A 115343-nucleotide genomic window follows, 5' to 3' on the forward strand; every position below is an offset into this window, starting at 1 on the left:
TGCGAGCACCTTGATCTTTCCGGCTTCGACGGACACCTCGAGCTGCGCACGCTGGGCTCCTGCCGTCGCGAGCACCCGCTCGATCTGGGGGCGAAGCTTGCGTGACAGCTCGTCGAGGGTCCGGGCCGGCCGGCTGTCGCCCACCTCGCCCCGCGCCTGCAGGTACTGCTCGTAGAACGCCCGAAGCTGCGCGTCCGTGACGCCTGGCACCTGGGGGCGCTCGATGGGGGGCTTTGCGGACGCCACCGCTTCGCCTCGGGCTTGCTTTTGCGCCACGAGCCGATTCTGACGCGCCACGAAGGCCTTGACGCGGGAGGCAGGCACTCCCATCGCCCGCGCCTGCTCCTCCGTGATGGCACCGGCCGTTTCCGCGAGATGGCGCTGCACCTTGGCCAGGTCGCGCTGGTAGGTCCCTTGCTCGATCTCGCGCTCGACCCGGTTCCAGTACGCGGTGTACGTGACCCACCTCTGTAGTAGTGACTGGTAGCGAAAGCGAAGCGTGGACTTTCCAATGACCACCTGCTGCATCTGAACGATGAGCCGGTTCATCTCGCGCCGAGGCACGAGCGGAGGCTGTTTTTCCACGCCCGAAAAGAACGACTCGTACAGGGCTTTGAGCCGATCGAAGCGCTTCTCCATGCCTTCGATCTGCGTTTCGAGCGCCTCGGCATCTGCTTCCAGGGGGTTTGGCGGACGCTTCTTCACGAGCTCCATTGTAAGGCCAGTGGCCAGGGACCGAAAACGCATGCCGCAGCCCTGGGCGGAGGCCACATTTTGTGCGATACGGTTCAGTCGTGCCGCTCCGCCGTCGCCTCCTTTCTCTGAGCTCGATGCCACTGCCAGCGTGGGCGGTGTTGGCCGTGCTGGCGTGTCAAACGGCCTGCGTCAGGGAAGGCGAGCAGCTCGAAGCGAAAGGCAACCTGCTTCTACGGCAGCGCAGCGTGGCAGGGGCGCTCCAGTGTTTTCGAGCGGCGGCGAAGGCCCGTCCGAACGACCACCGCACTTGGCTTCGCCTTGGCCACGCCCTCTTTCACGCGCAGCGCTTCTCGGAAGCCGAGACCGCTTACGCACGCGCACGGACGCAGGCACCCGATCCGTGCGAAGCGGAGCGATCCCTGGCTCAGCTTCTCGTACGTGTCGGACGAGTGGCCGACGCCGAAGCGGCTCTGTTCTCCTGCTTGACGCGGAAGCCGCTCGACCACGACGCCCGCCAGGCCCTTGGCCTGATTCGTCTCGAGCGGGGCGACCTGGCCTCCGCGGCCGCCGCGTTCGACGCCGTCCTGGAGACGCGCCCCCGCCACGCCGCCGCCTTGTACGCGCGGGGACGCGTTGCGCTTCACCAAGGCCAGCTCGGACAAGCCGAGGATCTCTTCGACCGCCTCACGCGGGCGTTCCCCCGCCGCCCCTACGGTGCTTACGGACGCGCCCTCGTCGCGTCCCGGCGTGGGGCCTGGGACACCGCCTGTGAAGCTCTCGAGGAAGCCCGCGCGCGAGGCCTGGGACGCGCGGGCCTCGTACGGGCGCGCGCCGACCGCCAATTTGGTTCGCTCGATCGCCTCCGCTGTCTCGCGCCGCCCCGGGGTGAGGGATGACGCTCGGGTTCTGGGTCGCAGCAGCCGTGCTCCTTCTGGGGGTGCTCATCCTCGTTCACGAGCTTGGACACTTCCTCTTTGCGAAGATTTTTGGCGTGAAGGTGCTGCGTTTTTCCTTGGGCTTCGGACCCAAGTTGCTCGCCTTCAACGCGGGCGGAACGGAGTACCGGCTCTCCCTCGTGCCGCTCGGCGGCTACGTGCGCTTGCTGGGGGAAGATCCCGGAGAGACGGTCCCCGAGATCGATGAAGATCGCACCCTCTTGTCGAAGCCTCTGTGGCAACGCTACGCCGTGGTGGTCGCGGGCCCCGCGTTCAACCTGCTTTTGCCGATCTTCATCTACTTCGTCCACTTCTTTGGCCACGCCACCGTGCTGCCGCCCACGATCGGCACGGTCCTTCCTCACATGCCCGCGGCCGAAGCGGGCCTGCTGCCTGGTGACCACGTCGAGGCGATCGATGGCGAACCCATTGCCTCGTGGGAAGAGCTCGAGAACACGATCGCCGAGAACCCCGACGAGACGCTTCGCTTGCTGATCAAGCGCGACACCCACCGCGAAGAGCGAGACCTACGCCCCATCAAGCTCGAACGGCGAGGCGCCTTTCGGTTTCGCGAAACGGTCGGCCTGGTGGGGATCTCGCCTCGCTTCCATCTTCCAGAGACGGGCATCCTCGATCTGTCCTCGCCTGCGGCCCAGGCTGGGCTTCGCACCTTCGATCTGGTCACGTCGGTCAACGGCAAGCCCGTGACTTACTGGGCGGAGCTCGAGCGGGCGGTTCGCAACGTGGGGGCTTCACCGCTGCGGCTCACGTACCTGCGGGGCGCGCAATCGGCCCTGCCCTTCGCCCACGTGGGCGTGCAATCACCCGGCACGGCCGTGGTCATTCCCCGCCCCGTCTTCCTCGAGGCCGGCAAGCGCAACTACGAAACGGGGCTCCTGTCTTCGGAGCTCTTCGTTTATGCCGTCGAGCCGGGCAGCCCGGCCGACAAGATCGGCATTCGCCATGGCGATCAGCTTCTCACGCTCGATGAAGAGCCCATTTTGCACTGGGCGCAGCTCGCACAGAAGCTGGCCTCCGCACCTTCGCGCCGCTTCACGATCACGTGGGTGTCCCCGGGTGGCACCCACCACGCATCCACCTTCAAACAAGAGCTGCGGCCCCCCGTCGACGCGTACCGCCGCGGAGAGGATCGCCTGGTGTTCGGCGCTGAAAGCCGGCGCGCCTGGCGCACGGCCGATCCCGTCCCCATCAAGAACCGCTTTACCTACGCCGTGAACCACGCCTTCACCCGAACGGGGCAGCTCGTGGTCGCGATGGGACAAGGGTTCTTCGAGATCGTCCGGGGCCGTGTCCCGCTCTCGAGCCTGGGCGGCCCCATCACGATAGGCTACGTGGCCGGCGTTGCGGCAGAACAGGGGCTCGACCAGTATCTTTGGCTCTTGGCCCTGCTCTCGATCAACATTGGCCTGCTCAACTTCTTGCCCGTACCCATCCTCGACGGCGGCTTGTTGGTGTTCTTCACGATCGAGCTTCTCAAAGGGCGACCGCCTTCGCGGCGCGCCCGTGAAGTGGCCTCATACGTGGGGCTGGCCGCGGTGGTGGTCTTGATGGCCTTTGCCCTGAAGAACGACGTGGTTCGCTTCTTGCTCGAGTAGCACCTTGTCCTCACCCCCATCCCCAGATCGTCTCGTGCCGGCTCTCGCGATCGAGACCTCGACACGAACGGCGCGCGTTGCGCTCGTCGATGCACGGGGCGAGATGACTGGCGAGGCCACACGAACCGCAGATCGTCATTCGGCCAACCTGCTGGCGATGTGCGACGAGCTGTTCCGCGCCGCAGGGCTGACGCCGCGCGATCTCCGGCTCATCACCTGTGGGGCAGGACCAGGCAGCTTCACCGGGCTTCGGGTGGGCCTGGCGATTGCCAAAGGCCTTGCGCTCCCGTTTGGAACGCCCCTCGTCATGATCTCGTCGCTCGAGATCCTGGCGCACGATCTGGCGGAAGCGGCGCCCTCGTCCGAGCAGCTGCTGCCGCTGCTCGATGCCGGAAAGGGTGAGCTGCACGCGCAGCTCTTCGTGCGTCGCGCGGGCGCCCTCGCAGCCGAAGGTGCGGCGTGGCGCCTCACGCCCCCTTCGCTGGTGGCGCACCTCCAGGCCAACCCCCTCTTGGTGGCGGGAGGGCCGGGGGCCGACCGGTTTACCGAACTGACCAACGCGCTACCCGCCTCTGCGCTTTTGTCCGGCCTCGCCGGACCCCGCGCCCGCACCCTCTTCGGCCGCGCCATCGAAGCGGCTCGGCGCGGCGATCTGGCTGACGTGGCGCGCGCAGCCCCCGTCTATGGCCGCTTGCCCGACATCACGCAGCCCCGGCAGCGCCCCCCCTGAACCACGGGAAAGCCGGGCTGGCAGAGCCCATGCGCCCGTTTGTCGTTTCTTCCACCGGGCGGCGCTGATAGACTGGCCAAAACGGAGGTGCTCGATGGGGAACGCGCAGAGCGCGAAAACCGAACGAACGGAAGACACCAACGATGAAGTGCAGAAGCTTCGGGAACAGCACGGCGAGCTCAAAAAGCAGCTCGAAACGCTGAACCGGCACATCTGCCTCACCCCTGCCGAGCAACTCGAAAGCGCTCGTTTGAAAAAAGAGAAGCTCTTGCTCAAGGATCGCATAGCGGCCTTGGGTGGCTCGGTCTGAAGGGCACTGCGCCTGGCTCAGGTGCCCAAAACCTGAGCGCCGAAAATGCCACCTTCTTCGAAGCCAGAGATGTCCGCTGCCCAGCTTGAGCGGCTGAGGCAGTCGGGGCTTCGTATCGATGCCGAGGGGCGTTTCTGGCATGAAGGGGCGCTCGTCGAGCACGAAGGTACACGGCGGGCGTTCTCACGCTGGCTCGATCGGCTCGCCGAACCCGATGGGCGCTATATCCTCCGTCTCGACGAAACGCGATACGCCTACGTCGACGTGGACGACACGCCGTTGGTGGTCCGCACGCTTCGGTGGATCGAACCAGACCCACGGCCTCTCCTGTCGCTTTCGGATGGCACCGAAGAAAGGCTCGATCCCGCATCCCTGACCTTCGACGACGGGGGTGTGTTGCGTACCTGGGTGAGAGCGGGACGTCTCGAAGCTCGGCTCTCGACCGCGGCCACGAGTGCGCTGGCCGCAGTCATCGACATGCACGGCGACGAGCCGGTGCTTCGCCTGCCAGGGCAAGCCCGCCACCCTCTCCGCCGGCGCCAACGGTAGCCGGACCGTCAGGTGGCCACGGGCACACGCACCTCGAAGCGGGCGCCGCCCAGATCGGGTTCCGCATCACCCACCGTGATGTCGCCGCCATGGTCGATCAATATCTTTCGTACGATCGCGAGCCCCAGCCCCGTCCCACCCTCTTTATGGGTGATGTAGGGATCGAAGATGCGCTGACGCTCCGGCAGCGGCACACCAGGACCGTTGTCTTCCACCACGACGGCCAGGCGAGGGCGCGCCCCCGCAGGTTCGACCCGCAAGCGCACCTTCGGCACGCGTCCGGTCCCTTCGGCCGCCTGCACGGCGTTCTCCACCAGGTTCGAGAGCACCCGACGAAAGAGCACCTTGTCCACGAGGCCCAGGACGTTTTGGTTCGGCACCTCCACCTCGATGTACGGCTGCCACTCGGGGTGCTGTCGCGCGAAGTCCTGAGCGAGAGCGGCAACGTCCACGGGCACGGGCTCGGCCCGGGACAGCTTCGCGAACGCGGAGAAGTCATCTACGAGGCGCCGCAAAGACGTGATCTCCTCGCGCAAGATTTCATCGGCCGTGTCGAGCAGCCTGCGGTACCGGGCATCGTCCCCGGCGTACTTCGACACGAGCTCCTGCACGGCCAATTGAATCGGGGTGAGCGGGTTCTTGATCTCGTGTGCAAGCCGCCGGGCGACCTCCTGCCAAGCCGCCACCTTCTGCATGTACTCGAGGCGTGAACGCGCCTCGATGAGCTCGGCGACCATCGCGTCGAAGGCTCGGCCGAGTTCGTCGAGCTCATCCTTGCCCCTTGGCGCGACCTTTACAGACAGGTCTCCTTCGCCCACCCGGCGGGCGGCTTCACGAAGGCGGGCCACGCGCTTGGTCGTTCGGCGGGCCATCCACAAGCCGAGCAAGGGAGGAAACACGAGCACGGCGATCACGAACGAGAAGTACTCCTTGAGCACTTCGGGCACCGCGGCCTCGAAGGCTCGGTGCATCTGCTGTTCTCGATCCATCGCCTGACGCAACTCGAGAAAGTTGGTGTACATGCCGCCTGGAATGCCAAACGTCAGCTCGAGAACCTTTTGGGGAAGCTCCTCGCCGTAAGACAGCGGCACCTCGGCCAAGAGAGGAGGTGATTCACGCATGCGTTCACGTGTGGCCTCGGGAGCTTCCCACGCGTCGAGCGTTTCGTTGCCCCGTATGAGCCGCGCCCGTAGCAAGCCATCGACCTCGGAGAACTGCCCCATACGCGAGGGCCTCATGCCCGCCAATACCTCCGCTTCACGCCGAAAGTCTTCCTTGCGGTCCATGAAGTAGGCCCGGAACACTTCGGCAGCTTGGGTTGCCGCTTCTCCGGTTTCTTGCTGATGCAAACGCGCAAGTTCGGAGAACCCACGCAACGCAAACTGCAAGGCGTACCCGGCCGTGCTCACGGACAATGCCCCTACGAACGCCGTTGCGCCAAGCTGCTTCCACTCGAAGCGTCCCGGCCACAGCCTGCGCCAAGCCTTCATCTCGACGGCTCCTTGAATGTTTGTGAGACGAAGCGCAGCTGGCGCTCGCTGTCCTCGATGCGAGGGTTCACGAACACGCTGACGAATGAGCCGAAAAAGCTGTCTCCAGCCAGTCGGCCCCGCCGCCTTTCGGGTCGGGTCAAAGAGCGACGAACGTCCGCCACGAGTTCCTCCGACAAGGGGTTCAAGTCCGCGCGGAACGCGACCCGGTAGCTCTGGCCCACGCCCAAGCCGGATTGAAGCGCCACGGGAAACTTGATGAGCGCCGTGGCGAGCCGAATCGCCTTGAGCTCGCTGTCCACCTCGAAGCGCTCGTCCCGGCCTTCGCTGTCGGTCCGATGCACATGGAAGGTCTCCGTCCAGATGTCGTAGACGATCTCGGTCCGGCGAAAGGCCGTGGACACGGGCTCGTCGCCCTCGAGAGGGTAGACGGCCGCACGGACCAAGACGCGGGTCGCGAACCCTGACCTCAGCTGCTTGCGGTGCTGCGACCAAAACAAATCCTGAAGTCCCACATCCACGTGCAGCTTTCCGGCGAAGCGGTTCATCCCGCATCTTCGCACCAACAACTCGTCGCCCGCGGCCGCGTCGACGGCCAGCAGGCTGAGTCCCAGCAAGAGGAGCACCCTTCGTCGCATCAGTAGGGAATGCGTCCCAGGGCGTTAGCGACGGAGATATTGAAGATGCCGATCAAGGTGTCCAGCCGCAGTCCGAAATCGGCGGTGAGGTCCATCGGGATGGCGCCATAAAGGGGCCCCGTGCGCAGCCGCAGATCGGCCGCACTGGTGAGCGCGAAGATACCGACGCCCGCAAACAGGTCCGCGCGGTATAGAAAACCACGACCACGCCACAGCGCCGCCGCATATTCCACCATCACCCGGCCGGCGTAGTCGTCGAAGCGACGCTCGTCGACTGATGTACCCAGCAGGTTCCGCGACGGCAGCGTCGAGAAGCTCAGGCCCAGGGCTCGAGACGGCAGCAAGGCATTCAGATCCGCAATGAAGAAGCGATCGAAATAAGGAGCCGCGCCCGAGATGACCCCCGCCAGACCGTGGACGCTGAGGCCGTGCCGCCCCCGTGACAGAGCGAAATGGCGTGACCAGTGCAGCACGCCCTTGGAGAAAGCGTAGTGAGAGCCGGCCACGGCCAGCGCCGTTTCAAAGGAAAACAGGAGTCGCTGTCCCGTCCGCGGCAGGAAGGGATCGTCGCGGGTGTCCACGTCGAGGCTCAAGAGCAGCGACGAGAGCCGGCTGTCTCCCTCACCGATCGAGAAGTCGATGGGAAGGGCCCGTCCCCCTCCGAGATCGCGGGTGCGAATGCGGGGCAGCGCTGCGTGTAGCCCCTCAAGACGCGTCTCGGCGGTGAGCCGCGTGATGCGCGACAAGGAGAAGCCAATGCCCAAACGTCCGCCGATCCGCCGTGTGTTGACCGCCACGTGGTCGAGGGGATCGACCTCACCTGGATCCCCAAACGCGCGAAAGAACTCGCTGCCCTGGGAATAGAGAAAACTGGCAGACAGCCAGGGCCCTTCGAGGTCGGGCACCGGAGCGCCAAGTTGCAGCCGGTAAGCCTGCCCTGGTTCGGCCCCAGGGACGGTTGGTTGGGTGGAATGGACGAAGCCCCCCGACAGAAGGATCCCGCGGCCGAGAAAGTTCGTTTCGGCCATGTCGAGACCGCCCCACAACGCCGTCGCCTCACTGGTTCCGAGGAACAGGCCATTCAGGATGATCGTGCCCCGCTCTTCCACCCTGACCTCGAGGATCGCCGTGCCACGGCGAGGCCCTTTGGCCAACGACAATTGAACGTCGAGGAAGTATCCGAGGGCCAGCAGCCGCAAGCGAGCCGCGGACACCCGGGGATCGGCAGGGGTCACCACATCCCCAGGCTCGAGTCCCAAATCCTTGAGAATGAGGCTCGTCCGGGTCTTGCGGTTCCCCACCACCACCACGTCTTCGAGAATGTAGCGCGGCTCGTCCGATTGCTCTTCGAGGCCTGAACCCGAGGGACGCGCGCCGGGCGCCTCGATGATCTCCACCTCGGAGCCATCGCTCGCACCGGAAAGCTCCTCCAGCCCGCCCCCGCCGACCGGGCCGGTGCCGGCCCTCCAAGTCCCCGGCCCGGCATCGCCCGCGTGCGACACCCGGTGCACGGACCCAAGGGCAACCGAGAGCCCCAATGCGAGTGTCAGGACGCGGGCAAGGCGGTGGGTTCGACCCATTGCCTCGACTATACGTCAACACGCACGCCGCACCACGAACCTACGTGGCTGTCGGGTGCGAAGGCGAGCGGCGTCAGTTGACCGAAAGGCGCGGCGTCAAAGGCGCGTTTTTTCCGAGGAGCGCCAGCCGGCTCTCGATGTCGTCGGAAGGGTTCAGAATGGCCATGCGCTGCAACACCCGCCGCAAGCGTGTCCGGTCACCCCGCACTTCATAGATCGCGCGCAGGTTGTTGAGCAGACGCGCCAAGATCTGACGCCGGCAGGCTGGTTGCAGAACAGCCGGATCCAGGTCGGCCGGGTCGCCGGTGGTCTGTTCGTACAGGAGCTGAAGCGATTCTTCGTCGAGCAGACGTCCGTCGAAGGGGTCGACGAAGAACAGGTTGCCGTGGTCGTCCTCGGTGCGCACGAGGAAGTGACCGGGAAAGGACACGCCATCGGCACGAACGCCCGCCCGGCGGCTCACGCTCATGATGACGAGCGCGAGCGAGATCGGAATGCCCAAGCGCCGGTCCAAGACGTCGTTCAAGAAGCTGTTCTTCGGATCGTAGTAATCCGAGACGTTGCCTCGAAACCCCATGTCTTCATAGAGCATGCGCAGCACAGCCACGATGGGAGGTGCACCCTCGAGCATGGAGTCTTGTACGAGCTTGCGTGCCCGCCGCCCCATACGATCCAGCTTGGCCGCGTATCGGGCCAAGTTCAGCCCTGGATACTCGGCTTCAGCCACCACCAGCGCCGCAGTTTCCAGCCCCAAATCGCAGTCGTTTTTGCTGATCAGGTGCTGGAAAAGAAGAAGATCTGTCTCTTCCTTCATGCGCCACTAAGCTTAGCAGCCGCCCTGCAGCGAGCCCACCACCGTCGGGCACTTTGTCGAAACACCGGCACGCCGCAGCAACTACACCGGGGGTGCAACCGCTCGTTGCACGGCACGGCCCCTGCGGCGCCTCACGCGGCTCGCGTGAATGTTACTCCGCGAAACGTTCGCCCGGTTCGCCGCCCGAAGGCTGCGCGTCGGCACGGGCGGTTTCCACCTCGCGCGAAAGCTCCGCGATGCGTTCGAGTTCCTCGCGCAAGCCCGTTTCGATTGCACCCACCTCGTCGAGCAGGGTGCGAACGAGGTCGCGCTCCGCCACGTCGCGGGCTTCCTTCTCCCGTTCGAGCATCGCCACGCGGCCGCGCAGAGGCAACAGCTGCCCGCGCGCTTTTCGAAGCTGATCCTCGGAGCGTTCGAGCGCCTGACGAAGACGGTTCACGTCTTCTTCCGCGACCCGTGCCACCTGTTCCACGTTCTCTTGCGCCTGGCGAACCACGGCGCGTTCGACCTCGGACTGCTGCTCGAGCCCCATCAGTCGCTCGACGGCGTCGTTCCAACGATCCGTCGCGGCGCTACGGCCCCGTTCAGCCTCCCGCAAGGCCGATTCCATCATGGCCAACCGTGTTTCCAGCTCCGTCAGCTGACGCCGCGCGAGCGTCAGCTCGACGTCGTCGGGCCGGGACGCCTGCGCCTTCGACTCGTGTCGCATGCGAAGCAACGTGCCTTCGAGCTCCGCAAGACGCGAACGGCGGGCGCGATCGGCTTCCTGCGCTTGTGCGAGCGCCACGCGCAGCCGCTCCGCTTCACTCGCGCTTGCGTTTGCCCTCGCGTCGGCTTCCGCCAACACATCCTCGAGCTCGGCGACGTGCGCCGCTTGTTCCGCTACGGCGGCCCGCAGGCGATCCACATCGTGGATGTGGGCCGAAGCCGCTTGGCGAAACTCCTCGAGAGCTCGCTCGCGGCTTACCAGCAAGATCTCGAGTTCGCGCTCGCGCTCCGAGGGGCCGACCACGGTTTGGACCGCGGGTGCCTGCGCTCCTGCACGAGCGCCCGCCAACTGCCACTCGAAATCCTGTTTCTCCGATTCGAGCTGCGCGATGCGCTCGTCGCGATCGAACAACGCCGACTCACGCTGCGCGAGCTGCGCTTCGCGCTGCTTCAAGCGTTCCGAGAGGCTGGCCAGCTCACGGGCATCGGGAGAGGCCCCACGCTCGGGAGGATCTCGGGGCGGGGACGTGGGCACCAACGTAGAAGAAAGACGCGAAGCCAGCGCCGACATCTCGTCCGCCGTCCGCCGCGTAAGGTTCAAAACCGATTCGTCGGCTTCTGCGAGGGCCTTGCGCAAGCGCGCAACTTCCTCGTCGAGTTCGGCTCTCGTCTGAGCGGCCCGCCGGATGCGGCCGCGCAGGTCCTCGATCTCTTCGGCCTGGGCCCGGCCGACCCGCAAAGCGCCGTCGGCTTCTGCCTGCGCATCGGCAAGCTTCGAGGTGAGCCGCCGGGTCTCAGCCTCGGCCGCCTCGAGACGGGTGCGCAGCCCCTCGTCGGTGACGGCTGGTCGCGCAACCGGGGGTGGCGACGCCGAGACCGGCAGCTGCACCAATGCGTACCCCAGGGGCGGACCCGCCGTCTGGCCCGCGATCGCCACGTACCGAGTAGGCTCCTCGTCGTCGGGATTGACGAGCCCCGCGTCCACGCGCAGATCGCTGACGTCCGCGTCGAACTCCGCTATGCCCAGCGCGGCAAAGGGCGTCTGCCCGAACATGCGGACAACGGGGAACGCGGCGGAGAGCCGCTCCTGCAGATCGTAGTAGCTGAGGGCCCCCGCCTCGGGACCACGAACGTCACCGCTCGGTGCGCTCAGCACCACGTGCCCCTCGGGGGCGAGCACACGCGCCAATTCGGCCAGCTGCAGGCGACCTCGGGGCGCGAGATCCGCGCCGGCCTGGGGCAAGATGACGAGATCGAAGGGACCCGCGGACACCAGAGCGTCGAGCGGGGTCCGGGCCGGCAAGCAGCGGACCCGGCCGGCGCTCGCCCCTGCGATGACCCCGTCGTCCACGAGCGCCACGACCAGGGACGCACCCAGGCGCCCGAGTTCCTCAGCCCCGAGGCGCGTGCGGCCCCCCAGCTCCAACACCCGCCGCCCTTCGACGAGCGGACGCAAGTACGTATAAAGCGGTAATCTCGCGTCGATGTCGCGCCCCTCTGCCATATTCCGACCGCCACTATACCGCATGGCTTCCCCGTCGCTACCCGCCGCGTGGCAACATTAGCCGCCTGCGGCGAGGGCCGAGCGGGCCCGTGGCGAAGGCGCAGGGCTGCGCGCGCTCCCCTCGTCGCCCAATGTCCCACTGCGCCAAGCTGCCCCTCCCGTGCCCAATCGCGTCCTTATTGGGTCTTGGGGCTTGCCGGCAGCCTCGGCTGTGATTATAACCGGGCACCCTTTTTCGGAAGGCAGCACCATGCCAAAACTCGGCCTACATCCTGCGTACAAGTCCGCCACCATCACCTGCGCCTGCGGGAACGTCGTCGAGACGTTTTCCACCCGCGGCTCGTTCATGGTGGACATCTGCTCAAACTGCCACCCGTTCTACACTGGCAAGCAAAAGTTCATCGACACCGGTGGACGGATCGAGCGCTTCCAGAAGCGCTACGCCCAAAAGGGCGCCGCCAAAGCGGGCGAATCGGCCGACAAGAGCGGCGAATCGGCGTCCTGAGCGATCGTCGCGGGGCTCTTGCCACGCACTAGCGCGGGACTCTCGTCGGGTCCCGCGGACCGGTAGGTTGCATGCTGGATGAACGCCTCCTAGGCAAGCTCGGAGAGGTCGAGGCTCGTTACGAGGACCTCGGGCGTCAGCTTTCTGACCCCGAGATCATTGCCAAGCCTGGCCAGATGAACAAGTTGGCCAAGGAGGCCAGCGACATGAGGGAGCTGGTCGAGCTGCTGCGGGAGTACCGCGGCCTCGAGCAGCGCTTCGCGGGCGCTCGTGAGCTGCTCAAGGACGCGGAGATGCGTGAGCTGGCCGAGCTCGAGCTTCAGGAGGTCGGGGAGCGGCGCGAGGACCTCGAGCGGCGCATGACCATCCTCCTATTGCCAAAGGACCCTAACGACGAAAAGAACGTCCTTCTGGAAGTTCGTGCGGGCACGGGCGGCGAGGAGGCAGCGTTGTTCGCCGCCGACCTGTTCCGCATGTACTCACGCTTCGCAGAACGCAGGGGTTGGCGCGTGGAGATCGTCTCCGAGTCCTTCGCGTCAGCCGGAGGCATCAAGGAAGTGATCGCCGATATCTCCGGACAAGGCGCATTCTCCCGCCTCAAGTTCGAGTCGGGCGTTCACCGTGTGCAGCGCGTACCCGCCACCGAGGCCCAAGGACGCATCCATACCTCCACGGCTACCGTGGCGGTGCTGCCCGAGGTCGAGGAGGTGGACGTCCAGATCGATGCCAAAGATCTGAAGATCGATGTGATGCGTTCCGGCGGTCCTGGAGGGCAATCGGTCAACACGACGGATTCGGCCGTACGTCTCCACCACTTGCCTTCCGGCATCATCGTGCATTGCCAGCAGGAGAAAAGTCAGCACAAGAACCGCGCGCTGGCCATGAAGATCCTGCGCGCGAAGCTCTATGACATCGAGCAGGAAAAGAAGCAGGCGGCCGAGCGCGAAGCGCGGCGTGGCCAGATCGGCTCGGGCGAACGCTCAGAGAAGATCCGCACCTACAACTTCCCGCAAGATCGGGTGACGGATCACCGCATCGGCTTGACGAGGCACAACTTGCCCGGCGTGATGGACGGAGAGATCGAAGAGATTATCGAAAGCCTGCGAGCCCACGCGCAGGCCGAAGCGCTTCAGCAGCGAAGCTAGCGCCTGGCCCACGCGGGCTCGCTCTCTCCGCCCGACGCTTCCCCTCAGGCGAGTACCTCGACCCATCCCTTCGAGGCGGCCGAGGCCTCGATGGCCTCCAGGACAAGTTGGTTGCGTAAGCCATCCCTAAAGTCGGGCTTCGGGCTCTTGCCCTGTGCGATGCCCTCGAGCAGGTCCAGGAAGGTATGAACGAACGTGTGCTCGTAGCCCAAAATATGTCCTGGCGGCCACCAACCGGCACAAAAGGGGTGTGTTGGGTCCGTCACGTTGATCGTTCTGAAGCCGCTCAGGGGGCCCTCTTCGAGGTAAAGTTCGAGTTCGTTCATCCGCTCCATGTCGAACGCAACGCTGCCCTTGCTGCCGTTGATCTCGAAGCGGTTGTAGTTCTTGCGCCCGGTTGCGAAGCGGGTGCCTTCGATAGACCCGATCGCGCCCTCTTGAAAGCGCACGAGAGCGAGCGAAGCATCATCGACTGTGACGGGCACCTTGTCCTGGCTGCCAGGCAGGGGCCGCTCGTCGATGAAGGTCTTCATCATGCCTGCCACTTCGCGCACCTCACCCACCAGGTGGCGGGCCAGATCGAGCGAGTGCGAGAGGATGTCCCCCAGGGCGCCTGAACCTGCCTGCGCTTTGTCCATGCGCCACAAACGGGGCACGAGAGGGTTCACGAGCCAGTCTTGAAGGTAGGTGCCTCGGTAGTGGTAGAGCGTGCCCAGCTTTCCCGCCTCGATGAGCTGTTTGGCAAGAGCCACCGCGGGCGCGCGTCGGTAGTTGTGGCAAACCATGTTGACGACCCCTGCCGCCTCGACCGCAGCAACCATCTGACGGGCCTCAGAAACCGTGTTCGCCAGCGGCTTCTCGCACAGCACCACCTTACCGGCCTGCGCCGCGGCGATCGCGATCTCTGCATGGCTGTCTCCGGGAGTGCTCACGTCGACGATGTCAACGTCCTTGCGGTTCACAACGTCCCGCCAATCAGTGGCATGCTCCTGCCACCCAAGCGTCTCGGCCGCGTCCTTCACCTTGCTCGCGCTGCGGCCGCAGACCACTTTCAACACGGGCTCGTAAGGTGGATTCATGAAGCGTGAAACCTGGCGCCAGGCGTTGCTGTGCGCGCGCCCCATGAAGGCGTAACCGATCATCGCCACGTTCAGCTTTTTCTTCGCCATGATGTCTCCTGAAGGTCCGTGTCGCTTTTCGTTTCAGCTCCGGTAGGGGACACGACCAAACCCCTGGACCGGTATTCCTTGAGCCGCAAGAACTTCGTTCTGTAGAGCAAACATGCAGGCTGCGGCCTCGTCGATCTTGCGCGTGAAGGCCACCGACCCCTGCAGGATCGGCTTGAGCCTGTCCTTGTCTTGAATGCGCGCTTTCGGATATTCGTGTTCAACCACCAGATGCGTGTTCGCCACGTCGAGGTCCAGCAACTCGCGCGCTGCCAGCTGGTGGTCCAGCCAATCGACCGTGCGGTTCTGCAGATACGCGAGGGGATCGTGACGTGCCGTCCCCGGAAGCTCGTGCTCACACAGGACGGTCTGCTTCTTCCATGCGTTGAGCTGATCGATGGGTTTGTCCGAGGCTCGACCGTCGATCCAGTCCCCTCGCTCGATCGTCTGGCCGCCATAGCCCCACGTGGCGACACCCTTGGCATCGATCACCTGCCCTTTGACGTGGAAGCCACCCACGAGGAAGTTGTATCCCGTGTCTTTCAGGTACTGAAAGATCGCGCGCGTGTCTTGTCCCATCAAGACGGCATGCGAGGGATCGTAGTGGATACGAAACTGCTCTCCCACGTGGTGTTTCTCACAGATCCGATGAAGCGCGATCCAGGTTCCCGGGGTGTAGGCGAGGTTGTTGTGAAAGTTATCGTTGGTGACCCATCCTGGCATCGGGCACGGCTCCACTCGAAACGACAACCCCCGCGTCTTGGCTTCTTTGAGAAGTGGCACGAAGACCTCCTCGAAGAACAGTAAGTTACCGTCCATCGAGAGCTTCTGATTTCGTCCCACGAAGCCACACACGGCCTTTACGCCCAAAAGCATGGCCGCGTCGAACACGCGAAGCATGAACGCGTACTTCCGCTTGCGAACGTCATCGTCCGCATGAAGCATGTTGTCGAAGTACGACAAATCAGAAAAGCCAACGCCCGTCCGCTTGACGGCGTTCAAGACACGGGTGGCCCTGGTCTTGTCGAAGGGGCTTCGCAGATCGAGCGTGTTGGCGACGGGGTCCAGCATGGCCTCCGGCGGGACATCCGAAACGCTCGGGTGCAGCGCCGCCGAGAGCTGAACGTACTCGCAGCCGATCTCCTGCGCGAAGGCCAGCCAGTCTTCCACCGCCCGATCTGGGTCTGCGTCGCGCACGGAGCGCGGTGTCAACTCCTGCAGAGCGGCGGTCAAGATGCCCACTTTCATGAACTTCGGCTCGAACGGTCTGATGGACATGATTGGTTCTCCCTGCACCGATGAGGACATAGCCATTTACGCTCGCCGATCCTCCGGCGAGGGTTCGTCACCGGACTCGCCAGCGGCAGAGCCACTCCCGGTGCCTGGCTTGAGCACCTGCCAGTAGCACCAGGACGCCAGCGAGAGCACGGCTCCTATGGACACCGTCATGAACAGCCATCCGGCCGGCGTCATCGTGCCTCCTCGTCGGCGGAGAGTCGCCCATCGAGATCCAACCCTTCGTGCCGCCATTTGCGCTCACCCACGCGCACGAGCGCCGCCAGCAAAGCCGCGATCCCGAGGACGAAGAGCGTCGTTTTGGCCGCCACGGCGCTGCTCAGGACCGCCTTCACACTCGCGGGGAGCGACTGGACGGAAAATCCGATGAAGATCACCAGCAAGAATGCGGGCGTCACGTATCGAAACACGTATCGAAACACCCGGGGGATGCGGATTTGAGCGCCGAGGTGGGCCTCGGCCATGCCCCTATCGACCCCCATGACCCATGAGAAGATCACGGCTTGCACCCCCGCCATCACGAAGATCAGGAACGTTCCCACCCAAAAATCCATGGTGTCGAGGGCCTTCAAATCTTTGCTGTAGTAGATGACCCACAAGGATCCGGTGAACACGAGCAGGCCCAGCCACAAGACAGCCCGGGGCCGTGGCATGCCCAAGGCCTCGTGCAAAAACGCGATCGCGGGCTGCAACATCGATAGAGAGCTGGTGATCGCAGCCAGAAAGAGCATGAAGAACCAAACGGCACCGGTGACACGTCCTGCGGCGCCCATGTGCTCGAAGACGACGGGCAAGGTGTTGAAGCCGATCCCGAAGGAGCTTCCCGTTGCGCCGCTGGCTCCCAGGAAGATGAAGGCTGCCGTGATCGTAATCAGACCGCCGAACCCCACCTCGAACACCTCGTTCGTAGCCGCAGCCGTGAGGCCTGACAGGATGACGTCGTCTTCCTTACGAAGGTACGATGCGTAATTGATGATGACGCCGAAGCCAACTGACAGTGAAAAGAAGATTTGTCCTGCAGCGGCAAGCCAGGTATCGAAGAGACGTAGCTTCGAGAAGTCCGGGTTCCACATGAATCCTAGCCCCGCCACCACGTTCCGCTCGGGATGCAGGGGATCGGGTGTTCCGAGGGTCAGGACCCGCACGAGCACGATAACGGCTGCGACAGCCATCACGGGCATTGCCAAGCGGCAGAACAGCTCGATGCCTTTCGACAGGCCTCGCCATACGAAAACCAAGTTCACGAGGAGCGTGATGAGCCAGAACACCACGCTTCCATGCAGGGTCCCGTCCTTTCGCAGGAGCCCGTCGTCGTCCGCGCCCGTGATGCGCGTGAAAAAAGCTCGCGAATTGTCGATGTAGTGAACGGGATCGCTGCCAAGATCGATGGCGCCGCGCGCGTAGTCGACGAAGTAGCGCAGGCACCACGATTCGATGAGCACGTAGTACATGGCGATGACCACAGGAATGAGCACGCCCAAAACGCCCAGGTAGCGCGCCACCCGACCCCGGCCTGCGACCCCCAAAATTCCTGGCGCCGAGTGAAATCCCTTACGCCCTCCGTAGCGAGCCAAGGTCCACTCCATCCACCCGATGGGAATACCCACAAGCACCAGGGCGAGGAAATACGGCACCATGAACGCGCCCCCCCCGTTTTGCACGGCTTGCCCGGGAAAGCGGAGGAAATTGCCGAGGCCCACGGCCGAACCGGCCACCGCGAGAATCACACCCAGGCGCGAGCCCCACCCCTCCTTGGCATCAGAAGCGGGGCGCGCAGGTTTTGATGGTGACATTGGTGCGCGCGATACTAACGTCCCCCTCTGGGCACGGCCACACATTCCCCGGTCGTGCCGCGACGGGGCCCGTCGTCACACGCCTGCCTCAGCGCCGCGCAGATCCGCGCCGCCCACGGAGAGGCTTGCGAGGCTTCGCGCGCGCTTTCGCGGACAGGGTCGCAAGCCCTTTGGGCGGCACCACCAGATCGAAACGCGTACGCAACACGTGACCGGGCTCACCTGCAAGCCGCCACGTCCGCATGCGTTCCGTCACACAGGTGGCCGCTTCGCGCTCGATCGGCTTCGCCGAGACGAACCCCGCAGAGCCTACCGCCCCGGAAGGCTCGATGTAGAGCACGGTCTCGACGGGCGCGGCCGACAACGGAACACAGGGACGAAGGGTCGCTAAGGCGTCCGCGATCTGGGGCAAGGTGGACGTGTTCGGCCACTCCGTCACGGCGATCTCCCGGGTCGATCTGAATTGCAGAGGGTATTCGAGATCTGTGGGCTTACCGCCCTGGGGTGCGGGGAAGGCGATGGCCCGGGCCTCATCGGCCAAACAGCTCTCGATCGCATAGTTGCCGAGAGAATTCTCGACGATGTGCACGTCGGACACGCTGCCATCGCCCGCGACGAAGATCCGCAACAGCACCTGGCCCTCTACATAGCGCTGGGCGTTCCCCGCACGTCCGTAACAGGCCGTGAAGGCAGGCACGTGTTGCTCGAGAACGTCCTCCACGTCGGTCGTTTCGAGAACCCCCTTCTCCTGCGCGATACTGACCTCGTCGCCAGAGGGCTCATCGGCGTCCCCCACGGGACGCGAGCCGGGGCGGTACGGCGTCCCCCCTCCCGGGTCACTCTGCGTTGAATCAGAGTCCGGTTGTCGTTCGTATTTGCTCGACGATCCGCAGCCCACTGACGCGAGCAGGCCAACGGTCGCACAGGCTCCCAGGAAACAGCTTCGGTACGCCATGCGGAACACGGAGTTTATCCACGCGACGGGCCCGAGAGCAATCCGCAAACCGGAGGAAAGGGGAGGCATGGTCCAAATGGGCCATTGCCATGCCCTGCGGGGCGGTCACCCGAAGCGGTGACTTGCCCGCTCGCTTTCAGTAGGCGGGCCGGAACACGAACTCGTTCTGCACCTCACCCTCCTGATCGACCTCGGGAAACTCGAACTCCTCAATCTTCTTCACGAGGCACTGATCCACCTCGGGGCTGTTGAGGGAGCTCTTGAGGATGCGCACGCCCGCAGGAGCATTCGGGGCCAAACGGATCAAGACGGTGACGTTGCCCTGAAAGCTTCGGTCCTGCCGCTGGTTCAGCTCGTCCTGGTAGCATTTGAGCACGGTGGGTTCACGCTGCTGGAGCACGAGCCGGACGTCCGCCTGTTTGTCGGCCGGAAGGCCCCCTTGCTGCGGCTGCTGCGGGTCGTTCCTGACCAGCCGGTACGTGGGCTCTTCGGAAGGCGGAGGGGTGCTCGCACATGCGCCGAGCGTCAAGGCCAGGGACGCCCCGGCGACGAACGACGACAGCCCGCCCCCGAGAACCGGCCAACGTCGCAGAACAACCTCAAGAACTTGGCCCGAACGTGCGTGCATCCAGATCGCCTCCGCCTTGGGTCTTAACCCCAATCGCCAGGCGATACAAGCGGGGCGCACCTCAATCCTTGAGCAACGCGGCGGCGATCACAAGCCGCTGGATCTCACTCGTCCCCTCGTAGATCTCCGTGATTTTGGCGTCGCGGAAATGGCGTTCGACGGGATAGTCCGTGAGATAGCCGTAGCCACCGAACACCTGCACGGCTTCCTTGGCCACCCGGTTTGCCACCTCGGATGCGAAGACCTTCGCCATCGCCGCCTCTTTGCTGAAGCGTGCCCCCTCGTCCTTCGTCACGGCCGCCCGCCACAACAACATGCGCGCCGCATCGATTTCGGTGGACATGTCGGCAAGTTTGAACTGAATGGCCTGGTGCTCGGCAATGGGTTTGCCAAAGGTCTTGCGCTCGACCGCGTAGCGGGTTGCGGCCTCGAACGCGGCCTGCGCAATGCCCACGGCTTGCGCGGCGATCCCGATGCGACCGCCGTCGAGCGTGGTCATCGCGATCTTGAAGCCCTCGCCTTCGGCGCCCACGAGCGCGTCGGCGGGCAAGCGACACTCGTCAAAAAACACCTGGGCGGACGGAGCCCCCCGAATCCCGAGCTTGTCGTCAGGCGGGCCCACAGTGACACCGGGCGTGTCGAGGGGAACCAAAAAGGCCGAAATGCCCTTGTGCTTGGCAGCGGCGTCGGTGGTGGCGAACACCAAGACCACGTCGGCGACCGGCGCGTTGGTGATGAAGTTCTTCGTGCCCGAGAGCACCCAGCCTTCACCCTGGCGCTTGGCTGACGTCTTCTGGGCGGCCGCGTCCGAGCCGGCCTCCGGCTCCGAGAGGGCATAGCAGCCCAGCTTCCGCCCCGACGCGAGGTGTGACAACCACCCCTGCTGCTGAGACGCGTTGCCGAAACGAAGCAGCGGCTCACAGACCAGGGAGTTGTTCACCGACATGATCACGCCCGTGGAAGCGCAGGCTTTGCTGATCTCCTCGAGCCCCAGAACGTAGCTGAGCGTGTCCATACCGGCCCCGCCGAAGGTTTCGGGCACCGCGATGCCCATCAGCCCCAGGTCACCCATCCGCGCGATGAGCTCTCGGGGGAATCGGTGCTCCTTGTCGATGCGCGCGGCCTGCGGCGCGACCTCTTTGGCGGCGAAGTCGCGGGCGGTGTCGCGAAGCAGCGTTTGCTCAGGCGTTAGCTCGAGATCCACTCTTCGAATTTACCACGGGTGTCGCGCAGCGTCCCGAATCGGCAGGCCGCAAATCCCGCGCGGTTTTCGCAGTCTGAGCCCATGCGTCATCGGCGGCGTGGCGCTCGCGGAGGCGCGGACACCAGCGGAAACGTCCGGGGTGTGAGAAATTGCCAAACGCACGCAAGTTGCTACAAAGCGCCTCCACTGACATCTTTCCTTCGATGCCCGTTCGCCCCATTCTTCGCTTTCCTGACCCGAAACTGCGCGAGCCCTCCGGCCCCGTGACGGAGTTCGGCGAGGCGCTCGCCGCGCTCGTGGCCGACATGACGGACACGATGGTGGAAGCGGAAGGCGCAGGTCTGGCAGCGATTCAGGTTGGTGTGCCACTCCGCTTGTTCATCGTGGACGGTCACGTGGCAGGCGGCGAAGAGGGCGCACCGCCCATCGTGTACGCCAATCCCGAGATCGTGGACCTCTCCGAAGAGTCGCAGATGGGAGACGAAGGCTGTCTCTCCTTCCCGGGGGTCTTCGTGCCGGTCAAGCGCAGCATGCGCGCCAGGATTCGGGCGCAGGACGTCAACGGAAACGTCTTCGAGTCCGAAGGCGTGGCGCTCGTGGCGCGCGCGTTCCAGCACGAGGCTGACCATTTGAACGGTCGCTTGCTCATCGACCTGGTGGGCCCGGTCAAGCGGGAGATCATCAAGCGGAAGATGCGCAAGGAAGCTGCGGCGGACGCCCAAAGCTAACCTGTCTCCCCTCCGGGCACCTCCCATGGCGCGCATCATCGTTTCTCGTTTGACCTTCGTGGGCCACCACGGCGTGAGCGCCCAGGAACGTCAAGAGCCACGCCGCTTCGAGGTCGACGTCGAGGTGGAGGCTTCCGTGGACGCGGCCGAACGAAGCGACGAGCTGCGCGATACGATCGACTACAGCGAGATCTCGGACATCATCATCGGCATCGGGACCGGCGACCCCCATCACCTCCTCGAGTCGCTGGCGCGACAGATGCTGGACGCGCTCACGCAACGCTTTCGCCATGCCCGCGTGGTGCTGGAACTTCGCAAGCTCCACCCTCCCGGGTGCTCGGGTAACCCGGACTACGCGGCCGTCCGTCTCGAGGCGTGACCGTCATGACCGCGGCCACTCCGTCCGCACGCGCCGCGGATGTCAGGTGGGTCGCCGCCGAGTGGGCGCGCGCAGGATTCACTCACGCACATGTCCAGCCGCTCTTCGCCCCGCCGGGCGGAGCGCCGTTGGCAACGACCGATGCCCTTAGCCTCACGCTGTGGCGGACCCGTGTGCCCACGCCGCTTCACGCGATGGTGCGGCTTTGGGTGTTGGGCCACCCTGTCCCGGCGTCCTGGTGTCAGCAGGCTCTGCCCACCTGGCGGGACTGGGCGGCGCGGGGCTGGGTCGAGGCCCGAGATCGCGCAATCGCCCCCTGCGCCTCCGTGTCCTTTCACGACGGCACCCCGCTCGTGGCCGATCCGCCGCACGCAAAGCCCGAGGCTGACCACGTCATGGGCGCCACCACCGCCACCTTGCTGCTCGAGCGTTGTCTGCTGCCGGGGCCGCACCTCGAGACGCTCGACCTCGGAACCGGAAGCGGCTTGCTGGCCCTGAGGCTCGCAGCCTCATCGCCGCACGTGACCGCAACGGACGTCAACCCCCGCGCACTGGCCTACGCCCGGCTCAACACACGCCTGGCCAAGGCCTCCCACGTGCGCATCGTGCACGGCAATGGTTTTTCAGGTCTGCGGCCGAGCGGCGGCTTCGACTTGGTCGTGGGGAACTTACCCTTCGTGTTGTCACCGGAGCGTCGCTTCGTGTACAGGGACGGCACGCCCCTCGAAGGTACGCACGACAGCGGCCCCGACACGTTGACCGCGGCCCTCGTGCAGCAGGTGGGCAAGCACCTGTGTGCGGGAGGCTTTGCGCAGTTCCTCGTGCAATGGCCACACCCGGCGGACTTGGTAGATGCAGGTAACCCTGCAGCGATCGGGCGGGCGGAAGAAAACCACCTGGCGGGCTGGCTGTCCGGCAACGGCTGCCACGCACTTTTCTGGCGCTTCGGGAGCCAGACGCTCGAGGCACACGCTCTCACGTGGAGCGCCGGCGCGGCACGAGACACGGCCAGCGCCCGCGTGCGCCGCATCGGACGGTGGATCACTGGACTGCGCGCGGCCGGCGTCGGCGCGGTGAGCACAGGGCTCGTCACGTTGAAGCGCAGCGACGAGGGGGACCGTCCGTTCATGCGCCTCGAAGACGTCGATCCCCCCCAAGCGCCTTGCGGCGCGGCCTTGAAGGACCGCTTCGAGATGTGGGTTCGCGCGAGCCGCCGCGGGCCCCGCAAGAAGAAAAACGCCTTCCCTTAACCAGGGCTCTCGCCGGCCTTGCGGGTAGCCCGGGCTTTGCGCGCGCGGCGCGCACGGCGATCCTTTTGCCGCCGGAGACGCTGCGCCTCCCGATCCGCGGGCGTATCCCCAGGGTGAAGCTGTGCTTCGATACGCTCGCAGAGCCATCGGCGCGCGAAGAAGCGGTTGAGCCCCTGGGAACGTTCCTGCTGGCACTTGACGGCAATGCCCGAAGGCAGGTGCACCAGCACCACGCACGTGGCCACCTTGTTCACGTTTTGCCCTCCGTGCCCACGAGCGTGCACGAAGCTTTCCTCGAGATCAGCCTCCTTGAGGCCCAGCTTCTCCATGCGCGCGCGCAGGGCGTGCTCTTTTTCAGGTGAGACGGGGAACAAGGCCTGACCCCGTCCTACCAGAGACGCCGGCGACCCCGCACCTCGGCGGCGTGATGTGCGCCGTCAGGGAAGCTCAGCTTCATCGTCTTCGCTTGCGACCACATCGTCCCAGAACAGATCCCACGCTTCGCTCGTGGATGTGAGGGCAATGGCCAGCCCGGCATTCGCCAAGCCTCGGCCCGCCTCTCCCAGGCTGGTGAAGCAACGCACCACGACGCCTACCGCCAGGATCGGATCGCCCTTCGGCCCCGTGACGCGGATGCGCAGCAGCGTGCCCACGGGGCGAAGCTCTGGCGTGGCGGCGAACAACCCCCCCCGGCTCACGTCGACCGTGCGTGCGGGAAACTTGGTGCGGCGATCCGTGAGCTCCAGCCGAACCTGAACAGGGTTGCGCCGCGACGCGCGACGGTCTTGAGGATTGGCAGACATTTGGCGCATGGGGGGGGAAACCGGTCCTGCCCGCTAACTTCGACATAGACGTCGACGGAATTGAGAACTTTGGCCCGATAAAGCGACCGAAGCAACCGGGGCGGCCGGGGATCGAGACCAGGTAGCCCCGCCAACGGACACCAAAAGGCGCCCTAACCTGATTGGGTGTTCAGGGCGCCGAAGGGAGGTCGGCTTGCGCAAGCGTCCGAGCCGTCACCGGCTCGCCCGAGAGCACGGCGGCAAGAAAGGCCTTGGCCTCGTCCGACCAAACGTCGCCAAAGGCCTGCGCATACACCACGGCCTCGTCCTTGGAGCCGGGGACGGCCAAAGCGGGGTTGTCCACCCGGCTCCGGACCTGACCCAAGATGGCAGGCCCCAGATGGGCGTTCGATGCGACAGCGGCTTCCAGGGCCATGCGCGCGCCCTCGGTGTCTCCCGAAAGAAAGCGCGCGAGCGACAGGCCCATGTGCGCGCGCCCTGCAGCGGCAGGGAAGGCTGCGGCGGCCTCGAGCAGGGGCACGGCTTCGGCGGGGCGCGACAGCTTCACGAGGGCCTTGGCAGCCACGAGTCGCGCTTCCGTACCCACGGGGCCCGCGTCGATTCCGTAGACTGCCGCCAAGGTGCTCTGCGCGGTCTCGTACTCTCCGTCGTCGTACGCAAGGCAGCCGAGAGCATGGCTCGCACGAATGAAGGACTGAGCGTCGGGGCGCGAAAACGCATCGGTCACACCCTCGGCCTTCAGTTTGCTCGCGACGTCACTTTGGCGAGCAATCGCGTCGTTGAAGCGCTCGACCGCAGCGACCTTGTCACCTTGAGACAGCTTCGCCATGCCCACGCCCACCACCGCGTCCACCAGCGAAGCGTCGAGTGCGAGGGCTTCGTTGAACTTCTTCTCCGCGGCGCCGGGCCGTCGCTGCTCGAACAAACGCCACCCCGCCACCAAGGCTGCGCGCGCATCGGGCGTCACGGGAGCCGGAGCCATCGCGGCTTCATCGTCCCGCAGATGGCACTTTTTGTACTTCTTTCCCGAGCCACAAGGACACAGATCATTGCGGCTGGTGCTTTCGAGACGTTGCTTGGCTTCGGCGTTCGAGGGGGTATCGCTCATGGTGAAAAATCCGAGGGCTCACACCATAGCACCCCTTGCCCGCGTTTTAGCGCGTGAGCGATCGTGAATCGCGCGCTCAGCGCGCGCGGCCAGGGCCCATTTTGTTCACCTCGAGCTGAAGCTCCGCCAGCGTGGCCTTGTCGACGTCGACGAGCCGGATGCCGAGTCGCTTTTCGTGTTTCGCGACCACTTTTCCCATGCCCGCGAACAAAGACTGGCCGCTCAAGCTCACGAGGGAGACCTCGAACTGAGTTCCGAGCGGCACGTCTTCGGTGCCTGGAATGACGAAGCCCCCGAGCCGTATGTTCAGCAGCGGGTTGTAAACGAAATAGCCCGCCGTCGCAGGGTTGATTTGCACCTGGAGCAAACGGCCGGAAAACACCACACCGTCGGCAACGGGCGTGGCGCCTGCGAGGCCGTGCAGAGCCTCGGCGGCCGAGGGATCCGTCAGCTCGGGCGCGACCGTGGGCTGTTTACCCTCACGGGTGTTGACGTCGACGATCCGCTCGATGAGCGCACGGCTCGCGTCGTCGAGGCGTATGAACCGAACCCCCGCTCCCGCGGGGTGTTGGCTCACGCGGACGACCTCGGCCGTACCCCGCAGCAAGGCGAAGCCATCCGCGAGAGAAAACTCGAACTCCATCTCCTGACCAACCGTCAACGGCTCTGCCGTGGCGACGAACATGCCTGAGCGGCTGACGTTCACCGATTGCGTCTCGACGAAGTCGATGATGCTCTGGAAGCGAAACCGAACGGGAACCACCACTCCCGCCCGTGCGCCCGCTCGCGGGTCGCGGCCGGAACCCACGGGTGGTGGCCGGTCGCTCATCTCGGGTTACCCCTGCGGGACGTACTCAGCCGGACCCTTGCCACCGTCACCAAAGAAGAACTGTTCCGCCTGCTCGAGCAAAATCTGCTGCCCCTGGGGGGACGTGAGGTCGAGCCGGTACTCGTTGACGATGCGCTTCGAGAATTCGACCCACTCCATCCACGCCTGCTGAGAGACGGTATCGAAAATGCGCTGACCGAGCTCGTTGTTAAACGGCTTGTAGGCCATGCCAGGAAGCTCCTGGCCCAATTTTGCGCATGTGACGATTCGTGGCATTGCGAGTCGAAGGCTCCGACGAAAAAAGGTCCCGAGCACCCGTGCAGCTGGTTACCGTTGCTCCCTTCCGGGCCTGGCGGGTTTCGCCGGCATTACGCCGCCCGGGACCAGGGCGTATTAGTGTCACACATCCGCAGGGTCCGCCAGCCCTCGTCAGGTCCTTTTTTGCGCTTCGGCGCCGGAGCCTTGTCGCGCAGGGGCCCGCGAGTACGCCTACCGCGCCGGCTCACGGCCCTGCACACGACGAGCGCCCGCGCATGCCGCGTCTCGCGCTGTCTACCGGAGGAGAGAGAGGGATTCGAACCCTCGGTACCTCGCGGTACACACGATTTCCAATCGTGCCCCTTCGACCACTCGGGCACCTCTCCAAACCACCTCGCCGCCGCCACCTTATTCAGTTTTCGTCGAGGAGAGGGAGGGATTCGAACCCCCGTTTGGCGTTAACCAAAACCTGATTTCGAATCAGGCGCCTTCAACCAGCTCGGCCACCTCTCCAGAGACCCGCGCCACACCGTGGCCCGGGACTCGAACGTATGCCCCGGGGAAGGGCTGGTCGTCAAGAGTCTGCATGCGCCGTTTTTCACATCCGGGGGCCCGCCCGGCGAGCCGCCGGCTCGGGGACGCACCGAGAGCCTGCTCACGGACGAGGGGCCGGTCTTTGGAGAGCGCGCGGCTCCGAAGCCGCACCCGCGGGTCTCGGGTGTTACGATGCCGCACATGACCGTCCGAATCGTTCGCGTCCTCCGTCCCCGCCCGCTCGATGCCGCGATCCGCAGAGCCGCAACGGCGTTGCTGCTCGCGGGTCTGGTTGCCGGGCCCCGGCCGTCGCCAGCGGCAGATGCCCTCCCCGCGGCGCCCAAGGTCCTTGCTTTCGCCTCCGTGAGCCCTCTCAAGGTCGAGGTCGTTCCGGACCGGCCCAACTGGACTTACGCCGTGGGAGAAAACGCCAAATTCGTGGTGCGAGTGACCCGCGATGGTCTCATCGTGCCGGGCGTGAAGCTCAGCTACGAGATCGGCTTCGAAAAGATGCCCGCGGCCAAGGCTGGCCAAGCCGAGATGGTGGCGGAGGGACTCACCTTCGAGACCGGCCCCATCGAAAAGGCCGGCTTCGTCGCGTGCGCCGTGGAGGTGAAGGACAGGGGGCATACGTACAAGGGCCGCGCAGCGGCAGCGTTTTCTCCCGAGACCTTGCAACCCACCGTCCGCGACCCCGAGGCCTTCGATGCATTCTGGCGGGCGGGTAAGGCCCAGCTGGCGGCGGTCCCGCTCGATGCCCGCATCACGCCAGACATGTCCCGGAGCAAACCAGGGGTCGACTGCTCTCATGTCAGCCTCGCCAACGTGCCCCAGGCAAAGCCCGCGGCGGAGCTTTCGGCCGCGGGCCCCGCGCCCGCGCGCCTCTACGGCATTCTCTGCGAGCCGGTCGGCCGCGGCGCGCTGCCCGCCCTCCTGCTGGTACCCGGAGCCGGTGTGCGCGGCTATCAGGGCGCGGCCGAGCTGGCAGCCAAGGGTGTGATTACGTTTCAGATTGGCATCCACGGCGTGCCCGTGAACCTCGACGACGAGGTCTACGGCGCGCTCGCGCGGGGGCCCCTCAGCAACTACCCCAGCATTCACGCCGAGGATCGCCAGCTCTACTACTATCGGCGGGTGTTCCTGGGCGCCGTGCGGGCGAACGACTTCCTGGTGACTCGCCCCCGCTGGGACAAACGAAATCTCGGCGTCATGGGAGGCAGCCAGGGGGGCGCCTTGGCCATCACGACGGCGGCGCTCGACCCGCGGGTCAAGGGGCTCGTGTCCTACTACCCCGCCCTTTCCGACCATACGGGATTTCTCCACGAGCGGGCCGGCGGCTGGCCCTTCCTCCTCAGGCCCGAGGAGGCTCGCACCCCGGCTCGCATCGAGACGCTGGCGTACTTCGACGTGGTGAACTTCGCCAGGCGCGTGAAGGTGCCGGGGTTTTACTCGCTCGGCTACAACGACGAGACCTGCCCACCCACCTCGATCTTCGCGGTGTACAACAGCATCAAGGCCCCAAAAACGCTACGTCTCGCACTTGCCAACGGGCACCACACCACGCCCGAGCAGAGCGAGGAGGGCGACGACTGGATGCTGACGCGGCTCGGAGTTGTGCCGGCGCAAGCCAAGAAGTAAACAACGCGGAGAGCACGACATGAAGTACCTGCACACCATGGTTCGCATCACCGACGTCGAGGCCTCCCTCCGCTTTTTTCGCGACGCGCTCGGACTCGAAGAGGTGCGGCGCAAAGAATCCGAGAAGGGGCGCTTCACGCTCATCTTTCTAGCGCCCCCCGGAAGCCCCGACGCTCAGGTGGAGCTCACGTACAATTGGGATCCCGAGGTGTACACCGGTGGGCGCAACTTCGGCCACCTCGCGTACGAAGTGGATGACATCTACGCCGCCTGCCAGCGCTTGGTAGACCACGGGGTTACGATCAGCCGACCGCCCCGCGATGGCCGTATGGCGTTCGTTCGGTCACCCGATCAGATATCCATTGAGCTGCTCCAAGCCGGGGACGCGCTGCCACCGGCAGAGCCGTGGGTCTCGATGCCCAATGTGGGCGCCTGGTGATGAAGAGGCACGCGAGAGGCGCGATGAAGCGCCTCATGTCCTACTTTCTGCGGGGCATCGTATTCCTGGTCCCGATCGGCCTCACGGTATGGCTGCTGTTCGGCGCCGTTCACTCCGTGGATTCCTGGGCACGCGATCAACTTCGCTTGCCCTTTCCAGGACTTGGTGTGGTGGTCACCATCGTTGCGATCACCTTCGTGGGCTTCCTTGCGTCGAACCTTCTGACCAAACGGCTGGTTCACGCGCTCGAGAGGATCATTGATCGCCTGCCCGTCGTGAAATTGCTCCACGGGTCTGTCAAGGACGTGCTGAGCGCCTTCGTGGGCGACGAGCGCCGCTTCGACAAACCCGTGGTCGTCAGCATGAACCCTCACGGCACGGTGAAGGCCCTCGGGTTCATCACCCGCGACAACGTCGAGGCCTTTCAACTGGTCGAGCACGTCGCCGTGTATTTCCCCCAAGCTTACAACTTTGCCGGCCAGGTCGTCTTGGTCCCTCGCACCGCCGTCACCCTGCTGGACATGCCCTCCTCCGACGTGATGACGTTCATCGTCTCGGGGGGCATATCCGGCAAGTGAACCACCGGGCGGTCTACGCCGGCAGCTCCCGTCAACCTTGGGCAGACGCCCCCGCACCGATGGCGATGTGCCGAGGCTTGTCTTCGGGACGCTTGGGGATCGAGATGGACAAAACACCGTCTTTCATCTCGGCCACCACGGCGTCGGCATTGGTGCCCTCGGGAAGCGCAAAGGCACGCGAGAAGGTCCCATAGCTGCGTTCGGTGACGTGGAAATGTTGCTTGTCCTCGCGTTTCTCTTCTTCGCGATGCCCTTCGATACGCAACACGTTGCCCGTGAGGGTCACCTTCACGTTCTCCTGCTTGATTCCGGGCAGGTCAGCCTTGACCAGATAGGCCTCGGCATTCTCCTTGACCTCCACCGCGGGAACGAACGCCGCCAGTTTCTGCGCAGGGGCGCTCAGTGACTCTCGGCCAAAAAACTCCTCCATGGCCTTGAAGGGATCCGAGCCCCAAACGTTGCCGAACAACGCAGGCACCGTGGGCCACCTCTCGTTTCTCTTGACGATTGACATGGTCGTATCCTCCTTTCGATACCGCGACGGGCGCGGTGCTGAGGGGCGCCGGCAAGGGCGCCCGGCATTCGAAATGAGAACCACGCCCCTGCGGGCGTCAAGTCGCTCAGGCGCCGCGCGAGCGCTGGGGACGCGGCAAGGCGGGCAGCCCCACCATCGCCGCCGTGCGCTCGTAGAATTTGGACGTGGTCAGCGGATCCCCTGCCAGTGGGTGGCACCGGGTTGCGGCGCCTTCGACGAAGTATTTCCCCGTCGCCTGGCCCCCTTCGTCCGACAGCGCCAGAAACACGGACGTCGCAGCCCCTTTTTCCAGGCTATCGAGGCCCTCCACGCCGAAGCCCTCTTTCAAGAGCTTCGTTGACACGACCCCGGGATGCAGAGCGTTGGAGCTAATCCCATGCCCTGCCACGCGTCGGGCGAACTCGACCGTGAAGAGAACCAAGGCCAGCTTCGACGAAGCGTACGCGAGGGAGTCGTCCCACTCGCGCTCGCCCTGAAGGTTCTCCCAGTCGAAGCGGGTGCGCTGATGCGTATTGGACGAAACGTTGATCACACGCGCAGAAGCGCTGCGGGCAAGGTGCGGCACGAGCAGGTGCGAGAGCACGAAGGGCGCGAGAAAGTTGACCGCATAGGTGGACTCGAAGCCATCGCGGGTCAGCGCACGCTCGCGCATGAAGACACCCGCGTTGTTGACGAGGACGTCGAGCCGGTCGTACGTGGCGAGGATCTGCTCGGCCATGCCGTGAATCTCTGCCAGCGACGACAGATCCGCCGAGGCCTGTCCGACCCAGGGGGTTCCCGCGCTCCGGGCCACGTCTTCAGCTGCGGCTGCGGTCCGCTCGGGCGAACGCCCGTGGACGATCACGCGCGCTCCGCGTTCGGCCAACATGATGGCGGTCTGTTTTCCGATGCCGTCGGTGGCACCGGTGACCAGGATGAGAGGACTGTCGTCCTGTTTGCTCACGGTAATTTGAGGGTAGCAGGTTGAGGTGCAAATCGAGCGCAGAGGCGCTGGGCGGCAGGCACGTGGGGCCGGCCCCAAACGAGCCTCAAGCTTTAGTCGAAAAGCGCTCCGGTTTCAAACGGGGGTAATCCAGGCGGGCCACGGCATGCCCGGGCCCCGCACCGTCTCCTCGAAAGCGGCCTGCAGCCTGCGGGTGATGGGCCCGGGTTGGCCCGCGCCTAGGGGACGGCCGTCGACTTCACGCACGGGCGTGATCTCGACCGCCGTGCCCGTGAAAAAAGTCTCGTCGGCCTGGTAGAGAGCATCCCGGGTGAAGGGCTGCTCGACCACACTCAGCCCCAAGTGGCGGGCCAGTGTGATCACAGCGTCGCGCGTGATGCCTGGCAGAATTGGGGCGTGGGCGGGAGGCGTTACGAGCTGACCGCCGAACACGGCAAAGACGTTCTGCGCGGTGCCCTCGGCCACGCACCCACCCGCATCGAGCAGAATCGCTTCGTCGAAGCCCAGCCGACTCGCTTCGCGCTTCGCAATCACGGACTGCGCGTACTGTCCAGTCACCTTGGCCTTCGTCATGAGGCTATTGGGATGGCCTCTCACGAACGAGCTCACCTGAGCGCGCACGCCCGTCGCCTGCCCGCTCTTGCCGAGGGGTGTTTGCCAGGGCCAGGCGAACACCACCGTGGACACGGGGTTACCTACGGCGCCGAGGCCCAAGGAGCCAGCTCCGGCGAAGACCAGCGGCCGAAGATAGGCCTCTTCGAGGTCGTTGGCCCGCAGGACCTCCAAGCAGGCCAACTCGAGAACCTCCGGTCCGTAGGGGATCTCGAGGGTGCACGCCGCGGCAGAGTGGAACAATCGCAAAATGTGCTCGCGGAGGCGGAAAACGCCCGTTTGACCCGTGTCACGTTTGTAGGCGCGTATGCCCTCGAACACCCCCAAGCCATAGTGCAGACCAAAGGCGGTGACGTGAACGTTGCAGGTCTCGAACGGTACGAGCTTGCCGTCCATCCAGGCTGATTTGGCGGTGATCATGCGTCCCCCGAGAGTCGGCGCATCTCGTCTTCGATCTCCGCGGACAGAGGCGTCAGCTTCAGCGCCGACTCGAACATGCGGACGGCTTCGTCGGGCAGGCCCGATTCGGCCAGCAAGCGCCCCAACGAGACCCGCATCCAGGGATCGTCGGGAGCAAGCGCCACCGCATGTTCCAACTCCAACCGGGCTTCAGTGGCGCCTGCCGGGTCCATGGGGGCGCGGCGGTAAATCGCCCACCCGAGCGCCCCGTGATAACTCGGCTGCCCAGGAACCAAGGTGGTGGCCTGCCGGAATGCGGACTCAGCCTCGGCGTAGCGACGGTCGCGCATGTGCCCCACACCCGTGTAATAGACCTGCTCTGCCGCCGTGACGGCATCCGGGCCAGCGCCCCCATGGCTGCGCGCTCGTTCGAGGCGCACGAAGTAGCTCTTGCGCAGGTCCGGATCCGTGAGCGTCCGTCGGGCCTCGGAAAGCCTGGCGAAGATGTGGTCGACCAGCTCTTTGACCGTGGTCGAGCGGCCCCGGAAGTTGTCCGGGTGGTAGGTGCGGGCCAGCTCTTCGTAGGCCGCGTCGACGACCACCCTGGGCGCCTCGGCATCGACGTCCAACACTTCAAAGTGCGTTTTGACCCGCATCGTCTCGACGAGCGCCGCGAGTTCCGCCCGCGAGCGGCGCTGCGGCCCCGGCGCCCACAGGGGCGCAGGCCCCTTGCGGGGCGCCTCCGACTGAGGACGTGACTCGACGTCACGCTCGGCCAGAGGTTCGCGCGGCGCCTCGCTCTCGAGCGGCGCCTCAGGCGTCTCACGGGCTTGCACCACACCCGATTCCAGCATCGCCACCATCAGGGCGACCGCGCGGTCCCGCGGGACGGGGGGAAGGTTCATGACCTCCTCCAAAGAGCGCGTACCATCCGCACGGGCCATGAAGGCCCTGTCCTGGGGATCCGACGTGAGATCTTGAAGCCTCAGCCAGGGATCCGACGTGGGTACGATGAACCGCCCGGCCGCCACGGCCAGCACCTGCTCCCTGCGCTCGTCGTCGTAGTGCCGCCTTACACCCTCGAGGATCAACGCGGCCGTGGGCCGCTCGAGCACAACAGCTTCGCCTTCCACTTTCCATCCGTCTTTGAAGATGAAGTTGCCACCGCGCCAAGAGAACAGATCCAAGAGCTTGGATTCGACCTGAAACACGAGCGCCTCGGCCAGTCCGTGAGGCGACAGAATGCCCATGTCGACGAGCAGGTCACCTTGACGGCGCTTTTCCTGCTTCATGCGTTCGAGCGAAGTCTCGAGCGCGCTTCGTGAGATGCGGCGCCGGGCGAGCAGAATCTGCCCCAAGCACTCGGACAGCACATTCGAGCGCACGGCCACGGGGTAGCCGTCTTCGACGTAGACGATCTTCTTGGTGCTTTCGCGCACCATGAGCAGCGCCCCCGTGCGCCTTTCGACATAGAGCTGCCGGAGCACCCTGGCGAAGGAGTCTTGCGACAGATTGCCCTGGATGCGCGCGTCGGACGCCGCCAACTGCGGGGCGGTCGCTTCGACCTGTTCGCGCTCCCGCGCCTGCTCTTCGTCGGCTTCCGGTGGAGGTGACGAGGGCACACGTGAGCGCCGCGGGCCCTCGGGAGGCGGCACGGCCCGCAACACGCTGGCCAGCAAGGAGCTCGGGTCCGTTGGCCAGGGCAGGTAGGCGGCAGGCCCGAACCGCCGCCGGGCCTCGGCCGCGTGCTGGGGACCGCGAAACGCACTGGCTAAGAAGAAGACGGGAACCCCCGCGGCCCCCGCCTCCCGGCGTAGCTCCGAGGCCACCCCAAAGCCCGTGCCGTCCGACAGCCTCGTATTCACCACGAGCGCATCCGGGGTCCGTATGGCCAGGCTACGTCGGGCCCACACCGCTTCCCTCTCGGTGGATAGCTCGTAGTTCGCCTCGCGCAGGGTCTCGGCGATCTGCCGCTGCCGCTCGGGGTCGCTCTCCACGACCAGTACATAGGGCGCCATGGGCCGTTTATACCCCAGGCACGAACAAAATGGCCTGAAGCGCCAAACGTCGCGGCGCGGTCGAACGGGACAGCGGCGGGCCGCACCGCGGGCTGGTAGGATGCCGTCACGCGTTTAAGCGCTACCGAACGACAACCGCCCAACAGCCGTGGACGCCGCGTGAAGTCAAATCAAGCTCTTGCCTGCATGATCCTCGCCGCCGGGAAGGGAACCCGGATGCGCTCGCAAAAATCGAAGGTGTTGCACGAGGTCGCCGGCGCGCCCCTCGTCGCCTACCCCGTGAAAGCCGCGCAAGCGCTCGGCGCCAACCCCATCGTCTGCGTGCTCGGGCACCAGATAGACGAAGTCTCCCGCGTGCTGTCGGCACGCTTCGGGGCCGAGGCGATCCGGGTCGCCGCCCAGCATGAACAAAGAGGCACCGGACACGCCGTGGCTTTGGGCCTCGAGCCGCTGTCCGGTTTCTCGGGCCTCGTGTTGATTCTCTACGGAGACGTTCCGTTGCTTCGCGAAAGCACGTTGGCGCGGATGGTGGACGCCGCCGCGAAGGGCACGCTGGTGATGCTCACCGCCCGCGTGGCGCACCCGTCCGGCTACGGCCGCATCGTGCGGAACGAAGAGGGCCGCGTGGAGCGCATCGTGGAGGACCGCGACGCCACGGAGGCGCAAAAGCTCATCTGCGAAGTGAACGCGGGGATCTACGTCGCGCCCGCCGCGTTCTTGCGGGAGGCCACTGCCAAACTGAGCCCCCAGAACGCACAGGGCGAACTTTACCTCACGGATATCGTTCCGCAGGCCGCCGCCACGATTGGCGTCGAAACGGTGGACGTGGACCCGGAGGAGATGGCCGGCATCAACGACCGCGCCCAGCTCGTGCAAGCCGAAGCGGTGATGCGAGCCCGGATCAACGCCCACGCCATGGAGCTGGCGACGCTGCGGGCCCCCGAGACCGTGCGCATCGATAGTGACGTCGTCATCGAGGCCGACGTGGAGATCGAACCCAACGTGACCCTGCGGGGCCGAACGCGTATCGGCGCGGGAGCCTTCATCGGGCAGGGTTGTGTGCTCACCGACACCGTGGTGGGCCCGGGCACGGAAATGAAGCCGTACACGGTGGCAGATCAGGCCATCGTGGGCGCTCGTTGCAAGCTGGGACCCTTCGCGCACCTTAGGCCGGGAACCGACCTTGCCGATGACGTGCACGTGGGCAACTTCGTCGAGACGAAGAAGACCCGGATCGGCAAAGGCAGCAAGGCCAATCACCTCGCCTACCTGGGAGACACCATCGTGGGCGAGAGGGTGAACATCGGCGCGGGCACCATCACGTGCAACTACAACGGCTTCGAGAAGCGCCAAACGATCATCGAGGACGGGGCCTTCATCGGCTCCGACACCCAGCTGGTGGCGCCCGTGCGGGTGGGACCCAATGCCATCGTCGCGGCGGGTGCCACGATCACACAGGAGGTCCCCGCGGGCGCGCTGGCCATCACCCGGGTGGCTCAAACCCATCTCGAAGGCTACGCCGCGCGCCTCAAGGCGCGGTACGCCGACAGAGAGAAGACGGCAGCGGAAAAGGGCAAGCCCCCGCGCACCGACAACCACGATTGAACGACGCCGCCGTTTCGGTGGACGCGGCGATTTGACACCTTGCCCCCCGCGCCCAATAGTGAACGAGAACCTTTCGATACGACCCTCCTGGAGGACACGATGCCCACCTCGGTGAAGGAATTTTTCGACCAGAAAGTACCTGCGGTCCTGGCCCGAAACCCGGCCAGTGCCAAAGAGGTGGCGGCTGTCTACCTTTTCAAAATCAGCGGACCGGATGGCGGCACGTGGACAGCCGACCTCTTGGCCTCCCCCCCCACCTGCGTTCCAGGCCAAAGCGGCAACCCGCAGTGCGCGATCGAGGCCACCGACGACGACTTTCGTTCCATGATCGACGGCGGCATGGGGGCGGCCATGCAGCTGTTTTTCAGCGGCAAGTTGAAGATCGAAGGCGATCCCACTTTGGCGACGAAGCTCTCGAAGCTGCTCGACATGGGGTCGAAGGGCTGAGCGCGCCACGCGGGGATCTCCTCGCGGGGACCCCGCTGCTTCTGGAAGAGCCCGCTGTTTTGGGGCTCCTCCCAGGCCTTCAAGGCAGCTTGGACAGCCTGAACACGCCGTAAATTTCGTCGGGGCCGCGGATGACACGAGCCTCGACCTGACCGGGCGCAAACAGCGTCAGGACCACGAGATAGGCCTCCTGTCCCGGGGGGCGCAGATAGCCAAAGTAGCTGCGAAGGGGCCCGCCGGGTAAAGACATCGACCCGAGCGCGTCCGAGGCCGCCCGGCGAATCGACTCGAAACGCACGCGCTCGGGGTTTCCGGGCAGCCGCACCGACATGTCCACGTCGGCCGCATCCAGGGCCGCGATTTCGAGGGTCAGCCGATCCTCGGCCGAGAAGCCGTGCTGAAGACGCGGATCGGGGGACAAAGCGCCTTCCCAGGTGCCGGTGAACTCGTCGAGGCGCTCGCAACCGCCCGCCAGCACGAGGGCCGCGACGACGAGGCGGCCCCACCGGAGCGCGGAACGAAGCCGCCACCCGGCGCCGCATGCAGGTCGCCGCACGTCGAGGGGCGCGCCCGCTTGCCGTGGCCGCAGCCAGAGCCGAAACACCATGGCACCACCGTAGCACAACAGCCTGCGGGGCCGAGCGGGGGCCCCTATACTGGGCGCCTCGTGTGGTTGCCGGCCCTGCTTTATGTCCTCGCGCTGGGGCTCCGTCTCACGTGGATCGGCCTCGTGCCCTCGAAGCCCGTGGGCGACTTCGCCATGTACCTCGAATCAGCCACGTACCTGCTCGAGCATGGCCGCTTCGACCCTCAGTTCATCTACATGCCGGGCTACGTGCTGCTAGCCGCGGGCGTTCAGGCCCTGGGAGGCACGTGGTGGGCGACCAAGGTCGCGGGGGCCCTGCTGGCGGCCGCCGGTGCGCCGCTGGTGTTCGGCATGGCCCGGCGCCTGTGGGGGGGCCGCGCGGCCACGGTGGCCGGGCTTCTTTACGCGCTGTGGCCCGGAGGGATTGGCGTGGCCAGCGTCACGGGAACGGACATCCCCGCTGCGGTGCTGGTGGCCGCTGCCGCGTGGGCGCTGCTGCAGGCGCGGCCGGACACGCCCTGGCGCGCGGCCTTGGTTGCGGGCACCTTTTTCGGCTTGGCCGCGTGGATCCGGGCCGTGGCCCTGCCCCTCGCGCCGCTTTCGGTGTTCTTTTTGCGCGCGCGCACGGGATCATGGCGACGCGCCACGGCCGGCGCTGCCTGTACCACGCTGGCGGCGGCCCTCGTGCTTGCCCCCTGGGGCTTCCGCAACCATGCCCGCTACGGCGCCTGGTTTCTGACCGACAGCCACGGAGGGCTGACGGCCCTGGTGGGCGCTTACCCCAACTCCGACGGCCAGTTCACGAGGGCCCTCAACCGCATGGTGGAGACGGTCACGGGCACCCCTTGGCTGGGAGAGCCCCACCGGGAAGCCGACGCCCGGGCCTACGAGGAAGCCAAACGGTGGACGCGCTTCGAGCCGCGCTATGCTCTGGGTCTGGCCATTCAGCGCGCCGACAAGCTGCTGTCCAACGAGCGCAGCCTTCTCTACTGGCCACTTTACCGAGACGGCGTCCTGCGGGAGCCTGCCGCCGGCTTTTTTGAGCGGTGGCGGCCCGAGATCGAGCGGGCCACCGATCTTTTCTGGTGGGCGTTGCTGGCGAGCTGCCTGGCAGGAACGGTGCTGGGGGCCCTCGAGCGGCGGCCCGAGACCCTGGGGCTCTTGCCGTTCCAACTGGCGCTCGCGGGCGTATACGTCCTGTTTTTCGCCGAAAGCCGCTACCACCTGCCGATCGCCGTGCTGGCCTTCCCCAACGCCGCCGGGTGCGCCGTGCGGGCGTGGGACGCCGTGCGCCTGCGGAGAGTCCCGCCTTTGCCCGACGCACCCGCCCCCGCGCCGGCGCCGGCCAAAGCCTTGTGGAATCTTGCGGCCGCCCTGATCGCAACGGCCCTCGTGCTGGCCTTGTCCTGGGTCACGGTGTCGTGGGGAGACAGCCTGCGCGCCCGCCACCGCTTCGCCGTGCACGCCTGCGAGGTGAAAGGACTCTGGCACTACTGTCTGTGGCGCTCCGCCGACCCGGGGCGCTCGGGCCGGCCTTCACCGGTCAAGGGCGTGTTCGACGGCGTGGGGCTCTCGCTTGGCCCCGAGGAGACGGGCGCGGAAACGCTGCTCGCGCTCGGCCCGGGAAGCCACAGGTTGCACGCGCAGCTCACGGCCATCGCCCCCGGGCAGACGGGCGGAGAGGCCTCCCTTCTGCTCGACGGACGCGAACGCGCGCGGGTGCCGCTGTCTCGGTTGCACGGCGGGCTTGGGTTGACGCTCTCGTTCGAGACGCAGGGCGCGGTACGGCTCGCGATCCGAGGGACGGCCCCGCAGGAAGGCCAGGTCTGGCTGGAGGGGCTGCGCGTGGAGTAAACCAGAAACCGGCGCCAGAAAAACGGGGCCTCGTGCGCGGGGGCTCGTCGCAGCGGCATCTCATGTGTGAGCTGTTCGCTGCGGCGTTCACTACAGAGTTTTCTCCGTATGTAGTACACTTATTATTCCTGTGTGTCGTCTCGTCCGAGACGAGTTCCGCCGCTGTCCTCCCCGGGCGGCGGTGCGAGCGGAACCATGGTGTTGGCCTCTGTGCGTGACGACCTCCGTCGGTCACGCGAAACCACAACCCCTTCCCCTCCCCCAATCATGAAGACGAAGTTGCCTCGAACGTGCTGGGCCTCGTGGGGCCTCGCCACCTGTATGACTTTCGCGGTGGTTGCCTGCACCGGCACCACCGAAGACGACGCGAACGACGCCTCAGAAGACGAGGGAGGCAACGGCGGGTCCGCGGGCCGGGGCGGCTCCGCCGGTAAAGGCGGCTCCGCCGGCAAAGGCGGCTCAGGAGGCCAGGGCGGTACGGGCGGCACCGCGGGTAAGGGAGGTTCGGGGGGGCAAGGCGGTACGGGCGCGGCTGGCAAGGGAGGCTCGGGGGGCCCGGGCGGGTCCGGGGGGACAGCCGGCGCCTCGGGGTCCGGGGGCGCCGCCCCGCCGCGCATGTTGACCATCGACCTCTCGTCCGCTCCGAGCTGCACACTCTTCGACAGCGTCCAGGAGATGGAAAAGGACTTTTTCCCGAAGTCCTGCGGGCAGGAGTCCTGTCACAGCAAAGGTCCCGGGGCATCCCTCCCTGAGTTCGTGCCCGACCTGCACGACCCGGGCATGGGAGCACTGCTGATCGATGCGCCAGTGGGCATGTTCTCTCCTTGCCAGGGTGAGCGCATGGTGAACAAAGCCAAGCCCGACGACAGCATGCTGCTCGTCAAGGTGGCGAGCGGTCTCACGCCTATGTGCCTCAACGGCAAGCCAGCCGGCTCTGCCATGCCGTTCCACCCCGACGACCCCGTACTTCTGACGGCGGCGGAGATCGCCTGCGTAAGGTGGTACGTTCACCAACTCGCCAAACCTTGAATCGAGGACCATGGCACCGGCCGGACGGGACCGGACGCTCACGGCCTTGGCCGTGACCCGAAAATCGGAAGACTGCTCGTGACGTCCACGCAGCCCCCTGGGCCCGAGATTCTGCCCCGTGGGGACAGCGCGTTCGTCCTGCGCGTCGCTGACCATTTCGACGAAGGGGTCTCGGACCGGGTCCGCGCGCTGACGTGGCAAATGGATCGGGGCCGCCCCGAAGGGGTGCTGGACGTGGTGCCTGGCTACACCGAGATCCTCGTGGTCTTCGATCCGGCCTGCCGTGACGTCCCTGGCGTCGTCGCGTGGATGGCCGCCGTGGCAGGGGCAGCGGTCGAGACCCGGGAGCCGGCGGCCCCGCGCCTCGTCACCGTGCCCGTCTGTTTCGACGACAGGTGGGCGCTCGACCTGCCTGCGCTGGCCGCGCGTGCCGGGGTCTCGGTACCTGACTGGATCGGCCGGTTCGTCGCCACACCCTTTCGCTGCGTGGTGCTGGGCTTTCGCCCAGGGTTTCCCTACCTGACAGGCATGCCCGAGGCGCTGAGCGCACCCCGACACCCGAGCCCCCGTGCCTTCGTTCCGGCCGGCGCCGTGGCGGTGGCGGGCGCGCAGGCCGGCATCTACCCCGTGGAGGGCCCCGGCGGCTGGCAGATCGTGGGCCGCAGCCCCCTGCGGCTCTTTGTGCCTCGACGAAGCCAGCCTTTTTTCATCCAGCCGGGCGACGACGTGCGCTTCGTGCCGATCGACAGCGCGCGCTTCGAGGCCTTGCAGGAGGCGGAGCCCTCGCCATGATCCGGATCGACCTCAACGCCGACCTGGGTGAAGGGCAAGCGCACGACGAAGCCCTCTTCCCCCTCGTCACGTCGGCCAACATCGCGTGCGGCCTTCACGCAGGGGACGCCGACGTGATGCGCGCCAGCCTGGAGCGCGCCCGGCGCCATGGGGTGGCGGCAGGGGCCCACCCCGGCTTGGCCGATCGCGCGGGCATGGGGCGCGCCGCAAGTTCCGCCACGCCCGCGCAGGTCTTCAACGTGGTGGTGTACCAGCTGGGCGCCCTGCGGGCGATGTCCGCCGCCCTGGGCGTTCCGCTCAGACACGTGAAAGCGCATGGGACCCTCTACAACTCGGCCATGGTGCAGGTGCCGGTAGCCCGGGCGTTCTGCGCGGCGGTGCGGCAGGTGACCCCGGACCTGGTGGTCTTCGGGCTCCCCGCGTCCTGTCTGCAAGCGGAAGCGCAGACCGCGGGGCTTCGCTTCGCCGCGGAGGCGTTTTTGGATCGGCACTACGACGACGAGGGGCGACTCGTGCCTCGCACGGACCCGCACGCGCTGGTGGAGGCCGAGCCCCTGGCCATCGCGGCCCGAGCCGTGGACTTGGCTACCTTGGGGCGGGTGACCGCGCTTTCGGGACGGCCCCTGTCCCTGACGGTTCAAACCTTGTGCCTTCATGGCGATCGCGCGGAGGTCGTGAGCGTCGCCAAGGAGGTCCGCCGCGCGCTCGCCCTGGCGGGGGTAACCCTGCGAGCCCCCGACCGTCACCCCGGGAGCGCCGACCATGCCCACGGTTGAAGTGCTGCGTGCCGGGGCCCTCACCACGGTGCAGGACCAGGGGCGTCCCGGGTGGGGGCGGTTCGGCGTGTCACCGAGCGGGGCCGTGGATCCCCTGGCTCTCCGCGTGGCCAACATTTTGGTGGGCAACGAGGAGACCGCGGCGGCCCTCGAGATCGCCGGCCCCGGAGTGGTGCTCAAGATCTACGGCCAAGCACTGCTGTGCATCGTGGGTGCCGACCTGGGCGCCACGCTGTCCGGGCAGCCGGTGGCGCCAGGACAGCGCGTGCTGGCGAGCGACCGGCAGATCCTGGCGTTTACGAACCGGCGGCAAGGCTTTCGGGCCATCGTGGCGTTCGCAGGGGGGCTGTCGGCGCCGGGCCTCTTCGGCAGCCGCGCCACCGATATCGCCGCGGGCCTGCCCCGAGGGCGGCTGGAAAAAGGGGCCATGCTGGAGGTGTTCGCTCCGGCACCCGGCTCGGGACCCGTGCGGCCTCCGGTCCTCGGGGACGGTAGCGCCGCCGTGATCGAGGCTCTTTTCGAGGGGCTTTCTTCAGCACCGAGCGGCGCAGGTGCCCGCGCACCGCTCGTGGTGCGGTTCGTGCCGGAAGACGGAGGCCCTGTGCTCATGGGACGAACGTTCACGGTGTCGCACCGCTCGAACCGCACCGGCTTTCGACTGCATGCCGAAGGCGAGGCCCTGCCGCCCCGACCCCCCTTGGCGTGGTCGAACCCTGTAGCGCCGGGGGCGATACAGCTTCCACCCGATGGTACGCCCATCGTGCTGCTTGCCGATCGGCAAACCGTGGGTGGGTATCCCGTCCTCGGGCACCTGGCAGCGGTGGACCGGACGGTGCTGGCGGGCGCAGCGCCTGGTGATCGCCTGCGGTTCGAGGCCATCAGCGCCGAGGCCGCCCGCGAGCAGGCCGCCGAGCGCCACGCCATGCTCACGCTCTTGTCGGAAAGCGTGGTTCGCCGGTCGTGGCGCTCGTGGGCTTGACGGACGCCCGGGGACTTGCCTCACGAAGAAAATGAGTGTACCCGTAGTCGCCCCCGGCCAATGGGCGATCACGAACGAGACCGCGCGTTGCGCCGCAGCCCGAGGTCGCCTTCCTGAAAGGGCTCGTTTGACGCAAGCGGTCTCACCTCACAATCCGTCTTCGGCCGAAGGCCGAAGCATGCCGGGCTGGCCAACGCACCCCTGGGTGCAAGCCACGGCCAGCGCGCTGACGCTCGTGCTGCTGCACCTGATGGTGACCTCCGTGGGCATGGGCTGGACGTGGTCGATGACGGGTGTGCTGATCGTGGGAGCCGTGGCACGGAGACTGCTCCCCCTATCGCCGTACGTCGTAATGACGGTGGTGGGGCTCGTCGCCTTGTACCTCTGGAAGCCCCGTTTTTTCCTGTTCGAGGTGACGCTGCTGCTGCTGCTCTGGCGAGGGCGCAAGCATCCCTGGGTGTTCTTCGCGATCCTCGTGGGCTTGGGCATCGTGTTGCCGAAGACGATCCGCTTGCTTTTCTACCGCCAGGCCGCGGCCTGGAACTGGGTGAGTGACGCGGCGTTGGGGCACATCCTCTTGGTGGGCCTGCTGTTCTGGTTCGAGCGGCGCCGCGGCCGGTTGGACGAGCCCTCGTATTTTCAGTGGATGACTCTGTTCGCGTCGGCGGCGAACCCCCTCAACCCACTCAACCTCGGCCCCCTGGATATGTGGCGGACGCCCCACATCGACGTGCGCGCCCTCGGCCGGAGCCTAATTCTGCTGGCCCTGAAGGGCACCGCCCTTTGGTACATCAACCGCGAGCTTTCGGCGCACCTGCTCCGCGATCAGACGTTCGAGCACCTGTCGGCCCTCAGCTTCGGGGGCCTGTGGGCCACCGTGGGGCTGAACTACCTCCGCCTCGCGCTTTATCTTTCGGGCACGGCGGATGTGGCCATCTTGATTCTTCGCACCTTCGGCTGGGACCTGGCCCACCCGTTTCGCTGGGCGCTGCTGGCCTGGAACCCGGTGGAACTATGGAGGCGCTGGTCCATCTACAACCGCAAGTTGCTCATCAAGTGCGTGTACTTCCCGCTGGGAGGCGGCAACAAGCGCCGCTACCTCAACGTGATGGCCACGTTTTGGGCCAGTGCCTGGCTTTTACACACGGGCTGGTTCGGCTCGGTGTATTGGATCGTGGGGGCCGCCGGACTGCGCGATCAGACCGTGTATTTCACACTCCAGGGCTTGGCAGTCTGTGGTTGTCTGGCGTGGTGGCAGCGCCAAGGCAAGGACCCGAGCGCGGACAAACAGCTTCGGCTCTCCGCGGGCCGCGTGCTGGGCACCGTGGGCACCCAAGCCTATTCGGCCCTGGTTCACATTCTGGTCATGGCCCCGGGCATCGGGTGGAGCGAGCGATGGGTCCTGATGGCGCGTTGTCTCGGTCTTCCGCTTTGAGCCGTCCCGCGCGAGGCTGAGGCGCGCAGCCGGCCCGCCCGGGGGGCTTTGTCTCGACGCCCCGCCTTGCCCGCCTCAAACGGGGCCAGACATCTGCCGATGTGGGAGCCGGAAGACCGAAGGGTGGCCACGCCTGTGGCACACGACTTCGATGCGCCCCATGCCCACCACGAATGCCCTGAACCGCGTCTTGACCAAGTGTACGCCCGAAATGTTCGGGCGATACCATTTGCTGGGCCGCATCGCGATCGGGGGCATGGCCGAGGTCTACGTCGCCCGGTGCGGTGAACTGATGGGCATGCAAACACTGATCGCGCTCAAGCGCATCCTGCCGGTGCATGCGGCTGACGCCAAGTTCATCCAGATGTTCCAGCGGGAGGCCAGCATTGCGCTGCGCCTTCAGCACCGGGCGATCGCGCGCGTCTACGAGGTGGGTAAGGTTGCCGACGACTGGTTCCTTTCGCTCGAGCTGGTCCAGGGAGAAAACCTCGCGCGCGTGACGGAGGCGCTCACCGAGAGGGGGCTACAATGGGATCCCAACCTGGTGGCGTTCATCGGCGCGGAGGTGGCTCAGGCGCTGCACTACGCGCACACCTTGCAAGACGCCCGCGGCCGCGATCTGAAGATCGTCCACCGCGACGTCAGCCCAGAGAACGTCATGCTGGGGTTCGACGGCTCCGTGAAGGTCATCGACTTCGGCATCGCGCTCTGTGAGTCGTACGCAAGCCTCACCACCCAAGGTGCCGTGCGCGGCAAGGTGCAGTACGTCTCGCCCGAGCAGGCCCAAACGCACAAGCTCGACGGCCGTTCCGACGTGTTTTCGTTGGGGGTGGTGCTGTACGAGTGCCTCACGGGGGCGCAGCCCTTCGAGAGGACCTCACCGATGGCCACGCTGGAGGCGGTGGTGAACAAGTGGGTACCGCCCATCCCCCACGTTCCGCCCGCGCTCAACGAAGCCATCATCAAGGCGCTCGAGAAGGAGCCAGGCAAGCGCTACCGTGATGCCCAGGAGTTCTCCTTCGCGCTTTTGTCGGCCATCTCCGGGCAAGATACCGCCAGCGGCCCCACCAAGGTCGCTCAGCTCGCGACCGCGCTCTTTCCGGAGCGCCTCCAGCGCTGGCGCCAAATCCAGGAGATGGCGCTCGAGGGCTTCGGGTTCGCCGAACGCCCCCCGAGTGGCCCGGGTCTGCCTTCGGAGCAAGAGACACGCGTAGAACCCCCGGTCGCAGGTTCAGCGGACCTACTGCCGCCGCCTTCGCCCGCGACGCCGCCGCCCGAGCGACGAACGCGGCGCGGCCTGGGGGCGGTGGTGGCGCTCGCGACGGCTGCGGTCGTGCTGGTGTTGCTCGTCAGGGTGCCAGGGTCGCTCGCTCCCCTCACGGACCCGCAGGCGGCCACGGTCACCACGGTCGAGGCCCCCTTGCCTCGCGTCGTGCCGTTGTCGAACGCCCCCCTTCCAGCGCCGCCACCCGTGGCGCCTCCCGAGACGCCCGCGCCTGCGGAGGCCGCACCCGAGCCAGCGGCCGCCGAGGAGCCCCCCAGTCGCAGGAAAAAGGCTAAACGGCGCAGCCGAGACAAGGACCCTAGCCGTCGCAAGGCGCGCCGAAAGAGTCGCAGACATAGCCACCCTGCGGACACGGCCACCGATTGAATTCCGCGGGCATCGGGACTAAAACGGCGCCCCGATGCACTCCCCGCTCATCTTCGACTGCGACGGCACGTTGGCGGACACCATGCCCGCGCACTACAAAGCCTGGCTCGACGTGCTCGCCCCCTTCGGGGTTCCCTTCCCCGAGCCCCGCTTCTACGCCATGGGGGGCATGCCCACCGCCGAGATCTCGCGCATCCTGTTTTCAGAAGCGGGGCTCACGGTCGACGTGCGCGCGATGGCCACGGCGAAGGAAGAGGCGTTCTTGACGAGACTCTCGGCCGTGCAGCCCCTCGAAAAAGTGGTGTCGGTGGCCCGCACCGGTCGGGGACAGCGCCCCATGGCCGTCGCCTCGGGTGGTCAGCGCAGCGTGGTCGAGCTGACGCTCGCGCAGATCGGCGTGCGTGACTGGTTCGAGGTGATCGTGACCTCGGAGGACACCACCCGCCACAAGCCCGAGCCCGACGTGTTCCTGGAGGCCGCCCGCCGTCTGGGCGTGACGCCCGAGACCTGTACCGTCTATGAGGACACCGATTTGGGGATCGAGGCGGCCCGGCGGGCCGGCATGAAGTGGATCGACATTCGGGAGCTTTGAATCAGGGCACGCGCGCGGCTGACCGCCCCCGCACCGGGGGTGGGAACACCCCGCGAAAAAAGCTTGCTCGTCTCGCCAAGTTGCCTCCAGCCCACGGAATTGCCGGAAACTTTTGTTTCGGCGTGCCCGATATCAAGGCATGAAGGACAACGACGCACTCACGCGACCGGCGGCGCGCCTCGTCACCGTCAGTCACGCCATCGATCACCATCTGGCGCGGGCGCATGCGCCCCGGGGGCGGGCGCTGCGAAAATACGCGGCGCGGGCACTCCTGCTGAGCATGAGCGGAAGCCTCAACCGCCCAACCCAGGTGGAGCAGGCCCGGGCTTCGATGCAGCGCTGCTTCGACGAGCTCAAGAGGCTCGAAGCGGCCGAGGCTTGCGACCCCGGTGTCTTGCACAAGGCCCTCACCCTGGCTGACACCTTCCTTCGCGCTTTGCCGCAGCCCGAGCCCGAAACCCACACGGCGCCTCTGTCCCCCCGCTCACGCCCCGTGGGGGTCGGCGCGCTGGCCACGCTCATCCCCCTTGCCGTGACAGGATCTCGAAGCCCTTGAGGTAGTCGAGTGCCACCTGCACGGGGTAGTCCGCCAGCCGCTGGGGCGGGGTTGCCACCTCCCCCTGCTCGTTGCGCAGGTGCCGCTCGTAATCGCGCTCCCGCATGATCTCCTCGTCACCCGTTTCCGCGGGCGGCATGGTGGCCACATGGATGTTGGGCGTAATGCCCTGGCTCTGAATCGAGCGCCCGTTCGGTGTGTAATACCGGGACACCGTGAGCTTGAGACCACAGGGACGGGGGCCACAGCCGTCGAGCGAAAACACGGTTTGCACCGAGCCTTTGCCGAAAGTTTGGGCACCCATGATCACGGCCCGGCGGTGATCCTGCAAAGCCCCCGCGACGATCTCGGCAGCAGAGGCCGTTGCCCCATCGACCAGCACCACCATGGGAAAGCCCGACCACGTGCCGCGCTTGTGCGCCACTTGCCGATCCATCTCTCGACCGGCTTTGCCGACCGTACGCACGATGAGTCCTTCGGAGAGGAAACGATCGGCGACCTTGACCCCTTGATCGAGCAGCCCACCCGGGTTCCGGCGCATATCGAGGATGAGGCCGCGCAGACGGCTCTTGTTCGCCTTGGTTTGTCTATCGAGGGCCTGGAGGGTCTCTTCGAGCTTTGGATCGGTATTGGCCGCGAAAATGCGGATTTTCACGTAGCCGTAGCCGTCTTCGAGCAGCCGACCCTCGACGGACTTGACCTCGAACTTGGCACGCTTGATCCGAAAGGTGAGCGAACGGCCCATCCGCTCGACCACCAGTTCGACCTCGGAGCCCGGGGGACCCTGGATGCGAGACACGGCGTCGTTCCAGTCCAACGCGGCCGTCTCGGCCCCATCGATCTTGCGGATGATGTCGCCGGGTGACACCCCGGCCTCGAACGCGGGTGACCCCTCGATCGGCGACACCACGACCAGCCCCGTTTTGCGCTTTTCGAGATCGATGCCAATGCCTTCGATCTCGGAGTCACCTTCGGTTTCCTGCTTGAGTCGCTCGTACTCTTCGGGGTCCATGAAGCGCGAGTGCGGATCGAGCACGTCGGTCAACCCTCGCGCAGCGCCGTACATGAGTTCGGCTTCAGAGACGTTTTCCACGTAGGTCGACTCGATGTACGAGAGCACCTTCGCGAAGATGCCCAGCTTTCGGTAAGGATCGAAGCGCCCCGCCCACAGCGGCTGGCTGGCGACGAGGCCCGCGACGAAGGTCCCCAAAAAGGCCGCAAAGGCGCATACGGACAACGTCAACCAGCGTGTCGCCTTCAGGCGCTTGTCGCTCATGCCCCCGATGATAGCAGCCCCCAGCTAGCGGCCCTCACGAAGAAGGCTCCGCGGATCGAACGGCTGCCCACCTCTCCACACCGCCCACCTCACCACGGGCGCACCATCGAGCGTGCGGCCCACACGACCGAGGCGCGCACCAAGGCTCACCTGCTCCCCGGCCTTCACGTCCACGTCCCGCAACCCGGAGAGCACGGTGCTCATGCCCCCGACGTGGCTGAGCACCACGGCGTATCCGCCGCTGGGCAATGACTCCACCCGGCGCACCTCCCCGTCCGCCGGCACGACGACCGGGGCGTCCACCCGCGACAGGATCTTCACGCCCGGCTCGCGCACGACGACGCCGGTGACAGGATCGGCCTTGAGGCCCGGTCCCGCGATCACGGTGCCCTTGGTCGGCCACGTCAACCGATCGGGCGGAGGCTCTCGTGGCGGCAACGAGGGGGGCCGCACCGCCAACGCGGCCCGCTCGCGGGACACGCGCGAAAGTTCGTCCCGGAGCGTGTCGTCCTCGCGCAGGCTCCGGCGCAGCACGGTGAGCGCCAAGGTGGTGGCATGCGCCTGCTGGGGGCGGACCTGCGTGTCGGCGAAGAACCCCAGCTCGCGACGACGAAGCAGGCGGTAGGCGAGCAGAGCTTGTTCCCGCGCCCGGGACCGCGCGGCTTCGCGTTGCCGCCCGAGCGCCGCCTCACGGGCCCCGAGATGCGCTTCGACGAGGGCCGCCGGATCGCCTTCGACGGCGTCCTCCGGCGAGGCGGCCACAGGCAGAACGCACCAGGCCCACGAAAGGCCTACACTCACGGCCAGCACCGACCGGCCCCAACTCCGGCCACGATCAGGCACGCTGACCTCGCGGCGCGGGCAGAGCCCTCTTGCCTACCCAGGCGCCCACGGCGAGCGCGGCCAGCGAGGCCACGAGCGCCTCGCGCCAGGGCACGAAGGGGAGCGACGGCGGCAACCACTCCCCGAGCGCCGCGACCCAGGTGTGCACCAGCCCCGCGTGGACCGCCCACAAGGCTCCCCAGGCGACCAGGCTGCCCGCCAAGGCAGAAAGAGCGCCCACGATGGCCCAGGGCCGCCTCATGCCCGCGGGCGTTTCGCCGAGCAAGGTCAAGGCGGCCACCTCCTCCTGCCGGCGCGGCCGGCCTTGAAGGAGGGGCAAGGTGAGAACGGCCCCCCCCGTCACCAGGGCCAAAGCCAGGAGGCCGAGGGCGAGCGTGCGCAGCAACCCCAGGATCGACCGCAAGCGCGACAAGCCGTCCTGCATGGCGTCCACCTCGGCGATCCCGGGAATGCGACGAAGGCGGCTGGCGAGCGCCTGAGCGCGCGCCGCGAGACCCTCGCTCGCGCTGAGCCGGACCTCGAGGGAACGGGGAAGAAAGCCCTCCTCGAGGCCGTCGAGCCCTGTGGCCGCGCCCCCCACGGCCTGGGCCTCGCGGCGAAGCCGTGCCAGCGCCTCCGTCGAGCTGACGGCGCGGACCCGCTCGACCCCGGGCACCCGGACCACGATGTCCGCGAGGGCCGCGGCCCGCGCCGCCGACATGTCCTCACGAAGGTAAGCGATGACGTGCACGTTGTCGGCCAGGCGGGGCACCAACGACTCGGCGAGGCGGGACGCAAGGCGGGCGGTTCCCAGCAACAGCATGAACAGGGCGAAGGCACCCCCGAGCGCCAGGATTGGGCCGGGCTGCCGATCGAAGGTGCGCCGCACACGCCGCCAGGTCCAGGCGAAGGTCATCGCGTTCGCTCCCCGGCGTCGTCGCCGGACCATGGCGCGAGATCGTCGTCGTGAAGCTCGGTCACGTCGTCTCGCTTCACGTCGGGCACCTCGGGGGCGAAGCCCGGGGCTGCGGCGCCAACACCTTCGGGAGCGCCTTCGGCCGGGGCGGGCCCGGGCCGCTCTCCCCGGAGCAAGGTCATCCGGGGCGCCCCCACGAGGCGTCCCGCTTCGAGAGCGAGTGTGCGCGCGCCTCGACGTGCGAGCTGAGAGGCAAACGCGGGGTCCGCGGTCGCACACAGAACCGCGGCTCCGGCCGCCCGTGCCCCGTCGATACCGCGGGCCAGGGCCTCCCGATCGGCCTCGCTGAGGCCCGCAGCCGGTTCGTCGAGCACGACCAGGGGAGGCGCCCCCACCAACGCCCGCGCGACGGCGACCAAGCGGCGTTCCCCCCAAGACAGCTCCGCGACGGGACTCTGCACGGCCTCGTCGCACACACCGATCTCGCGCAGAGCTTTGCGAGCGCCTTCCTCGGCTTGCGGGGGAGAGGCTCCGCGCACCGCCAGAGCCAGCATGACGTTCTCGCAGGCCGTTTCGTCGAGCACGAGCGGCGGCTCGGGTGGCAGGTACCCGATGTTCCGGCGCACGAAGGGTAAAGAGCCCGCCTGGAGCCCCAAAATGTCTCGGCCTGCGATCAGCACCCGCCCCGCGTTCGGGCGACACGCCGACGCCGCGATGGCCATCAAGGTGCTCTTGCCCGCGCCCCTGCCGCCGCAGAGCATGAGGAGCTCACCGGGCCCCATCGAAAAGCAGATCCGATCTACCACCGACCGCCCTTGCCTCAGAAGTGAAACGTCCTCCAGCCGAAGCACCTCGTCCCGCACGAGGCGGTCGGGAGCGCCCACGCCCGAACGCAGCCCTTCGTCGAGCCTCCAGGCGTCTGCGGCCCCGCCATCGGGGGCGTCGTGTGCGGGCACTTCGGGCGACGTTCGCATGAGCTTGGCTCACCGGCTCTTGGCGCGCGCGCGGCGCCGGCGACAGCGGGCCACCACCCAGGCAAGCCCTACCGACAACGGGATGGCCCCCGTGCGGACGGCACGGCCCGGCTCGAAGGAACAGAGCAGCGCACCCCCTTCGACTTGGTAGGTGATCGGGTCGAAGGGAGGTGCTCCGTCGATGCCGGCGTCCAGGGCGTCTTCGGCGGTGGGCGCATCGAAGGACGCGTCGGCATCCAGGGCCACGGGCGCATCGAAAGGAACTTCGGCATCCTCGGGCACCGCCGCGTCACCAGCCCCCGCATCCCCGTCGCCCGCGTCAGACATGCCAGCATCCTCGGGGGTGCTGCCTCCCATGCCCCCGCCGCCCATCCCTCCCCCGCCGGCTCCTCCTTGGCCGCCAAAGCCACCGTCCGGCGGCGTACACATCGCCAGCGCCTCGTTGACGCACCCTTGGTTCGGGATGCAGAGATCGTTGGTACAAACGTTGCCGTCGTCGCAGCTGAGGTTGCTCTCGGGCGTGCACAGGCCACGGCGGCAGCGCTCGCCGACCGTGCACATGTTCCCGTCCTCGCAGGGATCTCCCTCGGGCACCGTCTGCCCCACGCACAACCCGAATACACAGCGGTCCAAGGTGGTGCAGAGGTTACCGTCCGTGCAATCGGTGCCGTTGGGCGCCAGGGTGCCCCTGCAAAAGCCCTGCTGACAAACATCGTTGAGGCTGCAGGGGTTGCCGTCGTTGCAAAGGGCACCGTCAGCGTGCCCAAAGCAGGGGTCGGGGGCCTGGCCGTACGCCCGCGGCAGCAGGACGAGCAGCCCCGAGACCGCGGCAACCGCTGCGGCCAGCCGATGCGCCCGGACGAGCCGCTCCCGGCAGGAGGGCGCCCGCCCGTCGAACCCCGCGCCTGCTTGCCTTGAAGACATGTTCGCTCCCTTCATCGGCGGGATGCGACCAGGCTGTAAGCCCAGCGCCAAGGGAATGACACCCGGCCCCAGGCCTCCGAGACCTGGCGTCATGTAATGTCACGCCACGCTTGTCCCCAGGGTGGACAAGCAGGTAGAGGCGCGAAAAGATTGTGCAATCCGGCACTTGTCCACAGGCTTGTCGACAGATCCCCTCACCCACTACCTGTAGTGTGCCGAGCTGTAGGATGACCCTAGATGTAGTGTTTTTATTGTTGACGCCCCCCCTGCCTTCGGTGAAAGTGCGCTCACGATTTCGACGCAACCTCGTTGCATGCGAGGCCCCGCCTGCCCGCAGGCGCCACCGGGGGCCCCGCAGAGGGGCGTCGGCATCGAAAGAGGAGGAGTTGGTCCTCCTCATATCGACCGCAGCGCGTCGGCGGAGCCACCGCGTGACGCTGAACCGCACAAACTAACTAAGCCGCACCACATAGGGGAGGAGGAGAGCCCATGCTTGAGAACGTTCCACGTAAAGGCCGCAATGGACGCACCACGGGGACTGTCGTGAATGATGACGCCGAGGGACCCCTGACGCCGCGCCACGCCAAGGCTCGCGAGACCCGGCCTGGCCTCACGTTCGAGCGCTTCTTCACCCGCGAGGGCGACGACGGCTATGGTGGCATCACGTGGGAGCTGCGTACCGCCTCCATCACCGGCGAGAGCGGCAAGAGCATCTTCGAGCAGAAGGACATCGAGGTGCCCAAGTTCTGGAGCCAGACGGCCACGAACGTCGTTGCCCAGAAATACTTCCGCGGTCAGCCCGGCACGCCCGAGCGTGAGCGCTCCGTGCGCCAGCTCATCGACCGCGTGGCCGACACGGTGACGAACTGGGGTCTGGCCGACGGCTACTTCGCCGACGGCGCCTCGGCCGAGGTGTTCCGCGCCGAGCTCAAGCACCTCATCGTCAACCAGAAGATGTCTTTCAACTCGCCCGTGTGGTTCAACGTGGGCATCGAAGCCGAACCGCAGTGTTCAGCCTGCTTCATCAACAGCGTCGACGACACCATGGGGGGCATCCTCACGCTGGCGAAGACCGAAGGCATGCTCTTCAAGTACGGCTCGGGTACGGGCACCAACCTGTCGCCCATCCGCTCTTCGCGCGAGTTCCTCAACGGCGGCGGCACGGCCTCGGGCCCCGTGAGCTTCATGCGCGGATTCGACGCCTTCGCGGGCGTGATCAAGTCGGGCGGGAAGACCCGCCGGGCCGCGAAGATGGTGATCCTGAACGTCGACCACCCCGACGTAGAAGAGTTCATCTGGTGCAAGGCCAAAGAAGAGAAGAAGGCGTGGGCCCTGATCGATGCGGGCTACGACGGCTCATTCGACGGCGAGGCCTATAAGTCGATCTTCTTCCAAAACTCGAACAACTCCGTGCGCGTCACCGACGACTTCATGGAGGCCGTTCAGAAGGACAACGACTGGTCGACGCGCGCCGTGCTCACGGGCGCTCCGGTCGATACCTTCAAGGCGCGGAAACTGTGGCGCGCCATCGCGCAGGCCGCCTGGGAGTGCGGTGACCCCGGCCTTCAGTTCGACACCACCGTCAACGCCTGGCACACGTCGCCCAACTCGGGCCGCATCAACGCCAGCAATCCCTGCAGCGAGTACATGTACCTCGACGACTCGGCCTGCAATCTGGCCTCACTCAACCTGCGCAAGTTTCAAACGGAGCAGGGTGGGTTCGACGTCGACGGCTACAAGAAGGCCATCGAACTCACGATCACCGCACAAGAGATCCTGGTCGACAACGCCAAGTACCCCACGCCGCGGATCGCGGAGAACTCGCACAAGTACCGTCCCTTGGGCCTCGGCTACGCCAACTTGGGCTCGTTGCTCATGTCGATGGGCTTGCCCTATGACTCGGAAGAGGGCCGCGCCTGGTGCGGAGCTTTGACCTCGATCCTCACCGGCTGGGCCTACCGCACCAGCGCCCGCATCTCGCGCGACGCCACGGGCCCCTTCGAGGGCTACGCCGTCAACGAGCAGCCCTTCCTGGGCGTCATGAAGAAGCACCGCTACCACGTGGACAAGATCGACCGCGCCTTCGTGGCCGGCAACGTGTGGGAAGCCGCACGCGACGCCTGGGACGACGCGATCGTCATCGGCGCCGAAGCGGGATTCCGCAATGGGCAGGCCACGGTGCTTGCGCCCACCGGAACCATCGGCTTCATGATGGACTGCGACACCACGGGCATCGAGCCCGACATCGCGCTCATCAAGTACAAGCGCCTCGTGGGCGGCGGCATGATCAAGATCGTCAACAACACGATCGACGAGGCGTTGAGGGCCCTCGGCTACGATCACGGACAACGCAAGGAGATCGTCGAGTACGTGGATCGCGAAGAGACGATTGAGGGGGCGCCCGGGCTCGACCCCGATCACCTGCCTGTCTTCGACTGCGCCTTCCGCGCAGCGAACGGCACGCGTTCCATTCACTACACGGGTCACATCCGCATGATGTCCGCCGCCCAGCCGTTTCTCTCGGGCGCCATCTCGAAGACGGTGAACTTGCCCGCGGATGCGTCCGTCGAGGACGTACAGGAAGCCTACCTCGAGTCGTGGAAGGCGGGCCTCAAGGCCGTGGCCATCTACCGTGACGGCTGCAAGCGCACGCAACCTCTGTCCACGAGCAAAACCGATCCGGGGCTGCAAAAGGCCAAGGCCAAGGGCGAAGCCGTCGTGCTTCGCAAGAAGCTGCCGGATGAGCGCCACTCGCTCACGCATAAGTTCTCGGTGGCAGGCCACGAGGGCTACATCCACGTCGGCCTCTATGAGGACGGCGCGCCGGGCGAGATCTTCGTACGGATGGCGAAAGAAGGCTCCACGATTTCGGGTCTGATGGACTCGTTCGCCACGGCCGTGTCCTTGGCCCTGCAACACGGCGTTTCGCTGCGCCTGCTCGTGGACAAGTTCTCGAGGACGCGCTTCGAGCCGGCTGGCTTTACGGGAAACCCGGAGATTCCAAGGGCCACGTCGCTCATGGACTACATTTTCCGCTGGCTGGAAGCCAAGTTCCTGCGCGAGGACGGCACCATTGGCGCCCCTTCGCTCAACGAAAAAGCCGACAAGGCCGCGGCGATCGTGGCGAAGCCGTCAACCCCGGCGCCGAAGGTGGAAGTGGTGGACGCGACCAAGGCCCCGCTCGAGAAGTTCGAGAGCCGGCCCATGTTCGGCTTCATCGCTCGCAGCGAGGCGCCGACCTGTCCCGAGTGCGGCGACATCATGGTGCCGAACGGCTCCTGCCACAAGTGCATCACCTGCGGCACGACCAGCGGCTGCAGCTGAGCTGAACGACCCTCGCGGGCAACACCCCGGAGCCGCCCCAGGCGCTCCGGGGTTTTTGTTTTCGCGGGCACTTTGCCGTGGGGGGCTGTGGTAACCTCCACGTATGTTCACGTTCGTCACTGGCGGCTTTCGCTCTGGCAGATCGAACTACGCGCTTCGTCGTGCGTGCGAGTTGGGGCCACCGCCTTGGTGCTATGTCAGCCTTGGCCTCGACACCGATGACGCCATCGCCAAGCGCCTCGCGCATCACCGGCGCGACCAGGAGGCCATCTGGCACACCAAGCCCATCCCGGAGAAAGTCGCGGATCTGGTTAGCCCCGAAGCCTTGGCCCCCTACGGCTCCGTGGTGATCGATGGGTTTTCTCGATGGATCGAGGAACGACTCACCGCCCACCCCGAGCTGAGTGACGCCCAGCTCATCGCAGACGTCGAGGAGTTGGCCGACCGGCTCTACCGCACCACCGTCCCCGTGGTGCTGGTCACCCGAGAGGTGGGCCTTGCACGTCCTCCCGAAGATCCCCTCCTCAAGCGAGCGTTTCGTCTAACGGCGAGTGCAAACCAGATCCTGGCAAGCAGCGCCACTCACGTCTCGCTGCTGATAAGCGGCGTGCCCTTGCGCGTGCGATGACCCACGGCCTCAGCGCCCGGGACCCATGCCCTCAGGCGACACGCCCACGGCCTCCACGAGCGTCATCCATCCCACGCCCAACGCCGGCATGAGCAGGCCCACGGCGATCCCCAAGACGAGGAAGTCGCGGCTTTGCAGCTTCCCGCTTGCGTACGCGAGCGCGTTCGGCGGCGTGGAGATCGGAAGCGCCATGGCGGCGGAGGCACCGAAGGCGATCGGGATGGCCACCCGGGCCTCGAAGCCCACGGCCAACGTGACACCGATCGGCACCAACACGTTGGCAGCAGCCGTGTTGCTCATCAGGTTCGACAGGAGCACACAGGCGTAGGTCATCGCGAGCGCAAGCCCGATCGGGCCCACCCCATCCAGGGGCAGATTGGAGACGATCCAGGTCGCCACGCCCGTGGATTGCACCATCTCGCCGAGGGCCAAGCCCCCGGCGAGCAGGAACAGGACGTCCCAGGGCAAACGCTGCATGTCCTCTCGCCCGAGGATGCCTGTGGCCGTCAAGGCCACGATGGGCACGAAGGAGACGATCGCCGTGGGCAGGCCATGCCATTGTCCTGTCATCCACAGCCCCACGGTTCCCATGAAGGTCGCCACGGTCACCCAGCGCTGCCAGCGGGGCGCGCCTGACTCACCCGAGGCCCGCAGCGCACGCACGATCGAGGTTTCAGCGCTGGGGTCGGCCATCAGCGGCCCGCGACCCGCGTAGCGGAACACGAGAAAGGCCCACGCCAGGCCCGCCATCAGCAGCGCCGGTGGCAGGCCCACGATGAGCCAGTGCAGGAAGCTGACGCTCTCCCCCTTCCGCGCGAGCGCTGCCACGGCGATCGCGTTCGGCGGCGTTCCGATGAGGCTCCCCATGCCGCCGAGGTTGGCCGAGGTGGCCACGCCCAAGATCACGGCCCGTGTGTACCGATCCCCTGCTGGCAACGCGGCCACGAAGGGCGCCAGCAGGGCCAGCATCATGGCCGTGGTGGCCGTGTTCGACATGAACATGGAAAACGAGAACGTGAGGCCCATGCACCCGGCCAGGATCCACTTGCGTTGCTGACCGAGCCACGGCAGCAGCGTCAGCGCCATTCGGCGATCGAGCGCGGTCTTCGCCGCCCCTGCGGCCAAGATGAAACCCCCGAAGAACAACCAGATGAGCGGGTGGCCCAAGACCACCACGAAGCGCTCCCAGTCGTGCGATGTCTTCACGAAGACGCCCCCCGGTTGGCCCAGTAGCGCGATCTGGAGCGCGATGACGAGAATACCAACGGCGAACGCGGGCAACGCCTCCGTCACCCACAAGGCAGCCGCCAAAACCAGAATGAAGAAGCCACGTGTGCCTGCCGCCGACAAGCCCGAGTGAGACCGTACCGCCATCCACGTGGCAAGGCCTGCGGCCGCAAGACACGCGAAGAACGAGAGCAACCGCCTGGTCGAGGTGATCTCGAGGCGTCCAAACAAAGTCGCGACCGCATGGCGTGTGTCGGACATCATCGTGGGCAGCGCCAACGCGGGCGGCCGGGGTCGCTCGGGCAGGCCTAGGTCGGGCTCGGTCACGGCGGCAGTAAACCAAAGCGCACTCGCATGAGCAACCCCGCACGAAGGCCCGTGCCCGTGAAGGAAGCTGGCACGGCAGTGTTTACGTTTACGAGGAAAAATCGCGGCATTTCCTGCGCGAAATGCGAGCATCCTGAAACGCGATTGTTTCAATGTGGCCCGTGACAACGCAGAGCCTTGCGGCTAGCGGCAGGCTCTGCTTTCGTAGGATCACTTGTCGTTGCGGGTGCTCATTCGGCCGACGGCTTCGCGACCCGTGCGTGGGGCGCAGGGAGTGCTTTGCGCTTCGTTCCTGGCCGTCCTCGCCTTCGCCTGCCCGTGTCTGGCGTTTGCGGGGGATACAGCGGGGGCACCGGAAGCGCCACGCGTGCTCGTGGGCGGAGCCCTCCAGCCAAGACTCTCGTTCATCCACGACAAAGATGGCGCGATCACGGGCGCAGGCCTGCGTCGAGCGCGGCTTCGTCTTTACGCGTTTTGGTCGCCGCGGGTGTTGTTCTTCCTGCAGGTGGCAGCGGACAACGGCAGCGCGGAGGTGTGGGATGGCGTTCTCGATTTTCGTCTGCGCCCATCGACGAGCGTACGCGTCGGGCGCTTCGTGGGGGCGCAACCCGCGTCGTTTGCGCTTCAGGGGCTGCACCACGTGGACGGTGTCGACTTCCCCGTCATCGCCTCCCACTGGGCACGTCACACGCGCGGTGCCGATGGCCGCGACTTCGGTGTGGAACTGGTGTGGCGCCCGGGGCCCCTCACCCTCCGGACGATGTGGCACAACGGAGATGGCGCATGGACGCGGCTTGGGGGGAACGTGCGCGAGGATCCCCGCACCGAACCGCTGCGAGGGACCCGACGGGGCTTCGCCGTGTCACAGTTCATCGAGCACCGTCCCACCCGGTACGCGGGCGCACTGGTGCTGGGAGGCCATGCCGAGTACAACCGGGCCGCAGGGCCCGCCACCGCGATTCTGGGTCCCGACGGACTGCCCCACGGTCGAGACTTCTTCGCGTGGAGCGGGCACGTCTATTGGCACCCGCGCCCGGGCGACGCGCGCTTTCGGTTCAAGACCGACACGATCGGCATCTTCTATGAGCCTCCTCGCGGTGCGGCCGCGGCGGACGTGCTTCCCTCGGCGTTCTGGCAACGGCGACAGCATGTGCTGGGTCACAACGTCCTGGCGGCGTGGAGGCCCCGGGCCTCGTTCGAGACCTTTGCTCAAGTGGAAACGCTCACCACGGACCTCCTGGGCGTCGATCCCACACAGGGCCGTGCCTGGTTCGCCTCGGTGGGCGGTTCTTTCAGCTTGTCGGCGTGGGAGGCTGCGCGCCTGGCCCTCGAAGGGGTCAGCAGAGACGACGGGTTCGATGCGCGGCGGCTCACCCTGGTCGTGACGAGGCGCTCCGCGCGCACGCAGCCGTCAGCGTGGTTCATCGTCGCCCAGGCCCAGTACGTCTTTTGAGCCGCCCCTTTTGACGCGGGGCTGCGCCGGCTGCACGCCGGATGCGGCACCCGGGTCTTGCGACCCCTTGGGCCATCGGGTAGGAGTTCCGTGTGGGGTTCGGTGTGTTCTGCTGCTCTGACGCGCAGTCGCTGCGCCGGGTGCTCGATCCCTCGTCAGCTTCGGCGGCGGTGGTGAGGGTGCGGGCGCTGGCCCTGCCCTCGATGTTCCCCAGCGCTCTGCGCGAAGCGCTCAACGCCTTGCCCTACCGGGTGGCCTGCGTGGTCGCTCCACCCGAGGCCCTGCCCCTCGAAGACCGCGCCGTGAGGCTGGGAGACAGCGTGGTGTTCATCGCCGGCCGTGTAGCAGGGCGTGTGCCCGCGGAGGCCTCCGATCCCGTGGGCGCCGTGTTCGGTTTGCTCTCGTCGGGCCTGAGCCCCCGCCTGGGACGAAGCGACCAGCCGCGCTGGGAAGACGACGAGGGTGGCGATCCGTTTTCGGTGCTGGGCGTGTCTCCCGCCGCTTCGCTCGAGCAGGTACGGGCCGCCTGGCGAGCCAAGCTGGCCGAGTACCACCCGGACAAGTTCATGCGCGCGGGCAGCCGCATCCAGGCCGTGGCGGCCGATGAGAGCCGCCGTCTCAACGCGGCCTTCGCGCGCATCGCGGCCCAACGAGGAACGCGGCCTCTTCCCAAGGTGTGAGGCGCGCCAGGGCCCCCTCGAGCGACGTCCGTCCCGCCACCGTGTAACGAACCGTCGTGCCGCATGCGCAAGGGCCTCGCGACCCTCGTGCAGTACCGCCTCGCGGGGACACCCGCTTCGGACGCGCTCCCGATCACGCTGTCCGAGCTGCCGCAGGGGGTCTTCGCCCGGCTGGTGCGCGTGCGCGGCGGCAAGGCCGTGCCCGTCACGAATGAAACGAAGTTCAAGGTTTCGGACGAGATGACGGTGCTCGTGAACCAGGAGCGCCTCGAAGAGGCCGAGACAGAGCTCGCCAAGCGGGGCTGGCAGCGGCTGCCCGGGTGGCAGCCCAAGCCAGGGCTTTTGCCTACACCCACCAAGCCCTCGGCCTGAGCCGCGCTCCGGCAGGGCGCCTTGCGCAGAAGGTCGTGGCTGGCGAGGGATTGGCCCCCCGCCGCCGGTTCGGCTATAAAGCGCCCCGCTGCGCTTCGCGCGCCCTGCCCGCCACATGTCCAACCTGGTGCACATTCGCCGTCACGCTCCCGGTCCTGGGGCTTCCGAAGCTCCGGCCCCGGCCCCCTCCCACATGGAGCCCGGGGCCACCGCCGGCTCGCCTCTGGCGTACGTGGAGACCTACGGCTGCCAGATGAACGTCGCCGACACCGAGATGGTGCTGGGCATGCTCTCGGGGGCAGGCTACGGGCGTACGGAGGATCCTGCGCAGGCGGACCTCATTTTGATTAACACCTGCGCCGTCCGAGAGAAGGCCGAAGAGCGGGTCTATGGCCGGGTGGGCGCGCTGGCGCACCTCAAGCGCCGCAAGAACGTGGTGTTGGGCGTGACGGGCTGCATGGCCGAGCACCTCAAGGGCAAGCTTCAGGAAAAAGCGCCCGCGGTGGACCTGGTGATCGGCCCGGATGCCTACCGGCGCCTCCTGGAACATGTCGATCGCGCCCGCACCGGCCAGAGCGTCGAAGACACCAAGCTCGACCGCTACGAAACCTACGAAGGGCTCGATCCGGACCGTCAGATGACCGGCGGGGTCACCGGACACATCACGATCCAGCGCGGCTGCGACAAGTTCTGCACCTTCTGCATCGTGCCCTACACCCGGGGGCGGGAGCGGGGCGCGGCGCCCCGCGAGATCTTGCGGCAGGCGCGGGCCATGGCCGAGGCGGGATACAAGGAGGTGCAGCTCCTCGGGCAAACGGTCAACTCGTACCGCTACGAAGACGTCACGTTCGCGGACTTGCTCCGCAGCGTGGCCCAGGTGGAAGGCCTCGAGCGGATCCGCTTCACCTCACCCTACCCGCTCGACTTTTCGGACGATGTCATCGCGGCCATGGCCGAGACGGACAAGGTCTGCAAGCACGTTCACCTCCCCCTGCAGTCGGGCTCGGACAGCGTGCTCGAGCGCATGCGGCGCGGGTACGACTACGCCACCTTTCGTACGCTCGTGAGCAAGCTCCGGGCCGCCATGCCGGACATCGGGATCACCACGGACTTGATGGTGGGCTTCTGTGACGAAAGCGACGAAGAGTTTCGTGCCACGATCGACGCGATGGCCGAATTGCGCTTCGATAACGCCTTTACCTTCGCGTATTCGGAGCGCGAGGGCACGGTGGCCGCGCGCAAGATGCCCGACACGGTGCCCGAAGGGGTCAAGCAACGGCGGCTGGCAGAGATGATCACCCTGCAGCGCCAAATCAGCACCGAGATCAGCCAGGCCCAGGTGGGCACCCGCCAACGGGTGCTGGTGGAGACCACCTCTCGGCGCTCGGCCGAGGAGTTCCTGGCGCGGACCAGCGCGTTTCGTTCCGTGGTGATTCCGGCCGCCGGCTTCAAGCCCGGCGATCTCGTGGACGTCGAGATCACGGGCACCACCACCGCAACGCTTTACGGCCGCCCCGTGGAGGGTGTGTGAGCTCTGCCGAGCCCATCCGCGTGCTCTTCGTATGCCTGGGGAACATTTGCCGCTCGCCCACGGCCGAGGCCGTGATGCGCGCGCTCTGCGCACAGCACGGGGTGCACGAGCGCTTCTTTATCGACAGCGCCGGCACGGGGGCCTGGCACGCAGGTGAGCCCCCCGACAGGCGCAGCGCCGCCGTGGGCGCCAGGCGCGGCATGCCCCTGGGAGGACGCGCGCGGCAAGTGACCAAAGATGACTTCATCCGCTTCGATTACCTGCTGGCCATGGACCGCGCGAACCGCGACGAACTGCTGGCGCTCGCGCCCAGCGCCGAGGCTCGGAACAAAGTGGCCTTGCTGCGGAGCTTCGATTCGCAAAGCCCGCCGCAGGCCGAGGTGCCCGATCCCTACTATGGAGGGTCCGAGGGCTTCGATCACGTGTTCGACATCTGCGTGGCCGCCTGCGAAGGCTTGCTCCGCACCCTGACCGAGCCCCCGGAGCCCCCCAGGGCCCGCTGAAGCCTCACGGCGCCGTATCAACCTCCCGCACGGGGGCGTCTCGGCCTGGCGAGAACGCCAACACGTGACGGTAAATATACGTGGGCCGTCGCTGGCCGGCTGCCCACGGCAGATCGGGTCCATCGAGCGGTGATGAATAATCGTAAAGCACGACCTCGCTTGGCGTGCGTCCCGGGAGCACCGACGCGAAGCAGGTGTCCCCGCGGGATGGAAGATCCAAAACGAAATCGATCGTCTGGTGCGCAGGATCGAGCCGCCACAAGGCACAACGCTTCGCCGTGGTGATGTAGTCCAGCTGATTGCGGGCCAGACGCCACCACCAGGGCCCGCGCGCCACATCGTAGAGCCCATCGAGCGTGCGGTTGCGGCGCGCCACCGCGTAGACCTGGCCGTCATGGGAGAAGAGCAACGGCGAGTCGAACTTGCGCTGATCGTCTCGGCAACGCCACTGGGCAGGCGCTTCGGGCTCCGCCGCACAAAGCTTCGAGCCAAAGCCACCTTCGTCACCTGCCTCGTTGCGCACCAGCGCCGTGAGGCGGCCGTCGGCGTCGATGTGAAAATCAGCCTCACTGCCGCCGCCACGGAGCACCTCCGCCCGCGTGCCGAAGGCGGGTTGCCATGTGAGGCCGTCGTGGGTGGTGAGCACGCGCAAGCTCAACGGCTCGCGCGTAAGGCTGTAGATGCTGCCGCCGCCGACGTAGCCGATCATGAGCGCCCGGCCCGCCACCCACCGGGCACGCCACCCAATGAAACCCGTGGGCCCCGTGGCCTGCAGCGCCCCCCAGCGACCGCCGGCGTCGCGTTCCGACACGCTCATCCCTGCCGGCTCGAAGTCGAAGGGGTTCGAGCCAAGCCGCGAGACATAAAGCAGCAAGCGATCGCCCATCGGCAAAAACCGGGGCTCACGCAGATCCGTCCCCAGAGCGAAGCGAGACTCGAAGCGCCAGGAGACCTCGTCGGCGGAGCTCACCACGTTGATCACCGTCTGGGAACCTGCGAAGTGACTGGGCGCCGTGCGCCAGGCCAGATAGACCCGGCCGTCGGTGTGCCGGACCACGTCCAGATTGTTGTTGGCGGTGTACACCTCGGCCTCGGGCGGTAGCCCTTCACCGGGCACGATGCGCCGGGTCTGCACCACCTCGACGACGTGGGGCCCCGGTCGGACCTGCGGGGTGGGTGGCGCGGGATGTTCGCGTTGCCAGGGCTCCGCGTCGACCCGGCCGAAGTACTCCGAAAATCGAACGTTCCAGCCCACCACGCCCGTGGCGGCCGAACACACACAGCTGATGAGAACGAAGCGCAACACGTGGAAGACCTGCCATCGTCGAGGGTCGGCCCTCTCTAGAGGGTGTTCCCAAAAATGTTGCAAAACCTTTGCCTCGGACGAACGGATTCGTGACCCGACGCTGGGTGCACCTGCGCAGGTGCCTCAGGGCCTGAGCGCGTTCGGGAGCGCGTCAAACGGGATGCGTGCCACCCGGTAAAGCGTCAGCGTCCTGCGTTCACGGGCGGCGCGTGCGGCCTCCGTGGGCTTCTCGGCGATCATGCTGGGATCGAAGTAATCCCACACGATTGCGCCAGCCCGGTTCACCTCGAAGGCGCGGCTCGACGTCGAATCGGTGATGAGCACGTTGCCCCCGTCGAGCCCCTGTGCACCGCCCATGAACGGCGTGAAGAACGCGCTTTTGCCCTGCGCGGCCCCCTCGTAGCGCCACACGATACGGTTATCAGCGGGGTCGATCTCCAACACGCGGGAACGCCGGGACCTCACACCGTTGTCGAACACCAGCACGTGGCCGTTGGGTAGCAACGACGGTTGATGCTGCTCCTCGAGCTCGCCGGGGCCGAAGTGCCAGGACACTTGCGACGTCGTCGCCGAAATCACGAGCACGAGATCCAGGTTGCGGACCGAGAGCAGGAAATCACCCTTTCGTCCCAGCAACGGCACATCGTGCGGCAGCAGCTCTAGGGTGTTCGTATGCAACACGTCGGCGGGGGTGAGGTACAGCAACATGCAGGCCAGACGTTCGGGCATGGGCTTGCCAGCAAGATAGGCCTGCAGATCGGGCAAGGCCTGCTGGCGCTCGAGGGCGCTGCCGAGTGACAGCGTGCCTTCGTTCACCTCGGAAGACCACCCCGCGCGCTTTGCGAGGGCCGCGTTCAACAGCTGCGTCGTCTCGGGGTGAGCGGCCAGAAGGTCCAACAACGAACGCCGGCTGCGCACGCGCCCCTTCGGCGAGAGCTCGACGATGACATTGTCGAGAAACGTCTCCGCACGGCCACCGACGGTGAGGCGCCGGGGTGTGGCCGAGAGCACGAAGACGCGCCCGTCGGGCGTCGGCGCCAGATCGTGGTGCGCGGGGATCTCGGCGGTCCACGAGCGCTTGCCGGACAAGTCACGCTGCGAGACTGCCCGCATCTCCTCGATGACGAACAGGTTGCCAGAGGGACCAAGTTCGACGTGCATCCAGCCGCCGAGGACCTCCTGAATGCGTGGGGCGATCGTGGCTGAGAGAGGCGGCGAAGGCTCGCCCCGCACCACGTGGACCACGCGGCCCTCCATGTCCACCAGACGGGCCTCCGTCCATCGCTTGGACGTGTACAGATTCAGGCCAGGCACCGCGGAAGCGGCGTCGTGAAGGACCACGCCGGCCTTGTGGGCATGCTCGGGTTTTACAGGCACCTCGGCCAAATAAGGAAGACTCGCGAGAGCGTGGCGCGCCTGCGCCGCTTCGTCCCGTCGTTGACACGATGACGAGAGCAGGCACAGCCCCAGCACGAGCTCGCGTGCCCGGCCGAGCCGCGGCAAGCGAGGATCACGGCAACGTGAAGACAAAGCTTTGGTCCGGTGAAGAGATGAGCTGATCTCGAGCCGGAGAGTACGCCAGCACGCGGACGGTTCGGCTGTCCTGCAGGAACTCGAGGAGCCGCATGAACGCGTCGCCCCCGCGGCTTTGGGTCTGATAGTTCGCGAGGATTTGGTGGCACTCCGTTCCAACATCCGTGCGGCTGACGAGGTGTCCGGTTCCATCACCCAACACGTGACCGCTGAGAGTGAGGACGAAGCGGTGGTGTCGCACGAGCTTTTGCCAGATCTCCTCGCCGTCGTTCACCCGGCCAGGCGTGGGGTAGCTGTGAGGGTTGTGCCGCTGGTCGCGATGAGGGTCGCTCTGGTCCTGCCGTCGGTCGTCGTGATCGAGGTAGGCGTGGGTGGCGAGGATGCCGAGCCGCTCGGGATACCGGCGCATCACCTGATTCGCCCACGACAACACCTCGTCCCGCGGGCCCCACTCGAGCGCCAGCAAGACGAAGGCGTGCCGCCCGATGGAAAACAGGTGGGCGGTGTTCTCGAGGTGCCCCCCCTCGAACGCCTCGGCGAACGTGGGCATCGCCGCCGCCCGGGTGAACGAGAGGTGCTGGTTCAAGGGGGTGTCGCGGGTGTTCGCCAGGCCCCCTTCACCGTAATCGTGATTTCCCGGCACGATCGCCAGGGGCACGACGCCGTGCAGGCGCTGCAAGGCGGCCTCAGCCACCCGCCATTCGGTTTCGGTGTTCTCGTGAACGATGTCGCCGAGATGAATGGCGTAACGGATGTCGAGTCGGAAGGCGTTCTCGGCGAGAAACGCGGTTTGAGCGCGAAACAGCTCCGGGTGCTTCAAGGCGTAGATTTGTGTGTCGGGCAACACGGCCACCAGGGACGATCCGGGAGCCAACGCCGCGTGCAGGGGGCTTGTTGACAGCGCCGTCAGGTGCGCGTGCTGCGTCTTCGGCGGTAAGCCCCCCGACGATTGCCCCCAGGCCCACCCGATCACGAGGCCCAAAGTCAGCACGAACGCCGCGCGGCGGCTCGTCCGTGCGACGAAGCTTTGGCGGGGCTTGGACATGGGGCCACACGCTAAAGCGCTCCCTGGAAGCCTTGATGGCCCCCAAGAAAACGCTGCGTGAGGACTTGGTTGCGGCCCTGCAACGGACCCGCGGTTCCCGCCACCTTAGCGATCGTCTTGGCGATCAGCAGGCGGCGGGGGGCCGAAGAGGCCACCGCTTGGCACCCTCAGCTGGGGGCTCGGCGGAGGGCTGGCGGCGGGATAGGGAGGCGCATGAGTCCACGGCGCGGGCGGCGCCGTCAAGCCAGGACTTGGAGGGCGTGTGGCCCACGGTGCGGGCGGGTCCGTCAAGCCAGGGCTCGGAGGGCGTGTGGCCCACGGTGCGGGCGGGTCTGTCAGCCCAGGGCTCGGGGGGCGTGTCGCCCACGGCGCGGGGGGCTCCGTCAAGCCGGGGCTCGGGGGGCGCGTGGCCCACGGCGCGGGGGGCTCCGTGGCACCGCCTCGCAACCGCTGCCCCGAGGGCCCAGCACCCGCTTCGTCCCGAGGCTGCCGCCCCGCTCCTGCCAAAGTCACCGCCGCCACGGGCACCACCCAGTCGGGGTGTTGCGCTGCGCTTGGCTCGTAGGCCTCGGGCTCCGCCCCTTCGTCCAAGACGAGAGCAGGGGTCTCGCCGGGCGCTGGCGCCTCACCGGGCGCTGACGCCTCGCCGGGCGCTGGCGTTCGTGGGCCTTCGCCCGGAGGGGGGGGCCCGGGGGCTGGCTCACCGCCCCCAGACAGCCTGGGGCCTTCCGAAAGAGGGGGGGCGTCTTCGTCGGGCACGTCGCCGGCGTCGGGGAGGGGCACGAGCGGTGGGGCCAGCGGTTCCTGGGGAACCGGCGCGGGGTCATCCTGGGACGTCGTAGGCCCCGCGTCCGCCGGCGCCAGCAGCTGTGCGAAAGCGGAAGGGGACGGAAAGCCACCCGCATCGGGCCCTGTGGCAGGCAAGATAGGAAGCTCGGTCTCGGCCACCTGGGCGCGCGCGGCGCCTTCTCTCGAGGACGTGTTCCTGCCGCCAGAGGCCAGCTCTTTTCCCACGGACGACGCACGCTCCACGTGCTGCCGGAGGGGGCCTCCCACACCGTGACGAAGCACCAGCAACACGGCGCCCACTGCCGCAGCCGCCAAGACGGCAAACCCGATCAGCGCCACGGTGACCACGAGGGGCCGGCTGGGTGCGTCGGCCCTGTCCCCGTCGTGGCTCCCGCGGGAAGACATGTGCCAAGCCTAACACACGGACCTCGGTGAATCGGCCCAGCGGATCCGGCAGGCCCGAGCCGGTGAGGCGACGAGCCTCGGCGCAGGAGGTCAGCTAGCGGTGCAAGAGCTCCAAACGACCCTCGAGTGACACGGGACCGTCCTTGCCTTGTATCGAAGCGAGCCCCACGCGATCGATGGACACGCCCATGGCCTGAGCCAACGACACGAGCAGGTGGTTGTGCGGTTTGCCGACCCGGCGATCGTCTGTGTACGAGGGCGCGGAGGCTGGGAACCGAAGCTCGTTCGGGAAGAAGTGATACTGCCCCGTCCTGAACGCGCCATTGGCCCCACCCACCAAAATGGCAGGCCAGGGCGCATGGGCGTGGTTGCCATCGGCGAGTTCACTTCCCCAGAACAACACCGAACTGTCGAGCAGCGTGCCCCCGGCCCCATTCGGCATCGCATCCAAAGCGTCAGCCCACTTCGCCAAGTCGTCCATGTTCATGCGATCGTATTTCTGCATGACGACCTTGGCACCAGGTTCCACGTTGGCCCGGTGGGCGTAGTCGTTGTGCAGGTCGCCTTTGGCCCCCAGCATGGACTTGGGCACCTCGAACTGCCGGAAGTGAAAAACACGTGTGAGGTCACACGCAAACGCCGCGGCGGCCAGGCGCACAATCGCCTGATTGGCCGCCGTGTAGTGAGGGATGTCATCCCCGTTCCATCCAATGCCGACCTCCACAGGGGCAGGCCCTTCACACTGCAGCGTCGCCAGCCTCTGGATGGTGTTTTCGAGATCGCGCACCAGGTCTTGATGCGCGGAGAGCCGACGCTTGTCGCTCGCCGAAAGGTTGGCGGACAGGCGCACAGTTTCGGACTTCACCAAATCAAGCACGCTGCCCTGGTTCGCCGTCACGAGGCTTGGAGGTGTTGGCCCCCCCTTTGAAACACCTCCGAACAAGCGGCTCGTCAGCTTCGGCAGATCGTATTCCAGCGGCACCTTCTCGATGGCACCTGCGCGGTCAGCGTAGACGAAGTGATGAAAGGGAAAAGGCCGGTTGAGGCGCCCCACGAAAACGGAGGTGAACTCGGTGAGCGAGGCCTCTCGTTTGCGCAGGGCCGACGCGACGATCTGGTCGAGGGAAGCGCTGGCCGCCAATGACTTGACCCCATCGAAGGTGCTCACCCCGCGGTTGCCTGTCAGCAATGCCAAGTGCCCACGTGCGTGGTCGTCCCCCTCCTTGTCGTCGAAGGACACGTAGTGGCTGAGCCCTTCGATGATGATGAGCTTGTTGCGATGACGCCACAGCGGACGTAGAGCCGGCGAGAAGTCGGACTCGGCCATGTCCGCCAAAGAGAACGACCACGCCTTGTCCGTGGGCAAGGCGCCCTTGCGAAAGAAAAAACCGTCGGCCACGACACCGTGATCGGTGGAAAGAATGCCAAGCCTCGTCGGGGGCCCGGCCGCATGCGCAGCGCCCCGTCTGCCCGCCCATGCCGACGCAAAGCCCGTCAAGCCCGCCGCCTGGAGCAGCCGCCTTCGGTTCATGGTGCCACCTCCTGCTTCACGAACATCGGGTCCGTGGCAATGTCGCGCATGAGCGCCCGAAGCTCCGTGCTGGGGTTGACCACCTCAGCCAACCGTTCTTGCCAGCATTCGTCCTGGGCATAACCCGCACCGCCCATGGCGTAGTGGGAGAAGAATCGTGCCACACAACCAAGATAAGTAGGCTCTTTCGCCAGCGCCTCTGCGAACGCTCGTGCCCCGGAAACGGGCCCCTCGAGCACGACCCCCGTGGCATCAACCGCCCTTTGGCCATCCTTGTCTCGGTAGCGCCCAAGGGTATCGAAGTTTTCGAAGGGGTAGCCGTGGTAGTTGATGAGCGTGTGGCACGATTTACAGCGATCCACTTCGGTCTTCGCCACGTAGGCCTGCCGGTTGGTCGACCCTTCCGGAATGGCGGGCGGCGTGACGTCCACGCCCGCCTCAGGATTGGGGATGCGCTGGCAGAGCAAGCGGCCCAACACGAAGACCCCTCGCAGCACGGGCGATGGGGCGAGAGGATGCGCATGGCTCGCAAGGAACGCTGACTGAGTCAGGATGCCGGCGCTCCGCTCTTCGGGAAGGGTGCGACGGACCCAGCCTTCAGGGGGAGGCGCCACCCCGTAAAGCGGAGCCAGCCGCGCATCCACGAACGAGGTGCGCGACGTGACGAGGTCAGCAAGCGAGCCGCCCTCCTCGAAAAGAGTGCCGACAAACCGCCGCGCCTCCTCCCGCATGGGATAGCGCAACTCGCCGAACGCGTCCTCCGGTAGCTTGTTGACCCGGTCCAGCCGATCGATGTCCAGCCATTGCCGGGCGATGTCCTCGAAGGCGGTGCGCGCGCGCTCCGAAGCGACGAGGCGAGCCACCTGCGCGGCCACACCCTCTTTCGTGTCGAGCTGTCCGTCCTCCGCCGCTGCGAGCAGTTCGTCGTCCGGTCCGGATTGCCAAAGAAAAAACGACAACCGGCTCGCCACATCGTAGCCATGCGCCGCGCCCCCGTTCGCCCACTCGAAATGGTAAAGGAATTGAGGCGACACCAGCATTGCCTGCACGGTGAGCTGGACCGAAGCCTGCCAGGCCTCATCGGAGGCCACACCTGGCGTCTGCGCGAAGAACCGCCCATAGGCCGTCTCCTCTTCCGATGAAAGCGGCCGACGGAAAACGCGGCGTCCGAACTCGCGAACGAAGCGTTGTCCGCAGGACAAGCGGTCTTGGACCTGCGGGCCACACCCAAGCGGCGCGATCGCGCTCTCGGCCTTGGCCTGCGCCACGGTCTGCGCCACGGCGAAGGCGTCACGCCACCACAGGTTGTTGGGGCCAAGCGCCTCGGCGTTGTTCTCGAAGCCGCCGGCCGAGGGGTCATCGGGAAGCTCGAGGGCGATCCCGGAAAGATCGCCGAAAAGGCTCTTCAGAACCCGCAGGTGTTCAGTGCGGCTGAGGCGCTTGAGCGGAACCGCCCCCGGCGAGGCCACCGCGCAGGCTCGGGGCGCGCCCTGTCCCCCCGCTCCGCCGCCGGCTGGAGCGCCGGCAGCGCCGGAGGGTGTGCCCCCCCCCGCCACCGGCCCGAAGGTCAGGGTCCACGTCGGACTGTGAGTCAGCCACGCTGCCCGTGCAGGCAGCACCCACCAGCAGGCAGAGACTCGCAAAAAGCCGATTTTGCATCCGTGCGGAACTTCTTTCGGTGCAGCAGGCGCCGAATAGCGCCATGCGCCATGGAGAGCAAGGCGAACATACAATTGTACATGTGCATGGAGCCCCAAGAGCTTCACAAAGCGCAATTTCGTCGGGGAGCGAGGGGAGGCTGGCCCCCCCGGCGCGATGGGGGAGGTCGCGCGCCCAGATCTTTCGGTCGAATCGTGCGTTCAACACCTGGACACAACAAGCCGAAAGGAAGTCCTCAGATGAACCCGCAGACGCCGAAACGCATGGTCGCTCTTTGTCTCCTGGCGCTTACCTCGGCCCCCCTCCCGGTGGCCGCGCAGCCCGCCCGAGGGGCCGACCCCGACCTGGACTACCGCCGGAGGGTCCAGCAGGTGGCGAACATGACCAATGACCCCGAGGCGCGCGCGCTCGCCCGCCAGCACGAGCTGGCCCTGCTCAACGTTCTATGGGAGGACACCGGACGCTGGCAAGGCAGCAGCCTGGGGCCGAACATCAGCGACGTCACCATCGAAGTCGAGATGAAGACCCCGCGGGGGCGCTCGGCCACGGCGCTGATGCCCGTGCTGCGGCCCCCGAACTTCAGGGACACAACGGGCGACGTGGCCCTCGACAAGATTTGGTTGCCGGTGGGCAACGAAAAAGAGGGCGCCCCCCTCGCACACATCACGCTCGCCGCGTTCCTCGCGGACCCCACGCGCTACATGAGTCTGCCGCTCGAAGGCCGCATCCAGGGCGGCAGCTTGCTGGCCAAACGGGACACGCACGCGCTCGTCAGTGCCCAAGCCACGTTTTTGCCCATTCCCCAGGACGGGCAAGCGACGTTCTGGCCCGTCATCTTCAACTACCAATCGTCGCGGCGAAACCCCGCGGTGCTGACCCTGCTGGTCACCCGGCAAGGTACCAGCATGACGGTCATCGACAACGCGCGCGATTCACTGCGCGGCCAAAGCTGGGGGCAGCGTTTGTTCTTCAACAAAGCCGGGCAGAGGTCGCCGCTCACGGCCGAGCGCTTGAGCTCCGTGAAGGCCACGGGCGTGACGGCCAACGGGGAGAGCGCCGATAGCCTGGGGGAAGACGCCAACCTCCTCATGATCATCCAGGTGCCGCTGCGCTTCCGGCAACCTCCCCTGCGCAAGCTGATGGCAGCGCCCGCCGCCAGCGGCGCCCTGATGGAGGCACCCTCCTCGGCGGCCCCGGCGGCCGAAGCCAGCCGGGCGCGCCGCTCGGACGTGGAAACCGCGGTGCTGGGCCATGGCCCGGAGCTTGGGCCCTTCACCGAGCTCGACAAGCTCACCATCAGCCGCGACCCTCGCTTCCCCGTACGTGTGACCGTTCAGTTTTATCAAGCCACATCAAACGGCGTCATCAACGCCGACAATGTCCGCACGCTGTCCGCACAGATCGAAATGGTCTATGCAAGCGCCGACTATGTGGGCTCACTGGTGGTGCCGCGCCAGGCAGACCGGCGCCGGCCCACGAACTGGGACGGCGTGGGTCCCATGCCGCCAGGCACACGCTGCGAGGACTTCCCCGGCCTTCGCGAGCGGGGTCTATGCCCGCCCGGGCACATCGGTGGGCCACTGCCGGTGATGCCTCGCCGCCGTGCAGGCATTCAGTGAGGCACACGCGGCGTGACTGAGCGCCCAACAGCCCAAACGGAGCGGCGGGGTCAGAACGAGGCCGCCGTTCCCACGAGGTAGGTCTCCTCGAAGCGCTCGGTATCGGGCAGGTAGGCCACCGTGACGTGGCCCTCCAGACTCCAAACCTCGGTCAGACGCAATCCCACGAGAGGAAGGGGCCGTAGCCCCACACGTTGAACGGACCCTACCGCCCACACGGTCCCCTTGCGGGACCAAAGCTCGGAGAGCCCGTCGCTCTTTCCCTGTCTCACGAATGACTTTGCCAGCGCGACACCGAAGTTCAGCGTCACGACGCCCCGTAGGTTCCACGAGCCGCCTGCCGTGCCCACCGCGGTCCACGCCTTCAGCTCCATCTGCTGCGCACTTTGCCACTCGCCAGAACTGAGCAGCGAAACTGTAAGATTGGCAGCGTCGAAGCCGGGAAGTCCAAACCAACGAAAGTCCGATCCGAGCCCCGCCAACGTCGACACCACGAGGCGACCATCGCCTCCCCGCGCGCCGCCGACGACAGGCACGCCCAACCACCCCACCGTCTGGAAGCGTGGGGTCAGGACGGCGCTATACGCAACGGCCAGCGGCAAAGCGATGTGCCAGCGCGGAGACAAGCCGTAGCTCAGGCGCAGGAGCGCCGTGGCGCCCGAGGTGGGGTTGGCGATACGCAGGCCCGGGTCGATCACGGGAGCGTGCCTCACCCCCAAGGCGATCTGCAGGTCCCAGGCGGCTTCGGGCGTGAACGCCGTTTCGAGGCCCTTGTGTCCGAGCCTCTCGGTCTCGAGCTCGAGCAACTCGTTCTCATCGAGCCAGGCATCTCGGCGCGCGGCGATGTTGACCTCGAGGGCGAAGATACGAGAACCTCGGTGGCGCCGCACCAGAAAGCTTCCGGGCGGCAGAGCCAAGCGCAGGCGGCGTGGACCTGCTTCGGTCTCGAGCAAGCGGGTCCCCGATCGAAGGTCCGTGACCTCCAGGGGACCTTGTCTTTGTGTGACCACCAGCAGCGAACGGTGGCGCGCCAGGGAAGCAAGCTCGAGTTCGTCTCGGCCCTTGAGGTCCATGCGGAAGCTGGGATGCTGAGGCTCTCCCGCCAAGCGCGCCGTATCCTTGACCGTCAGAGCGCGCGCATAGGCGAAGGCTTCGTGGGCCGTGATCGTTCCGTCTTCGTTGGCGTCGCCCGCGCCTCGAAGCGCCGCGATCCAGTGGTGCGTAAAGAATGATCCTTGGAGGAGCTCCGACTCGTGAGCGTTCTCGACGCCCGAGCTGGAGGCGATGAGAATGGCGCCTTCACTGCTGAGCGCCGACGGCAAATCGACATCGAAAGGCTCCGCAGGAGCAAGACCCTTGCTTCCTGTCCAGCCGCCCCCCCGACAGGCATCGATGATGCCCAACCGCACGGCGGCGCGCCCATCGGAGAGCTTCGCCTGCAACTGCGCCACGGGCAGGGGTTTGCCTCCGGGATAAAGTTCGTTCGCGTTGGCGTGCCCCGAATAGAAGAACACGAGCAGCGCCTGGCGATCGGCGTGCGAAGCCGCCTGCACCAAGCCACGCTCGACGGCATCCAGCACCACCTTGGGCTCCGGGTCTCGAAGAACGATGACGTTCTTGCGAGGAAACCCGCCCGTCTCGGCCAAGACCTCGGCGAACGCGTCTGCGTCCCGATGCGCGTACCTCAGTGTGGCACGCCCCTGGGGAGCCGCGTTCGCTCCCACCACCACGGCGTAGCGAAACACGTCGGTCTCACCCGCCTCCGCCCTGGCGGAGCGTTCAGACACGATTCCAGCCGCAAGCACCACCATCAGGAGGAAGAGAAAAGCCGTCGCTCCGCCCCCCTTGCGCCGGCGCAGCTTCAAGCGCCGCCACCAGGTCATGGCTGCCCGATGATCTTTTTGAATGTCAGCTCGTGAAACCATCGTTCGGCGCTTGCGGGTTTCGTGCGGAGCCTTTCGACGTCGTTCGCCTCGATCTTCGCGGACGAAACCACCACGATGAGGTGCTCCGGCTCCGGACGGCCATCGACCTGCCATGCGGAGGGCAAGAGGCGGCTACCCGGAGACTCGGACCGTCCAAACCACAGCTCGTCCCAGCGTCCCGCTGGGTTCTGCGAAAACACGGCAATGTATGGCAAGCCAAGAGGATCGACCTTCAGACGAAGCCTGTCCCCCTTTGCCAGGGGTGCAACGCCGTCCCAGAGGAACGTGGCGCTGCCCCTTTTTACGTAAGCCCATACGGCGGGCGTGGCGGCCTTCACGCCTGTATACGGCTCCCGGGTGGACTGCATTTTGGGCTGAAGGAAAACGAACCCCACCGCGGCCAGGGCCAGGGGAACTGCCACACGCCACGGGCCACGGCGCGAAAAGAAGGCAAAAAGCAGGCTCTCGCGCGAGACCTGCACTGGGGCCGCTAGCCGCGAATCGGTACGCAGCCAACCCGGAAGAGATTCCGGAGGGGTCTGGACGCGCGACAGGTGGGCTTGGCAGCGCGCGCAGTCCTTCACGTGTTCCTGCAGGTCGGGAACGTTCTTCGTACCCTGGGCGAAGGCGTCCAGTGCGAAGTATGAGGGGTGAGGTGATTTCATGGGCAGGCCTCCTGGGCAGCCGCGAAGCGGGCGAGGCTCGCGTCCAGTTGATTCACGATGCGGCGGACCGTCCGTTCACTGATGCCCATGACTTCTGCCACCTCGGCCTGACTCATGCCGTCTCCGCGGAGAAGCAAGGCAACCTCCATCTCATTTTTGGATAACACCTTGGACAAAGCGAGCAGGGTTCTTCGCGCATGGCTTTCCTCTTCGGGGTTCGCATCCGACGCGCTCAGCGCTTCGAGGTCGGTGGTGACCTTGCGGGCCCTCACGCGATCGATCGCGAGATGCGTGGCGGTCCGGTAGACCCAACCCACCGCAGCTTCAGGAACACGGAGCGCGTCGCGGGCCTGCCAGAACCTCACGAAGGTCTCTTGGGCCACGTCGCGCGCATCTTCCCCGTTGCCCAGCATGCGGGCGCACTTGGCCTGAATCATGGGAAAGTACTGCCTGTAGGCATCTTCCAGGGTGGGGATCATCGGGGGTGACAACGAATCGTCTCGGACGGGTGTCTATCACTAGACGGATAGCCGGACGAAATCCGGCCAAGAATCGTTTAGCGCAACGCGCTGCGCCCCTCTGCCCTCGACGGCGCTTTGTCATGTCATCTTTGGAAGACATGCCGGTCCGCACGCGCCGCTTCAACGATCCTGCAGAACCCGACGACGGGTATCGTCTGCTGGTCACGCGCTACCGACCGCGGGGGGTGAGCAAGAGCGAGGAAAGCTGGGATGATTGGTGGCCTCACCTTGGACCAAGCCGCGACCTGCACGCGGCTTTCTGGGGCAAAAACGGGGCTCCCCCCCTGGATTTCGCCACCTACGAGCACCGCTTCTTGCAAGAAATGCAGGCGCAAACCTTCCACCTGCGGGCGCTCATCCATCGGCACAAGGCGGGCGAAACGATCACCCTGCTTTGTTCCTCGGCGTGTAGCGACGAGAGCCGGTGCCACCGCAGCATTCTGCGTCGCTTGATCGAGAGTCGTTGAGCGACACGCTGTGGCCGCGAGACTTGATGCGCGCGACACGCGGCTCCTTCGGCTCTCGCTTCGCACGGTTCGCAGCGGGCGTTGTCCGGACACAGGCTTTGACGGGTTCTCCTCATACGTAAGCCGTCGACGATTCGTCGCGGGCCAAGAAGAACCAACATGAACCGTCGGGATGGAGGGGGCGAGGTCCTCAGATTAGCGCCACAGTCTCCTACGAGGTCCTCGGCGACCTGCATCGATACCGCGCTCTAATCTGGTCGACTCTCCTGGTCGCGGCGTTGAGCCATCGCATCGACAGGCCTTCTTCGCTTCAGCCAAAACGAAGCTGCCATGCCGTATCCTATCCCCAGATGCGCGAACGTCTTGGCAAGAGGGAACGGCCTGGGTGAACAGGCAAGCCTCCTTCGTGGCGTTGGCCTCGATCGCATCCCTCAGCGACTGGCGCATAGCGCACGCAGGGCGTGCGGGTTGACAATCAGGCTAATGCACCCGAACTCACGGTTGCTTCTTCGGGCCAATGGGGTCTGCTCGCTGCTAGCGCCGGTGAACCGCCAATTGCTGACGCTGGCACCCGAGACGCCGTAGTCGAGCAAATGATTCAAGAGGACCTCCGTATCCTTTCGCAACGAGACCACGTTCAGCATTTTCAGATCCTTGCTAACGCCCCGCCGGGAGGCAGAAAACTCATTCGCCCGTGGATCGCGCACCATCAGTTGTCGGGCGCGCCAGTCCGTACCCCCGTGAAGATCATCGATCGCGCGCACCATTTGCTGAATGCTGGCCGAATGCTTGTTGGGTTGAAACACGCTGGCCAGGTTGGTGAGGCCTTTGCTGACGGGGAGCTGAAATATGAGACCACGCCCAGGCTGCGCCACGCGCCCTGCAACCGACATGGCCTCGAACACAGGGTCTTTATCGTACTGATCTACGACGACGGTGATGAGCTCTTTGTCGTGACTCTTGGTGATCCGGAGCAATCCCAGCCTGTCGCGCAGGCCATAGCCGCGTACGTAGGTGATAGTGGCCCCTTGAGCACCGGCTCTCAGTGCGGCCCGCGCCACGACCTCACCGGAGCCGCGATCGGTGACATGCACCAGGTTGACGAGATCGGCCTTGAACTTGATTGCGAAGGAAACGGGCTCGAAGGCGTACTGTCCCGTCTGCCACAGCGGGAAGTCCTTCGTACAAACGAATTCCTCGCAGTCTACCGCGAAAATAGAGCCGGCACCGAACAAGCGCAGCTGGCCCACCATCACTATCTGCTCCATCAACCTATCGACGTCTTCGTTGGGAACGAGGAAGTACAAAATCTCTTGTTCGGGTGAGATGGCGGGCAGGAACGATTGATACCAACGATCCTGAATCAAGGTACCGCGGGCGTTCACTGTCATGGCTTGCGCGGCGCCCGAGCCGATGACCTCGTTCAAGACCTTGCCTGCACTTTGCCGAGGCAAAATGGCGGTCACCAAAGAACGGTGGCTGTGCGAATCAAACGGCATCTTCCCCAATGGGTGCAGCGTTGATGCGCCGCGAGCGGTTGACGACGAGGCCTACCAGGAGCACCGTGATGATGGGTCCCACCGAGGCCAGAGCCAAAATACCGAACCCGTTTCGCCCCCCTGGCATGGTTTGCCCGATACCCAGTCCCATGGCGAGCACGAGGGGGACCGTGATGGGCCCCGTGGTGACGCCAGCGCTGTCCCACGCGAAATTCACGAACTCATCGGAAGAGATCAGAGTCAAAAGGAGCAGCAGCACGTAGGGCGGCACCAAAAGCGCCGTGAGGCTCAGCGACTCGAACGCCAGCTGTGCCACGCCCGCTGCGATGCCGAGGCCTACCCCGATCGCCACGACATGCATCAACAACTTTTTGCGAAGGACCCCCACGGTCACGTTCTCGACGGTTTGCCCCAGTGCGTTCAAGGCCGGCTCGGCCAAGGTGGCGCCGTAGCCCAAGAAAAAGGCGAACGCCATGGTCACGAGCTTGCCCGTCGTGGCGTTTTCGAATATCGGGGCCACAGCCTCCGACACGCCCCAAGGCTCGATGGCTGCGAACGTGACTGGCACATTGCTTCCGAGTTGCGTGCCCAAGGGAATGAGTCCCAGCGTAAGCCCGAAACTGAAGAGCGTCATGCCCACGACAGCGAACACTACGCCCAGCACGATCTCGTCACGGCGGCGCAAACTCTCCCTCAACACGACCGACAAAGTGAGGAGCAAGAAGCCGCACAGTGGCAAAATGGCTTGCGCGGCGACGAGCGCCGCATCCCGAAACTCTTTGGCGAAGGCCAATCGAGCATCCCAAGGGTGCTGCGTTTGTCGTTTCACGAACCGTTCCAGCGCGCCGGCCTCTTCCTTCTTCTCGAGCACAATCTCCGCGTTCTTGTGCACGATCCTGCCATCCTCGAACGTCACTTGCCCCCCGCGATAAATCGTGCGGTACTTGTGCAGGCGCTCAGGCAAGGTGCGGGACTCCTGGTACTCTCGAAATTCTTTTTCGGTGAAGCGCAGCGGTGGCTCGTTCGTCTTTCGAACCAAGCGTTTGTTGGCTTCCGCGGGCTCCCTTGGCGCAAAGACCGCCAGGGAAGGCCCCTGGTAATGTTCGGCGCCATAGTAGTCCTTCGCTCGGGCGTGCCCCATGGCCAAGCCCAGCACAGCCACAATGGGGAACAACGAAGCCAAGGTGACCACGCCAAAGCCAGCCCCTCCCGAATCCTCCGTACCCACGATGCGGCCCACGCCAATGCCCAGTGCCAGTACCAAGGGCACAGTGACGGGGCCGGTGGTGACAGCGCCGCAATCCCAAGCGAGGCCAATGACCGGGTTCAGGATCGGATCGAGGTAGGCGTAGAGGGTGGCCGCCACCAAGAGGGCAACCACGGGAACCAGGAGTCGCTTGAGGGACCACCCGTAAAAAAATCGCAGGATGCCCAGACTCACCGCCACGCCCACGCCAATTCCGACCGCAGCCACGAGCTGACCCGAAAAGTCGTTCAGAAGGCTGTAGAGCAAAGGGGCGTCCGTGGCCGAGACGCCGACACCGGCCTTCTTCAGCACCGAGATCGCGGGCTCCGCGAAGGTAGCGCCGAGCCCCAGCAAAAAGGAAAACACCGTGATGAGCGGCAACTTCGAGTTCTTCGGCAGAACCGATCCGATGGTCTCTCCAAACGGCATCAATCCCAGGCGCAGTCCCTCCATGAAGAAGGTCAGACCCATCACCACGATGACGATGCCAAGCGCGATCGTAACGCCAAAGATGACAGGCAGGTTCAGGACCATCACCTGGAACAGAACGAGGTAGGCGATGATGAACCAAACGGTCTTCACCTGCTCGAGTGCCTTCTCCCGGAAGTAGCGCCACAAGATCGAGACCACCCCGGCCATGCCGAGGTTGCTCAAAGCGGAAGGGGCGCGAGATCGGGGGTGGGGCATGTCACGGCGAAGCCAAGCACATGCAAGGGGCAGGTGGTTGGCGCGGCGCTATTTTGTGGCAGTGTCGAGCGATGGTCAAACGCGGAGCGGCCCGCGGCCCAAACCGCCTTTGTCACCGCGCCCGGGCGCGCGCGTGCGCTACCCTTGCTCTCGTGAACGCTCACCCCGAGGCCCTGGCCTCAGCCTTGGCCACGACGCTCGGCTCCGCCGTGCGCGCCTTGGTTGGCGTGAGCGGAGGCGACATCAACGACGCCTTCGAGGCGGAGCTTGCGTCGGGTGAACGCCTCTTCGTCAAAACACACCGCCAGGCGCCCGCGGGCATGTTCGCGGCGGAAGCCGCAGGGCTGGACTGGCTCGCCGAGGCCAAAGCGCTGCGCGTGCCCAAGGTCCGCGCCGTCGCGGACGAGGACCTGGGCAGCGGCGCCGCGTTCCGCTTCTTGGCCCTCGAGCACATCCCGCGCGGGCGCCCCGGGCCGGAGTTCGACGAGGCCTTGGGCCGAGGGCTTGCGGCGCTTCATCGCGCGGGTGCGCCGGGCTTCGGCTGGTGGCGCGACAACTTCATCGGCACCCTGCCGCAGGCCAACGTTGCGGCCTCGGCCTCCACGTGGGCGGCGTTTTACCGCGCGCGCCGGCTCGAGCCGCTCGTGCAGAGGGCGCACGCCGCCGGGACGCTCGGGGCGTCCGACCTGCACGCCTTCGATGACCTCTACGACCGTCTGGACGAGCTCGTCGGCCCTGCCGAGCCCCCGGCCCGCCTGCACGGAGATCTGTGGGCCGGCAACCACCTTGCCGACGCCGACGGGCAGCCCGTGATCTTCGACCCCTCCGTTTACGGAGGCCACCGTGAGGTCGACCTGGCCCTGATGCGCCTGTTTGGAGGTTACGGCCCCCGGGTCTTCGCCGCCTACCACGAAGCCCACCCGCTGGCGCGGGGGCACGAAGAGCGCGTCGCGCTCTACCAGCTTTATCCTCTACTGGTACACCTCAACCTTTTCGGCAGCACCTACGGGGGACAGCTCCGCGCGGCCTTGCGGGCTGCGTGTCGCATTTAGGACCTAAAAAAGCCTCTCGCGACGCGCTAAATCAAGCCCCTCCGGCCCGCCAGGCCCCCGCGCGGACCGCCTCGCGGACAGAGTCGCCATTCCCGATCCTTGTGTCATACTGACGCGCTCTTAGCCCCCCTGGGAGCGCCCAACCCCTGGAAAATCCACCATGGATCATCTGGACCAACTGGAACAACAGAGTGTTTACATCCTGCGCGAGGCCTACAAGCACTTCGAGCGCCTCTGTATGTTGTGGTCGATCGGCAAGGACTCCACGGTGCTGTTGTGGCTGGCGCGCAAGGCCTTCTTCGGCCACGTGCCCTTCCCGCTCGTGCACATCGACACGAGCTTCAAGCTGCCCGAGATGATCGCTTACCGCGACCGCCTGGCGCTCGAGTACAAGCTGCAGATGGTCGTGGGCCAAAACAAGGACGTGCTCGCCTCCAAGCGAACCTTTCCCGACACCCAGGACCTGCCCGAAGGGCACCCGGACAAGGTCTCCCGGGTGGATTGCTGCGGTCAGCTCAAAAGTGGAGCCCTGCGCGGCACGCTCCACGGCACCCTGCCCCGCATGCGGATGAACCTGAAGACCGGGCAGTACGACCCAGACCCCGATTCCCAGCCGTACACGGGCGTCATCGTCGGGGCTCGTGCCGATGAGGAAGGCAGCCGCTCGAAAGAGCGTTACTTCTCGCCCCGCGACAAAAACAACGCCTGGGACGTCGGCGACCAGCCACCCGAGTTCTGGAATCAATTCAAGACGGACTTCTCGCCGGGCACCCACGTGCGCATCCACCCGCTGCTCGACTGGACCGAGCTCAACATCTGGGAGTACATCCAGCGCGAGAACATCCCCACCGTGTCGCTCTACTACGACCAGGGCAGCGGCAAGCGCTACCGCAGCCTCGGGTGCGGTCCGTGCCAGGCCCCGATCGACAGCACCTCGAAGAACGTGGACGACGTCATCGTGGAGCTCAAGAGCGGGAAGCTCAAAAACGTGGCCGAACGATCGGGCCGTCTGCAGGACGGTAAACACGGTTTGGAAGAGCTCCGCCGCGGCGGGTACATGTAACCCGACAGGCATTCCTTAGGGCCCCCCATCTCAGCGCCCCCCACCTCAGCGCCCCCCACCTCGCATCCAGGAACTCCCGTGACCGCTCAGGACGACTCGAAGCGCGAACAGTACCAAATCGTCATCGTTGGCCACGTCGACCACGGCAAAAGCACCATCGTGGGCCGTTTGCTGGCGGATACGAATGCGTTGCCCGAAGGCAAGCTCGAAGCCGTACGCCGCGAGTGTCTGCGCACCGACAAGCCCTTCGAGTATGCCTTCTTGCTCGACGCGCTTTCGGACGAGCAAGACCAGGGCATCACGATCGACACGGCCCGCGTGTTCTTCAAGACCAACGCCCGGGACTACATCATCATCGATGCGCCCGGGCACATCGAGTTTCTCAAGAACATGATCTCGGGCGCGGCCCGCGCCGAGGCGGCGGTGCTGGTCATCGACGCCAAGGAAGGTGTGCGCGAGAACAGCCGCCGCCACGGTTACATTCTTTCGATGCTGGGCATCCGGCAGGTCGTGGTGTGCGTCAACAAGATGGACCTCGTCAACTTCGACGAGGCCGTGTTCCGGCGCATCGAGCAGGAATACCGGGCGTTTCTCACGGAGATTGGCGCCGTATCCCCCGAGCGCTTCATTCCGATCTCCGGCATGCAGGGCGACAACCTTGCGTCCCGCAGCGACAAAACTCCCTGGTACGACGGGCCCACGCTGCTCGAGATGCTCGACACCTTTCAAAAGGCCCCGCCGAAGGTGGATCGCCCCCTGCGCATGCCCGTGCAGGCCGTCTACAAGTTCACCAACCAGGGTGACGATCGCCGCATCATCGCGGGCCGCATCGAATCGGGCCGGGTGAAGGTGGGCGACAAGGTCGTCTTTACGCCCTCGAACAAGATCACCTACGTCAAGAGCATCGAGGGCTTCAACACGGAGTCGCGCGACGAGGTCGAGGCGGGTTGGTCCACGGGCTTCACGCTCGCCGAAGAGCTCTACATCACGCGCGGCCAGGTGATGAGCCACGTGGAGCGGGCGCCGCTCGTCAGCACGCGGCTGCGTGCAAACATCATCTGGCTGGGCCGCAAGTCCTTCGAGCCGGGCCGGGATTACAAGCTCAAGCTGCACACGGCCGCTGTGCCGGTGCGCATCCACCGCATCAATAAGGTCATCGACGCCTCCGAGGCGGGCAGCCAGCTCGACAAGCGCCGCGTGGACCGGCACGACGTGGCCGATCTCGTGCTGGAGACGCAAAGCCCTGTCGCGTTCGACACCGTGGGCGACAACGAGGCCAGCGGCCGCTTCGTCATCGTCGATGGGTATGAGATCGCCGGTGGCGGCATCATCGTTTCGGCTGAGGAAGAAGAGCGCGACGAGCTGCGCTTCGAGGCGCGCATGCGCGACTTCCATTGGGTCAAGGGCGGCGTGACCGCCAGCCAGCGGGCAGAACGCCATGGTCACCCCGCGGCGCTCGTGATGTTCGTGGGCGGGGCAAAGACGGGCAAACACGGCTACGCCCGCGCACTCGAGAACGCCCTGTTCGAGAGCGGCCGGAACGCGTACATGCTGGACGGCACCAACGTGCTTTTGGGCATCGATGCCGATCTGCACTTCGTCGACGCCACCCAGCGCGAACTGGTGCGCCGCTTCGCCGAGGTTGCTCACCTTTTGCTCGACGCGGGCATGCTGGTGGTCTCCACCACCAACGCCATCGGGCTGGCGGACTACGCCGACGTGCAAGCGCTGCTCGGCGATGCCACGAGCATCGTGGTGGACGTCGATCCCGAAGGCAAGAGCACGGCCCCCTGTGACCTTCGTATCCGGGGCAACGAGCCCGAGGCGCAGGTGATCGCCCAAATCGTCGACCTCCTTGGCAAGCGGCAAATCACGCAGGGCTGAGCCCGCGACGCGCGCGCGCAGCTTCGGCTTTCAGGCCGGCGTGCGCATCGAAGGCACGCCGCTCGTCTGCGACGCCCCTCGCACGGCGGGCGCGTTGGTGTTCCTGTCGCACGCGGGTGCGGCCGGAGCGCTCGGGCAAGCGCGCAGCCCCCTGTCAGCCGCGCAGGTCTTGCTCACGCAAACGAGCGCCAACCTGCTCGCCGCGGGCGGACACGCTCTGGGGCCCCGCGCGCTCGTGGCGGCCTACGGCCGGCCCTTTGCCTTGGGTACACTTCGCGTCGAGCTCTTCCCCTCGGGACACGGTCCGGGTGCCGCCTCGCTTCTTTGTGAGAGCCCCGCGGGACGGGTGGTTTTCACGGGGCCGCTCAACCTGAAGAGCCCACCAGCCCAGACGGCCGCGGCCGAAATCCGTCCGGCCGACGCGCTCTGCATCGATGCCCGCTTTGGCGCCCCGGCGTTTCGATTCCCCGAACCCGCCGAAGCTCTCGCTCAGATCCTGGCCTTCGTGCGCGACGTGCATGCACAGGGCGGACAGCCCGTGCTGCTGACAGCCGTGGACCCCATGGCGCTCACGCTGGCACGAGCCCTGGACGAACAAGGCCTGGGCGTGCGCGCTCACAACAGCCTCGTGCGGCTCGCCGAGATCGCCGGGCTAGCGGGGCTGCCCCCTGTGAAGCTGCAACGGTTTGGAAAGGGGCTGGGTCCCCACGAAGCGCTGCTCTGGCCCCTGTCAGCGCGCAGCGCGCGGGCGCTCGCGGGCTTGCCTGCCCCCCAGATGGCCCTGGTCTCCGGTTACGCCTGCAATCCTGCCGCCCTTCAGCACGCGAACGTGTCTGCGGGCTTTCCGCTGGCGGCGGAGGCGGACAGTGCGGACCTGTTGGCCTACGTCAAGGCGACGGGCGCCCGGCAGGTGGCCACCATCAATGACCCGGGCGGGGATTTCGCCACGTCGTTACGAAGCGCAGGGTTCGACGCGTATACCCTGGGCCCTCCCGCCCAGATGATGCTCTTTACGTCCCCGTCCGCCGATTGAAGGCCTCTCTTCCTGACGCAGCGCAACCCGAGTGGAAGCCCGGCCCGATCCGGGCTAGAAATAGGAACCGTGCCGTTCAACCTCTCCATGACCGAAATCACCGTGGTGCTCGTTTTGGCCCTGGTGTTTCTGGGTCCCAAGAAGCTTCCCGAGCTGGCGTCAGGCCTCGGAAAGATGATTCGGGAAATCAAGAAGATGACGGCGGGGGTGAAGGAAGAGATCCAGCTCGACGAGAACATTCGCAAGCCTTTCGAGGAGCTTCGCGAAGCCATGGCGCTTCCTGCAGAAGAGCTCAAGCGCCGCGATGAATGGAAAGCCGAGTGGGAGCGCCGCCAAAAGGAAGAGGAAGAGCGCAGCGTCGAGGCCCAGGCGAGCGGGTCGAGCGGCGAGGTCAGCGGAGACGATCACGCCGATCTCGAAAGCGAGGGGTTGGCCTCTGACCAGAGCTCTGACGACGGCCCCGTTGCCGCCGAAGAGCACCACGAAACCGGTGCCTCAACCGCGTCTGTTGCGCCGGCGCCACGGGCGCTCGCCGAGGGGATCTCGTCGTCCTCGCACCGCACGGCCGACCCCGCGTTGGCAAAGACCACGCTGCCGTCCGCGTCTGCCACAGGCACTGACCGCACCCTTGCCGCGCTGGGGCCCGACGCCTCGGACAAAACTCTCGTCGCCCCCCTGCCGGTGGCGGCCCCGCCCCCGGAGGCGCCGGTCGCCCCCGTCCGTCCGCCGGCCCCGCTGCCGCCCTCCAACCTGGGGCTGCCGGCAGCACCGCGTCTGCCCACCGCGCCTCCCCGCGGTGCCGTGGCCGTGGGCGGAAGGACGATGATAGGTGTGCCTCCTGCGGCCGCCGTCAGCACGCCACCGTCCCGGCCCACCCCACCGCCTCCGCCCCCGGCGTCCATGGCGGTGCGCTTGCCGGCCCCCAAGGTTCCCGGGCGCACCGTGCCCGCCCCTGAAACGCCCGTGCGCGCGCCGGACGAAGACGAGGTTTGAGGCCTCTCGTTCGAATCAGCCCTGCCCCCGAGCGTGACGTTCCTGCCCTGACCGTACGGAGTGCCCATTGACCCAAGTGACCAGCGAGCCCGAGGCGGCGGAAGATCCTGCCGAGACGGAAACCGACGACAAGCGCATGTCGCTCTTCGAGCACCTGTCCGAGCTGCGCATGCGTATGCGCAACGCCGCCATCGCGTTCGTGGGCGCGCTCGTGTTGGGCTTCGTGTTCAACCAACGGCTCTACGAGGTGCTCACCCGACCCGTGCGCGCCGCCATGCGAAGGGCAGACGCCGACGTCAGGTTCGTCATCACGGCGCCGGGCGAGGCCTTCTGGGTCTACTTCAAGCTCTCCATCTTCGTGGGGCTCATCATCGCTGCGCCGCTCATCTTCTGGGAACTGTGGAAGTTCGTGGCGCCTGGCCTCTACAAAAAGGAGCAGCGGCTGGCGCTCCTGGTGGTGGGCTCGACCGCGTTTTGCTTCGTGGGGGGGGCCGTCTTCGGCTACTACGTGCTCGTCGAGCCGGCGATCTACTTCCTGGTCTCCATCACCAACTCCGTGCCCGTGGGACCCGGAACGGACCCGATCACCATCGAGACCATGTTCCGCATGGAGGACGTGGCGGGCTTCACCACGATGATGCTGCTTGGCTGCGGCATCGCGTTCGAGCTCCCCGTGGTGGTCAGCATCCTGGGAGCGCTCGACATCGTCACGGCGAAGGCGCTGTGGAAGTTCAACAAGTACTCCCTGGTGCTTTCGGCCCTCCTGGGCGGCATTTTGACGCCGGGAGGGGACGTGGTTTCACAGATGTTGCTGGCCGGGCCCGTGTTCGCGCTCTACAACCTCTCGATCCTGGTGGTCATGGTCATCGAGCGCGGTCGCCGGAAAAAGGAAGCCGCGCTCGACGCCGAATATGGTCCGGAACCTTTTGAGCGCTGATTTCGGGCCACCTGGCCCGTCCAAGCATTGACTGACCCCGAGGGCTCACGTCTTCGGGGTTCTTCGTTTCTTTTCTGCGAGCGACCTTCCATGAATCACATCGTCTCCATCCGCAACGCCACGAAGAACTACACCCTCGGCAAGATTCAAGTGCCCGCGCTGCGCGGCGTGAACCTCGACGTGGAACCCGGTGAGTTTCTGTCGATCGCAGGCCCCTCGGGCAGTGGCAAAACGACGCTGCTCAACCTCATCGGATGCGTCGATACGGCAAGCTCCGGGGTGGTGGAGGTGGCAGGACAGGACACCGCAAAGCTCGCGGAGCGGGCGCTCACGCGCCTGCGCCTCGAGACCATCGGGTTCATTTTCCAGAGCTTCAACCTCGTCTCGGTGCTCTCCGTATTCCAGAACGTCGAGTTGCCTCTCTTGCTCCAGGGCAAGCTGGGAGCGGCCGAGCGCAGGCAGCGCGTGGCGGCTCTGCTCGACCGGGTGGGGCTGAGAGAATACCTGAAACACCGTCCCACGGAGCTGTCGGGGGGGCAGCGTCAGCGGGTGGCGATCGCGCGCGCGCTCGTCACGCGGCCCCAGCTCGTGCTGGCCGATGAGCCCACGGCCAACCTCGATTCCGTCACGGGTGAGAACATCCTCGACCTCATGAAGGAGCTGAACCGGACGGAGAAGACCACCTTCATTTTCTCGACCCACGACGCCCGCGTGATGTCCCATGCGAGCTCGGTGGTGCGGCTGGCCGACGGAAAAGTGCTCGACCGTGTCTCGGCGGCGGAGGCCGTTCGGGTGGGCTTCGCCGACGTCGCAAACCGCATCGGAGCCGGTGATGCGCGGCCTTGATACGCTCTCGATGTTGAGCCGGATGGCGCTGCGCAACCTGCGCGCCAGCCGCTGGAAGACGCTCATCGTGGGTGGGATCATCATGGGGGGCGCGTTCTTGGTGGTGGTGGGCACGAGCCTGCTGGACAGCCTCGATCGCTCGATGAGTCAAAGCATCATCGGCTCCGTGGCAGGTCACGTGCAGGTGTATTCGGCCAAGTCCAAGGACGAGCTCACCGTGATGGGCAGCATGGACATGGAGGCCGCTGACCTCGATGCCCTCGACGACTTCGCGAAGGTCCGAAAAACCCTGATGTCAGTACCCAACGTCAAGGCCGTCGTTCCCATGGGCATCAGCGGCGCCATCGTCACGTCGGGGAACACGATCGACATCGAACTGGCCAAGCTGAGGGAGCTGGTCCGCCAGCGTCAGGACGGAGATCTGAGCGCAAAAACGACCCAGGCCTACGAAGCCCAAAAGGGACACGTGAGGCAAATCGTGCAGGTGCTCGAGCGGGACATCGCCAACATCAAGCAGCTGCAGGACGATTCTGCGCTGCCTCCGGAAGATGAAGCGGCGGTGCACAAGGCCGCCTCGGCGCCGTTTTGGGCTGCCTTCGACGAGACCCCCCTCGAGAGCCTCGAATTCATGGAAAACCGGCTCGCCACCCTGGCGGCTGACGCCGACATGCTCTTCCTGCGCTACATGGGCACGGACCCCCGCGTGTTTTCGGAGGCCTTCGACCGCATGCGGATCGTGGACGGGCAGACCATTCCCCCGGGTAAACGGGGCTTTCTCTTCTCGAAGTACACCTACGAAGAGCAGGTGAAGCTCAAGACCGCGCTGCGTCTCGACAAGATCAAAAAGGCCATCGAAAACCGGGGTGCGACGATCGCCACCGATCCCGAGCTGGCGCGCTTCGTGCGCGAGAACAGCTCGCAGGTCAAAGAGCTGCTGCTGCAGCTCGACCAGCTCGAGACGGACGTGTTTCGTCGGAAGTTGCAGGGCCTTTTGGAGAGCCCGGAAACCGATGTGGGCAAGCTGCTCGCCACTTTCTTCGATACGAACGACGAGACCTTCCCCAAGCGGTACGCCTTCTTCTACGAGGAGCTCGCCCCCTCGCTCGATCTTTACAGGGTTCGCATCGGTGACACCCTCACGATCAAGGCCTTCACACGCAGCGGTTACGTACAGTCCGTGAACCTGCGGGTGTATGGCACCTTCGAGTTTCAGGGCCTCGAAGGCTCTCCCCAGGCGGGCGAGCTGAACTTGATGGACATGGTGTCGTTCCGTGAGCTCTACGGCTTTTTGACGGCCGACCGCCAAAAGGAGCTGGACGAGCTCAAGGCGAGCGTAGGGGCCCGTGACGTCTCTCGCGAGGACGCCGAAGACGTGCTCTTTGGGGCCCCTGCCGAAGAGGCCTCGGGGGGTACCGTGGAAGCCAGCGCCACGGGGGCCGTGGAAGCGCAAGCGGCGCTGGCCGGTCTGGCGGGCCGCCTCCAGCGCGAGAACATGGCTGATCGCGTGTACGACCCGAAGAACCTCGAAGGGGGCGTGGTGTTGAACGCTGCCGTGATCCTCGAAAACGCCAAGGAGAAAGACATCGAGCGCGCGATCGCGGACATCGAACGGGTGAGCCAGGCCCAGGGCGTGCCGCTCAAGGCCATTTCGTGGCAGAAGGCCTCCGGCATCATCGGCCAGTTCGTCACGCTCATGCGCCTCGTGCTCTACGTCGCCGTGCTCATCATCTTCGTCATCGCGCTCGTCATCATCAACAACGCGATGGTGATGGCCACCTTGGAACGCGTGCAGGAGATCGGCACGTTGCGCGCCGTGGGTGCGCAAAAGCGTTTCATTTTGGGCATGTTGCTGGTGGAGGGGCTCATCACGGGTGCCGTTTTTGGCACGTTGGGCGTGCTCCTGGGCGCGGGGCTCGTGGCCGCCGTCGGGTGGAAGGGCATTCCGGCCTTCAACGACATTGCCACCTTCTTCTTTTCGGGCCCGCGATTTTTTCCAGCCCTCGCCACGTCGAACCTGGTGGGCGCATTGGCCATCGTGTTTCTGGTCAGCCTGCTATCGAGCCTTTATCCAGCCTATCTGGCCATGCGCGTGACCCCACGCCAGGCCATGCAGGCGGAGGAATAGACCCATGTCGAGCCTCTTCGTCACGCTCAAGATCGCCAGCGCCAACCTCTGGCAGCACGGCCGGCGCACCCTGTTTCTCGGCGGCGCCATCGCCGCCGTGACCACCTTGCTCATCCTTTTGGGGGGGCTGTCGGCCGGCGTGCGCGACAGCCTCGTGACCACGGCCACCACGCTCAGCACGGGGCATGTGAACGTGGGGGGCTTCTTCAAGGTGACCTCCGGACAGTCAGGCGCCGTCGTCACGGGCGTCAAGGCCTTGCGTCCGCTCGTCGCAAAGGCGGTGCCTGAAACGGCGTTCATGGTGGAGCGAGGACGCGGCTGGGCGAAGGTCGTATCCGATACGGGATCGACCCAGTCGGGGATCAACGGCGTGGACATCACCCATGAACCCGCGTTCAAGCGGGTCTTGTCGGTCAAACAGGGCAACCTCGACGGCCTTGCCGAGCCGAACACGGTGATGCTGTTTCAGAGCATGGCTGAGAAGCTCGGCGTGGGCGTGGGCGATGCCATCACCATCTCTGCTCAGACCACGCGGGGCGTGGCCAACACCATCGATACCCGCGTGGTGGCGATCGTGAAAGATGTGGGGCTCCTCTCGAAGTGGAACGCCTACGTGCCTGCCGATACGCTCCGCCAGCTCTACCAACTGCGGGAAGACGCGACGGGTGCAATTCACGTTCATCTCAAGCCCGAGTTCATCGAAAACAGCACACAGATCGCCGCGCGGCTGCGCCCAGCGTTGGAGGCTGCCGGGTACCGCGTGATGGAGCCGGCCTCTCAAGCCTTCTGGATGAAGTTCGAGTCTGTCAACCGCGAGGCCTGGACCGGCCAGAAGCTGGACGTCACCACGTGGGAAGATGAGCTCTCGTTCATGATCTGGACGCTGAGCCTGCTCGACGGGCTGAAGTTCGTGCTTATGATCATTCTTATCGCCATCGTGGTCACGGGCATCATGAACACGATGTGGATCGCCATCCGGGAGCGCACGCGCGAAATCGGGACCCTGCGCGCCATCGGCATGCAGCGAGGCGGTATTTTACGGATGTTCATCGCCGAGTCTCTGCTCCTTGGGCTTTTGGGTACCGCGGCCGGGGTGCTCTTCGGTGTGGCGATCGCCGCGGGGCTCAACAGCGCTCACATCGGCGTGCCGATCTCCGTGCAGCTCTTCCTGATGTCCGACGAGCTCCGCGTGCTGGTCCTTCCCGAGGCCCTCGTCTCGGCGGTCGTGACGATCACCGGCATTACGGTGCTTGCTGCTCTTTACCCTGCCGGCCGCGCCGCTCGTCTCCGTCCGGTCGAGGCCATGTCTCACTTTGGATGAATCCGCATGAACACCTGCATCACCAGCCGACGTCGCCTCGTTCGTTCCGCCTTCGCATGTTGGCCCCTGGCCGCGTGGGCCGCTTCCCTCGGCGTGGGGCCGAACCCCGCAGTGGCGGCGGGCCTCGAGCAGGCACAGATGGTCAAGATGCTCGAGGAGATCGACGAACGCCAGCGCAACCAGGGCGACTGGCAATCCCTCGCGTACATCGAGCAGAAGGAAAAGAACAAGGTCGACGTCGTGTACGAGGCCCTGGTGTTTCGTCGCTCGCAAGATCAAAAGTTCATGATCGTGTTCGCCAAGCCCAAGGCCTCACAAGGCCAGGGCTACCTGCGGCTCGACAAGAACCTTTGGTTCTATGATCCCTCCGTGGGCAAGTGGGAACGCCGCACGGAGCGTGAGCGCATCGGCGGCACGAACTCGCGCCGCTCCGACTTCGACGAGTCCCGTCTGGCCGAGGAGTACGACCCGGAAGACTCCGGGCAGGAGAAGCTCGGCGTTTACGACGCCCAGGTCCTCACGTTGAAGGGAAAAAAGGGCCTGGACCTCGCCTTCCCCGAAATCAAGCTGTGGGTGGACAAGGCCACCTTGAACGTGCTGAAGCGCCAGGAGTTCGCCCTTTCGGGACGCCTCTTGCGCACCTCCTACTATCCGAAGTGGAAAAAGGTCTACAGCGAATCAAAGAAGGCCGAGATCTGGTATCCTCAGGAGATCCGCTTTTATGACGAAGTGGAGAAGGCCAACTCGACGCTGATCCTCATGAAAAGCGTCGACCTGCGCGCCCTCGAACCCAACCTGTTCACCAAGGCCTGGTTGGAGAGCCGCTCGCGATGACCTCGTCCGTGTCGGCCTTCGCGATGCGCAGCCTGCTCTGCGTGTGCGCGGGGGGGCTTTGGACGAGCGCCGCGTGGGCCCAGGAGGCCGAACGTCCGAACGAAGGAGACCTGTTTGGTGGAGCCTCCGACGACGTCGCCGGCGCGGGTGAGCGGCCGCAAGAGGCGGAGATGTTCGGGGGCGATGCAGAGAGCGCCCCGCCCGCGCGGATCCCCGTGGATACACAATCACGCGATGACCGGGTTTTGGGCGATCCCAACGCCGCCACCCAGTTTTCGCCCGACGTGGCCCCGCCCGACCCGCTCACGATCGGAGGCCTCATTTATCTGCGCAGCCAGAGCTCGGCCACGGAAGGGCAGGCCGCCCGGGACTTCACGTTCAGCACACCGGCCATCGTGGATGCCTACTTCGACGCCCGCCCCAACGATCGGGTCCGGGGCTTCGTGCTGGGGCGCATGCTCTACGATCCAAGCCGCGTCGATGGCGCCTCCGCCGCGGACTTCCAGCGCCAAACCCTCGACACAGGCTCCGTGCAGGGCAGCCCCAGCCTGGCTTCGATCTTTCAACCCGCCACGCGGGGCCCGCGCACGGTGCTCGACCAGCTTTGGCTCCGCTTCGACCTCGGGCACCGTGTGTTCGTCACCGCTGGCAAGCAGCACGTACGCTGGGGCACAGGGCGCTTTTGGACGCCCAGCGATTTTCTTCACATCACGCTACGCAACCCGCTGGCGGTGTTCGACGCCCGCGTGGGCACGACGATGGTGAAGTTTCACCTGCCCGTCGAAGCGCTCGGCTGGAACTTCTACGGTTACGTGGTGACGGAGTCCGAAGGCGCCACCCCCAACGTGGGCGCCATCGCGGGCGCGGCGCGGGCCGAGTTCGTGCTCGGCACGAGTGAGCTCGGCTTGGGGGCCCTGGTGAAGGACGGTCGCAAGCCTCGCCTTCAGGCCGATCTGTCGACGGGGATCGGTGACTTCGATCTTTACGGTGAGGTGGCGCTTCGTTACGGCAGCGAGATCGACCGCGTGCGCTTCGATGACACAGCCGTGGTGCCACCGGCTCCCGAGCGCCTGCCGTGGCAATCCGAGAGCGCGTACGTCTTGACGTCCCTGCAGACCGCTGTAGACCGCGTCTACCCCACCTACCGGAAAAGCGGTGTCAAGGCCCAGGCGGTGGGTGGTCTCACCTACGCGATTCAGTACGCCGATCGAGACGTGTTCACCCTGGGGGCCGAGTACTTTTACAACAGCCTCGGCTACGACGATCCGCGCGTCTATCCCGGGCTCGTGCTCCCCCACTCTCGGGCCCTGGCCACACCCGCCAGCTTCTTTTACTTGGGTCAGCACTACGCGGCCGTGTTTGCGGCCCTGCCTGCCCCCTTCGATTGGGATTTGCACAGCTTCACGCTGTCGACGATTGGCAATGTCTCCGACCTGAGCTTCATCTCTCGCTTCGACTACACCTATACGCTGCTCACCCACCTGCGGCTCGAGGCCTTCGTGGCCGTGCACTACGGCGAGACCCAGGGAGAGTTCCGCTTCGGCACGGGCAGCGGCTTCACGGTGGGTGGCATCCCCTTTGCCCTCCAGCCGGCCCTGGCCGACTTCGGGCTCGCGCTGCGCGTTTCGATCTGAGGGTGCCTAGGGCGAAGGCGCGGTCGTCACCAGGCGGGCGATCACCTCTTCGAGCTGTGCCCGGCTCTTGTATCCCCAAAACGTTTGGGCCGCGTGCCCCTGCCGATCCAGGATGACGAGGTGAGGCAGGTTCACCACCTTGTACTGGGCCTCCACCCGCCCCGCGCCGTCGCTCACCACCACCGGATAGGGCGCCGGATTTTTTTCCAGGAAGTCCCGGAGCTCTGGCGGCGAGAGGTCCGTGTTGATGCTGACCACCTCGAACCCTCGGCGGGACCAGTCTTCGTGAAGGGCGTGAAGCACCGGCGCCAGCTTGAGACAGGGATGGCACCAGCTGGCCCAAAAATCCAGCAGCACCACTTTGCCCCGGAGGTCTTCCAGGGACACCCGCCCGCCGGGTCCATTCACCCGCTCGAGGGAAAACGTGGGCACGCGCTCTCCTGCCGAAAACGGCTTGACCACGTGAGTGTTCTGCACGACCCAGAGGGCGTTGGCGAAGAGGGCCACACCCAACACCACGGCCAGCGCGGTGGCTGCCACGCGCACCCCCGCCCCCCCCGTGGGGCGTAACACCGGCGCGCTCTCGGACGAGGAGGGACGTTGCCGCGCCACCCGCAAGGCCAGCGCAAACCAAAGCCCTGCGGCCGCGAAGGCCATGAGCTTCACCGCGCGGTGTGTGGGGTAGCTCGAGGGTCCCAGCAAGCCCTCCGCCGCGCGAAGCGCTGCATTCACCGTGAAGTACGGCACGTAGCACGCGGCTCCCAGCTCGAGATCACGCGAGGGATCGCGACGGCCCTGGCCCGCCAACACGGTCAAGGCCAGGGACGCCGGCAGAACCACGACCACCGCCTCGCGAAAAGCCATGCCCACCAAGGTCCAAAGGCGCACCACCACGTCCACGAGCGGAAGATGCGCTAAACCAAGGACCGCCTCGGCCACGTCCCGCAGCCAAAAACACACGATGCCCAGTAGCGCCAGGAGAACCGCGTCGCGGAGGCCCTTGCCCTCGTGTTCGATCTCGCGAAACGCGCGCAGGGGCTGAACGAGCAGGGCGCCCACCCGGGCGGGGAAAGCCCCCCGGTCACGCGCAGGGGGGACCGGGACCGCGGGCCCCGAAGCAAGTTCAGAGGCTGGTTCGGAGGCTTCGCCGGACGTGTTCATCGGTGTGCCGGGAAGCTTGCTTCACCCGGGGCGAAATACAACCGTTCGGCTTCAGCTCGGCGCTTTGCTCAGGAAGCGCCGCGCCGTGGTGGAGAGCGCCGCGGGAATGTTCTTCGACTTCGCCACCTTCTTGAGATCCGTCTTCGTGAGCGTGGTCAGGAACCTCATGGCCACGGTCAACGGGCACTTGGGGTTGTTCACGAGCCCCCAGCGAATCGCGTAGATCTTCGTGAAGTCGCGCGAGTTGGCGATGTAGCGAATCACGTCTTCATGCACCGCCTTGTTGGACGAGGCGGTGATCACTTCCGAATCCGTGATCATCGGAGACTTGATCACGGCCATCGCCACGAGGCGGTTCGAGTCGCGGATCAGGTGGTTGCGACAGTAGGCATTGCCCAAGGTCGCCAGGCGAATCTTTTCGTAGATCTTGAGTTTGTTGAAGTCGATGATCGCCGACTTGCGCTTGTCTTCTGGCTTCGCGGGCGCTTCGGGCGCCTCGGCCTCGGGGGTCTCGTCGTCCCCCAACGTCTCGGCATCGGCCGCGGTGTCGGCGCTCTCGTCGAAGCCTTCGAGGGCCGGCTCGCTTGGCAAGACGTGCTCCTCGAAGACGACGGAGGCGTTCGCTACCGCCGCGAACGCCGCATCGATGGCGGTGTCCAACGCCTCGGGCGCCTGGCGGATCTCCTGAACGATCTCCTGAAAGCCCGGCACGTCCACCTCGACCCCGTTGCGGGCGCACAGCTCCAGCGCGCGGTTCACCGAGGACATGCGCGCGTGCCGGTTGCCGAACAGAGCCTTGACGATCGCCGGCGCGCGCAGGAGCCGCGTCTCGTTCGCGAAAATGATGTCGACGAAGCGTTCGGACAAGCGCCCCGCCAACACGGCAAAGGTCGCATCGGGAGTGGCCGCGTTCAAAAGCAGCGCGTCCAGAGCTCCTGCCCTTTGTTCAGGCAGGCGGGTGCCGAAAAAGTGCAGGACGGCAGGCGGCAGGCTCTCCTTCACCAGCGCCAGGAGCACGGGCTCGGGCAAAGCCCCTGGCGCGCTTTGTGCCGTGGCGCTGAGGCCTGGATCGGCGTCAAACGCGAGCTGGAAAAGCGTCACCGCCAGCTCGACGGGACGCAGAGGTGCCATACCCCGCGCGGCCATCGTGCGCGCCGCGGCAGGGCCGGCGAGCACCTTTTGCACCGCCGGGGGCAGGTGCTCGGGGGGAAGCGGCGCCAGCAGGTCTGCTGGCACGTTCGGCTCAGCCTCGGTTTCTCTCATGAATGATGCGCAATCCGGTGAGCGTCAGGAACTCGTCGTGATCGTCGATGGTCGCCGACTCGGCTGCCACCAGCGCGCCCAAGCCTCCGGTGGCCACCACCCGGGGCGAAAAGTCGAGCTCTCCACGGATGCGTGTGACCAGCGCATCCACCATACCCGCGTACCCAAACACCAAGCCCGCCTGGATGCTGGCCACCGTGTTCTTCCCAATGGCCGAGCGAGGCCGCACGATCTCCACGCGCGGAAGCTTGGCAGTGGCACGAAACAAACCTTCCGCCGCCGTCATCAAGCCCGGAGCGATGATGCCGCCGGCGTACTCACCCTTGACGGTGACCACATCGAAGGTGGTGGCCGTGCCGAAGTCCACCACGATGGCCCCGCCCTGATAACGATCGAATGCGGCCACCGCGTTGACGATGCGGTCGGCGCCCACCTCGCGCGGGTTGTCGTAGAGCACGGGCATACCCGTCTTGATGCCCGGGCCCACAGATACGGCCGGTTGGCCGAGGTGCCGCGCGAACAGCCGCTCGACGGCGTCGGTGGCCGGGGGCACCACGGACGATATAATGCCCGCCGTGATCTGCCGTAACGCCATGCCCTCGAGCTGCAAGAGCCCACTCAGCATGGCTGCCAGCTCGTCGGAGGTGCGCCCGACCCGTGTTTCGACGCGAAAGTGGCGACGGAGCTCGGTGCCCTCGAAGAGACCAAAGACGGTGTGTGTGTTGCCGATGTCGACGGCCAGCAGCATGGACCGCCCATTGTACCGGATCCCAGAACGACGCGCGCGGGGGCGTCTCCCCCCTACCTGGCTACTGCTCGCCACGTGCGCGGCCGTGCTGGCCGGCTGCAAAAAGAGACCCATCGCGGAGTCGCCCGAAGAGCATGGCAAGCTCAACGAGATCTCGGCCAACCTGGAAACAGCCTTCGGCAACCGGGCGCTGCCCTCCGTGGACGAGGCGCCCAGCCTGGCCGCGCGTCTACGCCGCTGGGTCGATTTTCGGGACTGTGCCGTGAAGACTTACGTCGCCCGCCGGCGCGAGGCGGAGCGTGCGCGCGACAAGGGCTACGCCCGCCCCACCCACCACGCCAGCATCGGCGACGAAACGGTGGAGGAGTGCGCCGTTCAGGCAGCGGTGACCAAGGACGCCCCTCGCTATTGCGAACGGCTCGAGGTCGACTTTCGGCGCGACGACGGAGAGCCGCCGCTCGCGGCCCTGCGGTGTTGGGACACGCGCGCGCGGGTGCTCGGACGCCCGCAAGAGTGCCCGCTCCTGTGGCTGCCCAACGGCCCCGTGGGCCGGAACGCCGAGTGCTTGGCGATGGCCCGCCGGGACGCGAGCTTGTGCGTCTTCGCCCCGTCCACGGCGCGGTGCCGCGCGCTCGTGAGCGGCCAGCCCGATCTCTGCCAGGACGCCCCCGAGAACTGCCGTCCCGCCCTGGCGTACTGGGAAGGCTTGATTCCCGCCCGTGAGGGGCCAGCCCTCTTCGAGGCCGCCGCGCTTCGTCTTGCGCCCGCCACCCCCGAGACGAAGCCCGACGCACCCGGGGGCCTTCACTTTCACCTCCGCTTCCTGAGCGACCAGAAGCGCCAGGACGGCATTCAAGAGCGCTTCCAGGTCCAAGCGCCCCTCGACGCGCTCGGCATCTCCTGGCCCACGACGGCCGCACCTGCCCCCGCGGGGCGCCCCCCGCAGGACCCCCGCTGGCCCCACGACCACAGCGAGCAGTTCCCACGCGAGGTCGCCGCCCGGACGGCCGACGTGGCCTTCCTGGGCGAGCGGATCTCCCTGCGCTTCGGGTTCCAACCTGCTGGCCAACTTACCGGCGTGTTGCCCCTGCGACCACCGGGCCCCGCAGCACCTGCCACGCTCGTGGTGCTGCTGGCCGATCCCACGAACGGCAAGCGCCTGCTCTGCCAGCCTGCCCCGGAAACCCAGGGCTCCGTCTCGTTCAAAGCGGCGCCGCCCAGCGCCGGCGGCTTCGTCACGGGAAGCATCGACGCCACCGGCTTCTCGTGCGACGATGGCTCCACGGCGCGCCTGGTAGGCACGTTTCGTTTGGCCATCACGAACGTGCGCTGAGCCGCGCTGGCTCCCTCATCTACCCGTGTCCCTTCACGTGGAAAGCCCGTCTCCTCCGCCCCCTCCTCGCGGCCCCGCGGGTCCAAGCTCAGCGGCGCGGCCAATTGGGCTGTCGCGGCGCCGCTTCCAGCTCTTCGCCAGCGCCGCGATTTTGGCTGCGGCAGCCTGGATCTTCTTTGGCGTGTTCTGGCTCTTCGATCTTCAAACGCAAGGTCAGCCGCACGCGCTTGGCCGCCTGGGACTCGAGGTCTTCTTCCGCTTCGACATCGAAACGCTCCAGAACACGCTGGGCAGCCTGGCCCAGATCATCGTGGCCGTGCTCGGCATCGCGATCACGGTCGTGTCTATCGTGGTGCAGTTGGCCGCGACACGTTACTCGTCGCACATCGCCAGCCTCTTCTTCCGAGATCGGACGAACCTCGCGATCATGGGCTTCTTCGTGGTGGCCTGCATCGACGTGGTGTGGGTGAGCCTGGGCGTGCACGGCACCTTCATGCCCCGCGCCTCGGTGGTGGCCTCCTTGGTGGTACTCACGGGCAGTCTCCTGGTGCTGATTCCCTATTTCGCCTACGTCTTCGATTTCCTCGATCCGGCGCGGGTTGTTCAGCAGATCGGCCGCAGCGCGCTCGACGCCGCCCTCAAGCGACGCCCCGCAGGCGGCAAAAGCACCACGGAGCGGCACGACGCCGCCACCACCAGTCTCGAGCGCCTGGCCGACGTGGCTGTCAACTCGGTGGCCCAAAAAGACAAGGTGATCGCCTCGCACGCCGTGGCGACGCTGAAAGACGTGCTCGTCAGCTATCTCGAAGACAAACAACGCCTACCGCCCAAGTGGTTCATCGTAGGAGAGCGGCTGCAACAGGACGCCGACTTTGCCGTGATGGCGCCCGAGTCCCGGGCACAGATCGAGGCCGACCGCACCTGGTTCGAGTGGAAGGGGCTACGCCAGCTGCGTTTGGTGTTCGCCGAATCGCTCAAGTCCCTGCCCGAGGTCGCGCACAACGTGGCCGTGGCCACCCGCCGCATCGGCGAAGCCGCCGTGGCCACGCACGATCGGGGCGGCATCGCGGCCAGCTTGAAGTTCTTCAACACCTATTTACGTACCGCGCTCAACGGCGCGGATGTGCGCGCGGCCTACAACGTGCTCCACGAGTACCGCCTGCTCGCCGAGGTGGTGATGAACCTGGGCTTGCAGGATCTCACGCTGGGGATCGCCCGCCACTTCAAGTACTACGGGCAAATCGCCTACGGCATGGGGCTTGGCTTCGTGACCGAGACGGCCGCGTACGATCTTTCAGTGCTCTGCGAACGGGCGTTCGCCGTGAAGGCCAGCTGTCACAACGCCCTGCTCGAGATCTTTCTCGAGGTCGACAAGGAAGCCGAAACGGCCGACGAAGAAAAGGGCCTGCGCGGCGTTCGCAAAGCCCAGGTGCGGCTTGCCACCTACTACCTCGTCCATGGCGCCGAGCCTTTGGCCCGCGCCATCTACGAAGACATGCGCCGGGAGTCACCCGCCCGATTGGTTTCCATCCGTCAGGAACTCGAGGACGTCACCGATAAGGACTTCTGGGAGGTCACCGACCGCGGCATCAACTTCGATTACCTCGAGCCGAAACGAAAGGCCCAGCTGACCGCTTTTTTTGGCTGGTTCGGCACGCTGCCCAAACGCTCGGCGTCGCGGGTCCCGGTCTCGGACGCGCCCTGAACCCTTTTCACGACACTCCAGAAGGGTGCCGGACCAAGGGCCGTGATGCCGCAACTAGCCATAACCGAGGGGCAGTAGCCCGCGGGGCGGGGGTGCTGGCAGCGGGTGCGGGCGCGGGTGGAGGCCAAGTGCCCGGAAATCCTTGACTCCCTGACGCTTTCTTCACAGAAGGAGGGTTCGTGACGCTCCGTTTCGACTAACATTCACCTGTTCGGCCCCCGATTGATCCTCTAGCCGCCCGACCAACGTTTTCATGAGCTTCGTGGAAGACAGCTACCCGCCCGACGAGTTGGACGAAAGTCTGCCGGTGGGCCGTTCGCTGGAGTACCACTTCCACGCCGACAGCCCGCGCATCCTGGTGGTGGACGACGAGCGGGTCATCCGTGAGATCCTGTCGGACTTCCTCAGCCTCGAAGGCTACATCGTGCGCACGGTGGAGGACGGCGTCGAGGCGCTCAAGGAGCTGCAAAGGCGCAGCTACAACCTGGTGATCAGCGACCTGAAGATGCCCAACATGGGCGGCCTCGAGCTGATCGAAAAGATTACGGCGCTGAGCTTACCCGTGTTGACCGTGATCATGACGGGCTTTGGCACGGTGGAAACCGCCATCGAGGCCATGAAGCGCGGCGCCTACGACTACATCCTCAAGCCCTTCAAGGTCGAGGAAGTCGTTCACATCGTGCAGAGGGGGCTCGATCGGCAACGGCTGCAGCACGAAAACATTCGCCTCAAAGATGCGCTTTCGATTTACAAGATCAGTGAAGCCATCTCCACGTCCCTTTCGGTCGAGAAGATCCTGGATCTGGTGCTGGATGCCACGCTCGACGCCGTCGACGCGGACGTGGTGACCTTGCTTTTGGAAGATCCGGGCAGCGAGCAGGCGGGCAACGCCCCTTCCGATCGCAAATACATAGAACAGATGCGAAAGGTGTCCCACCGGGCCACGCACCTGCGCGACGACGAACCCGCCCCTGCCCCGAACTTCAAAGAAGTTCTGCCGCTCTTCGCAGAAGACCGGCCCCTGATCGTGCACGGCGGGCGCGTCCACCGATTTTTGGCTGGGCCCCCCCCACAGCGTCTCGTGAGCTTCTGCTCGATACCGCTCAAGCTCAAAGGGCGCATCGTGGGCATGCTGAATGCCTACAGCTATACGAAGGGCAACAAATTTTCTGAGGGACAGCGCAAGATGCTCTACGTGCTCGGAAGCCGCGCAGCGGTTTCGATCGAGAACGCGCGTCTTTACGAGAGCCTGCTGTCCACCAACAAAGATCTCACGCGCGCCAACCTCTCTTTGGAAGAAAACTTCCAGCAGACCATCATGGGCTTTGCCCATGCGCTGGAAGAGTCCGATCGCTACACGCGTGGTCACTCCGAGCGCGTGGCAGTGTACTCCCGCGTGATTGCCATTGGCATGCGGCTGCCGCAGCCTGAAATCGACATGGTCGTTCGCGCGGCGCTGCTTCACGACATCGGCAAGATCGGCATTCGCAACGAACGCCTGAACAAACCCGGCAAGCTCACGCCAGAAGAGCTGGCCATGTTCCGCACGCATCCGGCAAAGGGGCGTCGGATCATCGAGCCCATCCCATTCATGCGAGACCTGTTGCCCGGCTGCTACTGTCACCACGAAGCGTGGGACGGCTCAGGCTATCCCCAGGGCCTCATGAAGGACAACATTCCCCTCACAGGGCGCATCGTGGCCGTGGCCGACGCCTACGACGCCATGACCTCAGATCGCGCCTACCGCCGCGCCCTGCCCCACGACGTGGCCATTCACGAGATCGAGCGTTGCAGCGGCGTTCAGTTCGACGCCTCGGTGGTCAAGGTGTTCATTCACCACATCGAGGAGTGGCGCAAGGCCGAGCACGCTCTCGGTAAGACGCTGCCGAGGTAGGAGCCTGGCCTCAAAGGCCGTCGATATCAGATCCGCCGTCCGATCTCTCGTTGTCCACGTTCGTTACGGCAAAGCTGGGCGCGGAAAGTCCGCTGTAGGAAGCATCGCTGCTGATGGCCGGTCCGATCTGGATTGCGTACGCCTGATTGTCATCGGCCTGGAAGTCATCAACGCCTGTCACAGTCACGACTTTTGGCGAGGCCCAATTGAGGCTGGAGAACACCAGGATGGACGGCGAGACGGTGCCTTCGTCTGTTCGCGTGCTCTGGAGCGGGATGGCGACATCGGCGGTGGGCTGGGAGTTGAGCCGGACAGAAAAGGTCAGCTTTCCACCGGATTCTGTCGTGAGGCCGCCAGAGGCGCCCCCCACGACGACAGCAGCCACGTCATTGTCATCGTTTCTGGCTGCGAGTCGGCGCCCCGCGAGGCCGTTGAATAAGGGGTCGTCACTGGATGTATTCGAGAGAACGATCTCGTACGCCTGACTTCCATCGACGACAGAATCGTCCACCCCATTGACGGGGACCACGAGCCAATCCGTCCAATTGGAGGGTTGGATTACCACCGTAGCGCTGCCAGGCTGGCCCTCGCCGGGTTTGGTCGAGCTGACCGAGACGCTGACCGCGGCAGAGGGGCGCGCAGAGAGCCTGAGCTTGAACTGCGCCATGCCCCCCGACTCGGTCGTGACGAGCGGCGAGGCTGCCTCGAGAACCACCAAGGGCGTGACGCAACTGCCAGCCGCACAGGCAAAGCCCGGGGCACACCCGTTCGAGTTTGCGCACGAGGCCAGGCAGGCCGCGCTCGCACACGCGAAGACACCGCAAGCGGTCTTGGCGCCAGCCATACACGTACCTCTTCCGTCACAAGTCCCTGCGGACCGGCTCTCGGCAGGGGCCGAGCACGCGGCCCCTTGGCACTCTGTGCCGGCCATCCACTTGCGGCAATCGCCTGCGCCATCACAGGTGCCGTCTTGGCCACAAGATACCTTCATCGAAGCCGTACATCCCGGGCTCGGCGTTCCGGCGGGAAGAGGCGCGCACTGCCCATCAAGCTTGCCCGTTTTGGTCGCACTACACCCCAAGCAGGATCCCGTGCAGGCGCTTCCGCAACAAACGTTGTCGCGGCAAAAGCCAAGCTCACAGTCACCGTTGGTCTGGCAGCTCGCTCCCGTGGGGAGCTTTCCACCACAAAGGTTGACCAGGCACTTGACGCCAGGTTTGCAGTCCGCGTCGCCCTCGCAGCGCATCCGGCAGCTGGTAGCGGTGCAGTTGAAGGCACCGCAAGACACGTCGTCCGACGCCTTACAAGCTCCTCGGCCGTCACAGGCGGGGGCGGGTTTGAAGGTTTGCGCCGCACACGAAGCTTGCCCGCAGGCGGTACCTGCAGTGGCCAGAGCACAGGCTCCCGTACCGTCACATTTGCCCGTCTTTCCGCAAAGGGTGCCTGCAGCCACCTCGTTGTCGCAGGCGCCCAGCGAGTCGCCGTCCTTGACCACCGGCGCACATGTGCCCGATGGTTTGCCCGTCCGCGCTTCGAGACAGGACGAGCAGGCAGACCCGCAGGGTTCGAGGCAACACACACCCTCGACACATGCGTTCGACGCACAGTCTGCGTTGCCAAGACAGGAGTCACCGGGTTGTCCCAAGGGTGGCGGCTCGGCATCGGAACCGGCATCCTCGTCGAGTGGGCTGGCGTCAGGCTCCTCGGCTGCCCCATCAGGGGCGGCTGCCGCATCCCTTCCTTCCTGAGTCTCGATTTTGGGGGGAAGAGCTCCAGGTGAGTACGCAGCGAGCAGCTCGGCTTTCTCCGCTTCGGATTGGCATCCGTTCTCTTTACACGTCAAGCCTTCGCCGCAAATCTGGCCGACACAGCGATTGAGAAGCCTGAGCGGAAGTACAACGGTACGCCCGTCCGCAAACGAGAGGACCGCGCGGCGCGTGACGATCGGGCTCTCTGCCAGGTAGCCGGTGACTTCAATGGTTACCGGCTCGAGATCGTCCCCGTCGCGCACGAGCAGGATCGAAGCGGGAAGAGTAACGCCGCCTGGTACGGGCGCGAGATCCCACGTGCTTTCATACTTCAACTCTCCTTTTCGGTCTTTGACCTGAAGGCGAACTTGATCCAGCTCGGAGGGCGTCGGGATGTCGCTGTCAATATGAACGACCATACCTGCGTTCTCGGAAACACAGGCAGAGAGGACGACGAGGCCAACGGTGAGGAAGAAGGAAGAACGCATGAAGGGCCGTTCAACGAAGAGTTGCGTCGGGCAACGAACAGTCAGGACACTTCGGGTCTTCGGTACCCGACAGAACGAAGAAGAGCACTACCGCGCCCGCCACAGCAGCAAGCCCCCCGGCGATCCAGGGCCACCGAGTAGACGTCCGCTCGACGGCTTCGGGGGCAGTAGAGTCTGCCAGAGAGGCCTCTAAACTTGGCTTTGAACTTGCTGCAGCCGTGCCCTTGGATGCCAACTCAGGCTCGCTGGCCACCGGAGTCTTGACCAAGCGAAAGAACAGATCGGTTTGTCGGCTGGATGCCAACGTTGCCTTCTGGGCTGAAGTCTCATACCCCTCCGACGATGCGGATACATCGTAGGTCCCTTCATTGAGCCGAAGTGGCTCTTCAAGGGGAAGGGTTCCCACGGAGCTGCCGTTCACGAAAAGCTGCGCCCCTTGCGGCACACCCCTGACACGCAAAAACCCGATGTGCGTGCGTACTTCCTTGAGGCTCTCTTCCAGGAACTCACGATTCGCCCGGATCCACTTGTCCGTTTTGCCCTTGTCCAGCGCGGCCTTGAGGTGCAGTTCAGCATCCACCCAGTGCCCCACGGCCTGTTCACAAAACCCAAGTTGGGCAGCTGCCCGCGGGTTGGGGTCTAGCGAATGAGCCTGCCGAAAAAGCTCGAGCGCTCGGTAATCGTCGTGTTCCCGTCGCAGCTCGATTCCTTCCCGGATCAGCCTTTCGCTGGTGTCTTTGCTGGATTCAGCCTCAGCAAACACCAACGTCGTCTGAAAAACGAAAAGAAGAGCAGCCGTCGATTGCAGGACGCGTCTACGAAACACCGTGGCGCGGAGATTAGTACCGATTGGGCGCTTTCGTAAAGCCATAACGATCTGGCGAAGCCGTCGCCCCGCCCACGAAAAAAGGGCGCCCCGGTAACCGGAGCGCCCCTCTTTCCGAGTCCGCTTGAAGCTGGCGTTACTCGTTGCTGCTGTTCGTTACTTCAACCGATTGGCTCGGCAGGACCTTGTAGTCGGGGTCGCTGCTCGAGGCAGGGCTCAGGACGATGAAGTACGACTGGTTGCCGTCCGACACTTGGTCGTCCACTCCCGTCACCGTCACCGTTTGTGGATCCTTCCAGTTCATGGCGTTGAAGGTCAGCGAGGTCTTGTCCAGACTGCCTTCTTCCGGGTTGGCCGTCAGGGTGATAACGACCTCTTGCTTGGGCTGCGAATCCAGGACCACGGTGAAGGAGTCCTGTCCGCCGCTCTCGGTGGTCACGAGGCCCCTCCGGCGCGACACGGTGAAGTTTGGCGTCTCGTCGTCGTTGTTCGTGCCGGTGACGGTTCCCCAGGTCTTGTCGTTGTACTCGGGGTCGGTCGCCGACGTGGAACTCACGGTGATCTGGAAGGACCTGTTTCCGTCTGCCACATCATCGTCTGTCCCTTGCACGGACACCGTCTTTTCCACGTTCCACGCATTCGGGCCATTGGGCGTGAACACGATCGGCGCAATCGCCTTGAGCTCGTCACCCTGGGCCGCTGCGAAGGACACAGTAACCGGCGCCTTCGGCTCGGAGAGTAAGCGCACCTTGAAGGTGGCCACGGCACCGTTCTCGTTGGTGACGAGACCGGTCCTCGGCGTCACCAAAACGCCTGCCGACTCGTCGTCCAACGTCTCGCCAGGCACGGGGTCGACCGTAAGCCCAGCGTAGTCAGCATCGTCCGGGCTGACGAGAGCGCCGAACTCGATGAGGAAGGGCTGCTTGCCATCCGCCACGAAGTCGTTCTTGCCCGTGACGGTGATGAACTTGCGTCCGTCCCAGTCTTGGGGTGTGATCTGGATGGAGGACACGCTCAGCGTGGCCGCCGATGCATCCGACACCCGGATGTTGGGCACAGTCACGTTCCCCTTCGGCTGGGAGGTGAGCACCAAGTAGAACGTCGCGGTTTGCGAACCGTCTTCCGTGACGGAAATGGCTTGGTCCAAAACGACCCTGACGCTCGCGCTGTCGTTGTCGCCATTCGTACCAAGCACGTCCTGCGGGTTGACGTCGTCGTACTTGCTGTCGCCACTTTCAGCCGCGCTCGTGATGACTCTGTAAGTGGCGTTTCCGTCCTTCACAAAATCGTCACGGCCCGTGACGGTCACTTCCTGTTCACCCTTCCAGTTGATGCTGTTGAAGGTCAACGTCGTGGGGCTCACCGTGGCCTCGTCGTTGTCGACGCTCAAGGTGACGGTCACGTCTGCAACAGGCCGAGAGGTCAGGCGAATCGTGAACTTGTCCTGTTTGCCCGATTCGTCCGTGACCAGGCCTTCCTCGGGCGCCGTGACGATGAACCCTGCGGTCTCGTCGTCCTTGTTCGTGATCGAAACATTTGCAGCGTTCTTCTGGTTGTAGTTGGCATCCGTGCTCGTGGCGGGATCGGTGATCACGTCGAACACCTGGTCCCCGTCTGCCTCCTCGTCGTTCACACCCGTGATGGTGACTTCCTGGGGTCCGTTCCAGTTGTCAGCCGTGAATACGAGGGAGGCGGGGGTCACGATGCCCTCCGTGATGTCCCCGCTGCGAAGCGGAATGGTCACGTTGGCCGTGGGCTGAGTCTGCAAAACGATCTCGAATTTGGCGATGCCGCCCGCCTCGGTCGTCTGAAGACCCGAGTTCGCAAGAACCAGGATGTTGGCTGTGTCGTTGTCGATATTTGTGACAACCACGTCCGCCGGATCTCGATTGGCGTACTGAGGATCGGTGCTGGTCGCCGGGGACAGCACGATGCTGTAGGAGCGGTCTCCGTCCTGGATAGGGTCATCTACGCCCTGCACGGTCACGAACTGACGTGTCGCCCAGTTTTCTGGCGTGAAGACGAGCGAGCTCTTGTTGACGGTGCCCTCTGCGGTGTTGCTGCTCTGCACGGCGATGGTCACGACATCCCGCGGCTCGCTGTCGAGTACCACGGAGAACTGGGGTGCCAAGGTCCGCTGTTCGTTGGTGACGAGCACGGTGGGACTCACCGTGACTCCTGCCGTTTCGTCATCCACGTTCACGACAGTCACGTCCGCGGGGTCGATGACTGCGTACTTCGCGTCCCCGCTCACCGCCGTGAGCAATCGGATCGTGTAGCTCTGCGGGCCGTCCGCCACGTTGTCGTTTTGGCCGGTAACGGTGACGGTTTGCGGGGCGTTCCAGTTGGCGCTCGTGAAGGTCAGCTTGGCCTTGTCGACCGTGCCTTCTGCGGGGTTCGAGCTCTCGAGCCCGATCTCCACATCCTGGGTAGGCCTCGAGTTCAGCACCACGGTGAACTTCGCGGTGGTTCCGTCTTCCCTGGTGTTTCCAGAGATGGGGCCCACGTTGACGCCTTCCGTCTCGTCGTCGATGTTGGTGACTTTGACGTCGTCCACCACGAGGTTGTTGTACGCTGGATCGGTGGCGCTGGACGTCAGGCTGGTCACGATCGTGAATTCCTGAGGGCCATCGGCGAACTCGTCGTCCTGTCCCGTGACGGTCACCGTCTGGGGGCTCTCCCAGGTGACGGGGGTGAAAACCAGCTGCGTCTTGTCAATCTCGCCCTCGCCCTGGTCGCTGCTGGCGAGAGTGATGCTCACGTCGCCGGCGGGTGCCGTGTTCAGCCAAACACGGAACGTGGCGGTTCCGCCGAGCTCGGTGGTGGTAAGCCCAGCCACCGGAACCACGACCACACCCGGGTCCGCGTCTTCGTTGACGACCCTGACGTCCGGGGGATTCTTTCCCGTGTAGTTCGGATCCGTGCTCACCGCTTCCGAGGTCACGATCGTGTAAACCTGGTCGCCGTCGAAGAGCTGATCGGGTACTCCCGTGATCTCAACTCGGTTCTCTGCGTTCCAGTTGTTGGGATTGAACACGAAGGATGCCGGCGAGACCGTACCTTCTGTTGTGTCGCTGCTCGTGAAGTTCACCGTGACGGTGGTTCCTTCCGCAGGGCGCGAGGTGAGCTTGATGACGAAGCTGGCCTTTCCGCCCCTCTCCGTGGTGACGAGCGTTTCGGTCGGGGTGATCGCGAAACCTGCACTGTCGTTGTCGGTATTGGATACGGTCACGTCATCAGGGTTGAGCCGGTAGGTCGGGTCTTCGCTCGTGGCCGTGCCAATCACGATGGTGTAGGGCTGGTTGCCGTCTGCCAGGTCGTCATTGATACCGGTGACCGTGATGGTTCGAGCGCTGTTCCACGAATCCGGCGTGAAGGTGACGCTACCCGAGGAAACGGTACCCTCCGTCGTATCGCTGCTTGAAATCGGGAAGGTCACGTCGGCAGACGGACGGCTCCGGAGCACGAGAGAGAAAGTAGCCTGCCCACCGCTCTCCGTCGTCACCAATCCCCCCGTGGGGCTCACGGTCACACCCGGGCTGTCGTTGTCGGTGTTCGATACGGTGACGTCCGCAGCATCCAGCGTGTTGTAGGCGGCATCCGGGCTGACCGCGGCGGCCAAAATCACCTTGTAGGTCTGGTTTCCGTCGGCGATGTCGTCGTTCACCCCGGTGATGGTCACGGTCTTGATGCCGCTCCAGTCGGTCGGCGTGAAGATGAGCTGAGCGGGAGACACCGTGCCTTCGGTGGCATCGTCGCTCGACACCGCGATGGTCACGTTGGCTGCGGGTTGCGTCTGCAGAGAGACGGTGAAGGTGGCGGTTCCGCCCGCCTCGGTTGTGCCCAGATTTGATGCTGCGTTCACAACGATCGCGGGCGTGTCGTTGTCGGTGTTCGTCACGGGCACGTCGACGGGGTCGACCCCGTTGTAGCCCAGGTCGGCGCTGGTCGCGGCACCGGTCACGACCGCGTACACCTGATTGCCATCGGCGGCTTGGTCGTCGACGCCTGTGACGGTCACCGGCTTCGGTGCGTTCCAATCGTCGGTCGAGAACGTCAACGAGGCCGGAGAGACCGTGCCTTCCGTCGGTTTGTTGCTCACCAGCGTGATCGTGACGGCGGCCGAAGGCTTGCTCTGCAGCGCAACCGTGAAGGTCGCCTGACCACCCGCTTCCGTGGTCGTAAGGGCCACGAGCGGAGCGAATACGAACCCCGGAGAGTCGTTGTCGGTGTTGACGCCTGTGGCGTCTGCGGGGTTGAAGGTGTTGTAGCCGAGGTCGGCGCTGGTAGCGGGCCCGACGTTGATGGTAAAGGGCTGGCTGCCGTCGGCGACGTCGTCTTCGACGCCCTTGACGGTGACCGCTTGCGGCGCGTTCCAATTCAGCGCAGTGAAGACGAGGGCGGCCGGTTCAACGGTGACTTCGCCCACGTCGCTGCTGGCCAGCGGGATCGTCACGTCGGCGCTTGGCTGGGTGTTGAGGCGCACCTGAAAGGTGGCCGTGGTACCTGTTTCGCTGGTCACCAACCCGGTGGTGGGTTCGACCGACACGCCTGCGGTGTCATTGTCGACGTTGCCCAAAGCCACGTCGGCGGGATCGAGCGCGTTGTAGGCGGGGTCCACGCTGGTGGTGGCTCCGAGCACCACGGTGTAAGCCACTTCGCCGTCCGCCTCCGTATCATCGACACCCGTTACGGTGACCATCTGCGGCGCGGCATAATTGACGGGAGTAAATACCAGCGCAACCGGCGCGGCCAAGCCTTCCGTGGGGTCGCTGCTCGCCACGGGGATGGTGACGTCTCCCGTGGGCTGGCTGTTCAGCACGACGGTGAAAGTCGCCGCGCCTCCCGCCTCGGTGGTCCGCAGGCCCGCAACGGGCGTCACGGTGATTCCGGCCGTTTCGTTGTCGACGTTGGCAACCGCAACGTCGGCGGGGTCCATGCCGTTGTACTTCTTGTCGGTGCTGGTCGCGGGCGCCAGTACGATGGCGTAAGCCACGTTACCGTCTGCCTGAGCGTCATCGACGCCCGTGACGGTCACGACCTGTGCGCCGTTGTAGTTGTCCTTGGTGAAGGTCAGCGTGGCGGGCGAGACCGTGCCCTCGGTGGGGTCATTGGTCGACAGCGCAATCGTGACGTCCGCGCTGGGACGGGCGCCCAGAGACACCGTGAAGAAGGTTTGGCCCCCGGCCTCCGTGGTGGTGAGCCCCGTCGTTGGCGTCACGTTGACGGCCGCCTTGCTCTTGCCGGAGGAGTCGTCACCGCACCCTCCGAAGCACCCGAGCATCGTGGCTAAGCCCAGGAAACTAAAGACTCTTACCCTGTTAATTGAACCAAGCATCCCGTTCATGGCGCCGAAGTTTACACACCTGCCCGTTCGATTACCAGAACTGTCCGACCAAGTCCGTCAGAAGTATGACTAGCCATATCTAGCGTGCCTGCGTTGGGCATAGAGGACGTCCCCGCACGCCTGCAACGCGTAGCAGTGCGCTGGATTTCGGCGCTCTTCCATCGGGTTATTCGCATATCGAGTGCTGTCGGCCTTTGTGTAGGCCCTCTCCTGCCATGTCGGACAAGGACCCTGGTGTGGCTTGCATCACTCCGTGACGGTGTCACTTTGCGTTACTATCCAAAGACTCAACGGAGCCCCAGACGGACCACGCGAGGCCCAGCCCCCCCTCCCCGGGCATGTTTCCCAACGATGACGATTGCTTATCGATTTCGGGGGGCGCTCTTGATAGGGTCCGCAGCGCATGACCTCCGTGGAAGGCGCCAACGGTTCTGGATCTCCCCCGATGCCCCCGGCGCCGCCGGCCGGCCCCCCCGGCGCGGGTGGCTTCCGGGTTCCGGTCTCGATCGAAGAAGAGATGAAGTCGTCGTTCATGGACTACGCCATGAGCGTCATCGTCTCGCGGGCTCTGCCCGACATTCGAGACGGCCTCAAGCCGGTCCACCGCCGCATCCTTTACACGCAGCACACGATGAACAACGTGTGGAACCGGCCGTACATCAAGTGCGCGCGCGTGGTCGGCGAAGTGCTCGGTAAGTTTCACCCCCACGGTGACGCCGCCGCCTACGACGCGCTCGTGCGCCTCGCGCAGGAATTCTCGATGCGCTACCCGCTCATCGACGGCCAGGGCAACTTCGGTTCGATCGACGGCGACCCCCCGGCGGCTTACCGGTACACCGAGTGCCGCATGGAGAAGATCGGCCAGGAGCTCCTGTCCGACATCGACAAGGAAACGGTCGACTTCCAGCCGAACTACGACGACAAAGAGGTCGAACCCACCGTTCTTCCCACCCGCATCCCCAACCTGCTGGTCAACGGCGCTTCGGGCATCGCGGTGGGCATGGCCACGAACATCCCGCCCCACAACCTACGCGAGATCATCTCTGCCACGATCGCGATGGTGAAGAACCCCGACATGGGGTGGGAAGACCTGCTCGAGCACGTGCCTGCGCCCGATTTCCCCACGGGAGGCTTCATCTGCGGCCGGGCGGGCGTGCGTCGGGCCTACAGCACCGGGCGTGGCAGCGTCGTGATGCGCGCGCGCACGAACGTCGAAGAGCACCCCAAAACGGGCCGCAAGACGATCGTGGCCACCGAGATTCCCTATCAGGTGAACAAAGCCCGGCTCATCGAGAAAATCGCCGAGCTGGTGCGCGAGAAGAAGATCGAAGGCATCTCGGACATTCGCGACGAATCCGATCGCGAAGGCATGCGGATCGTGATCGAGCTCAAGCGCGACGCGGTCTCCGAAGTGGTGCTGAACAATCTCTACAAGATGACGCCGATGCAGGAGAGCTTCGGCGTGAACATGGTGGCGATCGTGGATGGTCGCCCCGAGATGGTGACGCTCAAGCAGTGCTTGCAGCACTTCATCCAGCACCGCCGCGAGGTGGTCACCCGACGCACGGCCTACGAGCTGGCGAAGGCCCGCGACCGCATGCACATCCTGCAGGGCCTCAAGATCGCCGTCGACAACATCGACGAGGTGATCCGGATCATCCGCAGCTCGCGCGACACCGAATCGGCGCGCGCTTCCTTGATGGGCACCTTTGGCCTGTCCCAGAGGCAGTCGCAGGCGATCTTGGATATGCGCCTCGCCAAGCTGACCGGCCTCGAGATCGAGGCTTTGGAGGCCGAGATGCGTGAGGTGGCCGCGCTCATCGCGCGCCTCGAGTCCATCTTGGCCAGTGACAAAGTGCTCATGGACGTGGTCGTGGCCGAGCTCGAAGAGGTGCGCACGCTCTACGGAGACGACCGCCGCACCGAGATTCTCGACGTCGACGAGACCGACATCGACATCGAGGACATGATCGCCGAAGAGGACATGGTGGTCACCGTGACCCACGGCGGATACGTCAAGCGAAACGCCGAGACCGAATACAAGGCGCAACGCCGCGGCGGGCGCGGTGTCAAGGGCGCCACCACGCACGACGAAGACTTCGTGGCGCAGCTCTTCGTGGCGTCCACCCACGATGTGCTCTTGATGTTTACGAACAAGGGCCGCTGCTACTCGAAGAAGATCTGGCAGATCCCGCAAGCCGGCCGCTATGCCAAGGGCAAGGCCTTCGTGAACCTTATTCCCCTGCAAGAGGGGGAACGGGTGGTGGCGCTTCAGCCCGTGCGCGAGTTCTCGGAGGGGGCTTACGTGGCCATGGCCACGCGCAAGGGCGTCATCAAAAAGACCTCGCTGCACGCCTTCTCTGCCATTCGGACCACCGGCATCATCGCCCTGTCCATCGACGACGACGACGATCTCATCGCCGTCCGCATCACCGCGGGCTCGAGCGATTTCCTCATGGGCACACGCAATGGCTGGGCCATTCGCTTCCGCGAGGAGACCGTGCGGCCCATGGGCAGAACCGCGCGCGGCGTGCGGGGCATCAACCTGCGGGACCCGAACGACGAAGTGGTGGGCATGGCGGTGATCCCGCGGGACGGCACCGTGACGCTGCTCACCGTGTGCGAACGCGGGTTCGGCAAGCGCACGCCGACCTCGGACTACCCCACCAAGGGGCGCGGCGGCAAGGGTGTCATCACCATCAAGACCACCGAGCGCAACGGCAAGGTGGTTTCGCTGCGGCTCGTGGGAGACGAAGACGATCTGATGATCATCACCGACGGCGGCAAGCTGATCCGCATGCCGGTGGACGGCGTGCCCACGATTGGCCGCAACACCCAGGGCGTGCGCTTGATTCGTCTCGAGGAGGGCGAAAAGGTGGTGGCCATGGAGCGGCTTGCCGAGGCCGAAGACGACGAAGAGCGTGAGGTCTCTCCCGAGGTGGCAGCGGCGCGGGCCGAGCTCGCGGGGGCTCCTCTAGCGGAAGAGGATCTGGGCGACGAGGCCGAAGCAGACGACGAAGACATCGCCGACGACGAGGGCGAGGACGCGGGCGACGAGGAGTAGCCGTGCGGCATCAACGCGGGAGGACCACCACGTGAAGCGAGACAAGTCCCTGGCCCTGTTCGAGACGGCGCAACAGCTGTTTCCCGGCGGTGTGAACAGCCCCGTGCGGGCCTTCAAGGCGGTGGGCGGCACACCCATTTTCCTGGCGCGCGCTCAGGGGGCCTACGTCTGGGACGCCGACGGGAACCGGTACCTGGATTTTCTGAGCAGCTGGGGGCCCACGATCCTCGGGCACGCGGACCCGGACGTGCACGCGGCCCTCGTCGAAGCCGCCGCCTCGGGCACCACCTTCGGCGCCTCGACCGAGCGGGAGATCTGGCTGGGCGAGGCCATCCGCCAGGCGTTTCCGTCGATGGAGCGCATGCGCTTCGTGTCTTCGGGCACGGAAGCCACGATGTCGGCGCTCAGGCTGGCCCGAGGGTTCACGGGCCGCAGCAAGATCATCAAGACCGAGGGCGCCTATCACGGCCACGCGGACATGCTGCTCGTGTCTGCAGGGTCGGGCGCCGCCACCTTGGGCATTCCCGGTTCGGAGGGGGTCACGGCGGCCGCCGTGGCCGATTCGCTGCTCTGCCCCTTCAACGACGTGGCCGCGCTCGAGGCCCTCTTCAAGGCCAACCCGGGCCAGGTGGCAGCACTCATCCTCGAGCCCATCCCCGGCAACATGGGCCTGGTGCATCCCCGTCCCGGCTACCTGGAGCAGGCACGGAAGCTCTGTGACGAGCACGGGGCTCTGCTCATCTTCGACGAGGTCATCACTGGCTTCCGTGCAGGCCCTGGCGGCGCTCAGGGACGTTTCGGCGTGCGGCCCGACCTCACCTGCCTCGGAAAGATCGTGGGCGGTGGGCTTCCCATGGGGGCCTACGGCGGCCGCACCGACATCATGGGCAAAATCGCGCCGGAGGGGCCCGTGTATCAGGCGGGCACCCTGTCGGGCAACCCCCTGGCGATGGCCGCGGGCCTCGCCGCTCTGAAGAAGCTGACGCCTGCGCTCTACGAGCGGCTCGAGGTGCTGGGCGCCCGGCTGGAAGCCGGCCTCAACGCCGCCATCGAGGCCACCGGCGTGGCGGCCCGGGTGCAACGGCTGGGCTCGGCCTGGACCGTGTTTTTCACCCGCACGGAGGTGGTGGACTTCGCCACGGCCAAAAAGGCGGACGCGGCGAAGTTCGGCCGGTTTTTCCACGGCATGCTGGACAGGGGCGTTTATCTGCCCCCGGCCCAGCTCGAGGCCGGATTCATCTGCGGGGCTCATACAGCAGACGAGATCGACACGTGTATTGCCGCGGCGCAGGAGACCTTCGCCACGTTGGCCTGACCCCCCATCGGGCCCAACCCCGCCTTGGGGGTGGCGTCCGGGCAGTTTGTGGGCTATAGAAGGCCTCCCTTTTCAAGGCAAACCGTACACAGGATTTTCCCATGCCCGCCCCGCTCGCCATCGTCAAAGCGAAATTCGAGAACAAGGACAAGCTGGTCGACCAGATCGTGGCCATGCTCAGCAAGCAGACCGACGAGAACAAGGACGACCTGCGGAAGCGCCTGCTGGGAGCCTCGAACGCCAAGCTCCTGAAGCTCCACGCTGCCTGCAAGACCACCGACGACAAGTTCGGCTCGCACGACAAGCTCGTGGAAGCCACGGCTTCGGCCATGAGCAAGAGCAAGGACAAGGACTTCGTGGCCAAGCTCGGCTCGTTTTCGTCGGCGCGCCTGCTCGACCTCGAGCGCGTGGCCAGCCGTCGGCTCAAGGCCGCGGCTGCCAAAGCCAAAGCCTAAAGGCTGCACGGCGAGGGCCGGCAACGCCGGGCCCCGCCCATCAAGACGAAGAGGCGTCCCCGCAAAAGCGGGAGGGCGCCTTTCTTCGTTTCGAAGCGCGACGTCGCGTGCCGTCGCAAGTGGGGCGTTGGCTCAGGCCTTGCGCACGCGTTCGCGCAGGGTGCGGAAGGCCTCGAAGCTGTCGCACCGCAGGTAGGGGTTTTCGAGCATCTCGCGGCCCATGCTGGACGTGGGCGTGCGGCCATAGTTGTGCCCGGGGTAAACGATGGTCTCCTCGGGAAGGCCCATGAGCCGGTTCAGGCTCTGCCACAGGGCCTCCGTGCTGCCCCCCGGGAAGTCGGTGCGCCCGCAGCCGCTGACGAACAACACGTCTCCCGTGATGACGAAACCGTCCGCGAGGAAGCAGGTGCCACCACGGGTGTGGCCAAAGGTCTCGAGCGCCCGCACGCCGGTGTGCCCGATGGCGATGTCGAGCCGATCGGAGACGAGCGTGATCTCGCGGCAAAGGGGCCGCACTTTTTCGACCTCGTGCGGGTGAACGTACACGCGGGCTCCGGTGGCCGCGACCGTGTCCGCAAGCCCCTCGATGTGGTCGTGATGCGTGTGGGTGATGAGCACGTGCTTGACGTGAACGCCCGTGTCACTCGCCATGCGCAGCAGCCGATCCACCTCGAAGGCCGGATCCACCAGCGCGGCTTCTTTCGTCTGAGGGCAGTAGAGCAGCTCGCAAAAGTTCTGGAGCAGGCCGACCTCCGTCTGCAACACGGAAGGGGCAGGAGGCAAATGAGCGGTATCGGTGGCATGCATGGGGAACCTCTTCGTCTTTATTTCAACTCGACCACGAGCTCGGCCACGCCCAGGTTGTTCGCGGCGTCGTAGGCGCGCACCGCCACCACGTGGGCGCCGCGGGTCAGGTGCGGCACGCGAAAGCTGAAGGCCTCTCGTCGTTGGTCGAGCAGGCCGTCGTTGGGGGACACCGGCTGCCAGGGGCCTCCGTCCACGGAGAACTCGATGTGGGTCAGGGGCGAGGCGGCATCCGAGGCCTCGCCTGTGATCGTGGGCAGGCGCGCTTGCAGGCCGGTGACCGTAGGCCGCGCGTTATCGACGAGGAGCGGCGGCGAGACGAAGGTGGATGACAGCGCTCGATCTTGCGCCACGGAGGGGGCATCCGTGACCTCGATGCGCACCACGTAGCGGCCGTCGGGGACCGTCTCGGTGTTCCAGTCGTACTCGGATTTGGTGAGCGGGGCCTCGGTGGGGCCGAGGGGTCGCCACGCCTCATCCTCTTCGCTTTTGTACGCAAGCTCGTAAGCCAGCTGATCCGCGTCGGGGTTCTCCACCTTCCAGCGGAGCTTGAGCACAGAAGCGTGCTCGCGAACGTCGCTTGCCTTGGGCTCTGCTTCCGCAAGGGAAAGCTCCGTCACCCGGGGACGCGTGTTCTGCGGTTGGTAATGAAGCGCGATCTCGCGCAACACGGCGCCCGGGGGGAGCGAGGTGCGGTACTGCAAATAGCGGCCGGGCGCGCTCGCCATGCGCCCTTCGCCCTCGCTGGCATCAAAGGACGCAGAGGCAAGGGCCGTCCAGGCCTCCCAGGTGTCGTCGGGCTTGGCCGTATTTCCCGCGCGTGTCTCGAAAGGCAGCGCCATCGAAGCGTCGTAGCGCAGCTGTCCCCACTGCGCGGGACGGTTGGCGTCGAACACCTTGGAAAGGTAAAGGGCCGACTTCGGCGACGCAGGCACGGCCCGGAATAGGGCGGCCCCGTCTCCGGTGCCCACCCAGAGCCCCTGCGCGTGCGGCGCGAGCGTAAGCGCCTGCCTTTCAGGCACATCTAGCATCAACACGGCCTGGCCTTCGGCGTCCACGCGGTACACTTTGCCTTCGGTGCCCGCGGCCGCAAACACGTGGCCGTCACCCGCCAGCAGCGCCGTGAAATAGCCGGTATCGAGACTGAGGATCTCCTCGATCGCACCCGAAGGTTCGAGACGGTAAACGGCCCCCTTGCCTTTGGGCGCCCCGGGACGCGGCAACGTGCCCGGGGCCGCGGGTGATTTGCCGCCCGTAACGAGCGGCGTGCCCTTGGCACCCTTGTCGTTGCTGCCGGCGGGCTCGGGCTCGCCTCCCTCGAAACGATTGACCGCGACGTAGAGGTCCTTGCCCACCTTGGCCACGGCCCTGACTTCATCGGCCTCGAAGTCGTGCAGCGCGCGCGCCTGGCCCTCGGCCGTCACGCGGAAGAGGATGGCCTTTTCGGCAGTACCGACCAGCACGGCACCGCGACCATCCGGGACCATCGCGATCACGTGCTGGTCCTGCGCGTCCCACAACGTCTTCGTTTGGCCGCGCGCTTCGATGACCACCACCTTACCGGGGCCTCCCACGCCCGCATACGTCCGCTTGCCTTGCGGGTCATGAACGAGAGCCCACACGTGCGCGCCGTCGAGCTTCGCAAGCACGCTCGTTTTGCCGTCACGCACGCCGACGCGGTAGATCTTCGCACCGGGGGTGGTGGCCACGAGGAGCGTGTCGGCGCTCTCCACCGCCAGGGCTGTCACCCAAGGCTCTGGCAGCTCCGCCACCAAGCGCGCGCTTCCCCCGGAGGTGGGCAGCGCATACACACGGCCCGGATCCCCCGTACCGAAGAAGGCTGTATTGCCATCGAGGGATAGCGCACTGGCCCAGACGAACCCTGCGTCCACGTCGTGGCGTTGCGCCTCGAACCCTGGCTCGACCTGGCCCGGCGGCGCCACGATCGTGCCCTTCGCTTCACCTTCCTCGAAGTGCGCGGGTGTGGTTTGAAGAAAGACC

General features: G+C 65.8%; 98 protein-coding genes, 2 tRNA genes and 1 other RNA gene (2 of these 101 cut by a window edge). 50 read left to right on the forward strand and 51 right to left on the reverse strand.

Annotated elements, in window-relative coordinates:
* A protein-coding gene (locus tag KA712_18975) for a hypothetical protein (protein ID MCG5055053.1) crosses the window boundary here: on the reverse strand, positions 1–705 show its 5' portion. The gene continues 21 nt to the left of window position 1, outside the view; the window shows 705 of its 726 coding nt (coding positions 1–705); its start codon is at positions 703–705; its stop codon lies off the left edge, out of view.
* 125 nt (positions 706–830) lie between these two features.
* Here KA712_18975 and KA712_18980 point away from each other — a divergent pair, with 125 nt between their 5' ends.
* The 5 genes from KA712_18980 (at position 831) to KA712_19000 (ending at position 4836) form a co-directional block, all read left to right on the forward strand.
* Complete coding sequence (locus KA712_18980) at positions 831–1592, forward strand: tetratricopeptide repeat protein (GenBank protein MCG5055054.1); 762 nt, start codon at positions 831–833, stop codon at positions 1590–1592.
* Positions 1589–3247, forward strand: coding sequence for an RIP metalloprotease RseP (rseP, locus tag KA712_18985; GenBank protein ID MCG5055055.1), 1659 nt, complete (start codon positions 1589–1591; stop codon positions 3245–3247). The genes KA712_18980 and rseP overlap by 4 nt, the downstream gene beginning before the upstream one ends.
* A 34-nt stretch (positions 3248–3281) precedes the next feature.
* The gene (gene tsaB, locus KA712_18990) at positions 3282–3977 is read left to right on the forward strand and encodes a tRNA (adenosine(37)-N6)-threonylcarbamoyltransferase complex dimerization subunit type 1 TsaB (GenBank protein MCG5055056.1); all 696 of its coding nucleotides are present in this window, start codon (positions 3282–3284) and stop codon (positions 3975–3977) included.
* 94 nt (positions 3978–4071) lie between these two features.
* Positions 4072–4287, forward strand: a complete 216-nt coding sequence (locus KA712_18995) for a DUF465 domain-containing protein (protein MCG5055057.1) — start codon at positions 4072–4074, stop codon at positions 4285–4287.
* 45 nt (positions 4288–4332) lie between these two features.
* Positions 4333–4836, forward strand: coding sequence for a DUF1285 domain-containing protein (locus KA712_19000; protein ID MCG5055058.1), 504 nt, complete (start codon positions 4333–4335; stop codon positions 4834–4836).
* An 8-nt stretch (positions 4837–4844) separates the two neighbouring features.
* On the opposite strand, the gene KA712_19005 is transcribed toward KA712_19000, so the two are convergent.
* From KA712_19005 to KA712_19025, 5 genes are all read right to left on the reverse strand, one after another.
* The gene (locus tag KA712_19005) at positions 4845–6326 is read right to left on the reverse strand and encodes a HAMP domain-containing protein (GenBank protein MCG5055059.1); all 1482 of its coding nucleotides are present in this window, start codon (positions 6324–6326) and stop codon (positions 4845–4847) included.
* A complete protein-coding gene (locus KA712_19010) occupies positions 6323–6964 on the reverse strand; it encodes a hypothetical protein (protein MCG5055060.1) in 642 nt (213 codons plus the stop codon). The genes KA712_19005 and KA712_19010 overlap by 4 nt, the downstream gene beginning before the upstream one ends.
* A complete protein-coding gene (locus KA712_19015; protein ID MCG5055061.1) occupies positions 6964–8544 on the reverse strand; it encodes a BamA/TamA family outer membrane protein in 1581 nt (526 codons plus the stop codon). Before KA712_19015 ends, KA712_19010 begins: the two co-directional genes overlap by 1 nt.
* 73 nt (positions 8545–8617) lie before the next feature.
* Complete coding sequence (locus KA712_19020; GenBank protein MCG5055062.1) at positions 8618–9358, reverse strand: transglutaminase-like domain-containing protein; 741 nt, start codon at positions 9356–9358, stop codon at positions 8618–8620.
* 151 nt (positions 9359–9509) lie between these two features.
* Positions 9510–11570 (reverse strand): hypothetical protein, encoded by a 2061-nt coding sequence (locus KA712_19025; GenBank protein ID MCG5055063.1) that lies wholly within the window; start codon positions 11568–11570, stop codon positions 9510–9512.
* 250 nt (positions 11571–11820) lie between these two features.
* Between KA712_19025 and rpmE the strand changes: the two genes are divergently transcribed.
* The gene (gene rpmE, locus KA712_19030; protein MCG5055064.1) at positions 11821–12075 is read left to right on the forward strand and encodes a 50S ribosomal protein L31; all 255 of its coding nucleotides are present in this window, start codon (positions 11821–11823) and stop codon (positions 12073–12075) included.
* A 71-nt stretch (positions 12076–12146) separates the two neighbouring features.
* Positions 12147–13220, forward strand: a complete 1074-nt coding sequence (gene prfA / locus KA712_19035; GenBank protein ID MCG5055065.1) for a peptide chain release factor 1 — start codon at positions 12147–12149, stop codon at positions 13218–13220.
* Positions 13221–13264: 44 nt separating this feature from the next.
* Here the strand turns inward: prfA and KA712_19040 are convergent, their stop codons facing one another.
* The 7 genes from KA712_19040 to KA712_19070 all read right to left on the reverse strand — a co-directional run bounded on the left by KA712_19040 (position 13265) and on the right by KA712_19070 (position 20262).
* Positions 13265–14389, reverse strand: a complete 1125-nt coding sequence (locus tag KA712_19040) for a Gfo/Idh/MocA family oxidoreductase (GenBank protein ID MCG5055066.1) — start codon at positions 14387–14389, stop codon at positions 13265–13267.
* A 33-nt stretch (positions 14390–14422) separates the two neighbouring features.
* Entirely contained in the window at positions 14423–15664 is a 1242-nt protein-coding gene (locus tag KA712_19045; GenBank protein MCG5055067.1) for a sugar phosphate isomerase/epimerase, read from the reverse strand.
* A gap of 36 nt (positions 15665–15700) precedes the next feature.
* Positions 15701–15859, reverse strand: a complete 159-nt coding sequence (locus KA712_19050) for a hypothetical protein (GenBank protein ID MCG5055068.1) — start codon at positions 15857–15859, stop codon at positions 15701–15703.
* On the reverse strand, positions 15856–17475 hold the full coding sequence (locus KA712_19055; protein ID MCG5055069.1) for a sodium-dependent transporter: 1620 nt from the start codon (positions 17473–17475) through the stop codon (positions 15856–15858). Before KA712_19055 ends, KA712_19050 begins: the two co-directional genes overlap by 4 nt.
* A gap of 88 nt (positions 17476–17563) precedes the next feature.
* Entirely contained in the window at positions 17564–18271 is a 708-nt protein-coding gene (locus KA712_19060; protein MCG5055070.1) for an AgmX/PglI C-terminal domain-containing protein, read from the reverse strand.
* Positions 18272–18566: 295 nt separating this feature from the next.
* Positions 18567–19058 carry an AgmX/PglI C-terminal domain-containing protein gene (locus KA712_19065; GenBank protein MCG5055071.1) on the reverse strand — a complete coding sequence of 164 codons (492 nt, stop codon included), beginning with the start codon at positions 19056–19058 and terminating at the stop codon, positions 18567–18569.
* A 61-nt stretch (positions 19059–19119) separates the two neighbouring features.
* A complete protein-coding gene (locus KA712_19070) occupies positions 19120–20262 on the reverse strand; it encodes an acyl-CoA dehydrogenase (GenBank protein MCG5055072.1) in 1143 nt (380 codons plus the stop codon).
* A 203-nt stretch (positions 20263–20465) separates the two neighbouring features.
* Here KA712_19070 and def point away from each other — a divergent pair, with 203 nt between their 5' ends.
* Genes def through KA712_19085 form a run of 3 tightly spaced genes read left to right on the forward strand, consistent with a single transcriptional unit; the run spans position 20466 to position 22619 of the window.
* Entirely contained in the window at positions 20466–20990 is a 525-nt protein-coding gene (gene def / locus KA712_19075) for a peptide deformylase (GenBank protein ID MCG5055073.1), read from the forward strand.
* 25 nt (positions 20991–21015) lie between these two features.
* The gene (gene folB / locus KA712_19080; GenBank protein MCG5055074.1) at positions 21016–21369 is read left to right on the forward strand and encodes a dihydroneopterin aldolase; all 354 of its coding nucleotides are present in this window, start codon (positions 21016–21018) and stop codon (positions 21367–21369) included.
* A 5-nt stretch (positions 21370–21374) separates the two neighbouring features.
* Positions 21375–22619, forward strand: a complete 1245-nt coding sequence (locus tag KA712_19085; protein MCG5055075.1) for a class I SAM-dependent methyltransferase — start codon at positions 21375–21377, stop codon at positions 22617–22619.
* Here KA712_19085 and KA712_19090 read toward each other — a convergent pair.
* The 8 genes from KA712_19090 to KA712_19125 all read right to left on the reverse strand — a co-directional run bounded on the left by KA712_19090 (position 22616) and on the right by KA712_19125 (position 26130).
* Positions 22616–22993 carry a peptide chain release factor-like protein gene (locus KA712_19090; protein MCG5055076.1) on the reverse strand — a complete coding sequence of 126 codons (378 nt, stop codon included), beginning with the start codon at positions 22991–22993 and terminating at the stop codon, positions 22616–22618. The genes KA712_19085 and KA712_19090 overlap by 4 nt on opposite strands.
* Positions 22994–23056: 63 nt before the next feature.
* Positions 23057–23422, reverse strand: coding sequence for a PilZ domain-containing protein (locus tag KA712_19095; protein MCG5055077.1), 366 nt, complete (start codon positions 23420–23422; stop codon positions 23057–23059).
* A gap of 169 nt (positions 23423–23591) precedes the next feature.
* Positions 23592–24530, reverse strand: coding sequence for an SEC-C domain-containing protein (locus KA712_19100; GenBank protein MCG5055078.1), 939 nt, complete (start codon positions 24528–24530; stop codon positions 23592–23594).
* A 76-nt stretch (positions 24531–24606) separates the two neighbouring features.
* Entirely contained in the window at positions 24607–25359 is a 753-nt protein-coding gene (locus KA712_19105; GenBank protein ID MCG5055079.1) for a PilZ domain-containing protein, read from the reverse strand.
* 6 nt (positions 25360–25365) lie between these two features.
* The gene (locus tag KA712_19110) at positions 25366–25635 is read right to left on the reverse strand and encodes an oxidative damage protection protein (protein MCG5055080.1); all 270 of its coding nucleotides are present in this window, start codon (positions 25633–25635) and stop codon (positions 25366–25368) included.
* A 21-nt stretch (positions 25636–25656) separates the two neighbouring features.
* Positions 25657–25747, reverse strand: an RNA gene (gene ffs / locus KA712_19115) — signal recognition particle sRNA small type.
* 171 nt (positions 25748–25918) lie between these two features.
* Positions 25919–26003, reverse strand: a tRNA-Ser gene (locus KA712_19120).
* A gap of 39 nt (positions 26004–26042) precedes the next feature.
* Positions 26043–26130: transfer RNA gene (locus KA712_19125), tRNA-Ser, on the reverse strand.
* Between the two features lie 222 nt (positions 26131–26352).
* Between KA712_19125 and KA712_19130 the strand changes: the two genes are divergently transcribed.
* From KA712_19130 to KA712_19140, 3 genes are read left to right on the forward strand one after another with little or no spacing between them, the layout of a single operon-like run.
* Complete coding sequence (locus KA712_19130) at positions 26353–27789, forward strand: acetylxylan esterase (GenBank protein MCG5055081.1); 1437 nt, start codon at positions 26353–26355, stop codon at positions 27787–27789.
* 19 nt (positions 27790–27808) lie between these two features.
* Entirely contained in the window at positions 27809–28228 is a 420-nt protein-coding gene (locus KA712_19135; GenBank protein MCG5055082.1) for a VOC family protein, read from the forward strand.
* 23 nt (positions 28229–28251) lie between these two features.
* Positions 28252–28806 carry a DUF502 domain-containing protein gene (locus KA712_19140; protein MCG5055083.1) on the forward strand — a complete coding sequence of 185 codons (555 nt, stop codon included), beginning with the start codon at positions 28252–28254 and terminating at the stop codon, positions 28804–28806.
* Positions 28807–28837: 31 nt separating this feature from the next.
* On the opposite strand, the gene KA712_19145 is transcribed toward KA712_19140, so the two are convergent.
* The 4 genes from KA712_19145 to KA712_19160 all read right to left on the reverse strand — a co-directional run bounded on the left by KA712_19145 (position 28838) and on the right by KA712_19160 (position 33313).
* Positions 28838–29320 (reverse strand): Hsp20 family protein, encoded by a 483-nt coding sequence (locus KA712_19145; protein ID MCG5055084.1) that lies wholly within the window; start codon positions 29318–29320, stop codon positions 28838–28840.
* A gap of 106 nt (positions 29321–29426) precedes the next feature.
* Positions 29427–30284, reverse strand: coding sequence for an SDR family oxidoreductase (locus KA712_19150; protein ID MCG5055085.1), 858 nt, complete (start codon positions 30282–30284; stop codon positions 29427–29429).
* Between the two features lie 114 nt (positions 30285–30398).
* On the reverse strand, positions 30399–31316 hold the full coding sequence (locus KA712_19155) for a branched-chain amino acid transaminase (protein MCG5055086.1): 918 nt from the start codon (positions 31314–31316) through the stop codon (positions 30399–30401).
* On the reverse strand, positions 31313–33313 hold the full coding sequence (locus KA712_19160) for a DUF4388 domain-containing protein (GenBank protein MCG5055087.1): 2001 nt from the start codon (positions 33311–33313) through the stop codon (positions 31313–31315). Before KA712_19160 ends, KA712_19155 begins: the two co-directional genes overlap by 4 nt.
* Positions 33314–33499: 186 nt before the next feature.
* Between KA712_19160 and glmU the strand changes: the two genes are divergently transcribed.
* Both glmU and KA712_19170 read left to right on the forward strand, forming a co-directional pair.
* A complete protein-coding gene (gene glmU, locus KA712_19165; protein ID MCG5055088.1) occupies positions 33500–34918 on the forward strand; it encodes a bifunctional UDP-N-acetylglucosamine diphosphorylase/glucosamine-1-phosphate N-acetyltransferase GlmU in 1419 nt (472 codons plus the stop codon).
* A gap of 99 nt (positions 34919–35017) precedes the next feature.
* Positions 35018–35365: an SCP2 sterol-binding domain-containing protein gene (locus KA712_19170; GenBank protein MCG5055089.1), complete on the forward strand. Its 348-nt coding sequence runs from the start codon at positions 35018–35020 to the stop codon at positions 35363–35365.
* A gap of 79 nt (positions 35366–35444) precedes the next feature.
* On the opposite strand, the gene KA712_19175 is transcribed toward KA712_19170, so the two are convergent.
* Complete coding sequence (locus tag KA712_19175) at positions 35445–35972, reverse strand: hypothetical protein (protein MCG5055090.1); 528 nt, start codon at positions 35970–35972, stop codon at positions 35445–35447.
* Positions 35973–36032: 60 nt separating this feature from the next.
* Here KA712_19175 and KA712_19180 point away from each other — a divergent pair, with 60 nt between their 5' ends.
* The 9 genes from KA712_19180 to KA712_19220 all read left to right on the forward strand — a co-directional run bounded on the left by KA712_19180 (position 36033) and on the right by KA712_19220 (position 45615).
* A complete protein-coding gene (locus tag KA712_19180; GenBank protein ID MCG5055091.1) occupies positions 36033–37805 on the forward strand; it encodes a glycosyltransferase family 39 protein in 1773 nt (590 codons plus the stop codon).
* Between the two features lie 267 nt (positions 37806–38072).
* On the forward strand, positions 38073–38834 hold the full coding sequence (locus KA712_19185; protein ID MCG5055092.1) for a hypothetical protein: 762 nt from the start codon (positions 38073–38075) through the stop codon (positions 38832–38834).
* 78 nt (positions 38835–38912) lie between these two features.
* Complete coding sequence (locus KA712_19190; protein ID MCG5055093.1) at positions 38913–39626, forward strand: carboxyltransferase domain-containing protein; 714 nt, start codon at positions 38913–38915, stop codon at positions 39624–39626.
* The gene (locus KA712_19195; GenBank protein MCG5055094.1) at positions 39623–40402 is read left to right on the forward strand and encodes a LamB/YcsF family protein; all 780 of its coding nucleotides are present in this window, start codon (positions 39623–39625) and stop codon (positions 40400–40402) included. The genes KA712_19190 and KA712_19195 overlap by 4 nt, the downstream gene beginning before the upstream one ends.
* The gene (locus KA712_19200; GenBank protein ID MCG5055095.1) at positions 40389–41381 is read left to right on the forward strand and encodes a biotin-dependent carboxyltransferase family protein; all 993 of its coding nucleotides are present in this window, start codon (positions 40389–40391) and stop codon (positions 41379–41381) included. Before KA712_19195 ends, KA712_19200 begins: the two co-directional genes overlap by 14 nt.
* Positions 41382–41559: 178 nt before the next feature.
* Positions 41560–42816: a hypothetical protein gene (locus KA712_19205; protein ID MCG5055096.1), complete on the forward strand. Its 1257-nt coding sequence runs from the start codon at positions 41560–41562 to the stop codon at positions 42814–42816.
* A 160-nt stretch (positions 42817–42976) separates the two neighbouring features.
* On the forward strand, positions 42977–44467 hold the full coding sequence (locus KA712_19210) for a serine/threonine protein kinase (protein MCG5055097.1): 1491 nt from the start codon (positions 42977–42979) through the stop codon (positions 44465–44467).
* Positions 44468–44501: 34 nt separating this feature from the next.
* The gene (locus tag KA712_19215; protein ID MCG5055098.1) at positions 44502–45059 is read left to right on the forward strand and encodes an HAD-IA family hydrolase; all 558 of its coding nucleotides are present in this window, start codon (positions 44502–44504) and stop codon (positions 45057–45059) included.
* 139 nt (positions 45060–45198) lie between these two features.
* Positions 45199–45615 carry a hypothetical protein gene (locus tag KA712_19220; GenBank protein MCG5055099.1) on the forward strand — a complete coding sequence of 139 codons (417 nt, stop codon included), beginning with the start codon at positions 45199–45201 and terminating at the stop codon, positions 45613–45615.
* On the opposite strand, the gene KA712_19225 is transcribed toward KA712_19220, so the two are convergent.
* The 5 genes from KA712_19225 to KA712_19245 are packed head-to-tail and all read right to left on the reverse strand — an operon-like array spanning position 45578 to position 50527.
* Positions 45578–46891, reverse strand: coding sequence for a S41 family peptidase (locus KA712_19225; GenBank protein ID MCG5055100.1), 1314 nt, complete (start codon positions 46889–46891; stop codon positions 45578–45580). The genes KA712_19220 and KA712_19225 overlap by 38 nt on opposite strands.
* Positions 46892–46915: 24 nt before the next feature.
* Positions 46916–47734, reverse strand: coding sequence for a M23 family metallopeptidase (locus KA712_19230; GenBank protein MCG5055101.1), 819 nt, complete (start codon positions 47732–47734; stop codon positions 46916–46918).
* Complete coding sequence (locus KA712_19235) at positions 47727–48629, reverse strand: permease-like cell division protein FtsX (protein MCG5055102.1); 903 nt, start codon at positions 48627–48629, stop codon at positions 47727–47729. Before KA712_19235 ends, KA712_19230 begins: the two co-directional genes overlap by 8 nt.
* Entirely contained in the window at positions 48626–49603 is a 978-nt protein-coding gene (locus KA712_19240; GenBank protein ID MCG5055103.1) for an ATP-binding cassette domain-containing protein, read from the reverse strand. The genes KA712_19235 and KA712_19240 overlap by 4 nt, the downstream gene beginning before the upstream one ends.
* 9 nt (positions 49604–49612) lie before the next feature.
* Positions 49613–50527 (reverse strand): hypothetical protein, encoded by a 915-nt coding sequence (locus KA712_19245; GenBank protein MCG5055104.1) that lies wholly within the window; start codon positions 50525–50527, stop codon positions 49613–49615.
* A 489-nt stretch (positions 50528–51016) separates the two neighbouring features.
* On the opposite strand from KA712_19245, the gene KA712_19250 reads away from it, so the two are divergent.
* On the forward strand, positions 51017–53851 hold the full coding sequence (locus KA712_19250) for a vitamin B12-dependent ribonucleotide reductase (protein MCG5055105.1): 2835 nt from the start codon (positions 51017–51019) through the stop codon (positions 53849–53851).
* Between the two features lie 103 nt (positions 53852–53954).
* A complete protein-coding gene (locus KA712_19255; protein MCG5055106.1) occupies positions 53955–54479 on the forward strand; it encodes a bifunctional adenosylcobinamide kinase/adenosylcobinamide-phosphate guanylyltransferase in 525 nt (174 codons plus the stop codon).
* Between the two features lie 9 nt (positions 54480–54488).
* Here the strand turns inward: KA712_19255 and KA712_19260 are convergent, their stop codons facing one another.
* Positions 54489–56033 (reverse strand): DASS family sodium-coupled anion symporter, encoded by a 1545-nt coding sequence (locus KA712_19260; GenBank protein ID MCG5055107.1) that lies wholly within the window; start codon positions 56031–56033, stop codon positions 54489–54491.
* A gap of 214 nt (positions 56034–56247) precedes the next feature.
* Here KA712_19260 and KA712_19265 point away from each other — a divergent pair, with 214 nt between their 5' ends.
* From KA712_19265 to KA712_19285, 5 genes are all read left to right on the forward strand, one after another.
* On the forward strand, positions 56248–57486 hold the full coding sequence (locus KA712_19265; protein MCG5055108.1) for a hypothetical protein: 1239 nt from the start codon (positions 56248–56250) through the stop codon (positions 57484–57486).
* Positions 57487–57578: 92 nt separating this feature from the next.
* Entirely contained in the window at positions 57579–58166 is a 588-nt protein-coding gene (locus KA712_19270; protein ID MCG5055109.1) for a J domain-containing protein, read from the forward strand.
* A 63-nt stretch (positions 58167–58229) separates the two neighbouring features.
* A complete protein-coding gene (locus KA712_19275; GenBank protein ID MCG5055110.1) occupies positions 58230–58538 on the forward strand; it encodes a hypothetical protein in 309 nt (102 codons plus the stop codon).
* Between the two features lie 115 nt (positions 58539–58653).
* Positions 58654–60069 carry a tRNA (N6-isopentenyl adenosine(37)-C2)-methylthiotransferase MiaB gene (gene miaB / locus KA712_19280; GenBank protein ID MCG5055111.1) on the forward strand — a complete coding sequence of 472 codons (1416 nt, stop codon included), beginning with the start codon at positions 58654–58656 and terminating at the stop codon, positions 60067–60069.
* The gene (locus KA712_19285; GenBank protein MCG5055112.1) at positions 60066–60572 is read left to right on the forward strand and encodes a low molecular weight phosphotyrosine protein phosphatase; all 507 of its coding nucleotides are present in this window, start codon (positions 60066–60068) and stop codon (positions 60570–60572) included. The genes miaB and KA712_19285 overlap by 4 nt, the downstream gene beginning before the upstream one ends.
* Positions 60573–60576: 4 nt before the next feature.
* Here KA712_19285 and KA712_19290 read toward each other — a convergent pair whose 3' ends face one another.
* The 6 genes from KA712_19290 to KA712_19315 form a co-directional block, all read right to left on the reverse strand.
* Complete coding sequence (locus KA712_19290) at positions 60577–61878, reverse strand: hypothetical protein (GenBank protein ID MCG5055113.1); 1302 nt, start codon at positions 61876–61878, stop codon at positions 60577–60579.
* A gap of 123 nt (positions 61879–62001) precedes the next feature.
* Positions 62002–63381, reverse strand: coding sequence for an arylsulfotransferase family protein (locus KA712_19295; protein MCG5055114.1), 1380 nt, complete (start codon positions 63379–63381; stop codon positions 62002–62004).
* 7 nt (positions 63382–63388) lie between these two features.
* A complete protein-coding gene (locus KA712_19300; protein MCG5055115.1) occupies positions 63389–64456 on the reverse strand; it encodes a metallophosphoesterase in 1068 nt (355 codons plus the stop codon).
* A 105-nt stretch (positions 64457–64561) separates the two neighbouring features.
* On the reverse strand, positions 64562–65650 hold the full coding sequence (locus KA712_19305) for a hypothetical protein (GenBank protein ID MCG5055116.1): 1089 nt from the start codon (positions 65648–65650) through the stop codon (positions 64562–64564).
* A 94-nt stretch (positions 65651–65744) separates the two neighbouring features.
* Positions 65745–67181: a DUF1552 domain-containing protein gene (locus KA712_19310; protein ID MCG5055117.1), complete on the reverse strand. Its 1437-nt coding sequence runs from the start codon at positions 67179–67181 to the stop codon at positions 65745–65747.
* A complete protein-coding gene (locus tag KA712_19315) occupies positions 67178–68650 on the reverse strand; it encodes a DUF1592 domain-containing protein (GenBank protein MCG5055118.1) in 1473 nt (490 codons plus the stop codon). Before KA712_19315 ends, KA712_19310 begins: the two co-directional genes overlap by 4 nt.
* 429 nt (positions 68651–69079) lie before the next feature.
* Between KA712_19315 and KA712_19320 the strand changes: the two genes are divergently transcribed.
* On the forward strand, positions 69080–70459 hold the full coding sequence (locus KA712_19320) for a hypothetical protein (protein ID MCG5055119.1): 1380 nt from the start codon (positions 69080–69082) through the stop codon (positions 70457–70459).
* 50 nt (positions 70460–70509) lie between these two features.
* Here KA712_19320 and KA712_19325 read toward each other — a convergent pair whose 3' ends face one another.
* From KA712_19325 to KA712_19335, 3 genes are read right to left on the reverse strand one after another with little or no spacing between them, the layout of a single operon-like run.
* Positions 70510–72342, reverse strand: coding sequence for a caspase family protein (locus tag KA712_19325; protein ID MCG5055120.1), 1833 nt, complete (start codon positions 72340–72342; stop codon positions 70510–70512).
* On the reverse strand, positions 72339–73049 hold the full coding sequence (locus KA712_19330; protein ID MCG5055121.1) for a hypothetical protein: 711 nt from the start codon (positions 73047–73049) through the stop codon (positions 72339–72341). The genes KA712_19325 and KA712_19330 overlap by 4 nt, the downstream gene beginning before the upstream one ends.
* Positions 73046–73528 (reverse strand): sigma-70 family RNA polymerase sigma factor, encoded by a 483-nt coding sequence (locus KA712_19335; protein ID MCG5055122.1) that lies wholly within the window; start codon positions 73526–73528, stop codon positions 73046–73048. The genes KA712_19330 and KA712_19335 overlap by 4 nt, the downstream gene beginning before the upstream one ends.
* A 140-nt stretch (positions 73529–73668) precedes the next feature.
* Here KA712_19335 and KA712_19340 point away from each other — a divergent pair, with 140 nt between their 5' ends.
* The gene (locus KA712_19340; GenBank protein ID MCG5055123.1) at positions 73669–74037 is read left to right on the forward strand and encodes a DUF488 family protein; all 369 of its coding nucleotides are present in this window, start codon (positions 73669–73671) and stop codon (positions 74035–74037) included.
* 431 nt (positions 74038–74468) lie between these two features.
* Here the strand turns inward: KA712_19340 and KA712_19345 are convergent, their stop codons facing one another.
* Together KA712_19345 and KA712_19350 are read right to left on the reverse strand one after the other, a co-directional pair.
* On the reverse strand, positions 74469–75464 hold the full coding sequence (locus KA712_19345) for a P-II family nitrogen regulator (protein MCG5055124.1): 996 nt from the start codon (positions 75462–75464) through the stop codon (positions 74469–74471).
* Between the two features lie 61 nt (positions 75465–75525).
* Positions 75526–77469, reverse strand: coding sequence for a DUF1538 domain-containing protein (locus KA712_19350; GenBank protein ID MCG5055125.1), 1944 nt, complete (start codon positions 77467–77469; stop codon positions 75526–75528).
* A 152-nt stretch (positions 77470–77621) separates the two neighbouring features.
* On the opposite strand from KA712_19350, the gene KA712_19355 reads away from it, so the two are divergent.
* The 11 genes from KA712_19355 (at position 77622) to KA712_19405 (ending at position 91191) form a co-directional block, all read left to right on the forward strand.
* Positions 77622–78521, forward strand: coding sequence for a fructosamine kinase family protein (locus KA712_19355; protein ID MCG5055126.1), 900 nt, complete (start codon positions 77622–77624; stop codon positions 78519–78521).
* Positions 78522–78681: 160 nt separating this feature from the next.
* Positions 78682–79584, forward strand: coding sequence for a sulfate adenylyltransferase subunit CysD (gene cysD, locus KA712_19360; protein ID MCG5055127.1), 903 nt, complete (start codon positions 78682–78684; stop codon positions 79582–79584).
* Positions 79585–79701: 117 nt separating this feature from the next.
* Complete coding sequence (locus KA712_19365) at positions 79702–81468, forward strand: adenylyl-sulfate kinase (protein ID MCG5055128.1); 1767 nt, start codon at positions 79702–79704, stop codon at positions 81466–81468.
* Positions 81440–82501 carry a hypothetical protein gene (locus tag KA712_19370; protein MCG5055129.1) on the forward strand — a complete coding sequence of 354 codons (1062 nt, stop codon included), beginning with the start codon at positions 81440–81442 and terminating at the stop codon, positions 82499–82501. Before KA712_19365 ends, KA712_19370 begins: the two co-directional genes overlap by 29 nt.
* Before the next feature lie 87 nt (positions 82502–82588).
* A complete protein-coding gene (locus KA712_19375) occupies positions 82589–83494 on the forward strand; it encodes a twin-arginine translocase TatA/TatE family subunit (protein ID MCG5055130.1) in 906 nt (301 codons plus the stop codon).
* Positions 83495–83561: 67 nt separating this feature from the next.
* The gene (gene tatC, locus KA712_19380) at positions 83562–84431 is read left to right on the forward strand and encodes a twin-arginine translocase subunit TatC (GenBank protein ID MCG5055131.1); all 870 of its coding nucleotides are present in this window, start codon (positions 83562–83564) and stop codon (positions 84429–84431) included.
* A gap of 90 nt (positions 84432–84521) precedes the next feature.
* A complete protein-coding gene (locus KA712_19385; protein ID MCG5055132.1) occupies positions 84522–85277 on the forward strand; it encodes an ABC transporter ATP-binding protein in 756 nt (251 codons plus the stop codon).
* Positions 85264–87402, forward strand: a complete 2139-nt coding sequence (locus KA712_19390) for an FtsX-like permease family protein (protein ID MCG5055133.1) — start codon at positions 85264–85266, stop codon at positions 87400–87402. Before KA712_19385 ends, KA712_19390 begins: the two co-directional genes overlap by 14 nt.
* 4 nt (positions 87403–87406) lie before the next feature.
* Complete coding sequence (locus tag KA712_19395) at positions 87407–88723, forward strand: FtsX-like permease family protein (protein ID MCG5055134.1); 1317 nt, start codon at positions 87407–87409, stop codon at positions 88721–88723.
* A gap of 6 nt (positions 88724–88729) precedes the next feature.
* The gene (locus tag KA712_19400; protein ID MCG5055135.1) at positions 88730–89557 is read left to right on the forward strand and encodes an outer membrane lipoprotein-sorting protein; all 828 of its coding nucleotides are present in this window, start codon (positions 88730–88732) and stop codon (positions 89555–89557) included.
* On the forward strand, positions 89554–91191 hold the full coding sequence (locus KA712_19405; protein ID MCG5055136.1) for a hypothetical protein: 1638 nt from the start codon (positions 89554–89556) through the stop codon (positions 91189–91191). The genes KA712_19400 and KA712_19405 overlap by 4 nt, the downstream gene beginning before the upstream one ends.
* A gap of 6 nt (positions 91192–91197) precedes the next feature.
* On the opposite strand, the gene KA712_19410 is transcribed toward KA712_19405, so the two are convergent.
* Genes KA712_19410 through KA712_19420 form a run of 3 tightly spaced genes read right to left on the reverse strand, consistent with a single transcriptional unit; the run spans position 91198 to position 94363 of the window.
* Positions 91198–92352: a TlpA family protein disulfide reductase gene (locus KA712_19410; GenBank protein MCG5055137.1), complete on the reverse strand. Its 1155-nt coding sequence runs from the start codon at positions 92350–92352 to the stop codon at positions 91198–91200.
* Between the two features lie 51 nt (positions 92353–92403).
* A complete protein-coding gene (locus tag KA712_19415) occupies positions 92404–93588 on the reverse strand; it encodes a hypothetical protein (GenBank protein MCG5055138.1) in 1185 nt (394 codons plus the stop codon).
* 7 nt (positions 93589–93595) lie between these two features.
* Entirely contained in the window at positions 93596–94363 is a 768-nt protein-coding gene (locus tag KA712_19420) for a type III pantothenate kinase (protein MCG5055139.1), read from the reverse strand.
* On the opposite strand from KA712_19420, the gene KA712_19425 reads away from it, so the two are divergent.
* From KA712_19425 to KA712_19435, 3 genes are all read left to right on the forward strand, one after another.
* Entirely contained in the window at positions 94362–95696 is a 1335-nt protein-coding gene (locus KA712_19425; protein ID MCG5055140.1) for a hypothetical protein, read from the forward strand. The two genes, KA712_19420 and KA712_19425, sit on opposite strands and share 2 nt — an antisense overlap.
* 25 nt (positions 95697–95721) lie before the next feature.
* Positions 95722–97401, forward strand: a complete 1680-nt coding sequence (locus KA712_19430; GenBank protein ID MCG5055141.1) for a DUF2254 domain-containing protein — start codon at positions 95722–95724, stop codon at positions 97399–97401.
* A gap of 253 nt (positions 97402–97654) precedes the next feature.
* Positions 97655–99295, forward strand: coding sequence for a response regulator (locus KA712_19435; protein MCG5055142.1), 1641 nt, complete (start codon positions 97655–97657; stop codon positions 99293–99295).
* Between the two features lie 10 nt (positions 99296–99305).
* On the opposite strand, the gene KA712_19440 is transcribed toward KA712_19435, so the two are convergent.
* The 3 genes from KA712_19440 to KA712_19450 form a co-directional block, all read right to left on the reverse strand.
* A complete protein-coding gene (locus tag KA712_19440; GenBank protein MCG5055143.1) occupies positions 99306–99962 on the reverse strand; it encodes a hypothetical protein in 657 nt (218 codons plus the stop codon).
* Between the two features lie 1579 nt (positions 99963–101541).
* Positions 101542–102297 carry a PEGA domain-containing protein gene (locus KA712_19445; protein ID MCG5055144.1) on the reverse strand — a complete coding sequence of 252 codons (756 nt, stop codon included), beginning with the start codon at positions 102295–102297 and terminating at the stop codon, positions 101542–101544.
* A 196-nt stretch (positions 102298–102493) separates the two neighbouring features.
* Positions 102494–107578, reverse strand: coding sequence for a hypothetical protein (locus tag KA712_19450; GenBank protein MCG5055145.1), 5085 nt, complete (start codon positions 107576–107578; stop codon positions 102494–102496).
* A gap of 571 nt (positions 107579–108149) precedes the next feature.
* Here KA712_19450 and gyrA point away from each other — a divergent pair.
* The 3 genes from gyrA (at position 108150) to KA712_19465 (ending at position 112538) form a co-directional block, all read left to right on the forward strand.
* Positions 108150–110768 (forward strand): DNA gyrase subunit A, encoded by a 2619-nt coding sequence (gene gyrA / locus KA712_19455; protein ID MCG5055146.1) that lies wholly within the window; start codon positions 108150–108152, stop codon positions 110766–110768.
* A gap of 31 nt (positions 110769–110799) precedes the next feature.
* Positions 110800–112083, forward strand: a complete 1284-nt coding sequence (gene hemL / locus KA712_19460; protein MCG5055147.1) for a glutamate-1-semialdehyde 2,1-aminomutase — start codon at positions 110800–110802, stop codon at positions 112081–112083.
* 101 nt (positions 112084–112184) lie between these two features.
* A complete protein-coding gene (locus tag KA712_19465; GenBank protein MCG5055148.1) occupies positions 112185–112538 on the forward strand; it encodes a hypothetical protein in 354 nt (117 codons plus the stop codon).
* A gap of 132 nt (positions 112539–112670) precedes the next feature.
* Here KA712_19465 and KA712_19470 read toward each other — a convergent pair whose 3' ends face one another.
* Together KA712_19470 and KA712_19475 are read right to left on the reverse strand one after the other, a co-directional pair.
* Positions 112671–113345, reverse strand: a complete 675-nt coding sequence (locus KA712_19470; GenBank protein ID MCG5055149.1) for an MBL fold metallo-hydrolase — start codon at positions 113343–113345, stop codon at positions 112671–112673.
* Between the two features lie 17 nt (positions 113346–113362).
* Positions 113363–115343, reverse strand: partial view of a hypothetical protein gene (locus KA712_19475; GenBank protein ID MCG5055150.1) — the 3' portion only. Its footprint extends 98 nt past the window's final position; the window shows 1981 of its 2079 coding nt (coding positions 99–2079); its start codon lies beyond the right edge, outside the window — the gene reads right to left on this strand; the stop codon is at positions 113363–113365.

The sequence above is a fragment of the Myxococcales bacterium genome (assembly GCA_022184915.1).
In the GTDB taxonomy this organism is placed as follows: Bacteria; Myxococcota_A; Polyangia; order Fen-1088; family Fen-1088; genus JAGTJU01.

What these genes read in the sequence shown, in the direction of transcription:
- KA712_19110 (MCG5055080.1), bottom strand. Translation starts at nt 25,635, where the DNA reads ATGCCACGAATCGTCACATGCGCAAAATTGGGCCAGGAGCTTCCTGGC.
- KA712_19105 (MCG5055079.1), bottom strand. Translation starts at nt 25,359, where the DNA reads ATGAGCGACCGGCCACCACCCGTGGGTTCCGGCCGCGACCCGCGAGCG.
- KA712_18980 (MCG5055054.1), top strand. Translation starts at nt 831, where the DNA reads ATGCCACTGCCAGCGTGGGCGGTGTTGGCCGTGCTGGCGTGTCAAACG.
- KA712_19465 (MCG5055148.1), top strand. Translation starts at nt 112,185, where the DNA reads ATGCCCGCCCCGCTCGCCATCGTCAAAGCGAAATTCGAGAACAAGGAC.
- KA712_19145 (MCG5055084.1), bottom strand. Translation starts at nt 29,320, where the DNA reads ATGTCAATCGTCAAGAGAAACGAGAGGTGGCCCACGGTGCCTGCGTTG.
- gyrA (MCG5055146.1), top strand. Translation starts at nt 108,150, where the DNA reads ATGCCCCCGGCGCCGCCGGCCGGCCCCCCCGGCGCGGGTGGCTTCCGG.
- KA712_19065 (MCG5055071.1), bottom strand. Translation starts at nt 19,058, where the DNA reads ATGCACGCACGTTCGGGCCAAGTTCTTGAGGTTGTTCTGCGACGTTGG.
- KA712_19025 (MCG5055063.1), bottom strand. Translation starts at nt 11,570, where the DNA reads ATGGCAGAGGGGCGCGACATCGACGCGAGATTACCGCTTTATACGTAC.
- KA712_19045 (MCG5055067.1), bottom strand. Translation starts at nt 15,664, where the DNA reads ATGTCCATCAGACCGTTCGAGCCGAAGTTCATGAAAGTGGGCATCTTG.
- KA712_19310 (MCG5055117.1), bottom strand. Translation starts at nt 67,181, where the DNA reads ATGAACCGAAGGCGGCTGCTCCAGGCGGCGGGCTTGACGGGCTTTGCG.
- KA712_19325 (MCG5055120.1), bottom strand. Translation starts at nt 72,342, where the DNA reads ATGACCTGGTGGCGGCGCTTGAAGCTGCGCCGGCGCAAGGGGGGCGGA.
- miaB (MCG5055111.1), top strand. Translation starts at nt 58,654, where the DNA reads ATGTCCAACCTGGTGCACATTCGCCGTCACGCTCCCGGTCCTGGGGCT.
- KA712_19175 (MCG5055090.1), bottom strand. Translation starts at nt 35,972, where the DNA reads ATGGTGTTTCGGCTCTGGCTGCGGCCACGGCAAGCGGGCGCGCCCCTC.
- KA712_19425 (MCG5055140.1), top strand. Translation starts at nt 94,362, where the DNA reads ATGGACCGCCCATTGTACCGGATCCCAGAACGACGCGCGCGGGGGCGT.
- KA712_19385 (MCG5055132.1), top strand. Translation starts at nt 84,522, where the DNA reads ATGAATCACATCGTCTCCATCCGCAACGCCACGAAGAACTACACCCTC.
- KA712_19405 (MCG5055136.1), top strand. Translation starts at nt 89,554, where the DNA reads ATGACCTCGTCCGTGTCGGCCTTCGCGATGCGCAGCCTGCTCTGCGTG.
- KA712_19330 (MCG5055121.1), bottom strand. Translation starts at nt 73,049, where the DNA reads ATGAAATCACCTCACCCCTCATACTTCGCACTGGACGCCTTCGCCCAG.
- KA712_19050 (MCG5055068.1), bottom strand. Translation starts at nt 15,859, where the DNA reads ATGACGCCGGCCGGATGGCTGTTCATGACGGTGTCCATAGGAGCCGTG.
- KA712_19140 (MCG5055083.1), top strand. Translation starts at nt 28,252, where the DNA reads ATGAAGCGCCTCATGTCCTACTTTCTGCGGGGCATCGTATTCCTGGTC.
- KA712_19250 (MCG5055105.1), top strand. Translation starts at nt 51,017, where the DNA reads ATGCTTGAGAACGTTCCACGTAAAGGCCGCAATGGACGCACCACGGGG.
- KA712_19440 (MCG5055143.1), bottom strand. Translation starts at nt 99,962, where the DNA reads ATGGCGCAGTTCAAGCTCAGGCTCTCTGCGCGCCCCTCTGCCGCGGTC.
- KA712_19135 (MCG5055082.1), top strand. Translation starts at nt 27,809, where the DNA reads ATGAAGTACCTGCACACCATGGTTCGCATCACCGACGTCGAGGCCTCC.
- KA712_19335 (MCG5055122.1), bottom strand. Translation starts at nt 73,528, where the DNA reads ATGATCCCCACCCTGGAAGATGCCTACAGGCAGTACTTTCCCATGATT.
- KA712_19100 (MCG5055078.1), bottom strand. Translation starts at nt 24,530, where the DNA reads ATGAGCGATACCCCCTCGAACGCCGAAGCCAAGCAACGTCTCGAAAGC.
- KA712_19215 (MCG5055098.1), top strand. Translation starts at nt 44,502, where the DNA reads ATGCACTCCCCGCTCATCTTCGACTGCGACGGCACGTTGGCGGACACC.
- KA712_19055 (MCG5055069.1), bottom strand. Translation starts at nt 17,475, where the DNA reads ATGTCACCATCAAAACCTGCGCGCCCCGCTTCTGATGCCAAGGAGGGG.
- def (MCG5055073.1), top strand. Translation starts at nt 20,466, where the DNA reads ATGCCCGTTCGCCCCATTCTTCGCTTTCCTGACCCGAAACTGCGCGAG.
- KA712_19020 (MCG5055062.1), bottom strand. Translation starts at nt 9,358, where the DNA reads ATGAAGGAAGAGACAGATCTTCTTCTTTTCCAGCACCTGATCAGCAAA.
- KA712_19340 (MCG5055123.1), top strand. Translation starts at nt 73,669, where the DNA reads ATGCCGGTCCGCACGCGCCGCTTCAACGATCCTGCAGAACCCGACGAC.
- KA712_19245 (MCG5055104.1), bottom strand. Translation starts at nt 50,527, where the DNA reads ATGTCTTCAAGGCAAGCAGGCGCGGGGTTCGACGGGCGGGCGCCCTCC.
- KA712_19170 (MCG5055089.1), top strand. Translation starts at nt 35,018, where the DNA reads ATGCCCACCTCGGTGAAGGAATTTTTCGACCAGAAAGTACCTGCGGTC.
- KA712_19275 (MCG5055110.1), top strand. Translation starts at nt 58,230, where the DNA reads ATGCGCAAGGGCCTCGCGACCCTCGTGCAGTACCGCCTCGCGGGGACA.
- KA712_19240 (MCG5055103.1), bottom strand. Translation starts at nt 49,603, where the DNA reads ATGCGAACGTCGCCCGAAGTGCCCGCACACGACGCCCCCGATGGCGGG.
- KA712_19470 (MCG5055149.1), bottom strand. Translation starts at nt 113,345, where the DNA reads ATGCATGCCACCGATACCGCTCATTTGCCTCCTGCCCCTTCCGTGTTG.
- KA712_19205 (MCG5055096.1), top strand. Translation starts at nt 41,560, where the DNA reads ATGCCGGGCTGGCCAACGCACCCCTGGGTGCAAGCCACGGCCAGCGCG.
- KA712_19015 (MCG5055061.1), bottom strand. Translation starts at nt 8,544, where the DNA reads ATGGGTCGAACCCACCGCCTTGCCCGCGTCCTGACACTCGCATTGGGG.
- KA712_19235 (MCG5055102.1), bottom strand. Translation starts at nt 48,629, where the DNA reads ATGACCTTCGCCTGGACCTGGCGGCGTGTGCGGCGCACCTTCGATCGG.
- KA712_19390 (MCG5055133.1), top strand. Translation starts at nt 85,264, where the DNA reads ATGCGCGGCCTTGATACGCTCTCGATGTTGAGCCGGATGGCGCTGCGC.
- KA712_19085 (MCG5055075.1), top strand. Translation starts at nt 21,375, where the DNA reads ATGACCGCGGCCACTCCGTCCGCACGCGCCGCGGATGTCAGGTGGGTC.
- KA712_19420 (MCG5055139.1), bottom strand. Translation starts at nt 94,363, where the DNA reads ATGCTGCTGGCCGTCGACATCGGCAACACACACACCGTCTTTGGTCTC.
- KA712_19395 (MCG5055134.1), top strand. Translation starts at nt 87,407, where the DNA reads ATGTCGAGCCTCTTCGTCACGCTCAAGATCGCCAGCGCCAACCTCTGG.
- KA712_19095 (MCG5055077.1), bottom strand. Translation starts at nt 23,422, where the DNA reads ATGTCTGCCAATCCTCAAGACCGTCGCGCGTCGCGGCGCAACCCTGTT.
- KA712_19005 (MCG5055059.1), bottom strand. Translation starts at nt 6,326, where the DNA reads ATGAAGGCTTGGCGCAGGCTGTGGCCGGGACGCTTCGAGTGGAAGCAG.
- KA712_19435 (MCG5055142.1), top strand. Translation starts at nt 97,655, where the DNA reads ATGAGCTTCGTGGAAGACAGCTACCCGCCCGACGAGTTGGACGAAAGT.
- KA712_19225 (MCG5055100.1), bottom strand. Translation starts at nt 46,891, where the DNA reads ATGAGCGACAAGCGCCTGAAGGCGACACGCTGGTTGACGTTGTCCGTA.
- KA712_19185 (MCG5055092.1), top strand. Translation starts at nt 38,073, where the DNA reads ATGAAGACGAAGTTGCCTCGAACGTGCTGGGCCTCGTGGGGCCTCGCC.
- KA712_19410 (MCG5055137.1), bottom strand. Translation starts at nt 92,352, where the DNA reads ATGAACACGTCCGGCGAAGCCTCCGAACCAGCCTCTGAACTTGCTTCG.
- KA712_19300 (MCG5055115.1), bottom strand. Translation starts at nt 64,456, where the DNA reads ATGTCCAAGCCCCGCCAAAGCTTCGTCGCACGGACGAGCCGCCGCGCG.
- KA712_19210 (MCG5055097.1), top strand. Translation starts at nt 42,977, where the DNA reads ATGCCCACCACGAATGCCCTGAACCGCGTCTTGACCAAGTGTACGCCC.
- KA712_19155 (MCG5055086.1), bottom strand. Translation starts at nt 31,316, where the DNA reads ATGATCACCGCCAAATCAGCCTGGATGGACGGCAAGCTCGTACCGTTC.
- folB (MCG5055074.1), top strand. Translation starts at nt 21,016, where the DNA reads ATGGCGCGCATCATCGTTTCTCGTTTGACCTTCGTGGGCCACCACGGC.
- KA712_19320 (MCG5055119.1), top strand. Translation starts at nt 69,080, where the DNA reads ATGAACCCGCAGACGCCGAAACGCATGGTCGCTCTTTGTCTCCTGGCG.
- prfA (MCG5055065.1), top strand. Translation starts at nt 12,147, where the DNA reads ATGCTGGATGAACGCCTCCTAGGCAAGCTCGGAGAGGTCGAGGCTCGT.
- KA712_19200 (MCG5055095.1), top strand. Translation starts at nt 40,389, where the DNA reads ATGCCCACGGTTGAAGTGCTGCGTGCCGGGGCCCTCACCACGGTGCAG.
- rseP (MCG5055055.1), top strand. Translation starts at nt 1,589, where the DNA reads ATGACGCTCGGGTTCTGGGTCGCAGCAGCCGTGCTCCTTCTGGGGGTG.
- KA712_19130 (MCG5055081.1), top strand. Translation starts at nt 26,353, where the DNA reads ATGACCGTCCGAATCGTTCGCGTCCTCCGTCCCCGCCCGCTCGATGCC.
- KA712_19160 (MCG5055087.1), bottom strand. Translation starts at nt 33,313, where the DNA reads ATGGCGCCCTATGTACTGGTCGTGGAGAGCGACCCCGAGCGGCAGCGG.
- KA712_19040 (MCG5055066.1), bottom strand. Translation starts at nt 14,389, where the DNA reads ATGGCGAAGAAAAAGCTGAACGTGGCGATGATCGGTTACGCCTTCATG.
- KA712_18995 (MCG5055057.1), top strand. Translation starts at nt 4,072, where the DNA reads ATGGGGAACGCGCAGAGCGCGAAAACCGAACGAACGGAAGACACCAAC.
- KA712_19375 (MCG5055130.1), top strand. Translation starts at nt 82,589, where the DNA reads ATGACCGAAATCACCGTGGTGCTCGTTTTGGCCCTGGTGTTTCTGGGT.
- KA712_19000 (MCG5055058.1), top strand. Translation starts at nt 4,333, where the DNA reads ATGCCACCTTCTTCGAAGCCAGAGATGTCCGCTGCCCAGCTTGAGCGG.
- KA712_19010 (MCG5055060.1), bottom strand. Translation starts at nt 6,964, where the DNA reads ATGCGACGAAGGGTGCTCCTCTTGCTGGGACTCAGCCTGCTGGCCGTC.
- KA712_19350 (MCG5055125.1), bottom strand. Translation starts at nt 77,469, where the DNA reads ATGCCCCACCCCCGATCTCGCGCCCCTTCCGCTTTGAGCAACCTCGGC.
- glmU (MCG5055088.1), top strand. Translation starts at nt 33,500, where the DNA reads ATGATCCTCGCCGCCGGGAAGGGAACCCGGATGCGCTCGCAAAAATCG.
- KA712_19255 (MCG5055106.1), top strand. Translation starts at nt 53,955, where the DNA reads ATGTTCACGTTCGTCACTGGCGGCTTTCGCTCTGGCAGATCGAACTAC.
- KA712_19195 (MCG5055094.1), top strand. Translation starts at nt 39,623, where the DNA reads ATGATCCGGATCGACCTCAACGCCGACCTGGGTGAAGGGCAAGCGCAC.
- KA712_19305 (MCG5055116.1), bottom strand. Translation starts at nt 65,650, where the DNA reads ATGTCTTCCCGCGGGAGCCACGACGGGGACAGGGCCGACGCACCCAGC.
- cysD (MCG5055127.1), top strand. Translation starts at nt 78,682, where the DNA reads ATGGATCATCTGGACCAACTGGAACAACAGAGTGTTTACATCCTGCGC.
- rpmE (MCG5055064.1), top strand. Translation starts at nt 11,821, where the DNA reads ATGCCAAAACTCGGCCTACATCCTGCGTACAAGTCCGCCACCATCACC.
- KA712_19220 (MCG5055099.1), top strand. Translation starts at nt 45,199, where the DNA reads ATGAAGGACAACGACGCACTCACGCGACCGGCGGCGCGCCTCGTCACC.
- KA712_19400 (MCG5055135.1), top strand. Translation starts at nt 88,730, where the DNA reads ATGAACACCTGCATCACCAGCCGACGTCGCCTCGTTCGTTCCGCCTTC.